At 38.6% G+C, this 115343-nt stretch carries 94 protein-coding genes (1 of these 94 running past the window's edge); 46 read left to right on the forward strand and 48 right to left on the reverse strand.

Annotation, left to right across the window (positions count from 1 at the left end; all coding sequences use genetic code 11):
* From CLW00_RS00005 to CLW00_RS00015, 3 genes are all read left to right on the forward strand, one after another.
* On the forward strand, window positions 1-1914 hold a 1914-nt coding region (locus CLW00_RS00005; RefSeq protein WP_106131607.1), incomplete at its 5' end, for a T9SS type B sorting domain-containing protein.
* Between the two features lie 4 nt (window positions 1915-1918).
* Entirely contained in the window at window positions 1919-2887 is a 969-nt protein-coding gene (locus CLW00_RS00010) for a PorP/SprF family type IX secretion system membrane protein (protein ID WP_106131608.1), read from the forward strand.
* Between the two features lie 11 nt (window positions 2888-2898).
* Complete coding sequence (locus tag CLW00_RS00015; RefSeq protein WP_106131609.1) at window positions 2899-4857, forward strand: OmpA family protein; 1959 nt, start codon at window positions 2899-2901, stop codon at window positions 4855-4857.
* A 28-nt stretch (window positions 4858-4885) separates the two neighbouring features.
* On the opposite strand, the gene CLW00_RS00020 is transcribed toward CLW00_RS00015, so the two are convergent.
* The gene (locus CLW00_RS00020; RefSeq protein WP_106131610.1) at window positions 4886-8014 is read right to left on the reverse strand and encodes an AsmA-like C-terminal region-containing protein; all 3129 of its coding nucleotides are present in this window, start codon (window positions 8012-8014) and stop codon (window positions 4886-4888) included.
* 157 nt (window positions 8015-8171) lie between these two features.
* Entirely contained in the window at window positions 8172-9155 is a 984-nt protein-coding gene (locus CLW00_RS00025; protein ID WP_106131611.1) for a glycoside hydrolase family 43 protein, read from the reverse strand.
* Between the two features lie 403 nt (window positions 9156-9558).
* Here CLW00_RS00025 and CLW00_RS00030 point away from each other — a divergent pair, with 403 nt between their 5' ends.
* From CLW00_RS00030 to CLW00_RS00040, 3 genes are read left to right on the forward strand one after another with little or no spacing between them, the layout of a single operon-like run.
* Complete coding sequence (locus tag CLW00_RS00030) at window positions 9559-10059, forward strand: QcrA and Rieske domain-containing protein (protein WP_106131612.1); 501 nt, start codon at window positions 9559-9561, stop codon at window positions 10057-10059.
* On the forward strand, window positions 10056-10610 hold the full coding sequence (locus CLW00_RS00035; RefSeq protein WP_106131613.1) for a YceI family protein: 555 nt from the start codon (window positions 10056-10058) through the stop codon (window positions 10608-10610). The genes CLW00_RS00030 and CLW00_RS00035 overlap by 4 nt, the downstream gene beginning before the upstream one ends.
* A gap of 4 nt (window positions 10611-10614) precedes the next feature.
* Complete coding sequence (locus CLW00_RS00040) at window positions 10615-11478, forward strand: DUF5777 family beta-barrel protein (RefSeq protein ID WP_106131614.1); 864 nt, start codon at window positions 10615-10617, stop codon at window positions 11476-11478.
* A 1-nt stretch (window position 11479) separates the two neighbouring features.
* Here CLW00_RS00040 and CLW00_RS00045 read toward each other — a convergent pair whose 3' ends face one another.
* Window positions 11480-13042 (reverse strand): ArnT family glycosyltransferase, encoded by a 1563-nt coding sequence (locus tag CLW00_RS00045; protein WP_106131615.1) that lies wholly within the window; start codon window positions 13040-13042, stop codon window positions 11480-11482.
* A 64-nt stretch (window positions 13043-13106) separates the two neighbouring features.
* On the opposite strand from CLW00_RS00045, the gene CLW00_RS00050 reads away from it, so the two are divergent.
* Window positions 13107-14021, forward strand: a complete 915-nt coding sequence (locus tag CLW00_RS00050; protein WP_106132180.1) for a helix-turn-helix transcriptional regulator — start codon at window positions 13107-13109, stop codon at window positions 14019-14021.
* Between the two features lie 193 nt (window positions 14022-14214).
* Here CLW00_RS00050 and CLW00_RS00055 read toward each other — a convergent pair whose 3' ends face one another.
* From CLW00_RS00055 to pxpA, 5 genes are all read right to left on the reverse strand, one after another.
* Window positions 14215-15726, reverse strand: coding sequence for a DUF4301 family protein (locus CLW00_RS00055; RefSeq protein ID WP_106131616.1), 1512 nt, complete (start codon window positions 15724-15726; stop codon window positions 14215-14217).
* A 72-nt stretch (window positions 15727-15798) separates the two neighbouring features.
* Window positions 15799-16482: a CPBP family glutamic-type intramembrane protease gene (locus CLW00_RS00060; RefSeq protein WP_106131617.1), complete on the reverse strand. Its 684-nt coding sequence runs from the start codon at window positions 16480-16482 to the stop codon at window positions 15799-15801.
* Window positions 16479-17348 carry a 5-oxoprolinase subunit C family protein gene (locus CLW00_RS00065; protein ID WP_106131618.1) on the reverse strand — a complete coding sequence of 290 codons (870 nt, stop codon included), beginning with the start codon at window positions 17346-17348 and terminating at the stop codon, window positions 16479-16481. Before CLW00_RS00065 ends, CLW00_RS00060 begins: the two co-directional genes overlap by 4 nt.
* Window positions 17341-18051, reverse strand: coding sequence for a 5-oxoprolinase subunit PxpB (gene pxpB / locus CLW00_RS00070; RefSeq protein WP_106131619.1), 711 nt, complete (start codon window positions 18049-18051; stop codon window positions 17341-17343). Before pxpB ends, CLW00_RS00065 begins: the two co-directional genes overlap by 8 nt.
* Window positions 18052-18768: a 5-oxoprolinase subunit PxpA gene (gene pxpA / locus CLW00_RS00075; RefSeq protein WP_106131620.1), complete on the reverse strand. Its 717-nt coding sequence runs from the start codon at window positions 18766-18768 to the stop codon at window positions 18052-18054.
* Between the two features lie 495 nt (window positions 18769-19263).
* Here pxpA and CLW00_RS00080 point away from each other — a divergent pair, with 495 nt between their 5' ends.
* From CLW00_RS00080 to CLW00_RS00110, 7 genes are all read left to right on the forward strand, one after another.
* Entirely contained in the window at window positions 19264-19785 is a 522-nt protein-coding gene (locus CLW00_RS00080) for an acyl-CoA thioesterase (protein WP_106131621.1), read from the forward strand.
* A 378-nt stretch (window positions 19786-20163) separates the two neighbouring features.
* Window positions 20164-20754: a DUF3244 domain-containing protein gene (locus CLW00_RS00085; RefSeq protein ID WP_106131622.1), complete on the forward strand. Its 591-nt coding sequence runs from the start codon at window positions 20164-20166 to the stop codon at window positions 20752-20754.
* A 229-nt stretch (window positions 20755-20983) separates the two neighbouring features.
* Window positions 20984-22525 (forward strand): M20/M25/M40 family metallo-hydrolase, encoded by a 1542-nt coding sequence (locus CLW00_RS00090; RefSeq protein ID WP_211300128.1) that lies wholly within the window; start codon window positions 20984-20986, stop codon window positions 22523-22525.
* A gap of 167 nt (window positions 22526-22692) precedes the next feature.
* Complete coding sequence (locus CLW00_RS00095) at window positions 22693-23853, forward strand: acyl-CoA dehydrogenase family protein (RefSeq protein ID WP_106131623.1); 1161 nt, start codon at window positions 22693-22695, stop codon at window positions 23851-23853.
* 138 nt (window positions 23854-23991) lie between these two features.
* The gene (locus tag CLW00_RS00100; RefSeq protein WP_106131624.1) at window positions 23992-25665 is read left to right on the forward strand and encodes an AMP-binding protein; all 1674 of its coding nucleotides are present in this window, start codon (window positions 23992-23994) and stop codon (window positions 25663-25665) included.
* Window positions 25666-25780: 115 nt separating this feature from the next.
* Entirely contained in the window at window positions 25781-27412 is a 1632-nt protein-coding gene (locus CLW00_RS00105) for a GMC family oxidoreductase (RefSeq protein ID WP_106131625.1), read from the forward strand.
* A 64-nt stretch (window positions 27413-27476) separates the two neighbouring features.
* The gene (locus CLW00_RS00110) at window positions 27477-28850 is read left to right on the forward strand and encodes an AGE family epimerase/isomerase (protein WP_106131626.1); all 1374 of its coding nucleotides are present in this window, start codon (window positions 27477-27479) and stop codon (window positions 28848-28850) included.
* A gap of 246 nt (window positions 28851-29096) precedes the next feature.
* Here CLW00_RS00110 and CLW00_RS00115 read toward each other — a convergent pair whose 3' ends face one another.
* A complete protein-coding gene (locus tag CLW00_RS00115) occupies window positions 29097-29774 on the reverse strand; it encodes a metal-dependent transcriptional regulator (RefSeq protein WP_106131627.1) in 678 nt (225 codons plus the stop codon).
* Between the two features lie 366 nt (window positions 29775-30140).
* Between CLW00_RS00115 and CLW00_RS00120 the strand changes: the two genes are divergently transcribed.
* A complete protein-coding gene (locus CLW00_RS00120) occupies window positions 30141-30614 on the forward strand; it encodes a hypothetical protein (RefSeq protein WP_106131628.1) in 474 nt (157 codons plus the stop codon).
* Here CLW00_RS00120 and CLW00_RS00125 read toward each other — a convergent pair.
* The gene (locus CLW00_RS00125) at window positions 30611-31732 is read right to left on the reverse strand and encodes a glycosyltransferase family protein (protein WP_106131629.1); all 1122 of its coding nucleotides are present in this window, start codon (window positions 31730-31732) and stop codon (window positions 30611-30613) included. The two genes, CLW00_RS00120 and CLW00_RS00125, sit on opposite strands and share 4 nt — an antisense overlap.
* Before the next feature lie 34 nt (window positions 31733-31766).
* Between CLW00_RS00125 and CLW00_RS00130 the strand changes: the two genes are divergently transcribed.
* Both CLW00_RS00130 and CLW00_RS00135 read left to right on the forward strand, forming a co-directional pair.
* Window positions 31767-32582, forward strand: a complete 816-nt coding sequence (locus CLW00_RS00130; RefSeq protein WP_106132182.1) for a 2,3,4,5-tetrahydropyridine-2,6-dicarboxylate N-succinyltransferase — start codon at window positions 31767-31769, stop codon at window positions 32580-32582.
* Window positions 32583-32601: 19 nt separating this feature from the next.
* Window positions 32602-33201 carry a tetratricopeptide repeat protein gene (locus CLW00_RS00135; RefSeq protein WP_106131630.1) on the forward strand — a complete coding sequence of 200 codons (600 nt, stop codon included), beginning with the start codon at window positions 32602-32604 and terminating at the stop codon, window positions 33199-33201.
* 48 nt (window positions 33202-33249) lie between these two features.
* Here CLW00_RS00135 and CLW00_RS00140 read toward each other — a convergent pair whose 3' ends face one another.
* From CLW00_RS00140 to topA, 4 genes are all read right to left on the reverse strand, one after another.
* Entirely contained in the window at window positions 33250-34584 is a 1335-nt protein-coding gene (locus CLW00_RS00140) for a flavin-containing monooxygenase (RefSeq protein ID WP_106131631.1), read from the reverse strand.
* The gene (locus tag CLW00_RS00145; RefSeq protein ID WP_106131632.1) at window positions 34577-35269 is read right to left on the reverse strand and encodes an SIR2 family NAD-dependent protein deacylase; all 693 of its coding nucleotides are present in this window, start codon (window positions 35267-35269) and stop codon (window positions 34577-34579) included. The genes CLW00_RS00140 and CLW00_RS00145 overlap by 8 nt, the downstream gene beginning before the upstream one ends.
* The gene (locus CLW00_RS00150) at window positions 35266-36243 is read right to left on the reverse strand and encodes a hypothetical protein (RefSeq protein WP_106131633.1); all 978 of its coding nucleotides are present in this window, start codon (window positions 36241-36243) and stop codon (window positions 35266-35268) included. Before CLW00_RS00150 ends, CLW00_RS00145 begins: the two co-directional genes overlap by 4 nt.
* A gap of 143 nt (window positions 36244-36386) precedes the next feature.
* On the reverse strand, window positions 36387-38708 hold the full coding sequence (gene topA / locus CLW00_RS00155; protein ID WP_106131634.1) for a type I DNA topoisomerase: 2322 nt from the start codon (window positions 38706-38708) through the stop codon (window positions 36387-36389).
* Between the two features lie 152 nt (window positions 38709-38860).
* Here topA and CLW00_RS00160 point away from each other — a divergent pair, with 152 nt between their 5' ends.
* Together CLW00_RS00160 and CLW00_RS00165 are read left to right on the forward strand one after the other, a co-directional pair.
* Window positions 38861-39343 carry a SixA phosphatase family protein gene (locus CLW00_RS00160; RefSeq protein WP_170073150.1) on the forward strand — a complete coding sequence of 161 codons (483 nt, stop codon included), beginning with the start codon at window positions 38861-38863 and terminating at the stop codon, window positions 39341-39343.
* A gap of 123 nt (window positions 39344-39466) precedes the next feature.
* Window positions 39467-40534, forward strand: coding sequence for an agmatinase family protein (locus CLW00_RS00165; protein WP_106131636.1), 1068 nt, complete (start codon window positions 39467-39469; stop codon window positions 40532-40534).
* 53 nt (window positions 40535-40587) lie between these two features.
* Here the strand turns inward: CLW00_RS00165 and CLW00_RS00170 are convergent, their stop codons facing one another.
* The 3 genes from CLW00_RS00170 to CLW00_RS00180 all read right to left on the reverse strand — a co-directional run bounded on the left by CLW00_RS00170 (window position 40588) and on the right by CLW00_RS00180 (window position 44439).
* Window positions 40588-43131 carry a TonB family protein gene (locus CLW00_RS00170; RefSeq protein ID WP_106131637.1) on the reverse strand — a complete coding sequence of 848 codons (2544 nt, stop codon included), beginning with the start codon at window positions 43129-43131 and terminating at the stop codon, window positions 40588-40590.
* Between the two features lie 3 nt (window positions 43132-43134).
* Window positions 43135-43500 carry a BlaI/MecI/CopY family transcriptional regulator gene (locus CLW00_RS00175; RefSeq protein WP_106131638.1) on the reverse strand — a complete coding sequence of 122 codons (366 nt, stop codon included), beginning with the start codon at window positions 43498-43500 and terminating at the stop codon, window positions 43135-43137.
* A 189-nt stretch (window positions 43501-43689) separates the two neighbouring features.
* Window positions 43690-44439, reverse strand: a complete 750-nt coding sequence (locus tag CLW00_RS00180; RefSeq protein ID WP_106131639.1) for an acyl-CoA desaturase — start codon at window positions 44437-44439, stop codon at window positions 43690-43692.
* A gap of 254 nt (window positions 44440-44693) precedes the next feature.
* Between CLW00_RS00180 and CLW00_RS00185 the strand changes: the two genes are divergently transcribed.
* Complete coding sequence (locus tag CLW00_RS00185) at window positions 44694-45065, forward strand: phage holin family protein (protein ID WP_106131640.1); 372 nt, start codon at window positions 44694-44696, stop codon at window positions 45063-45065.
* Window positions 45066-45067: 2 nt separating this feature from the next.
* On the opposite strand, the gene CLW00_RS00190 is transcribed toward CLW00_RS00185, so the two are convergent.
* The gene (locus tag CLW00_RS00190; protein ID WP_106131641.1) at window positions 45068-45499 is read right to left on the reverse strand and encodes an AlbA family DNA-binding domain-containing protein; all 432 of its coding nucleotides are present in this window, start codon (window positions 45497-45499) and stop codon (window positions 45068-45070) included.
* A gap of 126 nt (window positions 45500-45625) precedes the next feature.
* Between CLW00_RS00190 and CLW00_RS00195 the strand changes: the two genes are divergently transcribed.
* The 6 genes from CLW00_RS00195 to CLW00_RS00220 all read left to right on the forward strand — a co-directional run bounded on the left by CLW00_RS00195 (window position 45626) and on the right by CLW00_RS00220 (window position 50909).
* Window positions 45626-46195, forward strand: coding sequence for a hypothetical protein (locus CLW00_RS00195; RefSeq protein ID WP_106131642.1), 570 nt, complete (start codon window positions 45626-45628; stop codon window positions 46193-46195).
* 72 nt (window positions 46196-46267) lie between these two features.
* Window positions 46268-47170 carry a histone deacetylase family protein gene (locus tag CLW00_RS00200; RefSeq protein WP_106131643.1) on the forward strand — a complete coding sequence of 301 codons (903 nt, stop codon included), beginning with the start codon at window positions 46268-46270 and terminating at the stop codon, window positions 47168-47170.
* A gap of 19 nt (window positions 47171-47189) precedes the next feature.
* A complete protein-coding gene (locus CLW00_RS00205; protein ID WP_106131644.1) occupies window positions 47190-47438 on the forward strand; it encodes a hypothetical protein in 249 nt (82 codons plus the stop codon).
* 89 nt (window positions 47439-47527) lie between these two features.
* Window positions 47528-48130 (forward strand): OmpH/Skp family outer membrane protein, encoded by a 603-nt coding sequence (locus CLW00_RS00210; protein ID WP_106132183.1) that lies wholly within the window; start codon window positions 47528-47530, stop codon window positions 48128-48130.
* Between the two features lie 109 nt (window positions 48131-48239).
* Window positions 48240-49211, forward strand: a complete 972-nt coding sequence (locus CLW00_RS00215) for a deoxyhypusine synthase family protein (RefSeq protein WP_106131645.1) — start codon at window positions 48240-48242, stop codon at window positions 49209-49211.
* Between the two features lie 18 nt (window positions 49212-49229).
* Window positions 49230-50909, forward strand: a complete 1680-nt coding sequence (locus CLW00_RS00220; RefSeq protein WP_245917130.1) for an OmpA family protein — start codon at window positions 49230-49232, stop codon at window positions 50907-50909.
* A gap of 12 nt (window positions 50910-50921) precedes the next feature.
* Here the strand turns inward: CLW00_RS00220 and CLW00_RS00225 are convergent, their stop codons facing one another.
* From CLW00_RS00225 to CLW00_RS00235, 3 genes are read right to left on the reverse strand one after another with little or no spacing between them, the layout of a single operon-like run.
* Window positions 50922-51839 (reverse strand): carbohydrate kinase family protein, encoded by a 918-nt coding sequence (locus tag CLW00_RS00225; RefSeq protein ID WP_106131647.1) that lies wholly within the window; start codon window positions 51837-51839, stop codon window positions 50922-50924.
* Between the two features lies 1 nt (window position 51840).
* Window positions 51841-53013 (reverse strand): glycoside hydrolase 100 family protein, encoded by a 1173-nt coding sequence (locus CLW00_RS00230; protein WP_106131648.1) that lies wholly within the window; start codon window positions 53011-53013, stop codon window positions 51841-51843.
* Complete coding sequence (locus CLW00_RS00235; RefSeq protein ID WP_106131649.1) at window positions 52998-54587, reverse strand: sodium:solute symporter; 1590 nt, start codon at window positions 54585-54587, stop codon at window positions 52998-53000. Before CLW00_RS00235 ends, CLW00_RS00230 begins: the two co-directional genes overlap by 16 nt.
* A gap of 256 nt (window positions 54588-54843) precedes the next feature.
* Here CLW00_RS00235 and CLW00_RS00240 point away from each other — a divergent pair, with 256 nt between their 5' ends.
* From CLW00_RS00240 to CLW00_RS00250, 3 genes are all read left to right on the forward strand, one after another.
* The gene (locus CLW00_RS00240) at window positions 54844-55893 is read left to right on the forward strand and encodes a LacI family DNA-binding transcriptional regulator (protein WP_106132184.1); all 1050 of its coding nucleotides are present in this window, start codon (window positions 54844-54846) and stop codon (window positions 55891-55893) included.
* A 38-nt stretch (window positions 55894-55931) separates the two neighbouring features.
* Window positions 55932-56186: a hypothetical protein gene (locus tag CLW00_RS00245; RefSeq protein ID WP_342747892.1), complete on the forward strand. Its 255-nt coding sequence runs from the start codon at window positions 55932-55934 to the stop codon at window positions 56184-56186.
* 107 nt (window positions 56187-56293) lie between these two features.
* On the forward strand, window positions 56294-58306 hold the full coding sequence (locus tag CLW00_RS00250) for an alpha amylase C-terminal domain-containing protein (protein ID WP_106131650.1): 2013 nt from the start codon (window positions 56294-56296) through the stop codon (window positions 58304-58306).
* A 239-nt stretch (window positions 58307-58545) separates the two neighbouring features.
* On the opposite strand, the gene CLW00_RS00255 is transcribed toward CLW00_RS00250, so the two are convergent.
* Complete coding sequence (locus tag CLW00_RS00255) at window positions 58546-59418, reverse strand: alpha/beta fold hydrolase (protein ID WP_106131651.1); 873 nt, start codon at window positions 59416-59418, stop codon at window positions 58546-58548.
* 356 nt (window positions 59419-59774) lie between these two features.
* On the opposite strand from CLW00_RS00255, the gene CLW00_RS00260 reads away from it, so the two are divergent.
* Window positions 59775-60851 carry a sensor histidine kinase gene (locus CLW00_RS00260; protein ID WP_106131652.1) on the forward strand — a complete coding sequence of 359 codons (1077 nt, stop codon included), beginning with the start codon at window positions 59775-59777 and terminating at the stop codon, window positions 60849-60851.
* Window positions 60841-61551, forward strand: coding sequence for a LytR/AlgR family response regulator transcription factor (locus CLW00_RS00265; RefSeq protein ID WP_106131653.1), 711 nt, complete (start codon window positions 60841-60843; stop codon window positions 61549-61551). Before CLW00_RS00260 ends, CLW00_RS00265 begins: the two co-directional genes overlap by 11 nt.
* A 36-nt stretch (window positions 61552-61587) precedes the next feature.
* Here the strand turns inward: CLW00_RS00265 and CLW00_RS00270 are convergent, their stop codons facing one another.
* From CLW00_RS00270 to uxaC, 6 genes are all read right to left on the reverse strand, one after another.
* Window positions 61588-63705: an alpha-glucuronidase family glycosyl hydrolase gene (locus tag CLW00_RS00270; RefSeq protein WP_106131654.1), complete on the reverse strand. Its 2118-nt coding sequence runs from the start codon at window positions 63703-63705 to the stop codon at window positions 61588-61590.
* Between the two features lie 27 nt (window positions 63706-63732).
* Entirely contained in the window at window positions 63733-64758 is a 1026-nt protein-coding gene (locus CLW00_RS00275; protein ID WP_106131655.1) for a LacI family DNA-binding transcriptional regulator, read from the reverse strand.
* Between the two features lie 101 nt (window positions 64759-64859).
* Window positions 64860-65963, reverse strand: a complete 1104-nt coding sequence (locus CLW00_RS00280) for a glycoside hydrolase family 43 protein (RefSeq protein ID WP_106131656.1) — start codon at window positions 65961-65963, stop codon at window positions 64860-64862.
* A 150-nt stretch (window positions 65964-66113) separates the two neighbouring features.
* A complete protein-coding gene (gene uxuA, locus CLW00_RS00285) occupies window positions 66114-67292 on the reverse strand; it encodes a mannonate dehydratase (protein ID WP_106131657.1) in 1179 nt (392 codons plus the stop codon).
* A 578-nt stretch (window positions 67293-67870) separates the two neighbouring features.
* A complete protein-coding gene (locus tag CLW00_RS00290; protein WP_106131658.1) occupies window positions 67871-68683 on the reverse strand; it encodes an SDR family oxidoreductase in 813 nt (270 codons plus the stop codon).
* 6 nt (window positions 68684-68689) lie between these two features.
* Window positions 68690-70120: a glucuronate isomerase gene (gene uxaC / locus CLW00_RS00295; RefSeq protein WP_106131659.1), complete on the reverse strand. Its 1431-nt coding sequence runs from the start codon at window positions 70118-70120 to the stop codon at window positions 68690-68692.
* Between the two features lie 183 nt (window positions 70121-70303).
* On the opposite strand from uxaC, the gene CLW00_RS00300 reads away from it, so the two are divergent.
* Window positions 70304-71329, forward strand: a complete 1026-nt coding sequence (locus CLW00_RS00300; RefSeq protein WP_106131660.1) for a LacI family DNA-binding transcriptional regulator — start codon at window positions 70304-70306, stop codon at window positions 71327-71329.
* A 50-nt stretch (window positions 71330-71379) separates the two neighbouring features.
* Here CLW00_RS00300 and CLW00_RS00305 read toward each other — a convergent pair whose 3' ends face one another.
* Together CLW00_RS00305 and CLW00_RS00310 are read right to left on the reverse strand one after the other, a co-directional pair.
* Complete coding sequence (locus CLW00_RS00305; RefSeq protein WP_106131661.1) at window positions 71380-72729, reverse strand: Gfo/Idh/MocA family protein; 1350 nt, start codon at window positions 72727-72729, stop codon at window positions 71380-71382.
* A gap of 13 nt (window positions 72730-72742) precedes the next feature.
* Entirely contained in the window at window positions 72743-74131 is a 1389-nt protein-coding gene (locus CLW00_RS00310) for a 3-keto-disaccharide hydrolase (protein WP_106132186.1), read from the reverse strand.
* Window positions 74132-74335: 204 nt separating this feature from the next.
* Here CLW00_RS00310 and CLW00_RS00315 point away from each other — a divergent pair, with 204 nt between their 5' ends.
* The 6 genes from CLW00_RS00315 to CLW00_RS00340 all read left to right on the forward strand — a co-directional run bounded on the left by CLW00_RS00315 (window position 74336) and on the right by CLW00_RS00340 (window position 82294).
* Complete coding sequence (locus CLW00_RS00315) at window positions 74336-77197, forward strand: glycoside hydrolase family 2 protein (protein WP_106131662.1); 2862 nt, start codon at window positions 74336-74338, stop codon at window positions 77195-77197.
* Between the two features lie 12 nt (window positions 77198-77209).
* Window positions 77210-79042, forward strand: a complete 1833-nt coding sequence (locus CLW00_RS00320; protein WP_106131663.1) for a glycoside hydrolase family 2 protein — start codon at window positions 77210-77212, stop codon at window positions 79040-79042.
* A 24-nt stretch (window positions 79043-79066) separates the two neighbouring features.
* Complete coding sequence (locus CLW00_RS00325; protein ID WP_106131664.1) at window positions 79067-79699, forward strand: YdeI/OmpD-associated family protein; 633 nt, start codon at window positions 79067-79069, stop codon at window positions 79697-79699.
* 341 nt (window positions 79700-80040) lie between these two features.
* A complete protein-coding gene (locus CLW00_RS00330) occupies window positions 80041-80685 on the forward strand; it encodes a hypothetical protein (RefSeq protein ID WP_106131665.1) in 645 nt (214 codons plus the stop codon).
* Complete coding sequence (locus tag CLW00_RS00335) at window positions 80682-81398, forward strand: DUF3307 domain-containing protein (protein WP_106131666.1); 717 nt, start codon at window positions 80682-80684, stop codon at window positions 81396-81398. Before CLW00_RS00330 ends, CLW00_RS00335 begins: the two co-directional genes overlap by 4 nt.
* Before the next feature lie 56 nt (window positions 81399-81454).
* Window positions 81455-82294 carry an N-acetylmuramoyl-L-alanine amidase-like domain-containing protein gene (locus tag CLW00_RS00340; RefSeq protein ID WP_106131667.1) on the forward strand — a complete coding sequence of 280 codons (840 nt, stop codon included), beginning with the start codon at window positions 81455-81457 and terminating at the stop codon, window positions 82292-82294.
* Window positions 82295-82315: 21 nt separating this feature from the next.
* Here the strand turns inward: CLW00_RS00340 and CLW00_RS00345 are convergent, their stop codons facing one another.
* From CLW00_RS00345 to CLW00_RS00360, 4 genes are all read right to left on the reverse strand, one after another.
* A complete protein-coding gene (locus CLW00_RS00345) occupies window positions 82316-83194 on the reverse strand; it encodes a 3-hydroxyacyl-CoA dehydrogenase (protein WP_106131668.1) in 879 nt (292 codons plus the stop codon).
* 112 nt (window positions 83195-83306) lie between these two features.
* Window positions 83307-84347: a phosphotransferase family protein gene (locus tag CLW00_RS00350; protein WP_106131669.1), complete on the reverse strand. Its 1041-nt coding sequence runs from the start codon at window positions 84345-84347 to the stop codon at window positions 83307-83309.
* Entirely contained in the window at window positions 84328-85542 is a 1215-nt protein-coding gene (locus CLW00_RS00355) for an acyl-CoA dehydrogenase family protein (protein WP_106131670.1), read from the reverse strand. Before CLW00_RS00355 ends, CLW00_RS00350 begins: the two co-directional genes overlap by 20 nt.
* Before the next feature lie 11 nt (window positions 85543-85553).
* Window positions 85554-86321 carry an SDR family NAD(P)-dependent oxidoreductase gene (locus tag CLW00_RS00360; protein WP_106132187.1) on the reverse strand — a complete coding sequence of 256 codons (768 nt, stop codon included), beginning with the start codon at window positions 86319-86321 and terminating at the stop codon, window positions 85554-85556.
* Between the two features lie 136 nt (window positions 86322-86457).
* Between CLW00_RS00360 and CLW00_RS00365 the strand changes: the two genes are divergently transcribed.
* On the forward strand, window positions 86458-87423 hold the full coding sequence (locus CLW00_RS00365; RefSeq protein ID WP_106131671.1) for a zinc-dependent alcohol dehydrogenase family protein: 966 nt from the start codon (window positions 86458-86460) through the stop codon (window positions 87421-87423).
* 14 nt (window positions 87424-87437) lie between these two features.
* Here CLW00_RS00365 and CLW00_RS00370 read toward each other — a convergent pair whose 3' ends face one another.
* From CLW00_RS00370 to CLW00_RS00400, 7 genes are all read right to left on the reverse strand, one after another.
* The gene (locus CLW00_RS00370; protein WP_106131672.1) at window positions 87438-88139 is read right to left on the reverse strand and encodes a TetR/AcrR family transcriptional regulator; all 702 of its coding nucleotides are present in this window, start codon (window positions 88137-88139) and stop codon (window positions 87438-87440) included.
* A 114-nt stretch (window positions 88140-88253) separates the two neighbouring features.
* Entirely contained in the window at window positions 88254-88880 is a 627-nt protein-coding gene (locus tag CLW00_RS00375; RefSeq protein ID WP_106131673.1) for a hypothetical protein, read from the reverse strand.
* Window positions 88881-88981: 101 nt separating this feature from the next.
* On the reverse strand, window positions 88982-90274 hold the full coding sequence (gene tyrS / locus CLW00_RS00380; protein WP_106131674.1) for a tyrosine--tRNA ligase: 1293 nt from the start codon (window positions 90272-90274) through the stop codon (window positions 88982-88984).
* 230 nt (window positions 90275-90504) lie between these two features.
* Complete coding sequence (gene mgrA / locus CLW00_RS00385; protein ID WP_106131675.1) at window positions 90505-91521, reverse strand: L-glyceraldehyde 3-phosphate reductase; 1017 nt, start codon at window positions 91519-91521, stop codon at window positions 90505-90507.
* Complete coding sequence (locus tag CLW00_RS00390) at window positions 91518-92546, reverse strand: patatin-like phospholipase family protein (RefSeq protein ID WP_106131676.1); 1029 nt, start codon at window positions 92544-92546, stop codon at window positions 91518-91520. Before CLW00_RS00390 ends, mgrA begins: the two co-directional genes overlap by 4 nt.
* Window positions 92547-92902: 356 nt before the next feature.
* A complete protein-coding gene (locus CLW00_RS00395) occupies window positions 92903-94240 on the reverse strand; it encodes a YfcC family protein (RefSeq protein ID WP_106131677.1) in 1338 nt (445 codons plus the stop codon).
* 107 nt (window positions 94241-94347) lie between these two features.
* Window positions 94348-95109: a tetratricopeptide repeat protein gene (locus CLW00_RS00400; RefSeq protein WP_106131678.1), complete on the reverse strand. Its 762-nt coding sequence runs from the start codon at window positions 95107-95109 to the stop codon at window positions 94348-94350.
* Between the two features lie 144 nt (window positions 95110-95253).
* Between CLW00_RS00400 and CLW00_RS00405 the strand changes: the two genes are divergently transcribed.
* Together CLW00_RS00405 and CLW00_RS00410 are read left to right on the forward strand one after the other, a co-directional pair.
* Window positions 95254-96273, forward strand: a complete 1020-nt coding sequence (locus tag CLW00_RS00405; protein ID WP_106131679.1) for an alpha/beta fold hydrolase — start codon at window positions 95254-95256, stop codon at window positions 96271-96273.
* The gene (locus CLW00_RS00410; RefSeq protein WP_106131680.1) at window positions 96263-97516 is read left to right on the forward strand and encodes a DNA recombination protein RmuC; all 1254 of its coding nucleotides are present in this window, start codon (window positions 96263-96265) and stop codon (window positions 97514-97516) included. Before CLW00_RS00405 ends, CLW00_RS00410 begins: the two co-directional genes overlap by 11 nt.
* A gap of 47 nt (window positions 97517-97563) precedes the next feature.
* On the opposite strand, the gene CLW00_RS00415 is transcribed toward CLW00_RS00410, so the two are convergent.
* Window positions 97564-98769 (reverse strand): GTP-binding protein, encoded by a 1206-nt coding sequence (locus CLW00_RS00415; RefSeq protein ID WP_106131681.1) that lies wholly within the window; start codon window positions 98767-98769, stop codon window positions 97564-97566.
* A gap of 579 nt (window positions 98770-99348) precedes the next feature.
* On the opposite strand from CLW00_RS00415, the gene CLW00_RS00420 reads away from it, so the two are divergent.
* From CLW00_RS00420 to CLW00_RS00430, 3 genes are all read left to right on the forward strand, one after another.
* Complete coding sequence (locus CLW00_RS00420; protein ID WP_245917131.1) at window positions 99349-100023, forward strand: tetratricopeptide repeat protein; 675 nt, start codon at window positions 99349-99351, stop codon at window positions 100021-100023.
* 105 nt (window positions 100024-100128) lie between these two features.
* On the forward strand, window positions 100129-101472 hold the full coding sequence (gene trkA, locus CLW00_RS00425) for a Trk system potassium transporter TrkA (protein WP_106131682.1): 1344 nt from the start codon (window positions 100129-100131) through the stop codon (window positions 101470-101472).
* A 4-nt stretch (window positions 101473-101476) separates the two neighbouring features.
* The gene (locus CLW00_RS00430; protein WP_106131683.1) at window positions 101477-102925 is read left to right on the forward strand and encodes a TrkH family potassium uptake protein; all 1449 of its coding nucleotides are present in this window, start codon (window positions 101477-101479) and stop codon (window positions 102923-102925) included.
* On the opposite strand, the gene CLW00_RS00435 is transcribed toward CLW00_RS00430, so the two are convergent.
* The 3 genes from CLW00_RS00435 to CLW00_RS00445 all read right to left on the reverse strand — a co-directional run bounded on the left by CLW00_RS00435 (window position 102922) and on the right by CLW00_RS00445 (window position 108950).
* Window positions 102922-104787 (reverse strand): tetratricopeptide repeat-containing sensor histidine kinase, encoded by a 1866-nt coding sequence (locus CLW00_RS00435; protein ID WP_146131348.1) that lies wholly within the window; start codon window positions 104785-104787, stop codon window positions 102922-102924. The two genes, CLW00_RS00430 and CLW00_RS00435, sit on opposite strands and share 4 nt — an antisense overlap.
* A gap of 130 nt (window positions 104788-104917) precedes the next feature.
* Entirely contained in the window at window positions 104918-107368 is a 2451-nt protein-coding gene (locus CLW00_RS00440; RefSeq protein WP_106131685.1) for a ligase-associated DNA damage response DEXH box helicase, read from the reverse strand.
* A complete protein-coding gene (locus CLW00_RS00445; RefSeq protein ID WP_106131686.1) occupies window positions 107358-108950 on the reverse strand; it encodes an ATP-dependent DNA ligase in 1593 nt (530 codons plus the stop codon). Before CLW00_RS00445 ends, CLW00_RS00440 begins: the two co-directional genes overlap by 11 nt.
* Window positions 108951-109075: 125 nt before the next feature.
* Here CLW00_RS00445 and CLW00_RS00450 point away from each other — a divergent pair, with 125 nt between their 5' ends.
* Window positions 109076-109591, forward strand: a complete 516-nt coding sequence (locus CLW00_RS00450) for a hypothetical protein (protein WP_106131687.1) — start codon at window positions 109076-109078, stop codon at window positions 109589-109591.
* 56 nt (window positions 109592-109647) lie between these two features.
* Here CLW00_RS00450 and CLW00_RS00455 read toward each other — a convergent pair whose 3' ends face one another.
* From CLW00_RS00455 to CLW00_RS00465, 3 genes are all read right to left on the reverse strand, one after another.
* A complete protein-coding gene (locus CLW00_RS00455; protein ID WP_106131688.1) occupies window positions 109648-110118 on the reverse strand; it encodes a hypothetical protein in 471 nt (156 codons plus the stop codon).
* Window positions 110119-110198: 80 nt separating this feature from the next.
* On the reverse strand, window positions 110199-111143 hold the full coding sequence (locus tag CLW00_RS00460) for a DUF4625 domain-containing protein (protein WP_106131689.1): 945 nt from the start codon (window positions 111141-111143) through the stop codon (window positions 110199-110201).
* 87 nt (window positions 111144-111230) lie between these two features.
* Window positions 111231-113678, reverse strand: coding sequence for a TonB-dependent receptor (locus CLW00_RS00465; protein ID WP_106131690.1), 2448 nt, complete (start codon window positions 113676-113678; stop codon window positions 111231-111233).
* A gap of 264 nt (window positions 113679-113942) precedes the next feature.
* Here CLW00_RS00465 and CLW00_RS00470 point away from each other — a divergent pair, with 264 nt between their 5' ends.
* Window positions 113943-115343, forward strand: partial view of a S8 family peptidase gene (locus tag CLW00_RS00470; RefSeq protein ID WP_106131691.1) — the 5' portion only. It continues 228 nt past the right edge of the window; the window shows 1401 of its 1629 coding nt (coding positions 1-1401); the start codon lies at window positions 113943-113945; its stop codon lies off the right edge, out of view.

The following is a 115343-nucleotide window of genomic DNA, read 5'->3' on the forward strand; positions in this document are numbered from 1 at the left end:
GTTACCTGGGATTTGGGAAGCATTCCGGCAGGAGAAAGCAGGACATTGAACCTTGTGGTAAATGTTGCTTCGGACCTGGAAGACGGTACAGTGCTAAGAAACATTGCTGTAGCGAACAGTCCTACAGATGACCAAGGACCGAAAGAATCCGAACCTGAGGATGTGACGGTGGAAGAAGACCTTCGTGCTTTACTGACCATTCAAAAAAGTGCCATGTCATCAACAGTTGCTGCCGGTGAGGAATTGACATATCAAATCTCCATAAACAATAGAGGATCAGGTTCGGCCCAAGATGTAATAGTGACTGACCCAATACCAGAAGGTACTGCTTTTGTATCGGCAAACCTTGATGGTGCACATACAAATGGAGTAGTTACTTGGAGCCTTGGAACCGTAGAAGCGGGAGAATCAATCGATCTTGAACTGACTGTTTTGGTCGATGAGGATCTTTCTGGAGGTACTACCATCAGGAATATTGCGACGGTGGAAAGTCCTGATGATCCGGAGGGTCCTAAGGAAAATGATCCAGAAGATGTAGTAGTTGAAGATGATGCACAAGCAAATTTAACTATTCAAAAGAGTGCCATGTCAGGTACGGTAGGTGCCGGTGAGGAATTGACTTATCAAATCACCATAAGCAATAGCGGAACAGGTTCAGCCCAAGATGTAATAGTGACTGACCCAATACCAGAAGGTACTGCTTTTGTATCGGCAAACCTTGATGGTGCACATACAAATGGAGTAGTTATTTGGAGCCTTGGAACCGTAGAAGCGGGAGAATCAATCGTTCTTGAACTGACTGTTTTGGTCGATGAGGATCTTCCTGGAGGTACTACCATCAGGAATATTGCGACAGTGGAAAGTCCTGATGATCCAGAGGGTCCTAAGGAAAATGATCCAGAAGATGTATTGGTTGAAGAAGATGAAATTTTAGATACGCAGGTGTCGGTTGTTAAAACTTCAAATGTAGCATCAGCATCACCAGGAGATCTTATTGAATTTTCAATTCAAGTCACCAATGAGGGAGAAAATTCTGCAATGAACGTAGTCATCACCGATATACTCCCTGATGGTCTGATGGCTATGAATGCCAATTCAGGTGGTGAGATTGAAGGTAATACAGTTACTTGGATAATTGATTCAATACAGCCAGAAGAATCAATTACTGTCATTGTCACAGCCATGGTTACAGCAGAAGAAGGAAGTATCATCAATAGTGTGGTGGTGACTGGGGATAATTTTGAAGATGAGGAGGATGAGTCTGACCCTGTTACTTTAAACTTGGTAGACTTGGTCATTGAAAAAGAAGTTTCTGCGAATATTGTAGGTGTTGGAACTAGGTTTGAGTATCGAATAAGGATCACCAACAATTCCGAAAATACTGCGACAGAAGTCGAAGTATCAGATTTCTTACCAATAGGTGTTCGCTTTATTGACGCTGTTCCTGAACGAGGGTCAATTGATTATGATGGTACGCTTAGAGTTCTGCATTGGAGGATAGATGAGCTAGCACCTGGAGAGACATTGCTTTTAAACATTGACGTACTGGCTGAAACTCCGGGTGAAAAATCAAATACTGCAAGAGTAACATCCAGAGAAAGGGACAGTAACGAGAACGATAATACATCCACTGTTGCCCACACACAAATTGAATTTGAGATTCCAAACGTATTCACACCTAATGGAGATGGGATAAATGATACTTGGGAAATCCGGGGTATACAAGAATTCTTTAGCTCAAACAGTCTTCTAATTGTAAATAGGTGGGGAGTGGAAGTATATAAATCAGATAATTATGCGAATGATTGGAATGGAGGCAGCTTGAGTGCAGGAACCTACTATTACCAATTGAAAGTAGTCCGACTTGATGGAAGTGAAGAGGTATTCAAAGGTTATGTAACCATTTTAAGGTAATCAAATGAAAAAGTTAATTATAATATCTATCGGGCTATTCTTAGTGATTTCACTTTATGAAGTGAAGGCCCAGCAGGTCCCACAATTCAGTCAATACATGTTCAATCCTTTGTTCATCAACCCCGCATATACTGGTTATAAAGAGCAGTTGTACGTGCAAAGTTATTACCGAAAGCAATGGGCTGGAGTCCAAGGAAGTCCTGAAACTATAGCTATTGCTGCAGATGGTTATTTGCCTGATAAAAATATAGGAATAGGTTTGGTCGGGATGACTGACCGTTTGGGAGCACAAAGGACAAGTTCAATTTATGCGAATCTTTCCTATCACCTGAGACTTTCCGAAACCGGTTACCTGAGTTTTGGTTTGGGGATCGGCTATGTCAATTCATTAATAGATGGTAATGAGTTATCTCCTGGAAACCCGAATGACCCTTCGGTGCCAGGATCGAGAAACCAAATTTCCTATCCAGATCTTAAGGCAGGGGTATTTTATTACGATGACAAATACTTCATGGGAATTGCTTTTGATAACCTGTTGACTCCAATATTGAATTTTGATAATGGCGAGGTAATGGCTGAACCAAGAAATCATATGAACATTTCTGCTGGCATGTGGATGGATATCAATAGAGATGTTGCTTTTCGCCCTTCTTTCATGTTTATGGATGATTTTAAGAGTCCGGCTAGATTAGACTTGAATGGATCATTTGTTTTTGTGGACAAATTTTGGGTTGGTGCTTCGTACAGGACAGCACTGGATTATGCAAATAGGTCTCTTTCCAGCGAGCTGAAAAGAAGTACAGGGATTGTAGGACTTATTGAAGTATTTGTTACTGAAAGTTTGCGAGTGGGATATGCCTATGACCATAACATTACAGGCTTTAATGTTAGGTCATTCACAACCCATGACATTTCTATAGGCTATCTATTCCCGGCGCGACGCGTAAGAAGCGTGTCTCCAAGAAACTTTTAATTGACTTAACTATGATGAAAAAAATACCATTACTCATTGTTTGCCTTCTACTTTTTTTTGGTTCATGTTCAAGTCTTTTTGATAGGGACTTGAAACAAGCCAGGGAAAACGAAAAAATGTTTAATTATTCTTTGGCTAAGGAAAATTATTTGAATTCCTACGAAAGGAATGAATCAGAATCTTCCATAAGAGGACTGGCATATACCAACATTAAACTTCGGGAATTTGGACAGTCAGAATCTTGGTTTTCTAGGCTTGAACGAAATGGTAATCTCGATGGAGAAGACTATTATTATTATGCCTTGGTGCTTCAGGCTAATGCAAAGTTTCAGGAAGCCATGCAATATTTAGCCAAACTTCAATCTGATACTGTCGCAAATGTATCCCCTGAAAAAATACAGAACCTAGAAACATCTCTGAATCTCGGTAAATCAATGTTGAATAAAGGTTCAAATATTGTAATTGAGACTATCAGTGGAATCAATACCGAATTTTCTGAATTCGGAGCTGTACCTAATGGGGAAGAATTGATTTTTATTTCAGACAGGCTTCAAAAGGAGGGTGGGGTTATCAATTCCAAAAATGCCTTTAAAAGTGAACGAGATGGATGGACAGGCAATTCATTTTTTTCTGTTTACACCTCAAAGCTGGATTATGAAAAGAATGCTGTCGAGGACGTGGAAAAACATGAATTTTACGAGCATGACTATCATATAGGTCCTGTTTCTGGAAAAGGCAAATACAGATTCTTTGCTAAAACTGATAAAACCAGTGAGGCCAAAAATTTATCATTGAGACGTGATGCCCTTACCGTTAATCCAGGTTTGTATTATAGTGAAAAAGTAAGCGATGAATGGTCAGATCATATTCCTTTTGAATTCAATTCAACTTTAGAGTATATGGTAATTGATCCATTTTGGGATGAAGAAAGCCAAACCTTATATTTTTCATCTGATATGCCAGCGGGTTATGGAGGTCTTGACCTTTATCAGATTAGGCTTGAAAATGACTCCACATGGTCCCAGCCACAAAGCCTTGGACCTGAGCTCAATACCTCAGGTGATGACAGGTCACCATTTTTGGACAGTAATGGTGATTTTTACTTTTCATCAGAAGGACATCCCGGCTTAGGAGGGTTGGATGTTTTTGTAATGAGGAATTCCAAATCAGGAAACAGAACAATCGAAAACCTTGGGGCACCTATAAATTCAAACAGAGATGATTTTTTCTTCTTTAAAGTCAATGATGACTTTGCATTTTTATCTTCCGACAGACAGGGTGGAATGGGGAGTGATGATGTTTACAGAATCAATTTGAATCTGGAAGAATTTGTTTTATTGAAAGGAAAAGTCTTGGATAGAGACACTGATGAACCTATTGCGAATGCAGTAATCACTGCAGTGAACAAATCATCAGGTGTTAGCGCTCGCTATGTGACTGATAATGATGGAGAATTTCTATTTAAAGTACCCGTGTTGAATGCATATAGCCTTTCAGCTACAGCCACGGATTATATTAGGGAATCCCTTGAAGATGCCTTGATTGGCAATGAAGAAGAAAGAACGAAAGGAGAGAAGTTTGTTCAAATTTACTTAGAAAAAATGGAGTTGGATAAAACCTACACAGTTGAAAACATCTTCTATGATTTTGATAAAGCAGTTATTAGGGACGACGCCAAGCCTGAACTCAACAAACTTGCGAACCTGCTTCAAGAAAACCCAACATTAAAAATTGAACTTCATTCACATACCGATTCAAGAGGAACTGAGAAGTATAATCAGAGGCTTTCTGAAAAAAGAGCTCAATCTGCGGTTGATTTTATTGTGTCATTGGGGATAAGTTCCAGCAGGATTTCTGCCAAAGGTTTTGGCGAATCCCAATTGGTAAATAACTGTAAAGATGGAGTCAAATGTTCGGAAGAGGAGCATCAAGAAAACAGAAGGACTGAGTTTAAGATTATTGATTATTAGAATTCATTTGATTAAAATGTTTTCCTTTTCACCTAACTCTGCCAAGTGACACTCGATAATCATCCGGATTGCCCTGCACATTGATGTTGAGAAATCGTACCCGTCGATTGGTATTCCTTACTATAATTGCATCCTCTTGTTCAGGATCCACTTCATTTCTAGATCGTCCACCAAACAAAGCCCTGAATCCCACTTGAGTTACTAAATTAAGTGGGATTCTGATTTGATATTCCATATCTAGGTCAAGTGACTGTCGACCAGAAACTTCCAGAAATCCAAGACTGGAATTGATATTCATATTTGGAATTAACAATTCACCGTCTTTCAAGTCAAATGTATTGGTAAGGGTATCAAATCTGATCATATTTAGATTTCTATCTGAAAAATAATTTGATAAAGCGGTAAACGGGGCGAAATTTATCAAGACACCATTATATACTGTTAGAGCCAATTTTGCCTTTGATTTGTCAATGATAGGAGTCAGGTCAGGGTAAACCAAAAACTTTCCTTTTACTGTACCTGAAATATTCCCCTTTAAATTTTCATTGATCATTATATCCTTTCCGGAATTTTCAAGCTTGAAAAGCAACTTGTCTATATCCAGTTTTTCAGCGCTGATTTGTGTATGTAGATAGATTTTTTCAGGGTCACTTCCGTTCAAATAACCTTTGATTCCTAAACTACCTCTGGCAACTTTTAACCCCAAGGTATCCACATGGACCATATGATTAGTTGTGGTACGGGCCTTCCCTTTGATGTTTTCCAGCCAATTGTAGTGATAATTCAATTTTTTAATATCAACACTGAACTCCATATCCCTAAATGGAATATTGAAAATATTAAATGCTTCAGCATGTTTCACTTCTCCTTCAAAACCCTTGAAGCCCATAAGTGCATCCAAATCCAAAGCTTCAGCACTTAAATGAAAGTAATTATTTTTGCTTTGCGAACTATCGCTGAGATTCAGACTTAGATCAAAGTTGAAAACAGACTGTCCCATCTTACCTCCAAAACCCCTAACATCAAAGTAGTTTTTATTCCAATTGATTATGCCTTTAAAATCTTCAAGTTTTAAAGGATGAAGTTGAGTCCTTCCATTAAGCTTGTCGAGCAATAATTCTACTGAATGCAAGCCATTCAGGAAGTAAAGATTAATTTTACCCTGAAGATCTAAAGCTGAAAATTCCTCACTACCCCAAGATGTTGGTAAATAGCTGACACCACGATGAAATAATATATCTTTTAATCTAAGTTTGGAGGATTTCAAAGACCAATCTATGGTCGAAGCGCCCGCCAAGTCTTCCTGAAACCATTTTGGGTAATTCAAAAAGGTGGCTTTAAGTAAAAAGTCAGATTGATCTATTTTGCCTGAGAATTTCTGTATATCTACCTTGTTTTCATCAATAAGGAGTTCTGCTTTGAAATCTTCAAATGTGTGAGGGTAGTTTTCTAGTGTTGCATGAAAATTGTCAACCACTAATTTGCCATGAGGGAGATATTTAAAATCAAAAAACTCTGCAGCATTTATGGCGAAGCTTATTTGAGTGGAAAAATCATGAATTATTTCTTTTTTTTCAGGTCGATTTAAAATTTGTGCCAAATCAATTTTATTTGAATTAGCCTCAATACTTAGATTAACTGTTTTATCAAAGCGGTGAAACAATGCAGGTAAATCGCTTACATTCCCCTTAAATTCAAAATCAGAACCTTCAATTTGGAAGCTCAATTCATTCATGGATAAAGAACCATCCTGCATGACAGCATAAGCATTGACTTTCTTTATTGGTAATGGGTAATCGCTGATTGAAAATTCAAGGTTCTTCAGTATCAATTCTGTCTGTATGCTTTGTTTTAATTGTGCCAAATCTGCACCGGTAGCATCTAAGTCTACTAATTCATCAAAATCCATGGTCACCAAAACCTGACCACTGATTCCTTCAAATTTTTCTAAGCGAAAAAATTCTCCAACGAAACCCAAGTCTAAGTCAGCATGTAATTTCACTTTTATATAAGGATCCTCAAAATTCCGTACTGTCAGTTCACCTTGAAATACCCCCTGTTCAGGACGAGCATTGAAATTTTGCACCCTCAATTCTGAAGTTTTGAGATTTCTTTCACTTCCATTGGTGAAAAATCCGAAAAATCTCAAGTCGTCAACTTTCAAATTATTATCCAACCTTTGGAAAAAGGCATTTTCACACCCAAACTCTATCGTGATAAGTGGTTTGCTGCCATATCCTAAAATCCCTTTTACGCTACCTTTGAAAAATACCTCCCCTTCGTTTTGGTATTCATTCAAAACAGCACCTACACCAGTGGGCAAAAACGCTCCAAACATGTTAAAATCTGGTTTTTGCCCTTCTACCTTTAGGTCCATTTTGACACCACTTTCGAGAAAGTCAATTTTCCCATAGGAAGCAAAATTTGCACTCTCCAAACCTATAATGGAGTGGTTTATATTAAGAACTTGATTCTTTGAATCGAAATTTAAGTTAAGACCTAAGTTTACTGACTTTTCAGCAAAAAAGGTGGGTTGTCCCGCTTTTAACACATCAAAAATTAAATTGCCCTTGAGGTTAAATTTAAAGTTGTTATCGTTCTTATTGACATTACTTTTCCAGCTGTCTATACGAGCAAGATAAGATATGGTATCTAAACTGTTTTCAAAAGAAACTTGGAAATTGGAAATTTTAACTTTGGCCAAATCAAACTCTATAATTTTACTTTCTTCCTCAGATGTATTTCTCTGAATTCCTAAAGCTGCGAATACATTGATACCTCCGTTTGCGTCTTGAATCACATCCACATATCCATCACTGATACGTATGCTTTTTACTTTGTATTTTCCCTCTAAAATTTCCCAAATATTAAAGCCTAAATACAAATGACCGGCCTCATAAAATGGTTTCGTTTCCTTTCTTTTGTCTTCATAAAAGGAAACACCTCTTAGATCAATTGAGATATATGGAAATTCTTTAAAAACTGATACCTTACTTTCATTTATTGTAAGTTTACCCACAAGTTGCTCATTTGCAGACTTTAATGCTTTTTGGACAATCACTTCTTGATGAAAAGTAAATAGGATAGTTGCCAGTACTATCACAAAAAAGGGAAGAAATAATAAGGCTAATAAGCCCTTTTTTATCCAGGGTACCATGAGACAACTTAAATTTTCAAAAAGAAACGTTAAGCCCCCATATAATGGTTACATCTTGATAAAACAATTCTATTTAAACCAATGAATTTGAGTTTGGAACTGAAAAAATTTGCTTTAAATTGATTGATAAAACTCTAAGATTGTAGGATAATTTTGTTCAATCCAACATCCTGGCTTCTATCCCTTCGAAAGTCATCTTTACAGGAAGTATTTTCCCATTTTCATCAAACTCCATTTTATCTATACAGGTAACACGATGGTTGTGATGGGTTTCTTCCAAAGGGCGACGGTGATAGACTATGTAATACTCATCTGCATTTGGTATTTGTAAAACAGAATGATGTCCTGCACCGCGGGCAATGGCTTCATCTTGTTGGAGAATTACTCCCTCTCTTTCGAAGGGGCCGAAAGGATTGTCAGCAATAGCATAAGCCACCCTATAATCAGGTCCAGTCCACCCGCCTTCTGACCACATAAAATAATACTTGCCTTCTCTGATAAACATAAAAGGTCCTTCCACATAATCCTGCGGTGTTACTTCTTTGTACATTTCTCCGTCCTCAAAAGGGAGTAGACCAGTGAAATCTTTATTGAGTTTGACCACATTGCATCTTCCCCAACCGCCATAATACATGTAATAGGTCTCGTCACTATCCTTAAAAATATACTGGTCAATGGGTTGGGAATCATTGACGATTTCATTGATCAGTGGTTTGCCCAAGAGATCTTTGAACGGCCCTTCAGGCTTGTCCGAGACAGCCACACCGATACCACCGATTTCACCTTCATGCACATCATTTGCAGCAAAAAAGAGATAATACTTCTCATCCTTTGAAATCACTCCAGGAGCCCACATTGCCTTTTTTGCCCATTTGACTTCGGCTGTGTCAATGATGCGTTCGTGTTTAGTCCAGTTCACCAGGTCTTTTGAGGAGAAAGCATCCATAAATACCTGCTTTTCAAATTCGTCGGAATATGTAGGGTAAATCCAATATGTATTACCGTATATGATAGCCTCTGGATCAGCATACCAACCTTGAAACACAGGATTTCCGGAAAATTCAATTTTTGATGCACTGTCCTCTTTCTGAGATTGGCAAGCAAATGCGAGTAAGCAGATAATGGGTACAAGACGTTTCATAGCAAAATGATTAGGAAAACAAAAATTAAGAATTGAATATGAAATTCCAATAAAAAGTCAATGGGTGGTAAAGTGAGGAAAATTTACCGAATACCTGTTTGACGCTTTTCTAATTCCCGGAACTGCTGAGCTTGAAATTTTACAAATTAGGAGTTGATTTACCACAATAACACCTTTTTGTTCCTCTTTTTTAACCCTTCATTTTATGTGTTTATATTTTGCTTTTTAAAGACCACCCCGATTAGTCGGGGCAGGCTATGGAATCTCGCAGTATAGATAATCATCCCTGTGTGTGATGCTCTCGTCATGTTCGATTTCCTGCCAAAACAATAATAATTTTTTGAGGTTCTTTTTTTGAATATTTCAAAAATCTAAACGTACATGCTTACTCGTATTTGTAATTATGAAAACAATTCCAACAATTAAAACAGGCCAACTTTCTTCTCAAAGAAGAGATTTTCTTAAGAAATCAGGTTCCGTGGCAATTATGTCCATGTTTGGTGTAGGCTTCTTTACTTCATGTGCTGAAGATGAAGAACCGATGATGAACGATAACAATCCCCCTGCAGCAGGTGGAAATGCCATTACTTTTGCAGACAACATAATCACTGTTGACTTGGATCGATCTTCTGCTTTGGACAGAACAGGGGGATGGGCATTGGTGATTGAAGCGCGGACTTTGATAGTAAATGTAGGAGGAGGACAATTCAGTGCCCTGACTTCAGTGTGTACGCATTCAGGATGTGACAGAAACTGGTCTTACAACAACGAGGTGCTCATATGCAGTTGCCATGGTTCAAGATTTTCCAATACAGGAGATGTCTTGCAAGGACCTGCCAATAGGCCTCTTGACGCATTTCCTACCAATGTGGATGGAAGAACTCTAACAGTCAATGTATCATGAGTTTTAGAAAAGAATTAATCGGATTTATCTTTCTCATTGTATTCTCTGTCAATCCAAGCTTTAGCCAGGAGTTTATAACCGAAAATGGTAGTGTAACCTTTCTTTCCAAAGCATCTCTGAATGAATTTGAGGGAAAGTCGCAGCAATTGCAAGGATTGGTAGATCTCAATAAAAACCTGTTGGACTTCTATATAGACCTCAATACGCTTAAAACAGGAATCGGTCTTAGGGATAGGCACATGAGAGAAAATTACCTTGAAACTCAGAAATTCCCCTATGCTGAATTTACTGGTAAAATAGCTGAAGGCCCTGAGTTGAAAAGTGGTGAATCAAGAAAAGTTACTGCCAAAGGGAAATTCAAGATTCATGGAGTTGAAAGGGAAATCGATGTGCCTGGAACTATAAAGAGATTAAATGACAATACCTTAGAATTGGAAGCTGAATTCAAAGTGCTATTGGGGGACTATAAAATAGACATCCCCAAAGTAATGTTCTATGAGCTCTCAGAGGAGCAGACAGTGACAATAAAAACCCAACTTAAAAAGAAATAGTATTATGAAAACTTTCAAAATCACGGTTTTGTTGATTTTTAGCCTGATTTATACTGTCGAGGCACAACTAGAGAGGAAGCCTGCCAATGAATCCCAAGAGGTTGATTTGATATTTCATGCGCCGCGTAGCATTAATTTGTTTACAATAGAACCACTAGACAAGCAAACGCTCCACTTTGCCATCATGCATACTTTTGGTACTGTGGATGGTGGGGTACAAAACCTCTTTGGTTTGGATAACGGAGCCAACATACAATTCAGTTTTGAATATGGTTTCAATGATAAGTTTTCATTAGGCATGTCTCGCCAAAGCCGTGATAAAATGTATAATATCTATGGCAGATACCACTTATTGAAACAGACCCAAGATGATAAAATGCCACTTTCAGTGTCCTTTATGGGGGCAGCTGGTATCAATACTGCCAATTATCAATTTTTAAATGAGTCCAATCCTGATTTTATGCAAAGGTCCAGTGTGGCTTTTCAGCTGATGGCAGCAAGAAAGTTTTCCGACAAAATCAGTTTACAAGTAAGCCCCATGATGGCTTATTTCAATGATCCACAACCTATTTTCCTGATAGAGGGTGATCAAAATTTATATTTGGCCTTGGGCTTTAGTGGTAAATATAAAATTACAGGTAAGTCATCTATAACCTTACAGTACATTCCCAATTTGAATTCTGACCTGAGGAGTAATATGGGAGTAGGGATTGACTTGGAAGCAGGTGGACATGTTTTCCAAATGTACTTTGTGACTTCCCAAGCCTTGAATGATCAATATTTGCTCGCTGGAGGAAACGGAGTTCCTGGTGAGCAGTTTAGGTTGGGCTTTAATGTAAACAGGGTTTTTGCTACAGGGAAAAGGTAAATCAATTTGACTTTACAAATACTTGCACTTCCACCCATTGGTCCTCATAGAGGACCTTTTTTTTATACCCAGATAACCTTGCTTTACTAGACAACTCTTCTAAGTAGCGCTCCTCATCAGGGTATGCGTGTCTGTAATATTTATAGACAAAAAGCCTGAAAGGTTGACCCTTATCCAAAACAAAATCTATGTCAAACTTTAAGTTTTTGACAGTTGAACTGGCTAGGTTTTCTGGAGAAATAATCAAATTTTTACTAAAAAAAACAAAGTCATTTATAATTATATATTCCTTATTATTAACATTTTGAAGACTATCATTGAGAATATACTTGAACTTTTTAAAATTCTTGTTTTGATTCTGATAGGCGACGCTTAGTATTACGGGAAGGATTAAAATAATGGAGATTGCTATTTTAAAAAATGGTTTGGACAGTAAGAAGAAAAAGACTAATGCAAAACCGAGTAAGTAAGCGGTCATTGTAAAATCTCTTGTCAAAATGCTGATGAATGCCCCTAAAATCAACAATAAAAAAATCCAAAATTTATACCGTTTCCATTCTGAATACCCAAAGGCAATCAGGACAGCAGAGGCTGGAACAAGGATCGTCAAATGTCTTGGATTAAGATATATAGGATTGTAAAATTCCAAGGTGGAACTCATAAACCAAAAACCCAGCATCAGGCAAACAAAGGCCAAAGCCATTTCGACAAAAAACGTTTGTCTCGTTTTGAAAGCTTTGATTAGCCCCGGCACACTAAATACCAACCAAATCCAATAGGATCGCTCTACAAAATTGGTAAAGGGAAGGTATGTAAGCCTTTTTATCACTGATCCCAGCCCTTTGTCAGCATAGGTAAATTCTGAAATGTAGTGACCTTCGTTGACTGACGAAAACCGGGATAAAACATCCCCTGTGATAATCTGGTAGGCTGCAAAGTAGAATCCGAGTACCAATACAGAACTCGATAAAAAGTATATGTAGAACTTTAAGCTACATCCTTTTTTCCAATCAAAATAGCATAACAAGATTGGAAATGGAATCAAAAATACCATCATTTCCTTTGTAGAGAAGCCAATTATGAAAGCAAAAGCCATGATGATGCTCATGGAGATGGGGTATTTGTTTCTGTATACAGCAGCTACGGGAATTAGACAACCCCAAAATGCAAGCAAAGTATCAGGATACACTTTATTGGTAAAGTGAAGGAAATACACTTGTGTGCAAAAAAAGAGGGTAAACCAAAAGCCTTGGGTTTTGTCTCTCAACTGAGCATACAATAAGGAATATGTCCCCAAAACAAATATCAGGGAAGCAATTGAGCCGATTCGATCCGAAAAGCCGAATAGAAATGTAAAAAATCCTGAGAAAATAAAGGCACCCCACCTATGACCAAAATGACTATCATCAGGAAATGCTTCTCCCGACCATAGGCTTTGACCAAAGTTCAAGTAAGTGACATCATCGCTGAATGTAATGCCATCATATCCGATATACCAATACAACAGCAAAAACAGGTGCCCGCCTAAAAATTGATATTCTTTCCAGATTTGATTTTGGGACATTATGTGTCAATTACTTTTAGCTTTGTACCTAAATGTACTATCTTTTGCCTTTAATTCTATGATTATGGCAAAGGCAAATACGATAGAGCAGCAAAAAATTCTCAGGGTTTTTAAATTAATCAATCTCCTCAAGTCAAATATTGGCAAAAATGTCCATAAGCTTGCAGAGACACTTGATACTGATTCCAGGACTATTTACAGGTATTTCAAACTATTGGAAGCTTTGGGATTTGAGATTGAAAAAAAGCATGGCAAGTTTCGTTTGGTGGACAAAGTTGGCAGCCCTGATGAATATGCCTATGGTACTTTTAATGATGAAGAGATTCTTTTGATCAATGCCTTGATGAGTAAGTCTACTGACAAAAACCTCTTGAAAGATTCAATTTTAAAGAAAATAAACATAAGGTCTGATTTCAATCAAAGTGTCAATCAGCTATTCAATGCCAGATTGGGGAAGTTTGTTGATCAAATTTCCAGAGCGATCAAGGATAGAAATCAGGTTTACCTCAAGGATTATTATTCTCTGAGTTCGGATTCAGTGACAGATAGACTGATTGAACCTGTTGCTTTCAACAAAGCCTATGATGCCATTTATGCCTTGGAAGTAGAAAGTAAAGAAATGAAGATTTTTAAAATCGAAAGGATAGGAGAGGTGCAGTTGACTTCCAAACCGATCAAGCACCAATCTTTACACCAGAAATTGGAGCCGGGCTTGTTTGGTTTTTCCGGAAAAAATCAGTTCTTCGTCAAATTGAAGTTGAGTAAAAAAGCCTACCAATTGATGATCGAAGAGTATCCGGATGCGAAGCCACATACCGAATTCAAAAATAGGAAACAGTATTTCTTTGAAGGGGAAGTTCCTCAATTACCAGGGTTGGCAAGGTTTATTTTAGGTTTACCAGGAGAGGTAGAAGTAATTGAAGGAGAGGAACTTAAGGAGTATTTGAAGGAGCAGATGGAGAAAGCAAAGTACTTTTAAATTAATTTGCAAATGCGCAATTATACTAGTATTCAATAGTAATTTGGATTTTTACCTTCAGATATTCATTGATACTGGATATTCGTGGATTTTGGTTCTTAACCACAGGTTGATTTTCTAAAGTTAGGTTAGTGGTGTGTTGTAGAAAATCATGTAAAAATAAAAGAGCCGCATCGAGCGGCTCTTTTTGATATTACTGATGTTCATCTCTCAAGAGGTCATTGACAGTTTTGACAGGATTAAAAGTGATCAAAGGTACTTCCACAAAGACTGTATTCCAGCCGGCCATAGATCCATTCCATAGTCCAGGCAATTCCAAGGCCTTCAGGTCCCTTCCGCTCTTTGACTTTTCTGTAATAAATCCGGTGCGCATATCTCTGAATTTCAACAGATCAAAAGGATTTCCTTCAAAATCTTTGGTGGCACAAACCAAATCAACTGGGTTGAAATGTGTTGAAGATTGCATGATGTTTTTTTGGGCATCATCCTCCAAATCAATCTGTGCTGTTTCTGCAATTTGAAGTGAGATAGAAGAATCGTCTTCATTGACCCAAAAAGGGCCACCGCCGGGTTCACCGGTATTTTTGACCATCCCACAGACACGCAAAGGACGATTTAGCTTTTGGAACAAGTAGTCTGCTTTTTCTTCTAGAGGCAATTCGGAATATTTACTTGGCAATTTGCCCTCCAACTTTTCTTTAAAGGTTTTTTCAGCCAAAGAGAGGCTATTTTCATCTTTTGAAGCTTTCAATGCATTCAATGCCTCAAAAACTGCCTCTTGGATTTCCAACAACAAAGCCCCTATGGCAATTTTGTATTCTTTCGTCGTAGGTTTCAGACGATCAGGGACAACATTGTCAATATTTTTGATAAAAATCAGGTCTGCATCTATCTCATTGAGGTTTTCCAACAAAGCGCCATGCCCTGCAGGTCTGAAGAGGATACTTCCATCTTCTTCCAAAAATGGCTCATTGTCCATCGTGACTGCAATGGTATCTGTTGACTTTTTTTGCTGAGAATAGGAGACATCAAACTTGACTCCAAACTCCTTCTCCAGTTTGGGTTGAATTTCAGCCACTTCTTCCTTAAACTTGGATTCATGCTCTGGCGACACAGTAAAATGTAACCTCACAGTGTCTGCCTGCCCAAGCCCATACATTACTCCTTCAATAAAATGCTCATAGGTAGGTGTTCTGTCATTGTCTTCATAATGGTGAAACTTCAGCAATCCTTTAGGAAGTTGGCCGTATCCCAAACCTCCGTCATTTAGAAGCTGGCTTACAATTTTTTTATAGTCTTTATTTTCTAAAGCTGTCTCTATGCTGCTTCCTTCCTTTTTGAGGCTCGTATTGAGGTCAGCATAAAAAGCAAACTTTTCAATTTGATCGATAAATTTTTGGATGAAAGGACTTTTGGAAATATCCCCATCACCTTCTAAAAAGGAAAATAAGTCCTTAAACATCCTGGAGGCGGCACCACTGGCGGGAACAAATTTCACCACCTTTTTTTCTGAAGCTTTTTTAGGATAGGAATCCAAAAATGACTGAAGCTCATTTTCATCTATAGACTTGATTCCATTTCCTATCGTAGCTGCTTTGATTATGGGTAAAAAAGGAAACCCTTCCCTAAAGTGATTGAGTTGCTCGTTGACTTTATCAGGATCCATTCCCTGATCCTTGATCCGTTGAATTAATGCTGTATTCATGGCTATTGGTTAATTGTTTTTAAAAACATCAATATATAAATTGAAAACCGCTTATTAAAGTATTAAATAGGATTAACCCAAATAAAAAGTTGCAATTATTGCAATTGAATTGGTGAAAGCATGTAACAAAACACCATACCAAAAACCAAACCTAATCCGTACCACACCTAAGAAAACACCTCCGATCAGTTGGGGTAAAACAGCCAAAGGGTAAAAGTATATAGGGAGTAGTTCGAGATCAAAATTTGTCAAATGGATAAATCCAAACAGAAATACTATTACCCAAAAGATAAGTTTTTTATACTTCAGGAGTCCGAATAAAAACTTGCTGTAGAAATACCTGTTCATGAGTAGTATCCCTAAAGCGACCCAGATTGCCAGTCCAATAAACATAAGATAGACTGAAATTGGAGCAAGGAGCAGTACCAATAATAATATAGAGAAATTCCACCTGCTTCTTGAGAATTTCAATACCAGCCTGAAGGCAGACTCTTCGTATAAAGGGGCCCAAATAACAGCACCGATTAAGGCAGCCCTTAAGCCCATTGACTTAAAATCGTAATCTGCTTCTTCAATTATAGGGAAAGCAAAACTTACCAGTTCCCATGAAGAAAAAGAAAAAATAACATCAATTATACCATAAACGAAGATGACCAGAATGAAGCTTTGGTACCATTTTGTTTTTGATTTACTTAGAAAGTTGACTTGATGTAATGTAGAGAGGTATTTTAACTCGTTTTTTAAAAGTTGAATCATTTTTTTAACGTAAAAGTGATTTTTTCTTTCGGGGTTTTTTGGGTTAGGACATTCAATGAAGCATTTTCTACCTGTAAAATTCTCGGGTAGCCTCCCGTCACCTGAGCATCCCTCATCAGGATGATCAATTTTCCTGAAGGGGTAAGCTGTACAGTTCCTGGATATACTGGAGAAGTAAGGATTGGTTCCAGTTCATGAGAAATATTTTCTTCTAATTGATAGGCCATTCTATCGATCATATCTGACACTTTAAAGGCTTTATTCAGGATCCTGTTGTGGAGCAAATGGGGTAGTAGGTGCCATTCAGGTCCTGGGTAAACATTTATTTTTGATAGTCGAAACCAGTCAGATCTGATCTTGGCTTTTGTTTCCACAGGTGGGTAGTACCGTTCAGCTTCGGAAAGGTAGCACAATGTATCTCCTTTTCTCACCCTGGTTCTTGGGGTAATTCCTGGATACCAACTCCTGCTTCCCGCCACCAATTCAGATTCAAATCCTCCCTGAATTCCCATATATGCCCATTGACCTTTTTTGATCCTTTTGACCAAAACATGATCTTCTGGCTTTATATCAATGACTTGTCCATAATTAATTGGTTTACCATTCAGCAATACTTCAGGTTCTGCCCCTGCAAAAACAATCCTTGTTTCACTTTCAAAAACCATTTCGGGCCCCGTTCCTGAAATTTCCAGCACTGCTGCATCCTTGGGATTTCTCAAGATGAAATTTACCTGTGCCACAGCATACCTGTCCATAGCACCCGAATAGGGAATACCGTATTGGGCCAATCCGAATCGACCTAAATCCTGAACACTTGACATAAGTCCAGGTTGTACAAAATGAATATAGGACGGAAGCTTAATCATGTTGCCATTGGTATTTTCCTGTCTTACTTTTTTCTTTCAACTCTAGATACTCCTCTTTTTCGATGCTCCTAAATTTGACCCTATCATTGACTTTTGCCATTACAGGAGGATCTTGATGGATGTCAAAAAGTGGAATAGGACATACTCCGACTACATGCCATCCACCAGGACTTTCACATGGATAAATGCCTGTCTGTTTCCCACCAATTGCGACACTTCCAGCCGGGACACTTCTGTCTGGACTTGATTTTCTTGGAGTGGTCAGTCTTTCATTCAGACCTCCCAAATACATAAACCCTGGTAAGAATCCATAAAAATATAATAGGTACTCTGGGTCAGAATGTAGTTGTATGATCTCTTCAGGTTCTAACCCGTGAAATTTTGAAAGTTTTAAAAGGTCAATGCCAAATTCACCACCATAACAAACAGGTATGGTCCATAATTTGGATGATGGAGTATCAATTTTCAGACCTTTGGATTCAATCTCTTCTAGCAGTTCCGACACTTCTTTTTCATTGATATCCAACTGTAGCTTGAGGGAAAGACAGTGATATCCCATCCTTATTTCTTTGATTCCATCGGCATATTCTTTTTCAAGATAGCCTTTCACTGCCATCATTTCTTCCAATATCAGGGGAGAAATATCTTTGGGCCAAGATATTTCCAGGAGTTTGCTGTTGATGAGATTAAAACGTATGTCCATTTAAGCAAAAGTTTTGTGAATAGCTTGCAGGATAGATAGCGCTGCTGGGTTGTCACCATGAATACATACAGTATCCGCCAGCACAGGAATAGTTTTGCCGGAAACTGTCTTGATACGGCTTTTCTCAATAATCCATTTCAAATGTAAAATTACAGCATCTGACGATACAAGTACAGCATTTGGTAAATCTCTGGAAGTCAGGCTACCGTCATCTTGATAACTTCTGTCTGCAAATACTTCACGGAACACAGTCACCTCGTATTTTTTCGCCAGCATTTCCATTTCCGATTGTGGTGGACAATATAATGTTGTTCCTTGAAAAGAATCTTTGATAAGCCCAAGAATCAAAGAAGCTATGGTTTTGTTTTTTGCTGCGAGGTTATACAATGCACCATGTGGCTTGATATGATTCACTTTAAGGCCTTGTTTGGCGGCTATTTCAAAAAACAGATCCAATTGTGCTTTCAGCGAATTTTTTAATTCATCTTCAGAGATGTCTATTACCTTTCTGCCGAAATTTGCCCTATCGGGAAAAGAGGGGTGTGCACCGATTTTGACTTGGTGCTGTTTTGCAGACTGAATGGCCTTAAGAATAGAGTTTTCATCTCCGGCATGGCCGCCACAGGCAATATTGCAACTGTCAAGATAGGGCATGAGAACCTCGTCATTGGTCAACCCTTCACCTAAATCACAATTGATATCGAGTCTCTTCAACATTTCCACTCGCTTAAATTATGGAAAAATCCTTTTATAGTTTTATCTAAGCTATAAGTTTCAGTGCTTTTATTCAACAAAAAACTACATTACTATCCAGATGACTCTTGTAATGTATGTAAATGTATTTACGCTTATTTACCATTAACCTTAAAATACAGAATTAATGGTTGTTTTAGGTCGATATCCATAAATATCCAATATCAATAAGTATCAAATACGTATTCAGAGCGGTCAATATTTGATCACTAATATCATTCCGTAAATGCATATATATGTAAATCCGCTTTCATACCATTAGAATCTATAAACACGAATTAACCTGTGATTTATAACCAATATCAATAAATAACTTGGACATGGTGGATCCAACTCGCCTCCCGAAGAGCCATGTATCCACGAGTAAGGGCGGATTAAAAAGGCTAACTTATTTTGGTTTGCGGTAGAATATCATATACGTATATTGACTAAATTTACATTTTAACATTCTTTTTCAATATGTTTGAATACAATCCAGAAAAACATTATCCAAAAGAAACAGAGAGCCGCATGGTAATCCGTTTCCAAGACTGTGATCCACTACAGCACCTCAACAATGCCAAATACTTTGATTACTTTTTCAATGCAAGGGAAGATCAGGTTCCCAAACTCTACGGAGTCGAAATGTATGACATGATCCAAAAGTACAAAGCGGCTTGGGTAGTCTACAACCATAATATTTCATATGTCAGACCAGCCAGGGTTGGAGAGTGGATCAGGATCAAAAGCAGAGTATTGTGGTACAATCATAATACTGTTGTCTTGGAATATTATATGACTGATGACAGTGGAGAAGAATTGAAAACGGTACTTTGGACTACCATGCGATATGTGACCATTAAGGAAGGGAAATCTACCGAGCACCAAGGCGCCATCTTGGATTTTCTGAAAGCGACATCTGAAGATCTTGATATTTCGTCTTTGACTATTGGCCAAAGAGTGAAAGATTTGAAGGGTAAACTTGTAAAAGAGAAGAAGTGATCGCTTTTGATGCTCAATAGAGAACAAAACCTGTACGAAACTGTACAGGTTTTTTTTGGCATTTCCATAAGAGAATTTTGGAACAAAAATTTCCTAAATTAATTTTTCGAAAATCTGAAGCTTACATGCAACCTTTAGAGGAATATTTTTTGCAAAAAAAGTCCTGATTTTGTCCGATTTTAGAACGGAATTTTGTGTGGGTGTTTCAAGATTGATACAGTTTTTTGACTTCAATTTAAATTTTGTAAATAATTGAATAATAGTTTTTTAACATAATATTAAAATCTAAGGTGAGAGATTTTGAATCGAAAGAGAGTTCAGATTTTTCTGGTACAGAAGATGAAAAGAGGATAGTACCAACTTAAAACAAACACAATTATGAAAACATTAATCACATTAGCATTGGCCGCAAGTATGGGACTTGCCAGCCTAGCACACGCTTCAAATGAAAATGCATCCGCACTTTCTTCTGTCACCACAAAAGACAATAAAATAAGCGTCTACCTAAAAGAGGGTATGGGAAAAGTCAAATTGGCAATTCTTGATGAAGATGGTAAAACACTTCACAGCCAAAGGGTGAAAGTCAAGACTGATATCAAGGTGCCTTATGACCTTTCTAAGCTTCCATCTGGTGAGTATCATGTATTGATTGAAAGCAATATCAAAGAAAACAATGCGGATTATACCATTTACACGGTAGAAACCAAAGAGGAACCAATTGCTTATCCTTTGATGGCGTATGGGAAAAATTTAGATAACTCAGCATTTAAATTGACGGTTATTGGCCTGGAAGAACCAGGAGTCGAGGTTACAATCGTAGACAGTAAAGGAAAAGTCTTATTGAAAGAAAGCATCCAAGAACCCAATGCTTTTAAGAAGGTATATAGATTGGAAAACATCAAAACCGAAAATGTAAGTGTCATTGTAAAAGACCAAAAAGGAAGGGTAAAAAACCTTTATTTTAACTAATTCAATTACTTATTTAACCACTGCATCAAACCCCTTTAGGAATTTTTCCAAAGGGGTTTTTTCTTTTCGAATATCCAAATTCATTAAATAATGAGTTGGAAAAATATTCAGCAATGGATTTGAGAAGATTTTACGTCACAACTACTAGAATTATATAAATGGACATATAATACATGATTTTTTTTACATTTTTGAGGGATAAAACAATATTAACTCGTTTCAAGAAAATATGAATAAACAGCGCAACATCAGTTTTTATTTGATTCTCACTGCATTGTTTGCCTTCTCCACAATGGCGATTGCCCAGGAAGAGGTAAACCTTCAGATGATCCATAAGATTAAAAATGAAGGAATAGGAAATTCCCAAATCCAAGACCTTTCTCACAATTTGACGGACTATCTTGGCCCAAGACTTTCAGGCTCTTCCAATTTGAGGAAGGCCAGAGAATGGACCGCTGAGAAATTTAAAGAGTGGGGCCTTTCGAACGTTAGAATTGACTCTTACGGTGATTTTGGTCGTGGCTGGGATGTCAAAAAATCCTATATCGCTATGAAAGATCCTTACTATGCCCAAGTAATTGGTTATCCAAAAGCCTGGACTGACGGTACAAATGGTCTGATTGATTCAGAAGTCATGTTGCTTGAAATAACCTCTGAGGATGATTTTGATAAGTATAAAGGGCAGTTGAAAGGAAAAGTAGTCATTACTCCAGCCAACTTTAACCACGGCCCAGCTTTCGAACCTGAAGCAAGAAGGTGGACAGAAGAGCAATTGGAAGAGAGAAAAACTATCAGCATAGGTGGTGGCGGAGGCCGATACACTCCTGAGATGCTTGCTCAACTTAGGGCGCAACGTGCTTTGGATCAGAAGCTGACCCAGTTTTTGTTGGAAGAAGAAGTAGGCTTGAAACTGACCGGTACTAGAGGTAATTTTGGTACTGTTTTTCATACGAGAGCTGGATCATTCAGTACAGACAAACTTCCTACCGTGCCGGAAATGGAAATTTCTTCTGAACATCACGGGAGAATTTACCGCTTATTGAAAAATGGCAAATCAGTCAAAATTGAAGCTGAAATAGAGGTAGAATGGCTGGATGACGATTATAAAGGATATAATGTCCTTGCTGAAATACCTGGTACGGATAAAAACCTTAAGCCTGAATTGGTGCTTCTTGGTGCACACTTAGATAGTTGGCATGCAGGGACTGGCGGAAATGATAATTCTGCGGGAGTTGCCGTAATGATGGAAGCCATCAGAATATTGAAGACCTTGGACTACCAACCAAAGCGTACGATCAGAATTGCACTTTGGGGTGAAGAAGAGCAAGGCTTATTTGGATCGAGAGGATATGTACAAAAATATGTTGCAGACAGAAGCAGCAAAGAGAAAAAAGCAGAGTGGGATAAAATCTCCGCTTACTACAACTTAGATAACGGTTCTGGAAAAATCAGGGGAATCTATTTAGAGGGTAACGACATGCTGGTACCTGTTTTTGAAAAATGGTTTGAGCCTTTCCATGGAATGGGAGCAAAAACTATAACAACAAGAAATACCGGTTCTACTGATCACGTGGCATTCGATGCTGTAGGAGTTCCTGGTTTTCAATTTATCCAAGATCCGATTGATTATGGTAGAGGCTACCATACCAATATGGATGTCTATGAAAGAATGCAGCTTTCTGACATGACACAAGCCGCAGTAATTATCGCAGCGATGGTATACAATACGGCCGAAAGGGATGAAAAATTACCGAGAAAACCTTGGAATTGAGCTCCTAACATCTATTGAAAAAAGAGGTCTAGAACATAGGCCTCTTTTTTTTCGTTACAAAAGAAATATTGGAATAGGCGAGTATATTTTGTATATTTCAGGTCAAAATTTATAAAAATATAAGATTGACTTAAGTTTAATTCTGAATAATATAAACCCAAATAAAGATGTATTCCGTAGTCAGGACAATTTTCAATGAGGAGCATGAAATGTTCCGACAATCTATCAGAGATTTTATAGCACAGGAGATTATACCGTTTAATGCCGAATGGGAAAAGAATAAAATGGTTTCCCGTGAATCATGGAAAAAATTAGGTGAGAACGGATTTTTGTGCCTCCAAGCCCCGGAAGAATATGGTGGGATGAATATCAGTGATTTCCGATACAATGCGATTTTTATTGAGGAGTTGGGACTTTCAGGTTGTTCAGGTCCGGCTATTGGATATCCATTGCACAGCGATATTGTGTTCCCTTATATCCTGCATTATGGCACAGAAGAAGCCAAAAAGAAATATGTTCCGGGAATGGTTTCAGGAGATTTGATTTCTGCTGTGGCCATGACAGAACCAGGAGCAGGATCCGACCTTCAGGCTATAAGGTCTACGGCTGAAGATAAGGGAGATCATTACCTGATCAATGGATCCAAGACATTCATTACCAATGGCTTTTTATCGGACGTAGTAGTAGTAGCTGCTAAAACCGATCCAAGCAAAGGAGCAAAAGGCATAAGTCTTTTTATTTTAGATAAAGATATGGAAGGTTTTTCCAAAGGTGTTCCATTTGAAAAAGTTGGATTACATGCTCAGGATACTTGTGAACTGTTTTTTGAAGATGTAAAAGTGCCAAAAGAAAATCTACTTGGTAAAGTAGGAGAAGGGTTTAAATACTTGATGACCGAATTGGCACAGGAAAGGCTGATAGTTGGCCTTGCAGCCTTAGCTTTGGGCGAGTCTGCTTTTTTATCTACTATAGATTACGTCAAACAAAGAAAAGCATTCGGCAAAAGCATTTCAGATTTCCAGAATACGAGGTTCAAATTGGCAGAAATGGGAGCGAAGTTGGAGCAAGGCAGGATATATGCCGATCAATTGGTACTGCTGCACAATGATAAAAAGGTGGATCCGGCCATGGCTTCTTCAGCAAAATATCTATTGACCGAGCTTCAATGTGAGGTTTCTGACGAATGTGTGCAGCTTCATGGTGGATATGGCTATATGTGGGAATACCCAGTAGCCAGAGCTTTTGCTGATGCGCGGGTTCAGCGTATCTACGCAGGAACCAATGAAATCATGAAAGAATTAATAGCTAGAAAATTACTTATAGACTAGAATCTCTTTTCAATTTTTACAAAAAGGCACTTTTTCTAAACGAGAAAGTGCCTTTCTTTTTTGAAACAAACATTATTGCTTTATATTTATTAGTGGTAAAAAAGAATATTTAGTCTAAACCCAAAATATATATATCATATGCAAAATTTTCCATGGTTGAAGCATTACCCTAAAGGAGTTGATGCTGAAGTTGATGTGACATCTTATAGTTCGGTTGTCAATCTTTTTGAAGAAAGCGTAAGTAAATTTGGAGATGCTATCGCCTACGAGTGCATGGGCAAGGGCATTACTTTTAACGAACTCGACACATACTCACAAAATTTTGCTTCATTTCTGCAAAATGAATTGAAACTAAACAAGGGAGACAAGGTAGCCATTCAAATGCCCAATTGTCTCCAATATCCTGTTGCACTTTTTGGTATCTTGAGGGCAGGTATGGTCGTGGTGAATGTGAATCCGCTTTACACAGCTAAAGAAATGAAGCATCAATTTGATGACTCGGGGGCCAAAGCAATTGTGATTGTGGAAAACTTTGCTTACAACCTTGAGAAAATACAGAAAGACATTCAAGCCAAACATATTATCACTACAGGTTTGGGAGATATGCTTGGAGGCTTGAAAGGCACGATTGTCAACCTGGTAGTAAAGTATGTGAAAAAGATGGTTCCTTCCTATAATCTTTCAGGAGCACATAGCTGGAAAAAGGCCATGTCCAAGGGTGGTAAAGTTGGCTTCAACAGAGAATGGCTTAACTTAGAGGATTCAGCATTTTTACAATATACAGGTGGAACAACAGGTGTTTCCAAGGGTGCAGAACTGACGCATGGCAATATTGTAGCCAATATGCAACAGATATCTGCTTGGATGAAACCAAAGTTGAAGGACAATGAAGAAGTAGTGATCACAGCCTTGCCATTGTACCATATTTTTGCATTGACTGTAAACTGTCTGGCAATGTTTAAAATAGGAGCGAAAAACGTCCTGATTACCAACCCTAGAGATATGCCAGGTTTTATTAAGGAACTTGGAAAACATAAATTTACGGTGATAACGGCAGTGAACACTTTGTTTAATGGATTGATGAATGCAGACGGGTTTAGTGAATTGGATTTCAAATCATTAAAAGTAGCAGTAGGCGGTGGTATGGCAGTGCAAAAAGCAACTGCAGAAAAGTGGGAAAAAATCACAGGAGTTCCTTTGGCCGAAGGTTATGGCTTGACTGAAACTTCCCCCGTTGCTGTGTGTAATCCTATCGACGGAACAGAAAGAATAGGAACGATTGGAGTTCCTTTGCCAAATACAGACGTCAAAGTAATTGATGACGATGGCAATTTACTTCCTGTTGGAGAAAAGGGAGAATTGTGCATAAAAGGGCCACAAGTCATGAAAGGTTATTGGATGCGACCCGAAGAAACAGAAAAAGTTATGAACGGAGATTGGTTCAAAACGGGAGATATAGCAGTCATAGATGAGGATGGATTTGTGAAAATAGTGGATAGGAAAAAGGAAATGATTTTGGTTTCTGGATTCAATGTCTATCCAAATGAAGTTGAAAACGCCATAGCATCACATCCAAAAGTTTTGGAAACAGGAGTAATTGGAATGCCTGATGACAAATCAACTGAAAAAGTTGTCGCCTATGTAGTTCCTAAAGATGACTCCGTGACCGAAGATGAAATCATAGCGCATTGTAGAGAAGAACTGACAAATTACAAAGTACCTAGGGAAGTATACTTTACAGATGAACTTCCTAAATCAAACGTTGGTAAAATTCTAAGGCGTAAGATCAAAGAAATGCATGAGAAAAAATAGGTGAAATGCTTATTTATCCAAATTATTAACCAAATGGATGTCAATATTATTGGCATCCATTTTTTATTTATCGAATTTTAAGTTAATTTTTTTGAAACTTTAAACCCAATTCAACTTGAACACTTATGATTTCATCATTATCGGAGCAGGCTCCGCAGGATGTGTACTAGCCAATAGGCTTTCTGAAAATCCCAATAACTCGGTACTCTTGGTTGAAGCGGGAGGACCGGATTCTAAAAATGAAATAAAGATCCCAGGTGCATATGGAAAACTTCATAGGTCAGAGGTGGATTGGGCATTTTGGACTGAGCCTCAAGAAAATGTAGGAAACAGAAAAATTTTTATTCCCAGAGGAAAAACACTCGGAGGTTCTTCAAGCACCAATGCCATGGCCTATGTAAGGGGAAACCCTGCAGATTATGACCAATGGGCTGCATTGGGAAATGAGGGTTGGGCATATAAGGACCTCTTGCCTTATTTCAAAAAATCTGAAAATAATCATGACTTCGATGGTGAGTTTTATGGTAAAGATGGACCGCTTCATGTGAAGTTGGCCGATGAACCTCATTTGTTAGGTGAAAGATTTATTGAAGCTTGCGAAGCGGCTGGAATTCCATCTAATCCTGAGTATAATGGCAAACAGCAATTGGGAGCTTCATTACTTCAATACACCATTCACCGCCAGCAAAGACAAAGTACTGCCACAGCATTTTTGAAGCCTGCTTTACATAGAAAAAACCTTACTGTAAAAACTAAATTAAAGGTCAGTAAAATAATGATTAACAATGATATAGCTACTGGTATTGAAACCTTAGATTTAAGATCAAATAAGACAAGCTATTTGGCCAGCAAAGAAGTCATAGTTTCTGCAGGAGCGATGCAATCACCTCAACTTCTAATGCTTTCAGGCATTGGTGACAGCAAGTATCTCAGAGAATTTGGAATAGAGTTGAAGAAGGATTTGCCAGGTGTAGGTCAAAATCTGCAAGATCACATTTGGTCAGGGGTCAGCACTTGGTCTCGTATCCATACAGAAAATCATGGTTTAAAACTTTTACCTATGGGTTCAGCCCTGATGAAATACCTTCTGTTTAAAAAGGGACCCTTAACCAATGGACCACTAACAGCAAATGCATTTTTGGATTTGAACAGAATTGATGGAGTACCAGATATACAATTTCATTTTGTTACCTCAGCCATTAAAGAAGATTATAGCACTGATATTTATGACATCAAAACATTTCCTAAAACGAGTGGATTCAGTATCATGGCGATTTTGCTTCATCCCAAAAGTAGGGGTTATATAGGTCTCAAAAATAGCGATCCTAATTCTCCACCGTTGATACAACCTAATTTACTTGCTGAAAAAGAAGATAAAGATTTACTCATACAAGGACTCCTAAAAGCCAAAGAAGTAATGGATAAACATCCATTGAAGCAATTTCAAAAGAGCGATTCTTTACTTCCAAGATTATTTGACCCGCAGTCATTAGAAGAACACATTCACAAAACATTGGAGACCCTTTACCACCCAGTAGGCACTTGCAAAATGGGAAATGATAAAACTGCTGTTGTTGACTCAAGTTTAAGGGTAAAAGGCATCAAAAATCTACGCGTTGCTGATGCATCCATCATGCCCAATATTATCTCAGGAAATACAAATGCTGCTTGTATCATGATAGGTGAGAAGGCCTCAGATTTGATTTTAAGTCAAAGCGAAAAACCTGAACATAGTTTAACAATCTAATTGAACATAATTTAACTATAAATTGAAAACAGTTCAAATTAAATATTGACCCATATTTAATCTTATGAAATATTTACCGAAGTTCCTTGCTGTTATGTTTTTGTTTAGCATGTGTGGAAAACAAGATGTTTATGAACAAGAAACATATGAATATAAATTGACAGCTCGGGCTTTGGAAAACTCATTGGAGACAAATCTTCTCAGTGCTTGGTATCCAAAAGCTTTTGACCTTGATTCAGGAGGCTACTTTAGCAATTTTGATTATCAATTTAACTTGAAAGAGGGTCAACAAGATAAATTTATAGTCACTCAGGCAAGGCATTTGTGGTCCAATGCCGTTGCCATGCAACTATATCCAGATCTTGAACACTATTCAATTGGCGCTAGGTTGGGTTTTGATTTCCTCAAAAACCATATGTGGGATAAATCAAAAGGCGGGTTTTATCAGATGGTCAGTAGGTCAGGCCAACCTTTGCTGGAAAGGGAGAAGATGAAAACAGCATATGGAAACAGTTTTGCGATATATGCTTTAGCAACATATTTTGAAGTGAGTGGAGATTCATCTGTACTCGATTTGGCAATAGAGGCTTTTCAGTGGCTGGAAGATAAAAGCTATGATCCCGAGTTTGGGGGATATTTTCAGCATTTAGATCAAAGTGGACAGCCTATTATTAGGGTTGTTGACACACCGAGTACATCAGACCTTGGATACAAAGACCAAAATTCATCAATTCATTTATTAGAAGCTTTCACTGCCCTTTATCAAATATGGAAAGATCCTTTACTTGAAAAAAGACTTGAAGAAATGTTGGTATTGGTAAGGGATACGATTACACATCCTAAAGGATATCTTATCCTATTTTTTGAACCTGATTGGACACCGGTTACTTTCCAGAGAGAAGATGAAGAAACAATTTTGCAGCACAGACAATTGGATCATGTTTCGTTTGGGCATGATGTGGAAACAGGCTTTTTATTGATAGAAGCTGCTCATGTATTGGGCTGGGGTGATGATCAAAAAACGGTTAGTCAAGCCAAAAAAATGATTGACCATGGTTTAAGTTTTGGGTGGGATGATGAAAAAGGCGGGTTTTATGACGAGGGGTATTATTTTGAAAATGAAGATGAGCCCCGAATAATCAAAGACAGCAAAAACTGGTGGGCTCAAGCTGAGGGGATGAATGCCTTGTTATTGATGGCTACCTATTTTCCTGATGATCCAATGGATTATTATGGTAAATTTCAAAAACAATGGAGTTACATTCAGGAAAACCTGATCGACCATGTTCATGGGGGTTGGTATGCAGGAGGCTTGGACAAGCAAGCTCATCACAAAACATCAGACAAAGGTCATATCTGGAAGGGAAACTACCACCAACTCCGATCATTCAAGCATAGTATAGACATGCTCAGAGACTTGGCTAATGGTAAAGAATGAAAAACAATGATGTTATCCTTTCCGAGAAGATTGTTTCACAACTCAATTTTTACATCATGATTATCCCCTTCAAGCCAATAAAATAAACAGCTTAACCAACTTTTAGATGATAATCTTCCAGTAGTGAGGTATCTATAAAGTATCCATACCCTTGCCTCGGCAGGGATCTATTTTCGTAAGAAAAAAGGCTATTCTACTGATTGAAAGAATTGCTTAAAAGTATTCCTGCATATTCTCCAAAAGTGTTTACTGCATGATAAGAATATTATTGACGACATCTTTTGACATGAAGATTGTCTTTTTATTATCCACAAGGATTTCAATGGAACCGTCAAATTCAACCTTGTCCAAGACTTTTATTCTTGCACCTATATAGGCTCCTACCTTATCGAGATAGCGCAGGAAGGAGGCACTGCTATCCTTTACAGCGACAATTTGTCCAGTACCATTGACTTCAATTTCTGAAAGGGGCAGACGTGGTCTAGAGCGGACATCGCCATACTCATCGGGGATCGGATCTCCGTGAGGATCAAACTTTGGAAAACCCAAGTATTCATCCAGTCTTTGAATCAGTATCCTGGATTTGATGTGTTCCAACTCATCGGCTACTTCGTGAACCTCATCCCAAGAGAAGTTTAGCTTTTCTACCAAAAAAACTTCCCAAAGCCTATGCTTTCGAATGGTCTGTAAGGCCAATTTTTTACCATCCTCGGTGATGTGGACACCATAGTATTTCCTGTACTCAATTACTTTTTTTTCTCCGAGTTTTCTAAGCATGTCAGATACAGAGGCAGGGCGATTTTTCATTTCTCCTGAAATGTCATTGGTGGAGACACTCTTTTTTCCTTCCTCCGAAAGATGAAAAATAGCCTTTAAGTAATTCTCTTCAGAGTAGGTGAGTATGGGTAAGGAATTATCTGTCATGGAGCAAATATAATAATTTAGTCTATTCTAAAAAATAATTTACAAGAGACTAAAACAGCTGTGGATAACTCTATTTTTAATGTGTTTTAGATATTAGGCATGTCTAAAAAATAATATAGTCTAAGCTAAAAAGAATCATAAAACACTGAAATACAATATAATATGATTATTAAATTTGTATTAAGGTGGATTTAGGTTGAAAATTATGGAGTTTCCATTAGCTTAAAACTGGTTTCCAAAAGGGCTTGTAGGTGGATAACTTTTTTCCGCTGTGTGGATAAAGGGCGTGGATAAAAATGAAGTCAAGATTTGCTTATGATTACAGTTTTTAAGATTTTCATATTTTAAATCTTTAAGTATCTTATTATGAAAGTCTTGATTCTTTTTGCCTCTTTGATGTGGCTCGGAAATGTTTCTTTTTGTCAAAGTGATAGGGAAAAAAATGACTCTTTAGAGTTGCGAGGCCGGCAGTTTTACCTTGAAGGTTACAAAATCAAACGATCAGCTTTGGCAAATTTTATGGTTGAGGATTCCGAAGCTTCCAACTACCTTTCAAAAGCTAGAACGAATGCCACAATAGTGGATTTGACTCTGCATCCGGGTTTATTTTTTCTGGTTTGGTCAAGCGGAGATGCGATCTTCGGAAATGGGATGGATTGGTCTATGTTTGGGGTTGGGACAGGATTATTTGCTTCCTCAATAATATTTGAAAGGGCTTTCAGAAAAAATGCAAGAATGGCTGTCAAGTCCTATAATTCAGATCCAAATAAAGGAAGGAAGGTTGGTGAACTTAATTTGGGGATTAACCCACATGGTCTTGGATTCAGCTATAATTTTTAAATGGAGGTCAAAGATTTGATCAAGGCCAAGAACTTTTCCTCATCAGCTTTCCAGTGAGGCAATGACATTTCGGTAGTATTGTAAAAATTTTGGCTTGTAAGACTTTCATGGATTTGTGGGATTTCACTGAAATCTTTGAAATCTATTTCCAAACCGGCATTGTATGTTTTGGCAAGTTCCTGCCATTTTGGATTGGTGGTAAACAAAAAAGGTTTGCCCAAGGCTAGGCACTCGTACAGTTTACTGGGGATTTTAGGGCTTATGCTTGGGATTTGATGGTAGGGGAGTAAAACTGCATCAGCGCTTTTAAATGCATCTAAAATCGACTCATAAGGGATGGGATTTGGTGAAATGTCAGCAATGATGGATTGTTTTCCTGCTATAGATGTTTTCAACCTTTCCCTGAATCTTGCTAGAGGAGCGTGTCCAAGTATTCTTAGCTGGGCATCAGGATAGATCTTTTGAAACTGAATAAACCATTCTATGGCCTCAATGCTGCCATAAACTTCAGTCAATGTACCGCAAAGTAAGAACCTTAAGTGTTTATTGGTCAATTTATTTGGAGTGACAATGGGCAAGTTCGGACCTTGGAACTTGTTTTCCAGGAGTGTATGGTTTTTGATTGCTGGAAACTCCTGTTGATAGCACGCTTCAGCAAATATAAAATGATCTATGAAAGGTCTTGAACAATATTCAACACATTGAATAACCTTGGAAAAAAGGAATCGAACCAGTTTGTTGCCACTGTTATTGTGGATCAAATTGAGTGCATAATTTTCTTGGATATCATAGATGATGTTATAGCCATAAAGCAATTTTCCAATGACAGCAGCCGGCAGAAGTTCATAGGTAGTTACGATAAGTAGTTTTGGCTTGATTTCTTGAATCAGCTTCAACAATCTGAAATTAGCTGAAAAACGAAGGATTGATTTTCGATTTTGATAAAATAAGGGGTGGAATTTTATTAAATTTTCATCAGTTTCTTTTTTTACATAAAATCCTATGATGTTTATTTGGTATTTATTTGTTTCACGCAGCGAAAGAGCAAATTTGTAATAGCTTCTGGAATCCTTGAGGGGTTTGAGTACGGAGGCAATGGCAATTTTTACTGGCTGCATGAAGAGTTTTCAAAGTAAAGAATTAATCAAAAATATGGATTTACAAACTATTATTGAAAAAGCCTGGGAAAACAGGGAATTATTGAAAGAGAAGCACGTCGAAATTGCCATAAAAACGGTCATCAGTGACCTTGATAGCGGGCAAATAAGAGTGGCTGAGCCTCTTGAAAATGGAGAATGGAAGGTAAATGACTGGATCAAGAAAGCTGTTATTCTTTATTTTCCAATCCGCAAAATGACCACCATCGAAGTGGGACCATTTGAGTTTCATGATAAGATGGCTTTGAAGACCAACTATGCAAAGCAAGGTGTAAGGGTAGTTCCTCATGCTGTGGCAAGATATGGTGCTTATTTGGCTAGCGGAGTAGTGATGATGCCATCCTATGTCAATATCGGTGCTTTTGTGGACAGTGGCACGATGGTTGATACTTGGGCTACAGTAGGATCTTGTGCTCAAATAGGAAAAAATGTTCATTTAAGCGGAGGTGTTGGTATTGGAGGGGTTTTGGAACCTGTTCAAGCAGCTCCCGTTATTGTTGAAGATGGTGCATTTATAGGCTCAAGAGCCATCATCGTGGAAGGTGTGAGAATAGGCAAAGAAGCAGTAGTAGGAGCGGGCGTTACCCTGACAGCAAGTTCAAAAATTATAGATGTGACGGGTAGAGAACCCGTAGAATATAAAGGGTATGTTCCACCTCGATCAGTAGTCATTCCAGGTTCGATTACGAAAAAATTCCCAGCGGGAGAATTTCAAGTTCCTTGTGCTTTGATTATTGGACAAAGGAAAGCTTCTACCGATCTTAAAACTTCCTTAAACGATGCACTTAGAGAAAATAACGTTGCAGTTTAAAATAAAGGAGTATTCAATAATGAAGTTAAGTAATTGGGTTTATGTTGCCCTGATCAGCATAGTGTTGGCGTCGTGTTCGTCTGGAGAATCTAATAAAGGAGATCAATTGTATGCTGAGGGCAGATACGAGGAAGCTATCAATGCCTATGATGCTTATTTGGTGAATAGGCCTAAAAACGTGCAAGCTCTGTACAATCGAGGTCGATCGCATGAGGAATTGGGAGCATTTGACGAAGCCGAAAGAGACTTTCTTGCAGCTTTATCTCATGATGCTAAAAACAGTCAAGTGCTTTTGAGCCTTTCCAATCTATATCAAAAACAGAAAAGACATACCAGTGCTTTGCTGTATGCAGAGTATGCGGTAGAAGTAGCTGGAGCACCTGCCATGGCATATTTCATGAAAGGCAGGGCTTTACATCAACTTGGAAATAGTGAAGAAGCATACAAGGAATATAGTACTGCGATCAAAATGAATAAAAATTATGGTCAGGCTTACTATTACAGAGGTCTCTTAAAGTTTGCCACAGACCGTGTCAAATCAGGTTGTGACGATATGAACGCTGCGCTTAAAGTTGGATATGAAGATGCCCGTGAAGCCATGGAAAGATATTGCCAATAATTGTAGAGCAGTTTTATCATAAAAAAAGGGATCGAATGATCCCTTTTTTTATGTCTTAGCAGTTAATTTTGGAGGGTTTTTGGATATGTATTCACTTGGCAGGTATTTCTCAAGGTCTTTTTTAAACTTATGGTAATCAACAGTGATGGTGTGCCTGGGTGAATTGATTTGCTGATAATGAGGCTTGCTGACCTCTCTTTCACAAAGTTCCTTGATATTTTCTGGCCTAGACCATTCTCCTGCGAGTTCTCTTGCCATTACCTTTGACTGAAGTTCAGCCCCAGGCCATATGCAGCCGAGTGGCTGAAACATTCCTATAAAATAAAGATTGTTTATTTCTGGATGAAACATTTTGAGGTAAAGAGGGACAGGGCCTGAACTGTAGTCAATCAATTCCTTATCAAAGAAAGGATGCGACAAAAAGTATCCTGTACATGCAATGATGCTGTCAAATTCCTCCACCAAGTCATTTTCAAATATGACCTTATTTCCTTCAAACCGTTTGATATCCAGTCGTGGCTTTACTTTGCCATGACGGATTTTGTACAGCAATTCATCATTTATGGTAGGATGTACTTCACCAAATTTTGTTTCTACTTCCCGTAAACCATAAAGTTTATTATCTCCGACCATAATTTTGAGAAGTATGTCAAAGAAAAAGCTTCTGATTTTTAATGGAATCCAAGAGCTTTTTTCGCCGATCTTGTCAGAAGGTTGTCCGAAAAAAAACTTGGGGATTATCCTATAACCCCTTCTCCAAGAAATAGCTGTTATTTCACTTACTCGGCTGGTTTCAACCGCTACATCACAAGCGGAATTTCCACCTCCGATGACCAAAACCCTTTTTCCCTCAAAAGGAGCGGCTTTTTTGAAAGAGTGGGAGTGAAGCATCTCACCGGTAAAATTACCAGGGTAGTTTGGCCACCTTGGCAGCCAATGATGACCATTGCACACTACAAGATGCGTAAAAGTCTCATGATACAGATCTCCATCCTTTTCAAAACTAATTTCCCAATTGCCATTTTGGGTTCTTTCACAATGTGAAACCAAAACCCCAAACCTGATATGGTCATAAAGTCCAAATTTGGCTGCATAAGCCTGGAAATACCTTCTCAGTTCGTCATGTGAAGGGTAATCAGCTATCTCAGGATCAAAGTCGTCAAAAGTAAAATCTGCATACTGGGAAAGGGTTTTTGAACTTATGATATGTGTGGTTTCAAAAACACTTGAATGTGATTCATTTTCACTATAAATCCAATTTCCGCCTACATCAGCATTCCTATCAAAAGCAACAGCATTCAGTCCTTTGTCTAGGAGATTTTTTAGGGCAGTGATACCGGAGGGGCCAGCACCAATTACTGCTATTTTCTTACTTTCATGCATACTTTTCTATCAATTCATCAGCCATCTCTTTTGTGCCAATGGATGCGGGAGCCTCCAACTTTTTGAGGTTGTGCATAAACCCCATCTCAGGAATATTGACATCGATGATGTATTTTGGTGAGTTTTCAGGAGCATATTTTACCAACCCTGCTGCAGGGTAGACAAGTAGAGAAGTACCAATGACCGCAAAAATATCAGCTTCTTTACAAATCTCCATAGCCGGTTCTATCATGGGAACCAATTCACCGAACCATACGATAAATGGGCGCAATTGACTTCCTTTTTCGCATTTGTCACCTGATTTGATTTCCCAACCATCTATATCATATACAAGCTTGGGATCCACAGTGCTCTGTGATTTGAAAAGTTCGCCATGAAGGTGGATAACTTTGCTTGAACCGGCTCTTTCATGAAGATTGTCAACGTTTTGGGTAATGATGGTGACATCAAAATACTTCTCCAGCCTAAAAAGCTCTTTGTGGCCTTCATTTGGCATTACAGTAAGTGCCTGTTTTCTTCTTTGATTGTAAAAATCAAGGACGAGTTCTTTATTTTTTTTCCAACCGCTTGGAGAGGCGACTTCCATCACATCATGTCCTTCCCATAATCCACCACTGTCCCTAAAAGTACTAATACCACTTTCTGCAGAAATTCCTGCACCTGTTAATACCACTAATTTCTTCATTCTTTACTTTCTTCAATTACTTCTTTTTCCATTTTCTTTTTGATAAACTGACCTCCTCCGATTGCAGCAAATACAAATACCAAATATGGTATCAACATTTGCACATAAGTAAAGTAACTTAAGTCTTTGACCATGGCAAAAGCAAACGCCGACAACCAAGAAACCATAGATACTCCACCTACAGCAAAAGCAACTCTTTTTAAATTTTGGTCTTCCTCTATATCTTCCTCAATTAAAGAAAGTTTTTCGATTTTTGGCATCATATAGAAATTTAAAAATACGCCATTGATACTCAGTACGAGCACTGAAGTCATCTTCATCAGAAATCTCGGATTATTATTATAACCTTCAATATCTGTCAAGTATATGGCTGTACCGGTAACCAATAGTAAGACTAAACCAATAATGATCAGTTGCGATATAAGGTGCATGATCACAGCTTCAGAAGAATTGATTTGGAAATTACGTAGAAAATGGAAAATCAAAATATCCAATATCAATGTACCACCTAGTCCAAGTATCATTCCCAGTAGATGAAATGTAAGTAGGTATTCAATGGCATTCCCCATCTTCAGCACCGGATTGGTCATGAAGTAATAGACTATTGCAGCAATACCTGCATTTAATAGCACATATATAAGGGTAGGCCATTTGAACTCAACTTTTTCTATGAGTGACATGGCCAATTTGTATAGAAAAATCAAAAAGGCACAGGCTGAAACAAGGAAATAAATCAAGTTTACTTTATCAGGGTTACCACCTAATATCAGGTCAACAATGGACGCAAGGGCCATTAAGCCGAAATATCCGATGACCAGTTTTTCATAAGGAACTTTGAGTATGTACATCCCCTGAATATGATCCAATGCGTCGTCTTCTTTGACCTCGGTTCGATTTCGGGATTTGTATTGATAAGCTCCAAGAAGTACACCTGTCAAGGAAAGTAAAAAAACTCCAATTATTTGAATGTCCATATATTTTTAAAATTTGTGACATCTTTAAGTTAGTAAATTAATTAAAAAATTAATAATCGGATTTTCAACTTGTAAGATTTATGCAAAAAGAATCTGAAAAAATACAAATAAAAAAGCTGTCGTTTTTAAGCGACAGCTTTGGATTATTTCTTCTTAGCAAAGCTCCTTCCTTTTTTCTTTACTGGCTGATTTTCAATAATTTCTATTGTTTCATCGTAAGTAAGACTTTCAGCTTCTTTGTCTTTAGGGATTTTGAAATTATTCTTTCCAAATTTAATGTATGGACCCCATCTGCCATTTAAAATCTGGATTTCAGGATTCTCATCAAAAGTCTTGATATGTTTCTTTTCATCCGCTTCACGCTTTTCTTTGATCAGCTGAATGGCTTCTTGCTCGGTAATGCTCAATGGGTCAAACTCCTTGCCTAGCGATACAAATTTACTATCATGTCTGATGTAAGGACCGAAACGGCCCAAGGCAGCCACTATTTTCTTATCTTCAAATTGACCTACATCTCTTGGCAACTTGAATAGCTCCAAGGCATCTTCCAAAGTGATATTCTCAATGAATTGACCTTTCTTCAAACTTGCAAATTGTTTTTCTTCATCCTCTTGGTCTCCAATTTGAACGAGAGGACCAAATTTGCCAAGCCTTGCTATAATCGGTTTACCTGTCTTTGGATCAGTACCAATCTCCCTTGAAGTATTGATGTCTGCTCTTGCTACATTGGCTGTTTCTTCGACACGGGTATGGAATTTACCATAGAAGTTACCAATCATGTCTTCCCAATTTTGGCCACCATGAGCGATGTCATCAAACTCCTTTTCTACATTGGCAGTAAAGGAGAAATCTATGACAGTAGGGAAGTGTTCAACAAGAAAGTCGTTCACCACCATTGCAATATTGGTGGGAAACAATTTGTTCTTATCCGCACCTGTAATTTCAGTTTTATTTTGCTTGGAGAAATTACCGTCTTTTACCTTCATTTCCAGGTAATTTCTTTCATGTCCATCTCTGGACTCCTTGATGACATAATTACGCTTTTGGATCGTCGAAATGGTAGGAGCATAAGTAGATGGTCTGCCTATTCCCATTTCTTCAAGTTTTTTCACCAAAGATGCCTCAGTGTATCTAGGAGATGCTCTTGTGAAAGATTCTCTTCCTTTCAACTCTATCAATTTTAGCAATTGGCCGATTTCCAATGGAGGAAGCAACCCTTTGTTTTCATTGTCTTCGTCATCATCTTCATCATCGGTACTTTCCAGATAGACCTTCAAGAAGCCTTCAAATTTAATGACTTCACCGCTGGCTGAAAGTTTTTCAGGAGTTGTTGATATGCCAATGGTTACAGAAGTTTTTTCCAATTGAGCATCTGCCATTTGAGAGGCAATTGCCCTTTTCCAGATCAATTCGTAAAGCCTCTGTTCATTTCGATCATTTCCGGCTTCATGTTTTGAAAAGTCTGTAGGTCTTATGGCTTCGTGAGCTTCCTGAGCACCTTCCGATTTGGTAGTGAATTTTCTTGACTTATGAAATTCAGGTCCGTATGCAGAATGAATCTCATTTTTGGCAGCTGTCATGGCATCATCCGATAAGTTGACGCTATCTGTCCTCATGTAAGTAATTTTCCCCGCTTCGTAGAGTTTTTGCGCCACAGACATGGTTTGTGCTACTGAAAAGTAGAGTTTTCTACTGGCTTCTTGTTGAAGCGTGGAAGTGGTAAAAGGAGCAGCAGGTGTCTTTTTACCTGGTTTGGTCTCTAGATTTTCTATACTGAAATCTGCACCAATACATTTTTTTAAGAAATCTTCAGCTGCCTCTTGGCTTTCGAACTTTTTAGGAAGTTCAGCTGAAAGTTGTTTTCCTTTGACATCAAATTGTGCTGTAACCCTGAAAGATGATTTTGACTTAAACTTTTCAATATCCCTTTCACGTTCTACGATCAGTCTGACAGCCACAGATTGTACTCTACCTGCCGAAAGGCCTGTCTTAATTTTTTTCCATAAGATAGGGGAGAGCTCGAAACCCACTAGCCTGTCTAGAATTCTCCTGGCTTGCTGTGCGTTGACCAGGTCCAGGTCAATTGTTCTAGGGTTTTCTATTGCCTTGGTGATGGCATTTTTGGTGATTTCCCGGAAAACAATCCTTTTGGTATTTTCATCTTTAAGTTTCAATACTTCTTTCAAATGCCAAGAAATTGCCTCTCCTTCACGGTCATCATCACTCGCTAGGTATACAGTTTCAGAATCCTTGACCAACCTTTTTAATTCCTTGATCACCTCCTTCTTGTCTGCAGTGACCTCGTAAGTAGGTTTGAATCTGTTTTGTACGTCAATCGCTTTGTCACCTTTAGGCAGATCCCTGACATGACCATAGCTTGAGGCAACTTTAAAATCCTTACCTAAATATCCTTCTATTGTTTTCGCTTTGGCAGGCGACTCCACGATGACTAAATTCTTTGGCATATTCTATCGATTAAAATAATGGAATGCTCAGGCATTCTTATAAAAGCCTAAAAATAGATGGCATTCTATTCCTTTCCAAATTTCAGGAATTTTCCGGCATACCTTGGCATGATTATTTCATCTATTTTTGCATACTAATTACCTATCCAACTATGTCCACAATAAAGATGTTATACCTTCTCCGGCATGGAGAAGCAGAATTGGGTTTTGGAAGATACTCTGACTTTGATAGAAAGTTGACAGACAACGGGATAGCACAATTGAAGCGTTTGGGAAAAATTCTAGAAATCAACGCAGAAAAATTTGACCAAATACTTTCAAGCAGTGCTTTACGGACCAAAATGACGACAGAACTTATAGCCGAAAAAATAAGCGCAGAAAGAATTTTTTTCGAGGAAGTTTTATACGAAGCGCAAACAGAGATCATTCTGAGGCAGCTAAATTCAGTTAGTAATGATGTGAATCACCTACTTTTAGTAGGCCACAATCCAGGAATCAGTGCATTGGCATCGTATGTCACCAATGGGCAATTTATAAGCATGCAGCCCGGAATGATGGCAAAAATTGCTTTAGAAGTAGATTCTTGGTGTATGCTAGGCAGAGAAACAGGATCCTTAATGGAAATTCTACAATAGATTTCACTTGATAAAGGATTTTATTTGTTGTGAAATTGGTTATCAAAACTGAAAAACTTACTATTGTCAGGCTTTTTAAGGTTATAAATCTTAATTTGTTTAACTCAAAAATCACAATTACACATGTCATTAAAACATAAATTAATAGAGGAATTCGACCCAAATGGGGTAGGAGCTCATGAATCACTTTTTGGATTGCCTTTCGATGAAGAAACTGCCGATCTAATAATAATTCCCGTGCCTTGGGAAGTGACTGTTTCTTATTCAGCGGGTACCTCAGAAGGCCCTGAAGCTATATTCAATGCTTCTACTCAAGTAGATTTGTATGAATCGGATATTCATGATGCTTGGAAAATGGGAATCTATATGTTGCCAATTCCATCAGAATTGGCAGACAAGAGTGCAAGCTATAGAATATTGGCTCGAAATTATATCAATTGGTTAGAAGGAGGTTCCAGTCCGGAAGAGGCTGAAAGATTTGCCGCCGTACCCGAAATCATCAACACTGCAAGCAAAGAGATGAATGATTGGGTATATGAGCAGGCCAAGAAATACAGAGAAAAGGGCAAGCTGGTAGCTCTCTTGGGGGGTGATCACAGTACTCCATTAGGTTTGATCAGGGCACTTGCTGAAGAACACACAAGTTTTGGAATCCTTCAGATTGATGCTCATGCCGACCTGAGAAAGGCTTATGAAAACTTCGAGTATTCTCATGCCTCTATTTCTTATAACGCACTTAAGCTTCCTCAAATCAGCAAACTGGTACAAGTGGGTATCAGAGATTATTGTCAGGCAGAGGCCATCACTGCGAAGGAAAATAATAGGATTACGACCTTTTATGACAAGGATATAAAAGAAGATCTTTACGAAGGCAAGGCTTGGAAAGTAATATGTGACGATATTGTAGACCAACTTCCAAATGATGTTTATGTGACTATTGACATAGATGGATTTGATCCGAAACTATGCCCAAATACCGGTACACCAGTGGCTGGAGGTTTTGAAATGGAACAAATACTCTATCTGATGAAACAAGTTGTGAAGTCTGGGAAAAAGATCATTGGCTTTGACTTGGTAGAAGTGGCTCCCGGTCCAGAAGGAGATGAGTGGGACGGAAATGTAGGGGCGAGGATTCTTTACAGGATGTCAAACTTGTTAGGAGCTTCACAAGGAAGACTTAACCTGAAATAAAGGATAAAAGTATCAACTCCCTGGATAAAATAATTCAGGGAGTTTTTTGTGATTTATTTTTTGGTGGTGATGACAATTACAGCACTGTTTTGTGTCACATCAAATTTAAGTGTCTTTTCAAGGGCTTTTTCTCCTTTCAAGACTTCTAAATGCTGTATTTGATTTGGGTCTAAATCCTTTATACTTTTTTCATTGGTAATGACTTCACCATCAAGTATGTATAGGGGCTCTTTATCACTTTGAGATAGCATTTTTACAGTAAAAGGACTTTTTTTCTCTTGAGGTCCATACCCTGTTACAACAACTTCATTTTTCATACCTTGGTAGCGATTTGAAGAAGGTTCCTCTCCATGAAGAATAAATGTAATTGGTAGGGCAGCCAAGTATTCTTCTTTGTCACCTGAAACTATCCAAGAGTGTTTGTTTTTTTCCAGCACTCGGATGACTTCATCTTTGAGGTCTTCTGAAGGGCTTTCCACCACGTCAAATCCTTTGATAAACCCATCGCTATTCAGTTTTAGGGCTGTTATCACTGTTCCACTGCTTTTTCTTTCTCTGGCCTCAACTGGGAATTTTATATTTTTCCTCAGAAATACATTAAAATCTTCCGAAGGCTGTGTTTCTGAATTGACAACATTAAGCTCAGAAGTGACCATATTATTTTTCTTTTCGTCAAATTTAAAGCGTATCGGCATACGCATTCTAACATTGACAGCCTGACCTCTTTGTTTGCCAGGAATCCAGTCAGGGCCATCATTAATTAACCTTAGGGCTTCCTCGTCAGCTCCGTAACCAATGCCGCGGAGAATTTCAGGATTACTTGATTTGCCATCTTTATCAATCTCAAATACTACGTAGACGGTGCCTTCGACTTTATTGAGCTTGGCCGACTCTGGAAATTGTAAATTTTCTTTTATGTAGTTGTTCCAAGCCTCCATGCCTCCTTTGAATTTGGGAGGGTCTTCGACCACATCGAATACAAATTCGGTTGTCTCTGTTTTACTTTGTTCCCTGTGTGGGGGAGATGTTTCCTTAAAAAAACTATGTGCCTCACTTTTATTCTTTGATTCAGCAAATGGAATAAAGATATTCTGGACCATAGCGACATTTTCACCATTTTTTATTGCGGGTTTCCAATTGGTCAATTCTGTATTTTGAAGTAAATCAATTACTTGTTGGTCGATTCCGCCACCTAGACTTCTTACTATGGCTGGTTTTTCGATTTTTCCATTCTCATTTACTACAAACTCAACTACGAGATTCCCGCCAATAAGGCCTAGCTGATCTTCATTCTCGGGTAATTTGACTTGCTCTCTAATTTTTTGAAACCAGCTTACCATTCCTATCTCTGGTTCTGCTTTTACATCGATGTCAGCACTGTTTTTATTGATGTTTCCATAGTCTTTTGAAATAATAGACGAGTTCCTAAGGTTTTCGATTAATCCCCTGACCTTGATATAGTCTTCATCAGTTTTGATATTGCTGAACTCATATTCCAATTCACCGATTTGAGCCTTTAGCTTGTCACCTTCTAGTGTCCCGATAAGCTCATAGTGAACGGGAGCATAAATTTTTTTTACTTTAATTCCTATTTCAAGCGAATCCTGTGAAGCAATAAGTTTCTTTTTTATTTCTTCAAGATTAAAATTTTGTTGAAGCAAGCTCTGCCCTGTTTCTGTTTTCATAGAGACCAGCGCCATTAGCATCAAGGACACGGGGATGACCATAAATAGCTTGGTCCAGTTGATTTTTTTGGCTTTTTTTAGCATCATAATCCGTTTTAGGGTGGTTGATCTGATAAAATAGTTGCCAATTGAGAGGTCCATTCCCTTGAAAGCTATTTTTACAATTAGCTTGGGGTAGTCATTCCCGTTTTCAGAAGTAGCATTGATTACTGACTCATCAGCTTGGTATTCATGTACATCAATCAATTCCTTTCTCATCAGGTATATGCCTGGATTGAACCAAAAAAGGATGGAAAGGACTTGGTAATACATTACATCAAGACTGTGCTTCTTTTTGATGTGGGCCAATTCATGTTGTAAAATTTGATGTTTTTCTTCAGTACTTATTTTTAAAGTGTCATCCCAAAATAGTTTATTGAAAAACGAAAAGATGGGAGTCAAGCCAAAAGTAGGGATAAGAAAGTAGTCGTTTTTAAGGTTGTAATAAGATTGAAACCATCCTCTTTCCTCAATTAGCCTCATATTGATAAAGCTCCAGAAGAGTTTGAAAATAAGGAGAAAGACAATGATGAGGTATGTTAAAAAAATGTAGTCCTGTAGGCTCCAGATTGTGGGAAGTTTCGTGCTCTGGATCATCACCTCAGGCAGTCCGTATGTAGTGAGGTAATTATCGGGCGCTCCATTGAGTGAAAGCGCCCGAAAAAACTCTGTTTTTTCCAGTGAAATATCCGGTTTGTTAAAACTTACCGGAATATTGATTAAAGGGAAAACCAATGAAAGTAGTGGGCTGATCAATAAATACCATCTATTGAAAGTAAATGCCTTTTCATCTTTTAGGAAAATAAAATATATCCCAAAAAAAAAGAGAAGGCAGAAAGTACTTTGCCAGATATAATCAACCCAAAAAGCCATAGGCTATTTTTTGGTTTCTTCTTTTACCTCGTTCATGATCTTTTCCAATTCTTTGATATCAAGATTTTTGTCTTTGGCAAAAAAGGATGCCAATTTGGAAAATGAACCGCTAAAGTAACCTGTAAGAAGGTTTTTAATCGTAAAACTTCTGTACTCGTCTTTAGAGACGATTGGGAAGTACTCGTGTGACTTGCCGTAAGCCTTGTGGCTGACAAAACCTTTTCGCTCCAGTATTCTCACAATAGTGGATACTGTGTTGTAAGCTGGTTTTGGCTCGGACATTTTTTCGAGGATATCTTTGACGAAACCTTTCTCGATATCCCACAAGATCTGCATGATCTGCTCTTCTGCTCTTGTTAGTTCTCTCATATTGGTGTTTAAGTTTTAAATGTTATCGAACTTATGGATTTAGTTTTATAAAAACAAGTAAAGTTTTAAATCTTTCTAGGGGTAACGGTAAATTTAATACCTCATCATTAGGTGGAGAAATACAGGGTTAGTTTTGAAGCAAAAAAAAGCCCGGTCGAAACCAGGCTTTATTTATGAATTAATTGATGATTAAGAAGTTCTGAGTTTAATAATGCCTGTGGCATGTAAGAATTTTACGATTGGATAAGTTGGATCAAACTCGTACCACTTAACCGCAAAATTTGGTCTGTTAGGTAATTTGTGGTGGTTGTTTTGAAACAATTCACCGAGCATCAACACATCTAGAAGTAAGCTGTTTTTTGACTTGTCATTGTTGTCAAAGTTAGCATAACCATATTTGTGACCACTCCAGTTGACAATAGCACCATGAACAGGTCCCATCATAAAATGAATCGGAAGAAGGAAATACATCCACCAGTGTGTCCCGGCAAGTTCAAAAACTGAAATGCTCAATATGTATACTGCGACATAAAACAAACCCCAACCAACCCTTGCTACCATTGAGTCGGCTAAGAGGTCAAATTTATTCCAATCTGGAACATCTTTGGAAAACCTTTCTTCTGGTTTTAGCTTGAATGAAAAATATTCATTGTAGATATTTTTTGTCTTCCACATCATTGTGAAAAGGTTCTCTGTATGGTGGGGGCTGTGCGGATCCTTCGGAGTATCTGAATATGCATGATGCATTCTATGCAATATAGCATAAGCCCTAGGTGACAGGTAAGAACTTCCTTGGCATACCCATGTGAATACGTAAAAGAACTTTTCCCAGAATTTTGTCATTGAAAACATTTGATGGGCTGCGTAGCGATGTAAGAAAAAGCTTTGGCAAAACAAAGAGAAATACCAGTGCAGCAGGAAGAAGATAATGAGAATCACTTATTAATAGATTTTAATGAATATATAGCAAAGATAAATCCATATTTCGAATATCCTGAACTTATCAAGCGCTTTTGGATTTGAAATATGACCAATATCATGCTATTTTATATAAATGGAATGCATATTTAATGAATTCAGTTCAAATTCTGCTTCAAATATGGAATATTGAGAAATTGGAGATGAAATTTTATCATTTGAAATTTGTAGTTATATTCAATCGATTTTTAAATTCGAATTAAAACCTCCGCATTATGAGCAAATCCAGAGACGTAGTTAATATTCTAATCCAGCTGGTACTGGGTGGCGTGGCAGTTTTATTGACTCAATATTTATTGCCTGGGGTAGTAGTGACTTCCTTTCTTACAGCGATTGTAGTGGCTGCTATGATTGCACTCTTGAATATTACTGTAAAACCAATCCTTATATTCTTGACAATTCCCATTACTGTTCTGACATTGGGATTGTTTCTGTTGGTCATCAATGCACTATTGATTTTGCTGGCAGCTGAAATAGTACCTGGCTTTTCCGTGAATGGATTTTGGTGGGCACTTTTATTTGGACTGATATTAGGACTGATTAATTCGTTTTTGGGAGTATCATTGGGTGGTAACCCTAGACATTAAGTTTAATTTTGAGGAAGAGTTTTATCCTTGACTCTTCTATAAAGCAAAAGTTGACCGTTATTGTTTTTTAAATAATGCAGCTTGCTTGATTTCTTTATGTTCACAATAAGTATATTCTTTTCCTCTGGATCAATATCTTTGTCACTAAACTCTTGGTAGGTAAATAATTCATATTCAATGGTAACAGGAGGTTGGCAGAGTTCATTTGCTGCTTTGTCTATCATGTACATTTCTTCATATTCATCAATGCCTAAGACCTGTTTGTTATCCGAAATCCCTATTACTATTTGACCTCCTGCAGTATTGGCAAAAGCAGTAATGGTTTTTGCAATTTTTTCTATGTTGGTTATACTTTGCTTAAAATCAAGGGTTTCACCTTCTTCCCTTTGCAAAAGAGCTACAACGAATTCTTCATCTTTTTTTGGATGTAACATTTTTTTTTAAGCTAGATACTTGTAAATTAATTATTCAAAGAAGCAATGTTAAGAATTGTTTAAAAACTGTTTTTATATTAAACGATTGTGTTGTATGTTGTCTTTTGTAAACCCTAAATTTTTCTTATGAAATATAAAAATGAAGGTTTTATGCCAGAAGTAATTGATGAATTGAAAAAAGAGCTGGCAGCAAACCAAAAATCTTATAAAATTGTACCAGATGATGAAAACTCTGAAGAGTATGCCAATTTTTATTTTATTGGCATGTTTGAGGGCAAGGAGGTCATATATGATGCAGCATTATATACGCTAAGGCTCCATCATGCATCCGAACTGTATGAATTGGCTGAGCATAAAGCTGCCAAAAAATTCCCCAACTTTAAAGGTATCCATTACGAAGAAGACGAAAATGGTAACCTGAAGCCACTAAGCAGTGAAGAGGAAGAGATTGGATGGTTTATCACTGAAATCATAATGGACATGGAAGAAGACGAAGCTGTCAAAGTGCAAGAGTTTGTAGACCTTGATACGCACCATGATTTTGGTATAGGCCTTGACGCTGCTTTGAACGTAGAATTCATCGACGACAGTGTGATTACGAAATTTGTCAAAGAGTTCAACGAAGATACTTTAACTTTGGACGATACCTTGTATGCTTTCCAGTCAGAGGAGGAAGAAGAAGATATGGACGAATAGATTTTTAAAGCCTTTTAATCAACAAATAACCAGAACGCTTGTTACCTTGACAAGCGTTTTTTTATAGCTACTATGTTAAAGATTGCCTGGTCACCCAAATATTGCCATCCTTTGCCCGAAGGGCATAGATTTCCAATGGAAAAGTATAACCTTATTCCTGAGCAGTTACTCTATGAAGGAACAGTCACAGACAGTAACTTCTTTAGTCCGGAATCTCTTGAAGATAAGTGGATTGTCAATACACATAAACTGGATTATGTCCAAAAGCTGAAAAGTCAACAACTTTCCAAGTCTGAAATTAGAAAAACCGGTTTTCCTTTGAGCGAAGCCTTGGTGGACAGGGAAGTACATATCATGCATGGCTCTGTTCAGTCGGCCTTGTATGCCTTGGAATATGGAATAGCAATGAATGTAGCAGGTGGCACCCACCATGCATTTACGGATAGAGGGGAGGGATTTTGTCTACTCAATGACATTGCCATTACGGCCAACTACCTTTTGGATAATAACCTATCGAAGAAAATTTTGGTAGTAGATCTTGATGTTCATCAAGGAAATGGTACAGCTGAGATATTTCAAAATGATAATAGGGTGTTTACTTTTAGCATGCATGGTGCGTCCAATTATCCTATGCATAAAGAACAGTCCGATTTAGATATTGGACTGCCGGATAAAATTGAAGATTCTGCCTACTTAAAATTACTGAACGATCATTTTCTACCACTGATAGACCAAGTAGAGCCCGATTTTATACTCTACCAAAGTGGCGTTGATGTGCTGGCTACAGACAAATTGGGCCGTTTGGGGCTTAGTCTTCAGGGTTGTAAAGAAAGGGATAAAGTCGTTTTAGAATGTGCTGCTAAAAATGAAATTCCTATAATGTGTTGCATGGGGGGAGGTTATTCTGAAAAAATCAGCCACATCATTGAAGCACATTCAAATACCTTTAGGCTGGCCCAGGAAATATTCTTCTAAACCTCAAATACTTCTACTTATGAAAGGGAAAAACATTAAATTGAAATGGTTATTATTTGCCACAATAGGACTGTTGTTGATGGGATTTGGACTAAGTCTATTTGGTGATGCAGTAGCAACAAAAATGCAAAAAGCAGATTTTTTGGAATGGTTTGTTTATGGTACTGTTTCACTTTCAGTTTTTTTTGCAGGACTCTCAGTATTTGGGCAGGCAGTGGTTTACAAGGTCTTAATAGAGATTTCCAAAAGCAGAAACAATAACTCTTAACGGAATTTAACATTTGCCTTTCCTGTCCTAATTTGAAGATAGAATACTTTGTTTATATTTGCGCCAAGTTGAAATTTAAGACAAACATTGTGAAAAAATTAGTTAAAGTTTTAGGTGTATTTGGCATTGCAGCCATTGCCTTCTCCTCATGTAACCAATCAGGAACTACTTCAGACTCATCTTCCTCAGATGCAGCCGAAAGTTCAGAAGTCAGCATTACCGACTTAAAAATCGCTTATGTCATGACAGACTCAGTGATTGCCAAGTTTGATTTTTTCAAAGAAAAATCAGAAGAGATTACTGAAAAAGGTAAAAAATTCGAGAGCGAATTGGGCAGCAGAGCAAGAGGATTCGAGCAGGAAGTAGCTAATTTTGAGCAGACTGCAAATTCTATGACCCCAAATCAGGCTAGAGCGAAGCAAGAAGATTTGATGAAAAAAGAAAGGAATCTCATGACTTACAGAGATAACTTGATGCAAGAGCTTTCTGCAGATGAATCTAAGTTGTATGGAGAAGTATATGACCTGATTGCGGATTACCTGAAAGTCTATGCTGAGGAAAATGACCTTGAAATGATTCTTTCTTACACAAGAGGTGGAGCTGTTTGGTACAGCAAAAAATCATTAGATGTAACGGATCATGTAATCGAAGGGATTAACAAAAATCACGCTTCCAAAAAAGATCCGAAATAATAAAATACATCAATACATTTTATATTGATAAGAAGCCCTGTTTATGCGGGGCTTTTTTCGTGTAAGATAAATTGGTACTTTTGATACTCTAAAAACTAAATTCATATCAATGAAAATCACTGAATTTTTAAAACATAACTACAGACATTTTAATGCAGCGGCTCTTATTGATGCTGCAGAAGGATACAAAGCCCATTTAGATAACAACGGCAAAATGATGATCACCTTGGCAGGTGCCATGTCAACTGCCGAACTGGGAATTTCTCTGGCAGAAATGATCCGCCAAGACAAAGTGCAAATTATTACTTGCACAGGAGCCAATTTGGAAGAGGATGTTTTCAACTTGGTTGCTCATGATTATTATGAAAGAATTCCCAACTATCGAGATCTCTCTCCTGATCAAGAACAAGACTTGCTAAATAGGCACATGAATAGGGTTACGGACACCTGTATTCCTGAAATGGAAGCCATGAGAAGAATAGAGGATATCATTCTTGAAGAGTGGGTGAAGGCTGATAAAGCTGGTGAAGCTTTTTTTCCACATGAGTTTTTCTACAAAATTCTTCTTTCTGGCAAATTAGATGAGTCTTTTCAAATAGACCCTAAAAATTCTTGGTTGCTTGAAGCTGCAAAGAAAAATCTACCTATAATCGTACCAGGTTGGGAAGATTCAACGTTAGGAAATATGTATGCAGGTCACGTAATATCCGGTGACATCAAGAATGTGCATACTGTAAGGAGTGGTATTGAGTATATGATTTTCTTAGCAGATTGGTATACCAAAAATGCCACAGAGGAGAGTACAGTGGGCTTCTTCCAAATCGGAGGGGGTATCGCTGGTGATTTTCCTATCTGTGTTGTACCAATGTTGCATCAGGATCTTCAGAGAGACAGCGTTCCACTTTGGGGTTATTTCTGCCAGATTTCTGATTCCACAACCTCATATGGGTCTTACTCAGGAGCCGTACCAAATGAAAAAATCACTTGGGGTAAATTAGGTATTGATACGCCAAAATACATCATCGAATCAGACGCAACTATTGTGGCTCCTTTGGTATTTGCCATAGTATTGGATCAATAAAAAATGATTAAACTAAATATGTCTAAAATATTGAAAGCAAGTGGGTTATTCCTGCTTGCTTTTTCTGTTTTCTTGCCTTTACAGGCTCAGATGGTAAATACACTAAAAGGAATAAACTCACCGTATGATGAACATCATCCGGTAGTATCTCCCGATGGTGACCTATATTTTTCAGTAGGATTCCATCCCGATAATAAAGGTGGTTCCAGCGATTTTGGTGATATATGGAGAAGTAAAAAAGATAAGAATGGAAATTGGGCTAAACCCGAAAGGGTCGCTTCCTTGTCTACTGCCGGTAATGATGTGGTTGTAGGATTCCCTGACCCTATCAGCATTTTGGTTTATCACGAGGGAGTAGAACGTTCACAAGGCATACACCAATATTCTAAGTTCGGCAGTGACTATAATTACCTTAGACCACTTGATATTTCAAACTTCAAAAACAACTCAAAACAGTTTGGAGGCAGGTTGTCTGAGGATGGCATGACTATCATCATGTCTATCAATTCTTTTGGAAGCTTTGGAAATGAAGACATCTATGTAAGTTTTAAACAATCTGAAAACAGCTGGACAAGTCCATTGAATCTTGGCGAGGTGATCAATTCTTATGGACAGGAACAGACCCCGTACTTATCCTCCGATCAAAGAATTTTATATTTTTCTGCCAATAGAGGTGGCAAGGGAAGAGGTAAAGATATTTTCTTTGCTGAAAGACTTGATGAAACCTGGACTTCATGGAGCGATCCCAAAGCGATAAAATATGTAAACAGCCCAGGAACTGAAATGGGTTATGTCCCTTTTTCTTCAGCTGATTCTTCCGCAGTTTTTTCAAGTACACAAAATTCAGAAGGTTTTGGAGATTTGATGACCGTCAGGTTTGATAAGATTATTCCTTCTGCAGAACTGACAGAAGCGGCACCTGATGACATGATTAAAGAAGAGCAGACAGCATTGTCCGAGCTTGCCCAAGTGGATGAAATGCTGACTGAAACATTAGAACAAGAAGAGGATTTAGCAACTTTAAGTCCGAATGATAGTATTCAGGCTGTGGAAGAAGTGATTGTCCAAAATACCGATGATGAAGGTGATGCTGAAGTAACTTCATCAACATTCGAAAAAATAAAGGTAATCAGTGCTGCTGATCGTGAAGAAATCGAACATAGCCTATTTCTTGTCAATGTCAGAGGAGAAAGAAAGAAAATGGATACCCAAGAAATGCTTCTTGAATCTTTAGATGCTGAAGAATGGACCGCGGTTTTTGTTTCTTCTAAAGGATTTCTTCCCAAAGACCTGACTAAAAGTCAATGGAGTGCTTTACCTAATAATGAACTGATTTTGCAGCCTGCAACAGTGGGAGCAAAAATTATTTTGGATAATATCCAATTCAACAGGGGGACCTCAGATTTCGCAGATTCCAAATCCATACAGGTTTTGGATCAATTGGTGGTTTTCTTGCAAGAAAATAAAGAGGTCAAAGTCAGGCTTGAAGGACATACTGATAGTGCTGGAGACCCTGTATTGAATAAAGATCTATCATTAAAAAGAGCTTCAAAAATAAGGGGGTACTTGACTTTGAACGGGATTCAATTTGAAAGAATACGGATATCAGGATGGGGAGGAACAAAACCTATTGCCGACAATAGTACAGATGAAGGAAGAAATCTCAATAGAAGAGTAGAGCTTACGATAGAAGGTTGATAAGGCCTTCTATCATTCTAAAATCACTTTTTCAGGAAGTGGTCCATCAATTGAAAGTTTAAGTGCTGCCATTTTTGAAGCTGTTTTGACACAGTTCTTCCAATTTTTGTTATCCAACCAGGCATTCAAAAATCCTGACCAGTATGCATCTCCTGCACCGGTAGCATCACCCATTACTTTTACCTCGGAAGCGGGTACTGAAATCCTTTCACCTTTGTCGGTCCATAGCATACTGCCGTGCTTTCCTAATGTAAGGCAAACTAGTTTTGCTCCCCAATCAAGGAATCTGGAACAAGCTTCTTCATTGTCTATCTTTCTTTGAAAAATACGTTCACAATCATCCTGGCTGACTTTTACAAATGGTGACAATTCACAATAGCTTTGAATGACATGTCTGGCTTCCATATTGTCAGGCCAAATAGAAGGCGCATAATTAAGATCGATGCTCAATTGTACTCCAAGACTTGAAGCTCTTCTCGCTCCATCCATGATGGCATGTTGTGAGGGTTGTCTACTTAAAGCAAAACAGGTGGTATGGAAAAGTTTTGCCCTTTCAAGGGTGTCGTTTTCAATGTCCGCCGAAAATATATAATGATCAGCTTCTCTATATGCGATAAAATCAGGTGTTCCATGAGACCTAGACAACAGAACCAAGGAAGTTGGAAATTCTTCTCTTTCTTTAATACCGCTGGTGTCAAGACCTAGTTTTTCAAGTTCATGAATCAAATATTCTCCCATTCCATCTTTTCCTACACTGGCAATGACATGTACCTGTTTGCCTAGTCGTCTTAGATTGGCGCCAAGATTTGCAGGACTGCCACCTTGGAACCTCCTGAAAGAATGTGTTCTGAAAATTTCATCCCTCAATTCATGACCGATAAGGTCTACCAATAACTCTCCAACTACTATGATGTCGATATCTCTTTGCATCTCAATCCAATAAATAAAATCCTTTTTGAATAGTGTTGGTCAATAATACCTGACCTGCTGCACTCCATGTACACTGCGGAACACCACAAGGAAGATGGGTCTTACCATTGAAGCATTCGTTAAACTCCCAATCATTATGTTTATTCAATTCTGCAATATTTTGGCTGATGACTTCAGCCTCAGTTTTCCCTTTATGCATATAAGTTGCCAAACCCCAAAAGCCATTGACCATTGGCCAAATTCCGCCATTATGAAATTCATCTGGTTTGTTTCTGAATTCAAACCTGAAATTTTGTTCCAATAAGTAGAAGTCTTTGTCGTTTTTCTGAATGGTAGGATGGAATGCTGGAGCAAGCACGCCAACTTTTTCAGTTGCCCAATTGAGGCAGTTTTCCGGTTCGGGATGAATTTTAAATATCATTGCCAAGGCATTACCTAGAAAATCAAAGTATGCCTGATAGCCTGCAGGGTGAAAGGAAGCCATTAAATAGGGTAGGGGTCCCTTTTCTGCCAACAGTTTCTTTTTGGCTTCAATATGTATTCCCGCATTTTTCCAATCCTTGTGAAGGAGATAGTTCTGTGATATTGATAGTTTGATGGCCTCAGATTTTTCAATCCAAGAAGGTCTATCCATCAATTGACCACATAGTCTAAGTGCAGCATATCTCAATACTTGGTCATACAGGACATAGCCATGAAGGATGTATTCATCAGCCCAATCACCCGCCAGCGGCACATATATAAGCCCCCTATTGTTATATTCCCATGCCTGATATAGGTTAAGTATATTTTCAATTTCTCCTTCAAACCGGCTCAAAATGTGTTTTTCCCCCGTATACTTGACGTATAGACAAAGTCCTATCAACCACCAAGTTCCTGTATCCGCCCTTCCTGCAAGCCCTCCATAGCTTACCTGACTTGACATCACATCCACATTGGAAGGAATGTGACCTTGTGGACTGATATGGTTTCCTAAAGTAATCAGGGTCTGTTGAAAGGTATAAATTAAGTCTTCTTCCCGACTTGACAGCGCTGCAATTCCTGTAATTACACCATCCCTTGCCCAAACCCTTTGATAATTGTCCTTTGGCAGTGCAGAAGCAAGAAAACCTGACCTATGAGAGGCTTTTCGCATCAAGTTGAGGGCTTTTTCGTTGGCTACCTGAATATCCATACTATTATAAATGTCAAGATGAGTAAGAAAACTGAAAGGATACGGAAGTTTTTGTACCAAGGAAGTGCTGCCAAAGAAGCTGTCTCATCGGTGTATATCTTATTTTTCCAGGTATAATCCTCGATTTTTTCAGCTGGTGGAAGACTGCCTGATAAGCTAACTGCGACATATACAATTGCACAAAATAGAAACAAAAGGGGAGCTGTATGTAAAAAGTGCCATTGCGAAATTACTGCATCTGGCATAGTTACATTTACGAATATGAGAATAACAGCTATTACAAACCCAGTGATGAGACTGTAAAAAGCACCATCTGCATTTCCTCTTTTCCAAAACATCCCAAGTATAAACACCACAACTACAGGAGGTGCTATCAGTCCGACTACCATTTGAAGGTATTTGAACAGAGAATCAAATTTTTCTATCTGAGGTGTCCAAGCTGCAGCAAGCAATACCAAAATCACCGTCGCAAATTGTCCAACTCTTACCAGTTGCTTGCTGCTCAATCCAGGTCTTAAATTCTTGACAAAATCCATGGTAATCAAAGTACTTGCAGAATTTAGTGTGGCACTTATACTTGAAGACATAGCCGCAAGAAGTCCCGCCATCAATAAGCCTATCAATCCAACAGGCAATAAGTTGAACACCAATTGCGGAAATACTGTATCTGCATTTTCCAGGTCCGGAAAAATCACTCGTGCCATTGTACCGGGTAATACCATAAAGAAAAGAACAGGTAACTTAAGTAATCCGGCAAATAAAGCTCCCCACCTGCCATGATTCAGGTCCTTGGCAGTGAGTACACGTTGTACCATAAATTGATTGTTGGCCCAAAAATAAAACCCTAGAAGAGGAACACCGAAAATCAAACCTGTCCATGGCACGGAAGGATCATCTATTGGGCGTATCAGACTGACCATTTCAGGTGGTGTTGCAGCCATGACATTATCCCAACCGCCGACTTCCTGGAAAGTAATATAAGTCAGGATCAAGGAACCTGCCAGCAATAAAATTGCCTGAACCACTTCGGTATGCACCACTGAAGACAGACCACCAGGAATAGTATATGCAGCCGCTGCAGCTGCCAATATCAGAATGATGACCGTCATACTGATATCAGGGAATACAAGTTTTAGTATCAGACTACCGGCATAGAGACCTGCAGCTGTTTCTATCAATACATTTCCAATCAATGTGATGAAAGAAAAATAATAACGGCTTCTACGATCATATCTCCTTTCTAAAAATTCGGGCATAGTATACACTCCTGACCTTAGGTAAAAGGGCAAGAAAAATATACTGAAAAACACCAAAATAACTGCTGCCATCCACTCATAGTTGTACACAGATATCCCTGTGCTGTAAGCATCTCCGGCCAGTCCTATTAAGGTGGTGCTGGAAATATTGGCAGCAAAAAGAGAAATCCCTACGATGGGCCATGTCATACTTCGTCCTGCCAAGAAATAATCCTCAGAGTTTTCTCTCTTGGCATGGTAAAGACCATAAAAAATCATTCCGATCAAATAGACAATTATGATTATCAGGTCGAGGTAACCAATAAGTTCTAGGTTCATAAATGTTGGAAAGTATAAGTCATCAATACATACAAGTTTTATTACCTGTTGATTTCAATAAATTTTAGAAAACGCATGATGAATTAAATTATTAAAATTTCAAGCTACAACAGAAAAAATTTTTCAATCGATTGCGCAAACCATTGCAGGAAGCTTATTTGAAAGGATTCTAAATAATATTTAAACATAATTGCAAAAAGGTGTATTGGAAAAGCGCCTTTTTAAACTTAATATTAGAATAATTTATACACCTACAATGACTGAAAAGAAGAAAATTACACTCAAAGATATTGCAAGAGAATTGGGTATTTCCATTTCAACAGCATCTAGGGCTTTAAAGGAACATCCAGATATAGCTGATGATACTATTAAAACTGTGAAAGCTTTTGCTGAAAAGCACCATTATGTACCTAATATTCTAGCTGTCAATTTTCGAAAAAGCCGTACTTATAACCTTGGATTGATTGTTCCAGAATTGGTCCATCATTTTTTTTCTACAGTCATCAGCGGAGCCATAGATACAGCCAAAAAACACGGCTATAATATTCTTGTAAGCCAATCCAATGATATATTGTCTGATGAAACAGTTGCTTGCAGGACGATGCTTGCCAGCAGTGTGGATGGTTTGCTCATTTCTATTTCGAATGAAACTTTAGAGGCAGCGCATTTGACTAATTTTATAGAGGAAGGAAAGCCTGTCGTTCAGTTCGATAAAATCACTGATCATATACAATCCCCCAAAGTGATTGTTGATGATTTTGAAGGAGCTTATCAAGCTGTCAAACATCTTATTGAGCAAGGCTACAAAAAAATTGCTCACCTTCGTGGACGCAGGGAGGTCAAAAACTCTAATGAAAGGGCGAGAGGATATCAGCAAGCTTTGATTGACCACAATATGGAAACCTCCGAAAACTGGATTAAGGATTGCATGGCAATCAATGAAGAAGAGGGTTATAATTTCTGTAAGGAATTATTGAGCGGTGATAATCCCCCAGATGCCATTTTTTGTATCACTGATTTGGTGGCTTTTGGAGTTTTGAAATATTTGAAAGAGGAAAAAATAGCTGTACCGCATCAAATAGGCGTGATTGGTTTTTCAAATTGGAAATTGGCGGAAATAGTGAGTCCAGGTTTGAGTTCAGTAGATCAGCATGGGTATGAGATGGGAGAAATAGCTACGTTGAAACTGATTGAATTGATCAAAAACAATGAACTGGATAATCAGGAGGTGATAGAATTGAAAACCAATTTGATAATCAGAGAATCCACCGCAAATAAAATTGAAAAACCCTTAACAATTGGGTAATGTTTCAGTAAAGATTTTGTAATATTTCTTATAAAATTATGCTGGAGTTTTTACCTTTGCAGCAGACAAAAAACGGTATGGAAACACTATTCTCTTTATTGCTTCTCACTACTTGTTACGGACTTGCATTTTTGTCCATTTTTCCTGAAAAATACCTAAAGAAAATTTCCCATTTCAATCACCACAAAAACGTGCCTGAATACCTTAAGGTATCACTATCTACGCCCATTTTCTTTTCTTTTTTGATGGGTTATACCTGCGCCTCTTTCATGCTTTATTTTATTGTGGCTTAGGCGCAAGAATTAAATCATTCATCTTTAGTAGTTAATTCACTGCCGTCATTTTGCGGGCTACTCCAGTTTTATTTCTATATTTAGGTTAAATCAACAGATGACTTTTTGTGGAACAAAAAAATATCCTTCCCCTTATCAAAGAAGAAAATTGGCTCACTGACTTTGCCGAAGATGTATTCCAGAGATATCAGAGGTACCGTGATGCTTTAAAAGGCATTGAAAATGAGTATGGTAGTATCCTTGAGTTTGCAAGGGCACATGAATACTATGGGATCAATTTTGACAGTTTTCGGAATGGATGGGTGTACAGAGAATGGGCGCCTGCAGCATACAATCTATTCTTGATGGGTGATTTCAATTCTTGGGATAGGTATTCTCATCCCTTGAAAAAAAATCATCGGGGAGATTGGGAGATTTTCCTGCCTTATGATGAGTTCAAAAATAGGATTGTTCATGGATCCAAGTTCAAAGTTCATGTTGAGGCTAAAAATGGTGCATTGGACCGGATACCCGCTTATATGCGAAGGGTGGTGCAGGATGAGGCCTCCCATGATTTTGCAGGGCAATTGTGGGCACCTGAAAAACAGTTCGTATGGACAGATTACAACTTTGATCCCAGAGAGAATAACCAACAGCCTTTGATCTATGAATGTCATATTGGTATGGCTCAGGAAAAAGAGGGAGTAGGTACCTATATGGAGTTTGCTGAAAACATCCTTCCAAGAATAAAAAAAGCGGGATACAATACCATTCAATTGATGGCAATCATGGAACATCCTTACTATGGTTCTTTTGGCTATCATGTTTCTAATTTCTTTTCTCCTACCTCTAGATTTGGGACGCCGGAAGAATTGAAATACTTGATTAACAAAGCCCACATTTTGGGGATTTCGGTTATCATGGACCTCGTTCATAGTCATGCCGTTAAGAATGTCAATGAAGGCCTTAACGAGTTTGACGGGACTGACCATCAGTACTTTCACCCCGGAGAGCGTGGATATCATGAAGGTTGGGATTCTAAGCTTTTTGATTACGGTAAAAAGGAGGTCAAACACTTCTTGTTGTCCAATATCAGGTATTGGATGGAAGAGTTTCATTTTGATGGATTTCGTTGGGATGGGGTGACATCTATTTTGTATTTGCATCATGGTCATGTCACATTTGATGATCCTAAGAAATACTTTGGTGAAGGAGTAGATTGGGATGCAGTTATCTATTTACAGCTGGCCAATAAATTGATACATGACTTTTCGAGTCAAGCCCTGTCGATTGCAGAGGAAGTCAGCGGGATACCTGGACTGTGCAGAAGGCATCAAGATGGAGGAATAGGATTTGACTTTAGATTGGGAATGGGAATTCCGGATTTTTGGATCAAAACCCTCAAACATAAACCAGATGAACACTGGGATATGTTTGAAATGTGGCATGAATTAACAAATAGACCCAAAAAAGAGAGAACCATAGCTTATGCCGAATCCCATGACCAAGCCTTGGTAGGGGACAAATCAATAGCTTTTTGGTTGATGGACAAGGAAATGTATTCTAGCATGTCCAAACTGCAAAACTCCTTGGTAGTAGACAGGGGAGTGGCTCTGCATAAAATGATCCGCCTGATTACCATTTCACTTGGGGGTGAAGGTTATCTCAATTTCATAGGAAATGAATTTGGGCATCCAGAATGGGTTGATTTTCCAAGGGAAGGAAATGATTGGAGTTATCAATACGCAAGAAGGCAATGGTCATTGGTGGATACGGATCATCTTCGTTACCACGAACTCAATGAATGGGATATAGCGATGATAGCTTTGGTGAACAAATATAAAGTTTGTGCTGCTTCTCATGCCAATCAGCTATTTTTGGAGGCAGAGAAAAAAATCATTGTATTTGAAAGAGCTGATCTAATCTTCGTTTTCAGTTTCAATATCTCTGAATCGTTCTTTGGGTTTGAAATCAAAGTACCTCATCATGGCGAGTATAGGATAATACTCAATTCGGATGAAAAGTTGTTTGGTGGATTTGAAAGGATTGAAGATTCATCTAGCTTCTTTACTGATGAAGAAAAAACCATTAAAATTTATCTTCCAAATAGGACGGCAATGGTATTGAAAAAGATGAATTGAAGGTCTGCATGTTTAAAAACAAAAATGGGTCCCCGAAAGGACCCAAATATGATACAATGACATTCATCAACTAAACTAAACTATTTTAAGAGAAAAGCCTTACTCTCCTTATGAGCAGTGAGGCAATCTCCGCCATTGCATGCTAACTAATTAAAACAACGTCAGATAAGGTTTTAGGTTTCTTAAATTTCCTTAAAGCATACGAAAAACCGCTTTCTCATCATTTTTATAGGTTTAGTTTAATTTTCTGATAAAAAAGTATCCAATTCAGCGTAAAACCAATCAGGCTCATCATAGAAGACAAAGTGATATGCGCTATCGGCTACGAGGAGTTTGGCCTGAGGAATATCTTTGAGCTGGTCTTCATAACCTGCTGTTACTGAGGTTTTGCTTGCACCAAAGTTCTGGTAGGCAGCCCAAGCGCCAAACACAAGCACTGGAATTTTTATGTTTTGCATTTCAGCTCTTAAATCAGTCGTGTACATTTCGCCAAAAGCCTGCCCGACTACCTCTGGGTGACTATTCATTCCCATTTCTACAATTTTCCCTCTTTTTTCCTCTGTTGCAATCATGGTACTTACCATCATTTTTTGGTTTTGAAGCATCTGTTCATCAGACATATTTTTCATAGAAGAAGTCATCTGTGCAACTATTGGTGCTGCATTTTCCGGTGTTATTCCAGGCATTTGAAGTACTGGGAAATAGGGGACACCATCCACAGAAACTATTTTAGCAAAAAGATCAGGCTCATCGGCTGCGGCCCACAAAGCCAAGAAACCACCCATACTATGGCCTAAGATTATGGGAGATTCGAGCTTTTTGGACTTTGTGTAGGAGATCAGTTCATCCTTTATGGATCGAAGGTAATGCTCCCTCACGAGCTTTTCATTGTTTCCAAATCCTTTGATGCTGACAAGATGGAGTTCGTAGTCATTCTTATACCTTGCAACTACATCGTCCCATACTTCAGCAGAACAAGACATTCCGTGTATCAAAATAATGGCTTGCCCTGTACCAATAACTTCAATGTCTATCAATTGATTGTCTTGTTGCGCGTCAACAGTTTGAAAGCTTACAAAAAGCAATGCGAGCACTAAGTGAAATGTTTTCATATCATTTTGATTTTGTTTAAGCCAAATTTGTTTGATTCGTTTCGAGTACAAAAAAATGATTGACTATCAGCAGCTACTTTTTGACCAACAATGGGTTTTTGCAATTTTGATAACAAAAAATGATTTAGTTGTCTGTTCTGCTCCGCAATTACAGTTTGCCCTGTGATTTCATCATTTCGTCAAGATCTTGCATTGATTGGCCAATAAATGTTTGACACATGATATCTTACCGTTAATTTGAATTCAATCAAACAAAAAAACCATGATATATTGGACTCTAATGGTAGTAGCTATGGTCTTCATGACTTTAGGATTGGCCGGCGCATTTTCAGGGAAAAAAGAAAAATCAGAGAACAATGATTGATGACAATGCCACTAGGAAAGGTATCTATTCTCAAATAGAAAAATTAGTTGCCTTTAAGATACATCATCTTATTTTTTGGCTGATCTATTTTTTCTTTTGGGTATACTTTTACAGCGACGTCTATGAGGACATCTCTGTGCTTTACAAAGTGACAGGGATTTATCTTGTAGCCCATGCCTCTATATATTATATATCCCAATATGTATTGGTACCAAAAATTCTTAAACCAAAGAATGCTATTCTCTTTATCCTCAGTTTTATCATTCTAGCTATTCTTACATCATTTTGGATGTACGGGGTATTGGTTTATCTCATGGCATTTAATCTAAGCGAGTATTTCAAGGCTTCATTTTTTCAGGTATTAGTCATTTTCACATTGTCCAATATTTTTACCTCAGGGATACTTTTGGCTATAAAAAGCTTTTTGGATAATAGGAAACTGATCCGCCAATCAGAACAGATGGAAAAGGAAAAGCTTCAGACTGAGCTGCAATACCTTAAGTCCCAGGTTAATCCTCATTTTTTATTCAATACCATCAATTCTATTTATGTACTTATTCGAATGGATCCTGAAAAAGCCTCTGAGACGTTAATTAAGCTTTCAAACCTTTTAAGGTCCCAATTGTATGAGTTTTCAGTTGATAGGATTGATATTCAAAGGGAATTAGCGTATCTGGAAAACTACATTGAATTGGAAAAAATACGGAAAGGGGACAGGTTGAATCTTGAACTGAACTTTGAAGGTGAGTTGGAAGACTTCCAAATTGCACCTTTGATGTTGATTCCTTTTTTAGAAAATTGCTTCAAGCACATCTCAAGCTATTCAGACAGACCAAATATAGTGAAGGTATTTATCAGGCGAATTGGAGACTGGTTAGAAGCGGATTTTTATAATACTTGTGAAAAAGAAAGCATATCACAAAGCGATTATATTGGCGGTATTGGCCTTGCCAATATTAAAAGAAGGTTAGATTTGATTTATCCAAAGAGGTATAAGTTGGAAATTAAAGAAGGTGAAAGTGATTTTACTGTAAATTTGAAAATAAAGATCTCAGGTTATGAAAATTAAAACCATTGTGGTGGAAGATGAACCTTTGGCAAGAGAAGGTCTCAAAAGCTTCATTCGAGAAATCGAAAGCCTAGACCTAATTGGAACCTGTGAAAATGCTCTTGAAGCCAATGCTCTGATCAAAAAAGAAAAGCCGGATTTAATGTTTCTGGATATTCAAATGCCGAAAATTACCGGTTTGGATTTTTTGAAATCTCTACAGGATCCACCCATGGTTATTTTTACAACAGCTTATCCAAACTACGCCCTGCAAGGGTTTGACCTAGATGTAGTTGATTACCTTGTCAAGCCATATCCCTTTGATAGATTTTTGAAAGCCGTCAATAAAGTCATAGATCGAAGTAAACTCCAATACAAGGCCAAGCAAAATTTAGAGCAACATGATGATAAAGACCATATCTACATTAAAATTGATTACAACCTCAAGAGGGTAGACTTTAAAGATATTCTTTATGTAGAAGGAATGGAAAATTACATTGCAATCCATACTGAAAAAGAGCGACTGATCACTTTAATGACCATGAAAAGTATTGAAGATGTTTTGCCCTCTTCTTCATTTATGAGAATCCATAAGACTTATATTATTGCTAAAAATAAAGTGATTGGAATCATTGGAAATGAGATAGATATGGGGAAAAATAAAGTCCCATTATCAAGGACTCGGAGAAATGAAATCATCCAAGAACTTACTGGAAGGTAATAAAAAAAAGGAAGGCTGAAGGCCTTCCTTTTTTCCTTAAATACCAGGAACAAATTTGTGGTCTATGTTCATGTAATATTCCAAATCATGCTTTGGTGGTTCTACACCTTCAGGAAGTGGTAAGTTTGAAAACTGACCAAAATATAGCAAAACTGCGTCGCGCCACCATTCTGCTTCTTCAGCCTGAATTTTAAGGAATGATAATACATGCTCGTAGCGATACCGATCTACATACGCTGATAGGTTATTCCAAGTATTGATATTTTCTCGGGCTTCTTCAACTCCCTTTTGGTAATGAAAAGCAATTTCATCCCATAAAATATTTCCTGACTTCATTTTATAATCCCAAGGAAGATGATGGAACCAAAGGAGGAATTTTTCAGGTACAGTTTCTAAGTTGCCCCAATTTTCTTGCAATTCTTGCGCATACTGTTCCAAGGCATTACTACCATTTGCAGTTCTGTCAAACCCCATTCCTTGTTCACTGGCATTATGGTAATAAGTAGACGTCCAATCGGCCCTACCACCCCCAGTGACCCAGGGTCCAGGCCCGTAATGGTGACTTCTGGCCATAATATGGTGTATGCCTAAAGGTGTCATATAATTGACAACCATTTCATGGGATTGAAGCATCATCTTTTTGATCGGTGCTACAAAATCAGGATCTGTCGAATAGGTTAGCTTGATCCAATCATCAGCGATTTTCTCTGACTTTTCCCAAGGATTCCACGCAAGCTTACCAAAGGCATACCAATTCGCCTGGTGAAAGTGGTGTCCTGTCCAGTTTCTGTCTGTTCCTATATTTGCTACACCGGCCATTCCAGTGATGGGGTAATCGTGCAAACTTCCATCAATAACTTTAGCTACTTCGGAGCCTTTCCCATTTACAAAAGTATCCTCTTTAAGCACTTCCTCATACATTGGAGCCAAAAACGCAAGGTGTGTATCATGCCCTAGGTATTCTTGAGTAATCTGAAACTCCATCATCAAGGGTGTTTTAGGCATAGCTCCAAATAATGGATGAAAGGGTTCTCTTGGTTGAAAATCAATGGCACCATTTTTTACCTGTACAATGACATTATCTCTGAACGTACCATCTAAGGGCACAAATTCATTAAATGCTTGCTTATGCCTATCATCAGGAGTGTGTTCACTGTATACAAATGCCCTCCACATCACAATGCCTCCAAATGGCTGAAGAGCATCTGCTAACATATTTGCACCTTCAGCCTGTGTTCTCCCATAATTATGTGGCCCTGGCTGGCCTTCTGAATCTGCCTTTACCACGAATCCCCCAAAGTCAGGGATGTACTCATATATTTCTTCGGCTTTCTCTTTCCACCATTGTTGCACCTCCGGATTTACAGGGTCAGCTGTTTCAAGTCCTCCTATTTCCATGGGTGATGAAAAACGTGCAGTAAGGTAAACTTTGATACCGTATGGCCTAAAGGCATCTGCCAAAGCAGCTGCTTTTTCAAGGTAGTAGGGGGTAAGCACCAAGGCATTTGCATTTACATTTGTAATTGAAGTTCCGTTGATGCCTATCGAGGCGTTGGCCCTGGCATAGTCTATATATTGCTGATCAATATGCCTTGGCAGCCTGTGCCAGTTCCAAATGCTAAACCCTGAATACCCTCTTTCTACAGTTCTGTTTAGGTTGTCCCAGTGGTTGAGTATACGATGCTTGACTTGAGGGATTTCTACAATGCCTTCCTCATCAATAGCTTCCTGCATCTGTACTTGCTGAAGTAATCTGAACGTTCCGTAAAGCAGTCCTTTGCTGCTATTGGCGCTGACAATTATCTGTCCTTCAGAGGAAAAAATATGGTATCCCTCTTCTCCAAGTCCATCGGCAACCCTTGTTGCCAAATTGGAAGGAATTTCATTTTTAAGTCCAATGATAAGACTTGAACTTAAGTCAGTGTATCTTGGACTAGTATTAAAAAACCCACTAGAAGCTAATTCTAGCTCGTTTTTGATAATTTTTATAGTCTCTCCTTCACCATATATATTGACTTTAGAGAGGACATTTTTTTGCCAATTTTGGGCACTTTCTATGGGATAATATTGAAGCCAAAGTTTGTATCCATCATTGGCAGTAAGCATCAATGGAAAAAGCAGGAATGCTACAATTAAGGATGTTAAATTTTTCATTAGGTTCTAGGTTTATTGCAGATAGGTTTAATTCTTTTTAGAGGATTCTCTAATGATGAGTTCCGAAGGAAGCGTAATTCTATTTTTGCGTTCAAGTACACTGTCAGATTTTCTATTCAAATGATTGACAAGGTTATTCATGGCAATTTCTCCCATTTCATATCCAGGATAATTGATAGTAGTAATATTCGGCTCCACCAATCTCGATATTACATCATTGTTGAAACCAACCACAGCAATGTCTTTTGGAATTTTATACCCTTCCAATTTGAGATGCTTGATACAGCTGGCAGCACATGCATCATTTGACACAAACAGCCCATCAACTTTGGGTTTTATGTCTTTTATTTTCTGGACAATTTCATAACCAGCTTCTTCATTTAGATCCGAATGAAAAATCAGGTTATCTTCATAAGGAAGCCCATGATCCGAAAAGGCTTTTTGATACCCGCTCAACCTTTCGTTGTAGACATTCACTTTGAGACTCCCCAAGACATGTACAATTCTTTGACAGCCCTGCCTAATGAGATGACTTGTGGCTTCATAGGCGGCTTTCATATTGTCAATAGTGACACCAAAGACTTCTTCAAAATCTCCTATCCTGTCATAAAATATTATGGGAATATTTTTCTTGAAAAATGGTGCATAGTGATCCAAACTCTCTGTATTACTGGCCAAAGAGACTATTAAGCCATCCACACGGCTGTTAAACATTGTAAGTGCATTGGCAATTTCTTTGTCTTTGGACTCTAGTGATTGAGAAATAATTAAGTTGAAACCAGCTACATTTGCTATTTTTTCCATTCCTGCTATCACTGAAGACTGAAAGGAACTGTTGAGGCGGGGTACTATCACACCAATATTATTTGTCCTTTTACTTCTAAGATTTGAAGCAAAAACATTGGTCTGATACCCCATTGCCAATGCAGCTTGATATATTTTATTTTTGGTTTTTACATTCACAGCAGGATTGTTGTTCAATGCCCTGCTGACTGTGGTGGGCGACACGCCAAGGTCTTTGGCAATGTCATATATAGTGACTTCTTTGTCCATAGCTTGAAAGAAGATAAAAGGGTAAATGTACAATCTCAAAAAAAACCGACCTCTTTCAAAAGGGATCGGTTTTTTTGATTCAATAGATAGCGGTTTGAGGTTTAATTCTCTTTCAGTGGTTTGATTGTCTGAATTGTGCCGTCTGCATTATGTGTAAGTTCAGCCATTTTGACATTCCTCAAATGTGTTTCACCGGAGATTTCAATATCATGGTAAAAGATGTACCATTTTCCATCTACTTCGACTATAGAATGGTGATTGGTCCATCCTTCAACTGGTTCGAGGATGACACCTTGATAAATAAAAGGGCCATAAGGATTGTCTCCGATAGCATAAGCAATGTTATGGGTGTCTCCTGTAGAATAGGAGAAGTAGTAATTGTCATTGTATTTGTGGACCCATGCTGCTTCAAAGAATCTACGGTCGTGATCGCCGGCTTTGATAGGTTCACCATCTGCATCTGTTATCATGATTTGCTTTGGTTCTTCGGCAAATTGTAACATGTCATCACTCATCTTGGCTACCACAGGCGCAATTGCAGGTTCATCATCAGCTGGCTCATCATCATAAGGTCTGTCACCTGTAGAAACATATTTTCCAGTCCTCCATTTTTGAAGTTGGCCGCCCCATATACCGCCAAAATACATGTAGTAGTCATCACCATCTTTGAATACGGCTGGATCCATGCTGTAACTTCCTTTGATAGGTTCAGCTTCTGCTTTGAAAGGTCCCTCAGGACTATCTGCTACCGCCACACCGATCCTGAAAATATCATCATAGTCTTTGGCTGGAAAGTAGAAATAATACTTACCATCTTTTTCTGCGGCATCGGGTGCCCACATTTGCCTTTTAGCCCAAGGCACATCATCCACATCTAAAATCACCCCATGATCTACGGGTTCAGCATCGATAGATTCCATGGAGAAAACATGGTAATCCCTCATGTTGAAATGTGCTCCTGAGTCATCCTGCTTGATTTCTGATTCTACATCATGAGATGGGTAAATGTAGATCTTGCCATTGAACACATGGGCAGAAGGATCAGCTGTGAAAACGTGGGAAATTAGGGGTTTAGAAAGATACTTCCCATCTTCATCAGTTTGGGTTTGTTGCTCTTCTTGATTTTCTGAAGGTTGGCTACATGAAAATAACCAAAAAGGAGCACTTGCTATAAGTACTCCTTTGGTAATAGATTTAAGGCTCATAGGTTTAAGTTTAATTACTTTATTTTGAGAAATCTAAATTAGAAAAATTGAAATCGGTTTCAAAATTAAAATGCATGATTTAAATACTGTATATCCGAATTTAGATTAAACATAAAAAAAACCGTGATGGGATTCCCATCACGGTTTTTTTTAAACCACTCCAGCCCATATCAAAGCTGATTCGACTCCGCGGATCTCGGCAAGTCCTTTTAATCTGCCAATGGCTGTATATCCCGGGTTGATGATGGGTTTCAGAATGTCATCCAACATCTGATGACCATGGTCAGGACGCATAGGAATGCTTATTTTTCTTTGTTTTTGTACTTTCAAAATCTCCGCAATGACAGCTTCCATAGTGACATTTCCATCCAAATGATTGTCTTCATAAAAGTTGCCCTCCTGATCGCGTCTGGTAGAACGTAAATGTATGAAATGAATATACTTCCCATATTCTCTTACCATTGATACCAAGTCATTGTCTTCTCTGACCCCATACGAACCAGTGCAAAATGTAAAACCGTTATGTCTGCTTGGATTATCCCTTACAATCCTTTTCATATCCTCAGCAGTAGAGACTACCCTTGGTAACCCAAACACATCAAAAGGTGGATCATCGGGGTGAATGGCCAAGAATACTCCATTTTCCTGTGCAACGGGGATGATTTCATCCAAAAACAAACGAAGATTGTCTTCCAATACTTTTCTGTCAATTTGCGAATAGGTGTTCAATGCATTCTGGAATTGTTCCAAAGTATATCCTTCCTCAGAACCGGGAAGTCCTTTTAGAATATTATCTTGAACCCTTTTCAAATCCTCATCTGAAGCATTGTCATAAAATTCCTTCGCTTTTTCTATTTCTTCCGGAGAATAGTCGTTTTCAGCCCCTTCTCTTTTCAGAATAAAAAGATCAAATGCAGTGACTTCTTTTTTTACAAAAAGTAAAGCTCGTGAACCATTGGGTAGGGGATGAGCTAGTTCTGTTCTCGTCCAATCTAAAATGGGCATGAAGTTGTAGCAGACTCTGAATATGCCCTCTGAAGCAAGATTTCGGATGGTCTGTTTGTAGTTTTCAATCAAATTAGTAAAATCTCCCGTTCGGGTTTTGATTTTTTCGTGAACTGGTACAGATTCAACTACCTCCCAAGTCAGTCCTGCAGCTTCAATTATACTTTTTCTCTCCTTAATATCTTCCACAGACCAAACTTCTCCATTGGGAACCTGATGCAAAGCAGACACTATTCCTGTTGCTCCTGACTGAAGGATATCCTGTAAACTTACAGGATCATTTGGACCATACCAGCGCATGGTTTGGATCATTTTATAAGCCATATTTATTGAATTAATTTCTCTATGTAAAATTTGATAATCTGTACATGCTAAATTTTAAATATGTATATCCGCTTTCATACCAGAAGAATCTAATAAATAGAATTAACCTCTGTTTTCGAACCAATATCAATAAATATCCAATATCTATTAGTATCACTTTGCCAAATCAGCCTCGTTTAATTGATTAGTGGCATGATTGCGGATAATAATAATTTTAAATATTCAAAATATCGCGGACCACACTTCCATTTTCCCTACTTTACATTTTCTAAATATTAAAAACTCAAGTTAAAGGCAGCTCGTAAATCTTAATACTTTTCTCTCGCTTATATCAAAACTTTTGCTGCTCTGAATGCAATTAAGACTCGTAAATCCTCGTCTTTCATCCTTTGACAGTAGGAGATCCCTCACTACGTTCAGGATGACGTACACCAACTGTCATTACATTTTCTGTAAATGCCAAATTTTAAATACTCGAGATGAAAAGGTAAGGCTGTTTTTCCTCATGATGCTTGCTTGGATTACAAGCTTTACATGTCATCCTTTCTTCATCTCTCAACTATTCTTCCCTTCTCTTATCAAACTCCAGAATAAGCGGAAAATCCACCATCAATAGGCACAATGGTCCCCGTGACAAACCTAGAGGCATCAGAACAAAGCCATTGTAGGACACCAAGAAGATCTTCCGGTTCACCGAACCTGTTCATCGGCGTGTGTGAGATAATTTGTTCTCCCCTTTGGGTCAGGTCTCCATTTTTTTCAGTCAATAGTGATCTGTTTTGTTCTGTCAGGAAGAACCCGGGAGCAATGGCATTCACCCTGAAAAATTCACCATGCTTTTGACATATTTCTACAGCAAGCCATTTGGTAAGGTTGTCAATTGCGGCCTTGGCTGAGGCATATCCAGCGACGCGGGTCATTGGTCTTGATGCTGCCATGGAAGATATATTGATGATGTTGCCTTGACCTTTTGGAAGCATCAGTTTGAGAAAAACCTTACAGGGTATCAACGTACCCTGATAATTAAGGTCTATTACTTTTCGCATGGCTTCAATAGAAAGGTCTTCTAAGGTCTGATTGGGCTGTACCACAGCTTCAGGCATATTGCCACCTGCCAGGTTGACCAGAATATCTATGGTACCAAAATGTTCTTTGATCTGCTCAGCTGCTTTGTTTACATGCTTTTCATTGGTCACATCGGCAAGATATCCATCAGCACTTCCCCCTTTACTACGTATTTTGTCCACAAGTTTTTCTACTTTAGAAGCTGTTCGGCCAAGTATGATTACTTGTGCACCTTCTTTTGCGAGGTGCAAAGACATGGCTTCGCCTAACACGCCTGTAGCGCCTGTGATGACTATTTTTTTATTGTTTATCTGAAATAAAGACATAATTGATTAAGAAAATTTGAAATAATTTTTTGCATTGTGGTAACAGATGTCCTGTATGATTTTACCCACCCACTTTTCATCTTTAGGTATTTGCCCGTTTTGCATATCTGCTCCAAATAAGTTGCAAAGTATCCTTCGAAAATACTCATGTCTTGGAAAAGACAGGAAACTCCTCGAATCAGTTAGCATTCCAACAAAAGTGGAAATCAGTCCCATTTGAGACAAGATATTCATTTGCTTTTCCATGCCATCCTTTTGGTCTAGAAACCACCAACCTGAGCCAAATTGTATTTTCCCTTTCACTGTTCCGTCACTGAAATTTCCGCACATAGTCGCAAATGTTTCATTATCAGAAGGATTGAGGTTATACAGTACTGTTTGACAAAGCTTGTCATCTTTGTCCAAATGATCAAGGAATCTGGATAAATCTCTGGCTTGAGAAAAATCCCCTATAGAATCAAATCCAGTGTCAGGACCTAATTTCGCAAACATCCGGCTACTGTTATTTCTCAAAGCACCTAAGTGAAATTGTTGTGTCCAGCCTTTGGAATGATAAAGTCTGCATAATTCTGACAATACGGAAAATTTGAAAAAGGCTATTTCTTCCATTGAAACCTGATGTCCATCAATCACTTTGCTGAATATAGATTCGGGTTTCATTCCAGTATTCTCGAAGTAATACAATTTCTCCAAGCCATGGTCAGAAAGCCTACATCCATTTTTATGAAAAAAGTCGATCCTGTTTTTAAGCGCTTGTAATAGCAAGTCGTAACTCTTGATTTCAAAGCCGGTAGTTTGTCCAAGTTTTTCCAAATATGCAATGTAATTCCCTGGATGTTCTATGGTAAATGACTTATCAGGCCTAAACGCCGGAAACATACTCACGGAGTGTCCTTTTTCCGCATAAGCCATATGATGTTCCAATTGGTCAGCAGGATCATCTGTGGTACACACCAATTCTACATTCATTTTCTCCAAGAGCCTTACAGTTGAAAAATCAGCAGAGTTTACTTTATCGGAAGTAATATGGTAAATGCTTTCTCCAGTATTCTGATCTAATAAATCCGGAATGTCAAAATACCTCAACATTTCTAAATGCGTCCAATGGTATAGAGGATTCCTTAAAGTATAGGGTACGGCAGCCGACCATTTCAGGAATTTTTCTTTATCAGTGGAATCTCCGGTGATAAATTTTTCATCTATTCCCAAAGACCTCATGGCTCTCCATTTGTAATGGTCTCCCGCAAGCCATATTTGTGAAATGTTATCAAAAATTCTGTTCGACGCTAAGTCTTGCGGTGGCAGGTGGTTGTGATAGTCTATGATGGGACAATCAGCTGCATATTGGTGGTATAATCGTTCTGCGTATTCGTTCTCCAACAAAAAATTATCAGAAATAAACGCATGTTTCCTACCTTCAGTATTTTGGGTGTTCATAAGCTAAATAGGTTTATGAATTAAGTTTAACACATTTATCTCTGTAAATAAATTAATTCACAGTTTTTAATTGTGGAAACGTTTCCGTGCCATTGATATTTAAAGTATTTTTTTTTAAATCGGTAAATTTGATTTTTATTTGACTTCCTATGTTGGACAAGCAAGCCATTCACCCCATATTTTATGACTAAAGTAAATATCAAATACCTAGCAGCCCAATTGAATATGGCTCCATCTACTGTGTCTAGGGCATTGAATGATAGTTATGAAATTAGCCCAGCAACCAAGCAAAAGGTACTGGCCCTAGCAAAGGAATTGAATTACCAACCTAATCCTTATGCCAGAAGCTTGAGGGCACATAGCAGCAAGACAATTGGAGTGATTATTCCTGAAAGAATCAATAACTTCTTTGCTCAGGTGATAGATGGTTTGGAATCTGTCACACAGGAGTTTGGATATCATCTTTTGGTTTATAATTCACATGAAGATGTAGAACAAGAGAAAAAAATCGTGTCTTACCTTTTGGGAGGCAGAGTAGATGCTATTGTCATGTCTGTTTCTAGTCAGACAAGCAGTACTGACCATTTGACTCAGGTTCAAAGCCAAGGAATTCCCATTATATTTTTTGACAGGATTGCCCATGACATTCCAACTACTAAATTCATAACAAATGATTTTGAAAGTGGATATGAAGGAACAAAACATCTGATTGAACAAGGCTGTGCTAAGATATTTTTCTTACTCCTTTCCAAAGAAGTTACCATTGGAAAAGAGAGGTTAAAAGGGTACTTGAAGGCGGTGAATGATGCCGGCCTGGATTTTTCTGAAGATTGGATTGTTTCCTGTAGTCAGGATGAACAACGAAACTTGGAATTTTTTAAAAAATTCCTGTTTCCTTTAGATAGACCAGACGGAATTTTATCCTCTGTAGAAAAGCTTGCCATCACAGCTTATCATGCTATTATGCAGACCCGTTTGAGTATCCCTAAGGACATCAAATTGGTCAGCTTTTCAAACATGAAAATTGCTGATTTGCTCAATCCCCCTATGACGACTATCTCCCAGCCAGCGCATGAAATAGGTTTGCAGTGCGGCAATCTCTTGATGAAAAGGCTGCAAAAAAGAAATCAGCAGAACTTCCAAAATGAGCTTAAAGTTATTCCCTCAAGCCTCCATGTAAGGAAATCATCTTTAGCGAATTATAAGTAAAAAAAGACCGTTTTGAGGCGGTCTTTTTTGTAAAATAACTTGTTTAAATCCTAAATTTTTGGTTCCCAACCTGGTTCGTACTCTCTAGACCAAAGGGACATTCCTTTCGCGTTTTTGATATGTCCATTGCTTGGATCACAATCGAAATTTTCCCCAATTCTTGAAGAAATATTGGCCAAATGACAAAGAAGCGTAGAAACAGCCCCTTCGTCTATTGTGGAATTTTGCTTTTCTTTTCCTCTGATAGCTTCAAAGAAGTTGACCACATGATCAGTGGTATTATCTCCGCCGCCACCTAAATTGGTGCTGCCTTCTTCTCCTCTTGATTTTACTTCTTTGATCAATTTTCCAGAACGGTCAAATAACCTATATAAGCCTCTGTTGACAAAAACAGATCCTTCTGTGCCATAAATGATAGTACCACGGTCGGCACCATAGGTATTCAATGAATTTCGGCTTTTTCCATCCCAAACGATGGTTTTGTCATCTTCAAACTTAAAGGTAGCATACATGGTGTCGTACATGGTCCAGCCATCGTCTACAAAATGGTACTTCCCTGCATCAACGTTCACATGCTTAGGAAATTCGACTTGCAAAGCCCATCGCGCCACATCCAATTCATGCGTGGCATTATTACCGGTCTCTGCTGTGCCGTAGTCCCAACCATACCAATGCCAATTATAATCCCAAGTATCATGGGTATATGGTCTTCTGGGAGCTGGGCCTTGGAACAATTCCCAATCCAAACCAGTAGGAGGTGCTTGTTCAACTTGATGGGGTACTTCACCGCGACCATTGCTATAAAAGGCAACGGCACGATATGGTTTTCCTATGACTCCATCATGGATTTCTTTGATGATTTCTATGGTATGGAATGAGGATCTTTGTTGGTTGCCCATCTGAACGACCCTGTTGTATTTATCTCGGTACTTGATCAGAAGTTCACCTTCTTCAGGACTGTGTGAACAAGGTTTTTCCACGTAGACATGTTTTCCATTCTGCAAAGCCATCCAAGTTCCCGGTGCGTGCCAATGATCAGGAGTTGCGTTGATCAATACATCTATTTCTTTGTTTTCTATTACCTTGATGATACTGTTCTCCAGTTTGGGGGTATAGTCTATATGCTTAGCAAAGTTTGCCGCAGCTTTCTCTCTTTGCGAAGCCATGACATCACAAAGTGTATGAAGAACTACGTTACTTTCCTTTCTCGCAATTGGATCGTAAAACGCACCAAGTCTTCTTCCCAGTCCGGCAATGGCAACATTCATGCGGTCATTTGCACCTAAAATATTTCCGTAACTTTTGGCAGAAAAACCGAGTGCACCAAGTGAACTCACACCGGCAGTGGCCAAGACTGATTTTTTTATAAACTCCCTTCTTGGATTGATTTTATCATTCATGGTTATCGGGTTTTTAATGTAATGTCTTGATTTTTATGTTTTTGAAATGAACTTCATCTCCATGATCTTGTAACAAGATATGACCTTCTTCAGCTTCTCCAAAATCTTCCCAGATTTTATACTTGCTTCCCGCTACTTTACTTCTGTATTCATCTGATCCTCTTTTGTATTCAAGAACTTTGACGCCATTGAGAAAGTGTGTGACGGTATTGTCCGTATTGACCAAGACCCTGCCTTTGTTCCACTCACCGGGACCTTTGACAAATCTGCCACTTTTCTTAGCTGGAATAAGGTCATATAGGGAAGCTAAGGTTCTATTTCCGTCCAATCCCATTTTGGCATCTGGGTGCTTTTCGTCATCTAAAATCTGATATTCCAAACCGATTGCTGACCCTACATTATTTTCGCTTAGGGTAACAAAATACTTCACGCCAGAATTGGCTCCTTCACTAAATTTGAAATCAAAAGCCAGGTCAAAAGCACTGTATTTTTCTTCTGTTACAATATCACCAAAGGTCATAGACTCACTTCCATCGGATGCTTTAATGATCAGTAAACCATCTTTAACCTGCCAACCTTCTGACGGTATCTCATCTTTGTAAGCAGCCCTCCATCCGTCTGTGCTTTCACCATTGAAGAGTAATTTCCAACCTTTATCTTTTTCCAAATCAGTCAAGGTGTTAAGTGTTGTATTCACTACAAAAAGATCACTGCTGAAGGGTTTCGGGTCTAAGTTTTCTGTTTTGACCCTGACATTTCTAAAGTAGGTTTTATTGCCCTCGTCATCTGGGTTGTTGATACTATGCACTTGAAGACCAATATGTCCTTTAGTGTCCATTTCATCCACTACATAAGATACTTCTTGCCCATTGATCCAAGTTTTGATTTCATTCCCTATGGCTTCAATCCTGTAGTGGTTCCATTCATTCATTTTAAACGCTGATTTGGCATCGGGATTGAGATCTAAAGGATACAACCAACCTCTTCTTGCTTCATCATATAGTCCGCCGGACCATGCTCTTTCTGTTGGGTCAGCTTCTATCTGATATCCGTAGACCAACCCATTACCATCTCTGGCAGATGGGTCAAACTGTCCTCTGACCATCACTCCGGAGTTGGAGCTTAAGTTTTCTATTTTAAGATCTAGTTCCAGGATAAAATCTGTGTAATCTTCTTCAGTGACTAAAAAGGTATTTGGGGTATTGGCTTTTGCAAAGCCGATTATCACATCATCCTCAACCTGAAAATCAGCAGCACCCATCACCGTTTTCCAACCGCTTAAGTCTTTTCCGTTGAATAGATCAGTCCATCCATCTTCTTGTTTATTGTTTGTGGGAGATTGACAAGAATATGTCAATATTGAAATTAATGTTAGAAAATAAATCAGTTTAATTGCTTTCATATTTTGGGGGTTCATTTGATTAATTGCTTTACTTAGAATTTGAAATTCCGTAATTCCACAAAATTCTCAAGCTTTGCGAAGCTTTTCTTACGAAATCGATTTCGCGTAAATCTGCCCTTATCAAATATAATTTTTATAATTTAGACATAATCCTAATTCTATCAGCCTTTTTGTTGAAGAATGGTATAATCAACCCAAAAAACTATGAATAAGTCAAAATTATTACACCGTCAGCCCATACATCCAAGGATAGTTTTTCCCAAGCTTCTTTTTCTTTCATTCCTTTTGATTTTTACAGTTTCGCTAACATTAGCCCAAGAAAAGGACAAATATCATCGCATTTATTTATCAGGTCAGGATGCCGCTAGCCCTGTGGAATGGGAATTCATGGTAGATGATGGCAGGAAAGCAGGGGAATGGAGTATGATACCCGTGCCTTCAAATTGGGAATTACATGGATTTGGAACGTACAACTATGGACATGATCATAATAATCCAGACCGAACACTTGGAAAGGAAACAGGCTTTTACAAACATGAATTTGAAGTAGAGAAAGACTGGGAAGGAAAAAGTGTAAATATTGTTTTTGAAGGAGCAATGACGGATACCCAAGTCAAAGTAAATGGAAAGCTTGCTGGAGAGGAGTTTCAAGGTGGTTTTTACCGATTTGGCTATGATATCAGTGCTTTATTGAATTATGGTCAAATCAATACCTTAGAAGTAGAAGTCAAAAAACATTCCTCTAATGCATCTGTCAACAGGGCGGAAAGGGAAGCTGATTATTGGATTTTTGGAGGTATTTATAGGCCGGTATACTTAGAAGTCTTGCCTGAGATCCATTTCAAAAGAATTGCGGTAAATCCCAAATCTGATGGAAGTTTTGAAGCTTTGGTTTTATTGAACAAGTCATCTGAAAATACCCAAATAGAGGTAGAAATTTTTGATTTGGATCATCAAACTAGTTTTGGCAAAACTGCTACTGCAATTGATGCTGATGAGGTAAGAATCAGTGGTAATTTTGATAGCATCAATGCATGGAATCCAGAGTCACCGAATTTGTATGACGCGGTATTTAGAATAGTGCATGAAAATGATGTACTCTTTGAAAAAACAGAAAGGATTGGTTTCAGGACTGTAGAACTCCGGGAACATGATGGCATTTATGTGAATGGAAAAAGAGTGATTTTCAAAGGAGTCAACAGGCATTCATTTCACCCAAGTTCTGGCAGGGCTTTATCAGACGAGAATCATTTAGAGGATATTGAACTGATGAAGCAAATGAACATGAATGCAGTACGCATGTCTCATTACCCACCCGATGAAAGATTCCTTGCTTTATGTGATTCTTTGGGCTTATTTGTATTAAATGAAGTAGCTGGCTGGCAGGAGGGATACGATACAGAAATTGGTCCTAAAGTGATCAAAGCTACTGTTTGGAAGGATGCCAATCACCCCTCTGTGATTATTTGGGATCATGGCAATGAAGGTGGCTGGGATTTTGAAAATGAACAATGGTTTCACGAGTATGATATCCAAAAAAGGCCTGTCATCTATCCATGGTTGATCCGAAACGGTGTAGATACACATCATTATTTCCGGTACAATGCAGGTGTACAACGTTTGGCTCATGGTCAAACGCCATTTTTCCCTACAGAATTCATGCATGGTCTATATGATGGAGGACATGGTGCAGGATTGGAAGATTATTGGACAGATTTTATGAAGAACCCCGTGGCAACAGGTGGATTTCTTTGGGTATTTGCCGATGAGGCGGTAGTGAGGACTGATAGGGATGGGGAGCTTGATGCAGATGGGAATCATGCGCCTGATGGAATAGTAGGTCCATACAAAGAAAAGGAAGGAAGTTTCTATACAGTAAAGAATATTTGGTCTCCAATACAGATAGCCCCTTTTACCATGAACACAGAATTTGATGGCAATTTATTTGTAGAAAACAAGTATATCTATTCATCATTGACTGGCTGCAAATTAGAGTGGAGTTTGCATGAAATCCCTGATTTTGGTGAAACAGATGAATTGGCATCTGGTGAGCTTTACTTGCCAAATATCCTTCCAGGAGAAAGGCGAAACATCAAAATTCCAATTCCTGAAGAATTCAGAGAGGGTGATGTTTTTAAGCTAAGTGCTTATGATTGGACTGGTAGGGAACTCTATACTTGGTCTTGGGCAATCCAGAGTCCTTTGGATTTTGCTAATAGATTTTTGGATGTTGAAGAAGTGGCAGTTGGTATGATAGAAGTAGCAGAAAATGATGGATTACTCGTCATTAAGGCCGATAAAATGCTGTATGAGTTTGACTTACAAAACGGACAATTGAAAAAAGTTGAAAGAGATGGCCAAGTATTTTCTTTCAATAATGGTCCAGTACCTGTAGGTACCCGGTCTGAAGTTGAAAAAGTCACTTGGGAAATGGATCAAGACGGGAATATCTCTGTAGAAAGTATTTATTCCTCTTTTCCCAATAGAAGCGCATGGAAAGTATTTACTGACGGTACTCTCTATCTCAATGCAGATGGACCTTTGCTGCATGTAGAGGAAGTGGATTTCTTAGGATTGTCTTTTGATTTTCCTGAAGAAAAAGTCAAGGGAGTCAAATGGATAGGTAATGGCCCTTATAGGGTCTGGAGAAATAGGCTCAAAGGTGTTGAATTTGGAACCTGGGAAAAGGATTACAACAATACCATCACAGGTTACAGTTATGACAATTTGGTTTACCCTGAATTCAAGGGTTACCATTCCAATTTATATGCACTTTTACTTCAAACTGAAGAAGGTGACATCAGAATTGTTTCTACCAACCCAGGAATGTATTTTAAACTTTACAATCCTGAAAACCCACCTCACGCTACCAGTGGGGTAATTCCTTCTATGCCTGATGGAGATATTTCTTTTCTTCATCAAATTAGCTCAATTGGAAATAAATTCGGAGGTTCTGAAACCATGGGCCCAAGTGGTGAAAAAATCCCAAGCATAAGCCGCAAGGGGGATCGTGCCCTTGGCATAGAACTCTGGTTTACTTTTGAAGAAATCTCACAAAACCTATAACCTGATTCAACCATGAAATACAACTTTCTTTCGCTTATTTTCTTCTTAGTACTCGCTTCTGTAGTACAGGCACAGACTATCAATACCAATCCTATTTTGACCTCATGGGCAACTGATGTCAATTCAAATTTACCTTTACCCGAATACCCCAGACCTCAGATGGAAAGAGACTCTTGGCAAAACCTGAATGGGCAGTGGGAGTATACCATTTTGGATAAAGGTGCTGAGCTACCTGAGGATTTTGTTGGAAAAATAACTGTTCCCTTTCCTGTGGAGTCATATTTAAGTAATGTGATGCAGTCAGTAGGTGCCGAAAAAGAACTTTGGTACCAAAGAACATTTACCATTGAGAATTCACAACGGAGGGGAAGGGTACTTTTACATTTCGGTGGAGTAGATTGGGAAGCTGAGGTTTTTGTAAACGGAGAATCTGTGGGAACTCACCAAGGGGGCTATGATCCATTTTCTTTTGATATCAAGGATTACTTACAAAGAGGAAAGGATCAAGAGATTACGGTGAGGGTTTGGGATCCTTCAGATGATGGGCCTCAACCAAGAGGAAAACAGGTGAATCAGCCTAGGGGGATTTGGTATACTCCTGTAACGGGTATTTGGCAGACAGTATGGTTAGAGTTTGTTCCTGAAAATTTCATCACCAAAGTGAAAATCAACCCTGATTGGGACAATGGCAGTTTTTTAGTTGAAACTATGGCTGAAGTAGGTGCTGGAGAGTTTAAAGTTGAGGTTAGGCTTTTGGAAGACGATGAACTTGTTGTACAAGGTACATTAGGAGAAGAGTTAGTGCTTACCATACCCAATCCCAAATCATGGTCTCCAGATAATCCTTATCTATATGATCTGGAAATAAGTCTGAAACAAGGGAATAAACTCATAGATAAAGTCAAGTCCTACTCCGCGCTCAGAAAAATCAGCATTGGCTATGATGAGAACGGGATGCAGGTGATGGAACTTAATGGTCAGCCTTTGTTCCAGTATGGACCTTTGGATCAGGGTTGGTGGCCGGATGGTTTATACACTGCACCTACAGATGAAGCTTTACTTTTTGACATAGAGAAAACCAAGGAATTGGGTTTCAATATGATAAGAAAACATGTCAAAGTAGAGCCTTCAAGGTGGTATTACCATTGTGATCGACTTGGTATGTTGGTTTGGCAGGATATGCCTAGCGGAGATATGGGGAATGTGTGGGAATCCAAGCCAGGTATATACAGAAAGGGGCTTAACCGGGAGAGGACATCGCAATCAGAGGAAATATTCAAGACAGAATGGAAGGCTATTATGGATGCATTCCATCATTTTCCTTCCATTGTAGTTTGGGTTCCCTTCAATGAAGCTTGGGGTCAATTCAAGACCAAAGAAATTACAGAGTGGACCCAACAGCATGATCCAAGTAGGTTGGTGAATTCTGCTTCAGGCGGCAATTTTGAGTTAGAGGGCAACAAGTTGGTAGGGGATATATTCGATGTACACAATTATCCTGATCCTGTGATGCCTTCTCCAGACTTATTTGGAAAAGTCAATATCCTAACCCTTGGAGAGTATGGGGGTTTGGGTTTACCTGTGGAAAATCATACTTGGCAAGAAAAGGACAATTGGGGATACCAAAGTTTCAAAAATCAAGAAGAACTTTGGAAAAGGTATCAACAATTGATTGATGACCTGAAATTATTGCTTCCTAAAGGTTTGGCAGCAGCTGTATACACCCAGACTACCGATGTCGAAGTAGAGGTCAATGGATTGATGACTTATGATAGAAAAGTGATCAAGTTTCCTGTTGAAGCTATGAGAAAACTGCATGAGGGGCTTTATTTGAAGAATTTTTGAGTTAATTTACTTGAAAATATACCCATGAAAATACAATCAAATCCTCAAGTAGATGCTTACCTCTTAGAAGGATGTGGAAGATGTGATTTATACCAAACTCCCAAGTGTAAAGTGCATCGCTGGAAAGAAGAGTTACAGCTATTGAGAGAAATAGTGCTCCAGTCAGGGTTGAAGGAAGAAGTGAAATGGGGAGCACCCTGTTATACCTTCGCCGGAGCCAATGTGATTATGATCAGCGCTTTAAAGGATTACTGTGTGCTGAGTTTTATGAAAGGTGTATTACTTAATGATACCCATAAAATCCTTCAAAAACCAGGAGAGAATACCCAAGCGGGCAGAATTGTTAAGTTTAGTGATGTGTCCGAAATATTAGCTGTTGAAAAACATCTTTTGGACTATATCCGAGAAGCCATAGAAGTTGAAAAAAGAGGTGAAAAGGTAACATTAAAAAGCCAACCTGAAGAAATTCCAGCTGAGTTTCAGGAAAAGCTAGACAATGATCCTGTTGTCAGAGAAGCATTTGATCGTCTAACTCCAGGGAGAAAGCGCTCTTACATCATTTTTATTTCCGGTGCCAAACAGTCTGCTACCAGGCGAAGCAGGGTTGAGAAATGTGTGCCTAAAGTGATGGCAGGAAAAGGTTTTAATGAGTATTGAACTGCTATTGGAATCTTAGAATTTTGTGTTTCTAAAAAAGTTTTAGTTACAATCAATTGCCAGTAGACTACTGGATCATAGAATTATCCAAAACCCGATGACTGTCCTACTTATAGAAAATCAAGCTGTTGTCTGGAACTATACTGACCAGCATTGTAAAGGACCTATCCCTCACTTGTCTGTGGTGGATCTGGTGGCGTTTTTTGCCAAGCACTTACTTTTCTGCTTACCAGTGACTTTAGTATAGATAAAGATTGAAATTTCAACAATACGATAAATTCATATATCGCTTTATAAGACGATATTTTGAATTATCGTTAATTTATACGATATTCGATTCTATGATAGCAGTGCTCAAAGGGGATATCATCGCCTCAAGAAAAATCTCAAATCCTGAAATCTGGATCAATCCTTTGAAAAGCCTCCTTTCAAAATGGGGGAGTAGTCCAAAGGACTGGGAACTGGTTTGGGGTGACTTTTTCCAACTGGAAATCACATCTCCTAAAGAGGCCTTGGAAAAAGCATGGGCTATAAAGTCCACTATCAAGCAGGTGTCACCAAGGGATAGTGATAAAAAAAACAGCCCTCTAGATGTGAGAATTGCAATAGGAATCGGTGCCAAATCGTATGATGGCAGTAAAATATCTGAAAGCAACGGACCTGCATTCGTTTACGCAGGTGAGCGTTTTGACACGCTAAAAAAAGACAGGGTCAATCTGGCCATACAAAGTCCCTGGGAGGACTTTGAAAAAGAAATCAACCTTTATTTAAAGCTCGCAGGGACATTTATGGACACATGGACAATTTCTTCTGCGGAACTGGTATACCTATACCTACAAAATCCCCTGGCTACTCAGGAAGAAATCGGGAAAAAATTAGGTATCAAACAAAATTCTGTGAGTGGCCGCTGGTCCCGTGCTAAAATTGATGAATTGATTGAAATCAATCGTGTATTCCAACAAAAAATCAACAACTTACTTCTGTGATCATTATTGTTAAACTTTTATGCGCGCACATCCTTGGAGATTTTGTGTTGCAACCTAATTCATGGGTCAAAGCCAAAGAGTCGTACAGATTAAGTGCTTATCAATTCTACATTCATGTTTTGCTTCACGGGGTATTGGTTCTTTTGGTACTTTGGGACCTTTCCTTATGGCCTTTAGCCTTGACTTTGGCTGTTTTACATGGTGTAATCGATATGCTAAAACTGGTTGTTCAGACAGATAAAAATAAAGCCAAGTGGTTTTTGGCCGACCAGGGACTTCATGTGATCAGTATTTTGCTTGTATGGTATTTTTGGTTCAACCCTGAATTAAACCTCAGTTACTATTTTTCCAATACAGCTCTGTGGCTCCTGTTGAGCTCAGTTCTGTTTGTCACATGGGCAGTGGCCATACTGATCAATGTGCTCCTTGCAAACTGGGCAAAGGCATTGGAGGATGAAGAAAGCGAATCTTTGGCCAATGCAGGTAGGTATATTGGGATTTTGGAAAGGTTGATGGTGTTTGTATTTGTGCTTACTGACCATTGGGAGGCAGTAGGATTTCTACTGGCTGCCAAATCAATCTTTAGATTTGGAGATTTAAAGGAATCCAAGGATAGAAAACTCACTGAATATATCCTGATTGGAACCTTGCTAAGTTTTGGAATAGCCTTGCTGTGCGGTATGCTGGTAAAATGGCTCTTGGCAATTGTATAAATTGATTTTTATATCTCGGTTATTTCCTGCATTTTTCAACATTAATATCTTTGACCATGAGACTTCTATTCCTTTTCATTTGTTTAATTCCATGTATTCTTCAGGCTCAGACGGTATGTACTGCCGAAAGCAGAGAGCGCTTGGAAAGCATACTTGAAGAACTTTCTGAGATGGATATCGGAGATAAATCCATCAATGAACTGAATGTGCTTATTGGTCAGAAATTCATAGGTACTCCCTATGTAGAAAAAACACTTGAGCTGCCAGGAGATGAACAACTGGTAATAAACCTCACTGGTCTGGATTGTACCACTTATTTGGAAACAGTTTTTACCCTTTCGAGATTGGCACAAAAAAGCACACTTTACATGGAAGCCTTTGAGGCTGAATTGGAAAATATCCGCTATGTACAAGGAAAGAGAAATGGATATCCATCAAGGCTGCATTATTTTTCTGATTGGTTGTATCAAAATGAACAAAAAGGTTTGCTGAAAAACATCTCAAAAGAAATAGGAGGGGAGTCTTATGAAAACAAACCTTCTTTTATGAGTTCTAATCCAAACCTCTATGTTCAATTGAGTAATCCAGAATACGTAGCGATATTGAAAAAAGCGGAATCTGAAATTGCCAAAAGAGAGTATTTCTACCTGCCAAAGGATACTATTCAAAAGCTGGAATCCAGTATAAAACCTGGAGATTTGATCGCCATTACCACTTCGATGAAAACACTAGATATCGTCCATGTTGGTTTTGCTGTTGAAAAAAACGGAAGAATCCACCTGATGCATGCCAGCACAGGTTCTATGGAAGTAGAAATTTCCGAAAAACCACTCCATGAATACCTCCAAGCCAACAAATCCCAATCAGGGATCATGGTGGCTAGGGGTAATCAGTAGAATAGGTTTTCACAAATTACTTTATTCCAAAAAATCCTCATCTCTATACCTTGGTTTAGGATACTTGTAGAAGCCCTCCCCAGTTTTCTCCCCCAATTTTCCCTCATCGATGTAGCTTTTGAGCAAGGCTGCAAAACGCTGTGAGGCTAAATCCGGTTGGCTCTTGGTTACATGCCAAGCCGTATCCAGTCCAATATTGTCTAAAATGCCAAAAGGACCCTTGGGCATATGGAAGTTGACCATCCAAGATTTATCGATGTCTTCAATGCTTCCGATCTCTTTGGTCAGTAATTTTCCTGCTGCTCCAATAAATGCCATCAACATACTATTGAACAAATAACCAGGGTTTTCCTTTTTGACCAATACAGGAACTTGTTCAAGGCTCTTGCCAAAAGAATCTAGAATTGGTATCAAGTTAGCATCAGTGCCAGGATGTGGCATTATATCCACTACTTTGGAATAAAAAACATCGTGGAAATGCAGGGCACAGAACTTCTCAGGCCTTCCCGAAATATCTGCAAACATGGATGGGAGTAAATAAGAGGTATTGGTTGTGAAAATTGTTTTTTCCGGGGCGATCTTTCCGAAAAGTTCCCAAACTTGATTTTTGACTTCAATATCTTCCAATACACTTTCATTGATGATGTCTGCATCCATGACAGCATTAGTGGCATTGTCTGTGAATGTTATAAGATCAATGGCATTTAGTCCAGCACTCTCCTCAAGCCCGCTGCTTTTTGCAAGGTGAAGGATGATTTTTTCCATTGTCTTTCTGGAACGTTCCAAGGCGGTCGGATCTATGTCATAAATCCGCACTTTGTAACCAGAAAGGGCAGATTGTAATGCGACCCGACTTCCCAAAGTCCCTGCGCCAAGAATACATACATTATTGATTTTCATTTGTTTATAATTGTTTTTTAGTGGTTCCCCCGATTAGTCGGTGCAGGTTATGAAACGCCCTTAATAATCATCACGCTATGTGTGAACTTATTCAAATGAGCATTTCATAACTTTAAATTTTTTCAGTTGTAATGCTGTTCAATGCTTTTTTACCACAGGCAGCTACTATATGTATCAACCCCGCGAAGCGGGGATCATCAGCATATCCTAAAGTGTATCTTTTATAAATCTGTTGGGCAATAACCCCAACTTTAAATAGTCCAAAGGCATAATAAAATACCATATTGTCCAAAGACAAAGTACTTTTACTTTCATAATAAGAGATAACTTCTGACCTTTTCATGTTTCCAGAGGGATAGGTGAGGTTAAACATTTTCAAAAGATCATCATCCTTATCTTCACACCAGTAAGCCAAGCTTGTGCCCAAGTCCATTAAAGGATGACCTACTGTGGCCATTTCCCAGTCCAAAACTGCTTTGATTTCTGGATTTTCAGGACCTGATAAGACTAAGTTGTCATACTTGTAATCATTATGTATAAATCCTACAGCTTCATCTTTAGGCATATTTACAAGGAGCCATTCGCTCACTTTTTCCATGTCAGAAATTTCGTCTGTCTTCGATTTGAAATAACGCTCTGACCAGCCGACTACCTGTCTTTCTACAAAACCTTCTGGCCTTCCTAATTCGGACAGTCCAGAGTTCTTCAATTCCAGCTGATGCAACTCAAGCATACCATCCAGTGTGTTTCTGGATAGCTCTGCGAAGAATTTTTCATCAAGGCGCATCCCCTCTGGGATTTTATTCCTAAGGATCAACCCATTTACTTTTTCCATAATGAAAAATGGAGCACCGATGACTTTATCATCTGAACAGCAATGTACAGGAGGTGGCACCTTACTGTAAGCTGCTTTTTGCAGAGATTCCAACACCATGTACTCCCTTGCCATATCATGGGCTTTGCTAATTTTCAACCCCAAGGGTGGCCTTCTAAGCACATATTCTTTATTGGGAGTTTGAATCAGATAAGTAAGATTTGAATATCCACCTTTAAATTGCTTGATTGTAATGTCTCTTTTATCAGTATCCAAAAGGTTACTCAGATAAGGCAGAATATTTTCAAGCCCTTTAAATTCAATTTCCTGTTTGGACATATTTTTTCAAAGTTTCTCTAGCCAATACACTTTTATGAACTTCATCCGGCCCGTCATAGATCCTGGCTCCACGTTCATGTCTATACCAAAACGACAAAATAGTATCATCTGTAATACCCAGTGCACCATGTGTTTGTATAGCTTTATCTAAAGTATTCATTAAAATATCTGAAACAAAAAACTTTATAGTAGAAATATCGGTTTTGGCTGCTTTTGCACCTTCATTTTCGATTCGATGGGCAGTCATCAGCACTAGCATTCTGGCGGCTTTTACCCCAGCGACAGCTTCTGCTATCCAATTCTGAATGGTCTGTTGTCCTGATAAAGGTCTTCCCGGATCTAACTCTCTGCTTAATGCTCTCCTGCACATCAGGTCAATTGCCCTTTCGCAGATTCCAATCCAACGCATGCAATGATGGATTCGGCCAGGTCCAAGCCTTTCCTGTGCCAAGGCAAACCCACCACCTTCTTTTCCAATAAGGTTGGAAGCGGGCACTTTGCAATCCTCAAACTTCACCTCTGCATGAGACATATAATCTTCACCTACATCACCCATGATTGGGATATTTCTTACCAAACGGTACCCGGGATTTTCCAAGGGTACCAAAATCATGCTTGCTCTTTGGTAAGGATTTGGGTTCTCAGAATCGGTTACTGCCATTACAATAGTAAAAGCGGCCCCATCTGCCGAAGAAGTAAACCATTTGTGCCCATTGATGATGTACTCGTCTCCAACTCTGACAGCGGTCGTAGATAGATGTTTTGGATTACTTCCCGCGTGCTGTGGTTCTGTCATGGCAAAGCAAGAGCGGATTTCTCCTCGTTGAAGTGGATTCAAGTATTTTTCTTGCAATTCTTTTGATGCAAATTGATGCATAAGCTCCATATTCCCTATATCAGGTGCCTGACAATTGAATATAAAGTGACCAAGCGGACTTTTGCCCAAGATTTCTGAAACCCTTGCAAAATCAGTAAGACTTAGGCCAATCCCACCATCATTAATTGAAAGATGTGGAGCAAACAATCCTTCCTTTTTAGCCAAGTCTCTCAGGGCATTTAGTTTTGGGAGTGCAGCTTTGAATGAGCCATAAACAGCCTCTTGTTCAAGTGGTATGATGTGTTCATTCAAAAAATCATCATACTTGGTCAGCAGTACTCCGAGTTTTTCATTGATCTGTATTGTTGAAAAATCCATAGTTTGAAGCTTTATATAGTGAATCCTCCATCTGCTGTCAGGACTATTCCAGTGGTATAGGAGGATGCTTTAGATGCGAGATAGAGTGCAGCTGCTCCAATTTCTTCAGGTTCTCCTACTCGTTTGATGGCCAATGCTTTCATCATGTGGTTCATGATTTTTTCATTGCTCCACAAGGCCTCAGAAAATTTTGTTTGGATGAGGCCTGGGCAAATGGCATTGACTCGGATTTTATGGTCACCCCATTCTTTAGCAAAAACCTTTGTCATAGAAATCAACCCGGCTTTGCTGACTGAATAGATGCCAAGTCCGGTCTCTGGTGAGATTCCACCTATAGAAGAAATATTGATGACAGATGCGTTGGAAGAAGCCCTCAGGTAGGGAAAACAAAGTTTCATCAAATGGAATGGGGCTTTTAGATTGACATCCATTATTTTGTCATAAGCATCTAGGCTGGTCTCATGAACAGGGCCAAATACAGGGTTGCTTGCAGCGTTGTTGACCAGAACGTCGATTTGTCCGTATGTTTCAATGGTTTTTTTTACAAGATTTTCAAGGTCTTCGCTTTTGCCTACATTACAGGCGATTCCGGTTACTTCATAGCCTTTTTTCCTGAGTTTGTCGGACATTTCATCCAAAGCATCTTGTTTTCTGCTACTGATAACAACTTTTGCTCCTGCAGCCGCATATATTTCAGCAATGCTGAATCCAATTCCTTTGCTGGCCCCTGTGATGAGGGCCACCTTGCCCATAAGTGAAAATAATCCCGATAAATCCATAATGTGTTGTTGGTTAAAGTCAGGTTTCAAGATAAAGAATTCTGCCATTCTATCCCCAGTTTCACTTGAAAAATATTATGCATACCGAGTATTTTTGTTTAACTTCATAGCTATTTGAAACCCAAAAACAAAAACAATGAAACAAGTGATTTTTAATGAAACCGGTATGCCGGAAGATGTATTGTTACTAGAAGAAACTGATATTCCAGAGCCCAAAGGTCATGAAGTCAGGATTAAAGTCACGGCAAGAAATATCAATCCTTCTGATGTGATGTTTATCAGAGGAATGTATGGCATTACTCCCAAATTGCCTTCTAGCGCTGGCTTTGAAGCGGTGGGTATAATTGATAAAGCGGATGAAAAAGGAACGCTCGCACAAGGAACCAAAGTCATTTTTACAGCTATAGGGACATGGAAGGAATACGTGTGTATTCCCGCTCAAACCGTTATACCTGTACCTCAGGAAATGCCCGATGAAGTGGCTTGTCAGGCTTTTATCAATCCCATGACTGCATTTGGTATGTTGGAATATTCAGGTTTAAAAGAAGGGGAGTGGGTACTGGTAACTGCAGGTGCTTCAGCATATGGCAAGTTGGTCATCCAAATGGCCAAATCAAAAGGAATTAAAGTTGCTTGCACCGTACGTAGAGACGAGCAGAAAGCTTCTTTGGAAAAGTTGGGGGCTGACTTGGTCATCAACACAGAAAAAGAAAAGCTTCAGAAAGTTATCATGGAAAAAACAGGCGAGGGTGTTTCTGTAGTTTTTGATGCAGTAGGTGGCATTCTCGGGGCTAAAGCACTTGCCAGCTTGAAAAGTGGCGGAAAACTTTTGGCTTTTGGCGCTTTGAGTTTGGACAATATCCCCGTCAACTCGGGATTGATGATTTTCAAAAACCTAAAAATTGAAGGATTTTGGCTGACTACATGGATAGAAAGTTTGAGCAACGAGTCAAGGCAGAATGCTTTCAAGACTGTATTAGGTTACCTGATGAAGCAGGATGTAAAGGTAGATGTCGCTGGTACCTATCCGCTTGAAGAGTTCCAGGCCGCTTTAGAGGCCTATCAACAGCCTGGAAGAAACGGTAAAATCATTTTGAAATAAAACCCGAAGCCCGGTTAAAATAAGGAAGCCTGAACGACTTGAGGTTTGGTAGCCTGCACGGTACCCTTCAACATGTCTTGTAGGAGCTTGATAAAGCCGGGCTTCCAATTTTCCAGGTGTATTTTGATTTCTTTGCCTTCATATCCCACCGGTCCCATCAATCGTTCATAACCGATCAACATACTCCAAACGGTATAAAAAGCAATTTCAGCCGAGAGTTCGGGTCTTATACTTCCATCCCGTAAGCCATTGCTTATCATTTGAATTCCAAGTTTTCCGCAGTCATGTTGGATTTCCAGCAATTTTTGAAAATGCTCACTTTCTAAAATTTGGGGATCAATTTCAGCTCGTAGAGATTCGTGGTTGTACTGTTGAACCAAATCCATAAAGTTCAATATTGCAGCATAATACATCCTGTTTGCCTGAGTGAAGTCTATGTACGCATGGCTTAGATCGGTAATCATTTGTAATCCTGATTTTCCCTTTACCTTGTAAATATCCCTAAAAATGGACTTGAGTTCATCGAAGGCCTTTTTTGTAACGGCCATATACAAGTCTTCTTTATTTTTAAAATAAAAGTAAGTGAGACCCTTTGAAATCCCAGCCTCCTTGGCGACGTCTTCCATTTTGGTAGCCACGTATCCCTTATGGGTAAAAAGCTTAATTGCTACGTCTAAAATTAGTTTACTTTTCTTTTCTCTTGCTGAACTTGGCATAACGATGTTTGATCTGAACGAGTCTTAAAGATATTAAACCTTGTTCAAATTTTTAAAGAGTTTTTTAATTCAAAAATTAAGGTGTTGAATTACAGGAAAGTTCTTTTTTAAAAATTAATCCAATACACAATCTTTGAAATCTTTCCACTGAGTATCACTTAATCTTCTTCTGATATTCTCAATATAACTCTTTAAGCATGCCTTTAATTCATCGCTATATGTTTCTTTGAGTTCTAAAAGCTCGGCACGAAAGGTTTCTCTGAGCTCCATCAATTGTGTTTGTAAGTTTGCTGGACTTCCTTGATGACTTTCCACAAGCTGTTTTCTCTGAGCTTCCATTCTTTGAAGCAAATTGGCAAAATCTGCACTGTAATTACGCGCAACCCTATTTCTGCAAGAACTGAAATTATTGGTAGCACCTCTGATTTGATTCAGTTGTGGAAGACTCAATCCAATTGATTGAAAACAGGTGAAAAGATTTCTGTTGCTACCGTCTAAGCTGCTGGCGTCGTCCGTTCTTGAAACTCCATAAATTCCATGCAGACCTTCGTTGTTATCTTCAAATGCCCTATCCTGGTCTCCACCTTCCACTTCAAATTCAAAAAAAGTCTTATGCAGTGCCTCAGTTACTAAATCTATTTCAGATTCGGTCTGTGCTTCATCAATAGGATCCAATTCGGAGTCAGATTGGCAAGACATTACAATAATCAGTAGGAGTGAGAGTAAGAATCCGGATTTCATAAGAAGGGAATTTAAATCAATCAAATATAAAAATATTGTAATCCTAAAAATTGATTTTGTAGAATATTTCTAATAAAAAAGCCCTACTGAGAGGGCTTTTTTTATTGGATTTCCATGATATAGTAATTTTTCTTTCCCTTTTGAACCAAAAGGTATTTTCCTTGTAGCAGGGGTATTGAAGCGGTACCATTTGGATCAGTAACCTTTTCTTTGTTGATGGCAACTCCGCCACCTTGTATCATTTTTCTGGCTTCTCCCTTAGAGGCAAAAATAATCCCCGAAGCTTTGTCTGATAACAAGTCCACCACATTGGTGGTAGATTCATAGTCTTCTCTAGACAATTTGGTTTGTGGAACGCCATCAAAAACCTGCAAGAATGTTCTTTCGTCCAATGCGGCCAGGTCTTCGGTAGAGCTCTTTCCAAACAAGATAGATGATGCTTTGAGTGCCATTTCGTACTCATTTTCACCATGCACCATTAATGTCACTTCTTTGGCTATTTCTTTTTGAAGTAACCTCAGGTGAGGGGCTTCAGCATGCTCTTTTTCAAGATTTTCTATAGTTTCTTTATCCAGAATTGTGAAAATCCTGATGTATTTTGAAGCATCTTCATCCGAAACATTCAACCAGAACTGGTAAAAGGCATAGGGTGAGGTTTTTTCAGGGTCTAGCCAAACTGAACCACTTTCTGTTTTCCCGAATTTGGAACCGTCGGCTTTGGTGATAAGGGGAACTGTAAGTGCATAAGCAGAGCCTCCAGCCATTTTCCGGATCATTTCTGTTCCTGTTACAATGTTGCCCCATTGATCAGAACCACCCAACTGTATACTGACATTTTCATTTTTCCAAAGATGAAAAAAGTCATACCCCTGAATCAACTGGTAAGAAAATTCAGTGAAAGAAAGTCCACTTCCTTCTTCAAGTCTTCTTTTTACAGAGTCCTTGGCCATCATGTAATTGACGGTGATGTACTTTCCTACATCTCTTATAAATTCCAAAAAGCTGAATTCGGACATCCAGTCATAGTTATTGACCAATTCAGCCTTGTTGTTTTCTCCATCGCCAAAATTTAGAAATTTGGAAAGTTGGCTTTGCAAACAAGCTACATTATGGTCAAGACTACTTTTGTCCAAAAGGTTTCTTTCACTGGATTTAAAAGAAGGATCTCCTATCATTCCTGTAGCACCACCTACCAAGGCAAATGGTTTGTGACCAGCCCTTTGAAAATGCAAGAGGGTCATAACGCCAACCAAATGTCCTATATGCAAAGAATCCGCTGTGGGGTCAAAACCCAGATAGGCAGAGGCCATTCCTTTACTCAAATGTTCCTCAATATCGGGCGTCATGTCCTGTAGCATCCCACGCCAGCGCAGTTCTTCTATAAAATTGCTCATCTTAAATCTTAAATTTTAACAAGGTGCAAATATAGGTTTTTAGGCTAGAGTAGGAAAACAAGAGGGTGCAGAAGTTTATGAAGACAAATATGTAAAATAAAAAGGTCTAGCTTGGGTGAAAAAATTGCCGATGTTTTTTCGCCACCAAGACACTAGGGCACTAAGTTTCACAATATCTTTAGTGTCAATTAGTGCCTTTTTGCCTTAGTGGCGATTGCCATAAATGAAAATTAATCCTTCAATATTTTTTCGATTGCCTCTAACTCTTCTGAAGAAAAATTAGTGTTATCGACGGCCTTTACATTGTCGGCCAATTGCTCAGCTCTACTTACACCGACTAATACGGTTGTAATTCTTTCATCTTTGAGCAACCAAGCGATCGCCATCTGCGCCATGCTTTGGCCTCTTTTTTTGGCAATCTCATTCAGTTCTTTGACTTTAGAGATATTTTTCTTCACCTGTTCCTCTTGTAGATACCTGCCATCTTTGGCAACTCTACTGTCTTCTGGGATGCCTTTTAGGTACTTATCGGTCAGAATACCTTGCTCCAAAGGTGAAAAAGCAATTGATCCTACTCCCTCTTGTTCTATCACATCCAGCAATCCGTCTTCCACCCATCTGTCCATCATACTATAGCGTGGTTGGTGTATCAACAATGGTGTTCCAAGGTTCTTCAAAATACGTATAGCCTTTGCTGTATCTTCTGCATTATACTGGGAGATTCCTACATAAAGTGCTTTTCCCTGCCTTACAATTTGATCCAAAGCTGACATAGTTTCCTCCAGAGGAGTGTCTGGGTCAGGTCTGTGGTGGTAGAAAATATCTACGTAATCCAATCCCATTCTTTTGAGGCTTTGGTCAAGTGAAGCTATTAGGTATTTTTTGGAACCATGATTTCCATACGGTCCCGGCCACATATCCCATCCAGCTTTGGTAGATATGATCAATTCATCTCTTAAGGCATGAAAATCTTTTTGCATGATCCGGCCAAAATTCTCTTCGGCTGAGCCGTAAGGAGGACCATAATTGTTGGCTAGGTCAAAGTGCGTAATGCCTAAGTCAAAGGCAGTTCTAAGAATTGTTCTGGCATTTTTGAAGTCTGCATCGTGACCGAAATTATGCCAAAGTCCTAAAGAAATCTGAGGTAAAAGGATACCGCTTTTCCCACACCTTCTGTAGGGCATGTTGTCATATCGGGCTTCATTGGGTTGATAAGCGGGTAAAGGATTGTGGTCATTTATTCTCATGAGTCTATTCTATTTGAAATTAGTCTATCGACAACATTATTGATTTTTTCGGGATTATCCTTGACAAATTTGATAGCCGCATCTCTTAAAGCATTCATATTGGAAGTACTGGCATCATCCATGTCTGGCTTTGCATCGTGAAGCTCAGGTTCTAACCTGATGTAACTTTCCTGATTTTTGCCAGCGTCAAAAAGCCATTCCAATTGGTGAGAAACGGTTTCAGAGTTACCCGACATCATAATGTCAATCAAAGGCCTGATCCATTGAACCAAACCGAAATTCTTTGCCCTTTTGTGTGGGAAGGATTGTTTTACTGAGCCTGTGCCTAATGAAATCATCAACATATCTTTAGATGTAGGGTTTTCGATAGTATCAAAAACACATTTTCTCACCTCTGCATAAGCACACATAGAAGGATTATTTGCAAAGACGCCTCCGTCTATCAGAGGATACTCCGAGCCAAACCTTGACTTGATCAATGCGGCCTCAAAATAGGTAGGAGCTGCCGCAGTAGCTTGGGCTACATCACGGATGTAAAAGTCATGCGAAATATCATCACATGCCTTTCCCCATTTAAAAAAAGTTGCTTTACGACTTTCGATATCATAAGCGGTAAAAAGGCAAGGACGTAACATTTCACTCAGATAGGTCTCTCCAAAATATTCATTGAGGACTTTTTTTAGATTTGTATTGGGATACTTTTCTTCACGAACTCCAAAAAGAGACTTGAACCTGTGGCCCAATGATTTACTGAAAATAGTTCCCCCATTTTCGTGGTAAAGGTTGACAACCTCTTCCATGGAAAACTTCGGTCTATCTGGACTCATAGGGTCAGGTAAGAGCATGCCGCAACCTAGAATTCCTCCGGTACTTGTACCTGCAACAAAATCAACATAGTCCACCAGTCGTGCTTGTGGATTACTTGTTTTCTCCTGAATTTTCTCTTCAATCATTTGAAGTATGGTTCCCGGTATGATTCCTCTGATACCGCCGCCATCTATTGAGATTATAGCAACTTGTTTCATGATTAACAAAAATTTAAAGTGTGGTTTTGTGAATAAAATACAATTAAATGTACATAAATCAGCTGCAAAAGGCCAATTATAGCCAATTTTTAAATTAAGGTATGTATTTGTACCATTTTTCCACAAACTAAATTGAATCAGGCTCTCCGAGTTGCAAATATTAGGTAGTGATAGAAACTGAGTTCCGTCTTACTGTTTGTTTAGAGATTAGGCATTATTCCTATAATTCTGTAAACGCATAAAATGCTATCTTAAAAATATAGCAGTCATCATCTATGTAATTCGGAATCAACTTAAATGAAAGCTGTTAGTCCAATTCCTCATTAAAAACTGGTTTTTGCTATGCTAATAGCTTATCAAAGCAACCATACCCCTGATATTACAGAAATAGATGCAATCAGAAAAATTACCAATAAAGGTTTCCACGCAAAGGTAATCCAGTCTTTGTAAGATACTCCAGCTGCAGCCAATATAGCCATCAGGCCTCCATTGCTAGGTGTGACCAGGTCCATGATGCCAGCTCCATATTGATAAGCCAAAATAACAACCTGCCTACTCATGCCGATCAAGTCCGCCAAAGGAGTCAACAAGGGCATAGTCAGGACAGCCTGTCCAGAGGTGCTTGGAACGGGGATGTGTAAGATTGACTGTGCCACCATCATACCCAGAGCCGAGAGTGCCAGGGGTAAGTTTTCTAATGGAGTAAAGAGCCCATATATGATGGTGTCTATGATTTGTCCTTCTTCCAAAACCAAATAGATACTCCTAGCCAAGCCTACGATGATCCCTGCAAATATCAATTCTGCAAAACCTTCTGAATAGGCTTTTGCTGTGCCATTTATTCCAAGTTTGCCTACAATACCCACAGCAAGTCCCATTACAAAGAAAATAGCTGACATCTCATTGTAATCCCAGTCCCAATTGCTCAGTCCATATATCATAATAATGAAAGTCACTGCAACCATAAGCAAGATGACCTGATGGGGTTTTGACAGTTTATCTGGTTTTAATTTTGGTGTCTCAGATTGAGTAGTTCCTGTTTCTTTTCCATTTCCGATCATGTAAAATATCCAAAAGCTCAGTGCTATCCCAAAAAATACCAACCTATATAGTCCCCCGGAAAAAACAGGTACTTCGGCAACCTTTTGCGCCAGAATTACTGAAAAGGGATTTGATGGACCAAATGCTCCTCCAATGATAGCGGAGCCCAAACAAAGGCCTACGATACTCTTTTTGCTGTAGCCAATTTTTTGACTCAAAATCAACAAAAGTGGTACCATCGCAATGATTTCTTCCTGAAGCCCATTGAGTGCACCTGCCGTGGCGAAGAGAACTCCGACCAGCGCCAATAACAGGCCCTTAGCATTTGAAAACCTGAAAATTAACGACTCCAGGCCAGCTTGGAAGGCTCCTGTTTTTTCGACAACATAAAAAGCACCTCCGATAATCAAAATCAAAACTACGACCTCTGCACCTTCAATGATGCCTTCAGGTATGCTAAGTGCCATTTCCCCCAATCCCACTGGCTGATTTTGCGTCTGAGCATAACTACCCTGCACGACGATTTCTCTACCTGTATTTTCATCAATGGTCCGTTGGAATTGTCCCGCTGGAATCAAATAAGTCAGTATTGTGGCCAATACCACAAAAGCCAACATGATGATCATAGGGTGAGGAAAGCTGATTTTTTTCATCCTTTGATTAAAAGATTATCCTTTACTGACTCAAATTCAATAAAATTCTTTTCAAAAAACTATGGCCAAAATAAATGAAAACCAATATCAAGTCAGTATTCAGGTATTTATGGATGATTTTCCTGCATTCTTTGAAACAACAATGACATGTGTCTTGGTTTTTCTTTATGGTCGCAAATTTCTTCAGAAATCAAACTTCCCACGCCTTCACAGGTTCTACAAGTCGAATATTCCATCAAATTGCCATCACATCTAGGACAAGTATGTTTGCCTAAACCGTCACATTGGTCACATTCATGGTATTCTATCAGGTTAAATACATTTCTTTTGGTTAACAAGCCTTTTCCAAAGCACCTGTTGCAACCAACCACCCCTCTTTCTTTACAAAGGCTGCAAGTTTGTTCCAATTCCTTCTCACCCTCACAGGTGGTACATGCGATGACCCTGTATCCTTGCTTGTTGCAAAACTCACATGCTTTGATAGCATCCAATGGTTCTTTGAGTTTGGCTTCTAATTCTTTAGCTTCCTCATACTTTTCTGCATTACGGCCATTGATCTGAATGTAGCGGTTCAAAAAGTTCATGCTATTATCATACTGTTCCAGTTCAAATAAAGTAACTGCAAAGTAGTATGGCATTTCCGGTGACAAAGGAAGGTTATTTTCAATTATCTGTCTGAAATAAGTATTTGCTCTTTCATAATCTCCCTTCTCCATTTCTTCCAAAGCATAAGTGAACAGTCTGGAAGACCCACCTAGATTTGGCTTTGCTTGGGCAAAAGCTTCATTGCCACTGCTGAGAAGCAACAGGAACAAAAAGAACGGTGTGAGGAATTTGAGGAGATACTTATTTTGACGGGCTAATGTCATGTGGATAGGGTACTGTTTGGGTATTGTTTTGTCGAAAGTAATCAGAATAGCACAAATATACCAATTCAAACCATTTTCTTAAAATGCTCTCAAATGTAAGGAATTGCTTAAGCTTTCATTATTTTTAACGATACAATTAAGTTTATGAAAAAAGCTTTGTCTACATTCCTTAAAGTAATTGGTGTCATCGCCTTTATATTAGGCTTGATAACGCTGGCTTCCTACAGATCTGATATATCACCGGAAATTTTACTTTCCAAATACACGGATGAAAATTCGTACTTCCTAAAGGTTGGGCAAGAAAATATTCATGTCCGTGTGAAGGGAAGGGGAGAACCCATCTTTTTGATCCATGGGAGTTTTTCATCACTGCATACCTGGGAGCCTTGGGAAGCTGAGTTAAGTACTTTTTTCAACACAATCTCCTTGGATTTACCTGGACATGGTCTAACGGGACCATCCGAAAATCAGGCCTACGGAATTGAAGATTATGCCAAATTGGTATTTGAAATAGCTGACAAGCTTGGTTTGGAAGAATTCCATGTTGCGGGAAATAGTATGGGAGGTGCTGTGGCTTTGAAAATGGCATCTGACCATCCCGATAGAATTATGTCTCTTAATTTGATAGATTCCTCTGGGGCACCTAAGGTTAAAAAGGAGGTGGAAGAAAATAATAAAAGTAAAACTTATGATTCCGGTGCTACTATTTTCAAGGTAGCACGAAACCCAGTTCTAGGAAACTTCCTTTTGAAATTCACTCCAAAGGCAATTTTCGAAAAAACAATGGAGGAAGTCTTTTATGATGAATCAAAAGTGGATGATAAACTGGTAACAAGGTACTACGAGTTGATGAGGAGAGAGGGCAATAGAAGGGCAACTCTTGACAGGTTAACTAGCTATAAACCTTATGAAATAGACTTCGGGAAACTCAATATGCCGGTTTTGATCATGTGGGGTGCAGAAGACCGATGGATTCCTGTTGAAAACGCAGAAAGGTTCAAAGAAGCTATTCCTACAGCAAAATTGAAAATTTTCGAAAAGACAGGTCATGTGCCAATGGAAGAAAGGCCGACAGATACTGTCAGGGAATATCTTGCATTCTTGGGCATTCAGTTGGATTTGGACTATTTTTCGAGTCCAAAATTCTTAAGCCATGTCGATTGAAATCATAATCCCTTTTTTTCTGATTCTCCAAACTATATTAATTGCCTACCTGATTTTGAGTTTAAATCGCAGAAAATCTCATGGAGATGGTCTGGAAAAGCAACTGTCTGAAATCAGACAAGAGCTCAATCAACAAATGCAAGCCAACCGATCAGAGCTTCAGGCAGGTTTGGTCAATCAATTTCAATTGGTGTTTGATAATCTACGAAGCAACTCTAAAGAACAACAAGAGGCACTTAAAGAATTTGGGATTTTGTTTAGGGATAATGTAAATGCATTCAATGCCCTTCAAAAAGAAAAATTCCAAGAATTGGTGCAAAAACAAGAACGCATGCTTCAATCCACAGAAGAAAGGCTGGAGAAAATGCGGGAAACAGTTGATGAGAAGCTTCAAAAAACTTTGGAAGCAAGATTAGGACAGTCTTTTGAACTAGTGAGCAAACAACTGTTGGCTGTGCAAAAAGGATTGGGTGAAATGCAGACCTTGGCTACAGGGGTAGGGGACCTCAAAAGGGTTCTGAGCAATGTAAAAAGCCGAGGTGTATTGGGAGAGTATCAGTTGCAAGGTATACTGGAAAATATTCTTTCACCAGATCAATATGCTTACAATGTCAGTGTGAAAAAGGGAATGACCGAAAGAGTAGAGTATGCAGTTAAAATGCCCGGCACTTCGGATGATGGACCAGTATACCTTCCCATAGATGCCAAATTTCCTCAAGAGACATATTACAGGCTGTTGGATGCATATGACAATGGTGACAAAGCCTTAGTGGAAGCAGCAAGAAATGATCTGTTCAAAGCTATCAAAAAAGCTGCACAGGATATTTCGCAAAAATACCTCCACCCACCGTATACCACAGATTTTGCACTTCTTTTCCTTCCAATGGAAAGTCTCTATGCAGAAGTAGTCCGTGATGGACATTTGGCTCAAATGCTTCAAAAAGACTTTAAAATAGTAGTCACAGGTCCGACTACTTTGGCGGCGATGTTGAACAGCCTTCAGATGGGATTCAGGACTTTGGCTATCCAACAGAGGAGTTCTGAGGTGTGGAAAGTATTGGGAGCTGTCAAATCTGAGTTTTCAAAATTTGGTGATCTCATCAGCAAAGCGCAGAAAAAAATCAATGAAGCTTCTACCGATTTGGATAACCTCGTAGGAACTAGGACACGGGTCATTCAAAGAAAACTGAAAGAGGTGGAAGAACTGCCCGAAGAGGATGGTACCCAACTCTTGGATGGGTAAAAAAATGGGGGAATGTCAAACTCCCCCTTAAATTATCACCCTAAAAATCAAATCTGTGCAGGGAAGGGGTCATAGAATTTTTCCCTTTTCTCAAATTGAAAAACCTCATTTTCATTTAAAAGACAGGATTCCAATGTTTCCAGAATTTCTTCTTTATTCAGATCTTGACCTATAAAGACCAACTCATTCATACGGTCTCCCCATTTTTTACTCCATTTTGATTCTATAAATTCTTGGTGGTACACATAGGATTCAAACTTTATTCTTTGTGAATAGGGCATGCTGCACCACCAAACACCAGCTTTCTCCATCCGAAACGAACCTCCAGCCTGTGAAAAGTTTAATGCATCGTCTGGTCTTGAAGCTAGCCAAAACAAACCTTTTGCTCTGATTACTCCTCCAGGATAATTGTCACTTAGGAATTTAAACATTCTCTCCGGGTGAAATGGCTTTTGGTTTCTAAATACAAATGAGCCAATACCATATTCTTCTGTTTCGGGAGTGTGTCCATCTGATTGTAGTTCCTTTTGCCAGCCAGCAGATGATTGGGCCTCTTCAAAGTCAAAAAGTCCCGTGTTGAGTATTTCAGATGGTGCTACCTTACCAAATTCGGAGCTAAGAATTTTTGCTCCTGGATTAAGCTTTTTAATAGATGCTTTTAGCAAGCCTACTGTATTTTCATCGACCAGGTCTGTTTTGTTCAAAATGATGACATTGGCAAACTCAATCTGATCTGTCAGCAGGTTGACGATTGTCCTGTAATCATTCTCAATATCTGTCAGCTGCCTATCTACCAGCATGTCATCAGTATTGAAATCTTTGAAAAAATTAAAGCAATCCACTACTGTCACCATAGTATCAACATAACTGAACCTAGAAAGGTCAATCCCATTTTCCTCATCCACAAAACTGAATGTCTGAGCTACAGGAACAGGTTCACTGATTCCCGTACTTTCTATAAGTAGGTAATCGAAACGTTTTTCATTTGCCAGTTTTTCTACCTCCACCATCAGGTCCTCCCTTAGCGTACAGCAAATACAGCCATTGCTCATTTCAACAAGCCTTTCTTCTGTTCTGGATAAGGTGTTTTCGTTGTCTACTAACCGAGCATCGACATTCACTTCACTCATGTCATTGACGATGACGGCCACTTTTAGCCCCTCCTTGTTGTGTAGAATATGATTAAGCAATGTGGTTTTGCCAGCTCCAAGAAAACCGCTAAGAACTGTTACGGGGAGTTTATGAGTATTCATTTAATTATTGATGTTTAAATTAATGCAATAATGTTGCAAATATAAAAAAGTAAATCAAAAACCTATCTTAAATCGTAGTATTGTTTGATATTAAGCATCCAGATTTATCCTTTTATATATATCCGCTTTCATACCAGTAGAATCTAAATAATAGAATTAACCTGTGACTTCGAACCAATATCAAATATCTACTAGTATTCGTTTGCCAATAAACTCTCGTTTAATTGATTAGTGGCATGATTGCGGATAATCATATATCCTTTAAATTATCAGCGATCATTTGTGAATGAGTACAAACTAGAATCCATTTAAAACAGAAATTTTATCTATTTTGCAATTCTACTGTTTGAGAATAAGACAGAATAACTTAGAGAAGAAATTATTTGGTCGGCAAAGACGTTAATAGGGCATTGAATTTTGTTCAAAATCAAAATTAAAGTTTTCATAAAATTGAGCCTACCTACCTAAATCAGGTAGGCATAACGAAAACGAAACAAAGTGGGATGATTATCTATATTGCCAGATTCCATAGTCTGCCCCGACTAATCCGGGCGACTGCTGAAAAAAAATTATAAACACATGAAAAAAATAAAAGTTGGCGCTTTAATTTCAAGTCTGTTGACCATACTCACTATGTCTGTGCAGGCCCAAAAAATTTATGATGTAGATGTAGAAGTGAGGGAAAACTCCATTGTGATCAACAATACGGCATTGGACATGATAGAAGATGAGAGACACGCTAGCGCTGTAAAGATATTGGAATCAGTTTTGGAAGATGACCCTTCTTTTCACCCTGCTTACCTGAATTACTACAGAGCGGGGAGAAACGTAGATGAGAAGGTGGAAAAAGTGGTAAATGTGCTCAAAAAAGGGCTTGAGATCTTTGAAGAAGACGATGAAATGGCCTATTACCTTGGAAATCTTCTTCAGAAAGAACAGCGGTTTGATGAGGCTATTTTAGCTTACACAGATGCCATTAATTATAGCAAAATCAATGGGGAGGATTTTCCATTGGTTTGGGCATATTATTTCAATAGAGGCAACTGTTACTTGAAGACGAATCAATACAAGAAGGCCATTCCGGATTATGATTATGGTTTGACCCTGAGTCCAGACAATTATGATATACTGACAAATAGGGGCTATGCTTATTTTAGAACAGACAAAAAAGAAGCCGCATGTAAGGATTGGAAAACAGCTTTGGAACTTGGCAGTACAGTGACCGAAAAATACCTTCAGTCTTATTGTAAATAAATTGTGAGTGGATTTTTTGGGTAAAGTTTTAAAAGCATTTACCTTTCGGAACTTGATGGTAGGGATTCGTATAAATTTTTACCATTTATAAACAAAAAATCTTTTATGAATATAGTCATAGCGGGTGCAGGGGACATGGGCTACCATTTGGCCGAACGTCTCAGTTTTGAAAATAAAGACATCACCCTGATTGATTTAGATAAGGATGCTTTAGATTACGCTGCTGCACATTTGGATGTTTTGACAGTTTGGGGAGATGCTACAGCTTTGGATGTGCTGAAAAATGCCAATATTCCGGAAGCAAGCATGTTTATGGCAGTTACCACTTCGGAGAAAACCAACATAGTGGCTGCAGTTTTGGCAAAACAAATGGGAGCCAAAAGGGTAATTGCAAGGGTTAGAAATCATGATTATTTGAATCCTGAAAATGATATTTACTTCAAGAATATAGGTATTGACAATATCATTTCTCCTACGATGTTGTGTAGTGGAGAGATTTCAAGGATGATAAAAAACTCTACTTTTTCGGATGTTTTTGAGTTTGAAGGTGGTAAACTCAATGTGGTAGGTATCACTTTAGACCAGTATAGCAGTCTTGTCAACAAGAAGATTGCCGACATGAGGAATAACTCCATTTTTGAAGATGTAAAAATCATTGCGATTGTGAGGGATCAAATGACTTTAATTCCCAGAGGAAATACAATAATCAGGAACAATGACCATGTTTTCTTTATTTCAAACAAGAAAGCTGTGACTTCTATTGTGGATCTTTTGGAACAGAAAAAAGTCACCATCAAAAATGTAATGATCATCGGTGGAGATGATATGGCTTATACCACTTCTATGACTTTAGAAGGTGATTACAGGGTTACCCTAGTACATAGAGATAAGGAGAGGTGTAAATGGCTTTCAGAGAGGCTAAACAGTACTTTAGTCATCCATGGAGATTACAAAAACATAGAACTTCTTTTAGAGGAAGGATTGGAGGAAATGGATGCTTTTATTTCTTTAACAGATTCGTCTGAAACAAATATTATCACTTCATTAAGTGCCAAAAATCATGGTGTTTACAAGACAATTGCACATGTAGATACTAGGGAATATATTCATATTTCGCATAGTATCGGAGTAGATTCATTGATCAACAAAAAATTGGTAGCCGCCAATCAGATAACCCGTTTTCTTAGAAAAGGTACAGTGGAAGCCGTCTCGGGTATATATGGAGTAGATGCTGAAATCATACAATACGTGGTCAGTAAGAATAACAGGGCTACAAAAAATCCGTTGAAGAACCTTCATTTTCCGGATACTGCGATTGTAGCTGGAGTGATTAGGGGAGAAGATGAAGTCTACATTCCTGATGGTGAATTTACGCTTCAGCTTAACGACAAGGCCATAGTTTTGGCATTACCTTCTGCCAAAGCGGCTTTAGAAAAGCTTTTCCATTGATATTATGATTCATTTCAAAGCTATAGGTAAAATTATGGGAGCATTGTTGATGATCCTAGCTTTACTAATGCTTCCAGGTGTTGGTTTTGCCTATTATTATGAGAGCGGAGATCAAACCCCGCTGCTCTATTCAGCATTTGCTTCTTTTGCCATTGGAGCCACATTGTTTTTTTCTTTCTCAAATCAAGATCAAAATATCCGGAAAAGAGAAGGGTACCTCATCGTGTCTCTAAGTTGGCTGTTTATGAGTATTTTTGGAATGCTACCTTATTTGATCAGTGGTGTAGTGGACAACTTGCCAGATGCCATATTTGAAACTGTATCAGGCTTGACTACTACAGGTGCAACAATTCTCACAGATATTGAAGCGACTCCAAAAGGAATTCTCTTTTGGAGGTCAATGACTCAGTGGATAGGCGGATTAGGAATTATTGTGCTGACGGTTGCCATTTTCCCACTTTTGGGTATAGGAGGAATTGAGTTGTTTGTAGCTGAATCACCAGGACCTACTTCAGATAAACTGCATCCAAGAATTAGGGAGACGGCAAAGAGACTTTGGTTTGTTTATATCGGATTGACTGTTGCTGTAGGAGTCTTGTATTATGTAGAAGGAATGAATTTTTATGATGCTGTCAACCATGCCTTGACGACTATGGCTACTGGAGGATTTTCTACTAAGAATGATAGCATGGCTTATTTTTCTCCGATTATACAATACACAGCCATATTTTTTATGTTTTTGTCAGGGACAAACTTCACATTAATATATTTTGGACTTACTGGAAGATTTAAGCGAGTTTGGCACTCTGATGAATTCAAGGCTTATGTTATTGCATTGGTAATCTTTTTGATTTTGCTGGTCGGTCCGGTTTGGTACTATTCAGCAGAAGGGTTCGAGAAAGCTTTCAGGGATACCCTTTTTCAAATCACCTCTCTCATAACAACTACAGGATATGTCACCAGTGATTATACAGCATACCACTCAGGACTTACATTGATTTTTTTCATGTTTTTGTTTTTAGGTGCCTCTGCCGGTTCCACTTCGGGCGGAATTAAGTTTGTACGTCATTTGACTTTCTTCAAAAATTCCTGGCTTGAATTCAAAAGAATTGTACATCCAAGAGCAGTAGTACCTTTAAAAATCAATGGAGATCGAGTCACAGGTAAAATCATTACTCATATCATGAATTTTCTGTTGATTTACCTGATGATATTTGTGGTAGGTTCTATAGTGATTTCATTGATGGGGTATGACATCCTAACTTCTTTTGGTGCCGTTGCCACAAGTTTAGGTAATGTTGGACCAGCCATAGGCAGGGTAGGACCTGAGGATAATTTTGCTTTCTTCGATCCTTTCTCTAAGATTTTCCTTTCCTTTTTAATGCTATTGGGAAGGCTGGAATTGTTCACCATTCTAGTGCTTTTCACACCATATTTCTGGAGAGCAAACTAAACTTTGGGAATACTGAACGAAAAAGCTGAACCTTGCCCCGAAATGCTCTCAGCCCAGATTTCTCCTCGATTCATGTTGATCAACTCCTTGGACAATAGCAAACCCAGCCCAGTTCCTTTCTCTTGTTGGGTACCTGGAGATGTGAAAAATTTATTACTGAACAGGTTTTTCATAAACTCTTCTTTTATTCCAATCCCCTCATCACGCACGCTGAAGATATGCTTGTCCAAATCTTCTTTGATATCAAAGGCGATTCCATCTCCATTGCGGGTATATTTGAGTGCATTGGTGAGTAGGTTCCTGATCACGATATCCAACATATCCCTGTCTGAATACACCAAGAGATTTTCAGGTACTTGGTTGATGATTGTTTGTCCTTTATACAGGTTTGTTTGATTCAATAATCTGATATTTTTTTCAACCAAATCATGGATATTCACTTTTGTCCTGTTTACTTTCATACCCTTCATTTGATTCCTTGACCAAATCAATAGGTTCTCAAGCAACTGTTCATTTTCACCTAAACTATTGGCCACCTGGGGGATATATTCCTTGAAGTCTTCTTTGCTGAGGTTATCTTCATTGACCAACTGAACCAAACCAATCAAAGAATGTAGAGGTCCGCGAAGGTCATGGGATATTATTGAAAAAATCTTATCCTTAACCCTATTGGATTCTTCCAATTCTAAAGCTTGTTCTTCAATTTGTTTTTTCTGCTGGATGAGGATTTCATTTTTTTCCTTTTCCTTTTTCAAAAAATGATAGTAAGTAAAAAGGAAGTAAATCAAACCGGCCATTATGACCAACATGGCTATTGCCAGGTATCTTTGGGTCTTCTTGTTTTTTTCAATTAAATCTTTTTCTCTGCTTAGGGTTTCTATTTCTTCTTTCTGTTTTTTGATAGTAATTGCAGAAAGGTGATTTTTTGTTTTTTCTACGTTTAGTATATTTCTTTCCTCCTGAAATAATTCATTGTAGTATTGATACTTTTCTTGGTCTCCTTTTTGAAAATATAATTGGCTCATCTGCTGAAAAATAGGAATCATAGATTCAGAATTCGGGCGCTCTTTGTGGAGTTGTATGGCTGTTTCGGCATAGGAAACAGCAGCATTTGTGTCTCCCTGTTTCAACTTCAATTCTACAAGTTTTTCCAATGCATTCAAGGCCCTTACCAAGTCATTCTCCAGACCGAAGTTTAATAGATTGACCATATCTATTTCAGCGCTTTCAAAATCCCCCATGTCCATCAATAAATTGGCTCGGTTGAATTTTGAGACCACAAGTTGACGTCCATTGCCCAAACTATCGCGTATTTCAATGGCTCTGTTAATTACCTGAATAGCCTCTAGGTACCTTCCCAATTCACCCAAAACCACTGCCATACCTGTATAGTTATAGCCAAGTCCGTCTTGGTCGTTGGCTTTGAGAAAATAACTTTCGGCATTTTTATAATATTCGAGAGATTCTTCGAAAAGGTCCCTGTAGAAATAAATCTGACCAATATTATTTAAAGAATGACCAATTTGAATGTCAAGTTGAGCGGCTTGACTTAGTTCCAATGCTTCTTGATAGTGTACAAGAGCTTCTTCTTGAAGGTTCTTATTTCTGTAATAAACGCCAAGCCTGTTTATATTTTGGGCTGCAAGATTTGAGTTTCCAAGAGATTTGGCCAACTCAATGGCCTCCATGTAATACTCTTGGGCCGTATCTGAATAATGAATTTCCCAAACAAGATCTGAAAGAATACTCAGCCTTTCTTTAGGTGTACTGCTCTTAATTAATAGATTATTTAAACTATCAGCTTTGAGTTGGTGGTCAGCATACAATTGACTTTGTGCAACTGATGAAAATGAGGTTGTCACGAGTACAAAAATGAGGACACAAATGTACAGCAAATGTGCCTGGGTGGTGACTATAGCTTTCAAGACGATAATTTTCTATTTCCGGTTGAAATTATGTTTTTATTTGCCTTTAACAAAATGAAATGTCATTTTATGAAATCATTTGTGCTCTCATTTTGGTAATCCTATCTTCAAGAGATTCAGAGCTTAAAGAAGCCCTAAGTCTATCCACCATAATAGGAAATGAAAATGGAGTGAACTGACCTGGAATTTTAAGGATAATTTGTTGATTGTTTATCTTTCTGATTGCGTTCAAAACTTTATCTTTTTCCATCTGCATGTCCAATACCTCCCGATGCGCCTGTGTTAGCAATAAGTTTTCAGGATCGTAATCTTCAAACACCCCATAAAGTATCCCTGAATTGGATTGAAGGTGTTTGAGTTTAATGGGTTTACCGGGAAAGCCCTGAAAAATAAGTCCCGAAATGGTGGCTACATCCCTGAATTTTCTTTTTGCCATTTCACTTTCGTTGATGCAGGCTAAAATATCTTCCTCTAAGTTTTGTTCTGTAAAAAGATCTTCTTCAAGAGCTTCCTCTATTGGAATAGGTTGATCTGAATGCAGTTCAAATCCATAATCATTCATGGCTATGCTTATCGTGATCGGAAAACTTACTGATAATCTATAAGCAATCAAAGCTCCCAAAATCTCATGTACCATTCTTCCTTCAAATGGAAAAAAGAATATATGGTGTCCCTCCTTGGATATGTTTTTTTCAATCAAAAATGTATGCTTATCAGGAATTAAGGACAAATGCTGTTGTAAATTCAAAAGTGGGAGCAAGTATTCCACCTCCTCCGAATAGTAATTATGCTGTATACTGTCTTCTAAAATCTCCCTGATTTTTCCAGATAATTTGGAAGTCAAAGAAATCCGTCCACCCATGTATGAAGGCGTGTTACTGCTTTTTTTATTAGAGAGTTTGACTATGGCACTCAGTTCCCTGATTTTCACATATTCCAAATTCCTTCCTGAAAAAAAGAACCTGTCTCCCGGTTTCATTTTTGAGAAAAAATATTCCTCCACCATACCAAGGAAGGTTCCATTTTGAAACTTTACCTTTAGCATTGGATCACTGACAATTGTACCCATGCTAAGTCTATGGCGCATAGCTGTTTTTCTATTATTGACAAGGTATTTTCCATCCTCTTCTATCTCTACCTTCGCAAATTCCTCATAACCGCTCAAAGATGCTCCACCTTTCGTGACAAAGGAAAGCATCCAATCGTATTCTTCATCACTCAGGTCTTTGAATGAATACGTCTCTTTTATGACCGTGTAAAGTGAGTTTGAATAAAAACCTTCACCGACGGCTAAAGTGACCATAAACTGGATCAAAACATCATAAGTAAGGGTAGGGCAATGTATGGATTCCATATCTCTTTCTGCAGTTGCCTTTCTCAGTGCAGCCGCTTCAAGGAGTTCCAGAGAATGGGTAGGTACGAAATAGATTTCGCTAGGCAATCCAGGTTGATGACCTGATCTTCCAGCCCTTTGTACAAATCTTGCGACACCCTTTGGACTTCCTATTTGAATCACAGCATCTACAGGTCTGAAGTCCACACCAAGGTCAAGGGATGAAGTGCAAACCACGACTTTTAACTTGCCTAGATGTAGGGCTTCTTCCACCCAAGTTCTTACTTTTTGATCCAGAGAACCGTGGTGGACAGCGGCTAATCCTGCATAATCCGGCCTTATTTCCATCAATTTCTGATACCAAATTTCTGTTTGAGCCCTTGTGTTGGTAAATAGAAGCACTGATTGATGTTTGTCTATAATCGGTAGTACCTTATCAATGAGTTTGATCCCCAAATGCCCAGCCCAGGGATACTTTTCAAGTTCATCGGGAAACACCGTATTGATATTGATTCTTTTATCTACCTCTGCTTTTACAATATGTACCGGTAGCTCATTTCCCAAAAGCACCCTAAATGCTTCTTGAATGTTACCTATGGTAGCAGAAATTCCCCATATTTTTATTTTATTTTTTTGAATCGATCGGATGTACGCCAATGCAAGCTGTACTTGAACTCCACGTTTGTTGCCCATGAGTTCATGCCATTCGTCAATAATGATACACTCTAAGTTTTTAAAAAGCTTAGAGTTATCTTTTTGAGACAGTAAAACATGTAAAGTCTCAGGAGTAGTTACAAGACATTCCGGAGGATTTTTCTTCTGTGATGCCCTTTCCTTTGTACTTGTATCTCCATTTCTGACTGCTACCCTCCAAGGCAATCCAATGTCATCACAGACTTCCTGCATCGCTTTCTGTATATCCATTGCCAATGCCCTCAAAGGAGTTACCCAGATGATCCTAAGTCCGTTTTTTTGTGGTTTTTGCCAGGTTTTGGGATTTTGCTTGATGTATGCCAAAATCACAGGAAACCACAAGGCAAAGGTTTTCCCACTTCCTGTTGGGGCATTGAGGATACCGGATTTTCCTTCCAAAAAATCTTTCCATGCCTGAACCTGAAATTCAAAGGGTTTCCAATTCTTTGATAGGAAATAATCAAAAGCCGGCTGTAAATCTTTATCCTCCATATAGGTTTAAAAGTGCTTTCAAGTCCTCCAAAGTGTTGGCCTCTTCAATTGGTTTATCTTTTCTCCAACGCTGTATCCTTGGAAATCTCAATGCAATTCCTGATTTATGGCGACTACTTTGCTGAATTCCTTCAAAAGCAATTTCGAATACCAAGCCGGCTTTTACAGTTCTGACAGGGCCAAACCTTTCCATTGTGTTTTGCTTGACATACTTGTCTACTTCTTTGATTTCTACATCAGTGAGCCCGGAATATGCTTTTGCAAATGGGACCAAAGCATCTCCATCCCAAACGGCAAGCGTATAATCGGTGTATAAATCAGCACGGCGACCGTGGCCCTTTTGTGCATAGATCATGATACCATCAATGGTCAGCGGTTCAATTTTCCACTTCCACCAATTCCCCCTTTTCCTTCCAACTTCATAAGGTGAATCTTTACGCTTGAGCATAAACCCCTCAGCCATCATTTTTCGGGATTCTTGGTGCAAAACGCTTAGTGCCTCCCAAGAAGTTTCTTTTATGGTGTTGGACAATATCAAGTTTGGATGATTGGTTTCAATTACAATTTGCTCCAAAATATATCTCCTTTGTATCATACTGCTTTTTCTCATGTCTTGACCCTTGTACTCCAATACATCATAACATATAAAACTCACTGGAGCCTCATTCAAAATCTTTTTACTGAGATTTTTACGGCCAATCCGTGTCTGCAACAAAGAAAAGGGCAGCGGATTACCTTCTTTATAAGTGATAATTTCACCATCAAGCACACAATCATCAGGGAGGTTTATAGCCATATCAGCCAATTCAGGAAATTTCTCAGTGACCAATTCCTCACCTCTTGACCAAATAAATACCTCCGATTTTCTATAAATACACTGTCCACGAATTCCATCCCATTTCCATTCAACTTGCCAGTCCTGAATGTTTCCTAAATCCACCAAATCCTTTTCTAAAGGATGGGCAAGGAAAAATGGGTATGGCCTTGATAAGTCATCAGAAGGGTTTTTGGATAAAATCAAATCCGTAAAATCAGTGTTTTGAGGTTCCCAATCACCCATAAGTCTGTGAGCAACCTCGGTTTTTTCCATTTCAAAAGCATTGGCAACAGCCTGGGTAATCAGGTTTTGACTGACACCAACCCGAAATCCTCCCGTGATGATTTTAGTAAAGATAAATTGCTCTTCCTTTTCCAAAACAGACCAGGCGTATAAAATTTGCTCCTTTTTTTCTTCTTCGGAAAGGTCTTTTAAGTTCATCAGAAAAGATATCCAGAATGAAAGGCTTTCATCTTGACTTTCGGTATTGATTGGAAGTAGGAGGGACAGTGTTTCAGCAAGGTCTCCCACCGTATTGTATGACTCTTCAAACAGCCAATCAGGAATGCCGGCAAGTTCGCAGCACCATTCACGCAGCAATTTGGTGTTGACTTGCCTTTTAGGTCTTTTATGGGTAAATAGGGCTAGTGTCCATAATCTATCTTCATTGGAAGCTTCTAAAAAATATTCCTGTAATGCGGAAAGCTTGTCCTTCGTTTTATTGCTTTGGTCTAATTTCAAAAAAAGTGATGCAAATTGCTTCATATAGGAATTATGGATTGCTTGGTAACTTTGGTCACCATTTTTTATAAAATACTAGCGTAAATTAAACGAATAAAATAAACTACTTTGCTATTGGTATCGTTTTGTAATTTGAAAACTCCTGCTTTATGAAAAAGTTACTATATCCCTTTATTATATCTCTTTTCTTGATTTCCTGTAATGAAGATAAGGGAGATCCACTTTATACTGGCAGCGAAATTGAGTATATGCTGCATCAGTCGTCAGATTTTGACTATTCTGGAAAGTTGATTGTAAGGGAATTGACAGGAGGAGAGCTAGAATTGAGCATTGAGTTGGATGGCACTAAAAGTGATGATGTCTACTTTTTTACAGCCCATTTGCATTTTGGCGCATACGATGATGTGGATGCACCAATTGCTCACTTACTAGATCCTATTGATATCAGATCGCTAAAAAGCACTACAGTTTTGGGTGTTTTGTCTGATCAGACAACTTTAACCCTGGAAGATTTTAAAACATTTGATGGACATGTCAAAGTGCATTTAGCCGACTCTGGGCCTGATTATGAGACAATATTGGTAGCAGGAAACGTTGGTCTCAACGACAATAGTCCAGTGAGTTTTGATAGAGAAAAAATGACGATTTGCTCCCCTTATTTTTAAATCAAAAAAGCCATCATGTCGATGGCTTTTTTGATTTAAATAAGAAATATAGTTTTTTAAGCTTCTTCTGGATCAGTTACTTCTTCCAATAAATCCCTGTCTTCTTCATCGCTTTTATTAGACTTTTCCAAGAGAATTTCATGGATTTTGTTTCTGATATCCATGATTTCTTGGTGCATTACTTTTTGATATTCTAAATGCTCCTCATCAGAAAATGTCTTCATGGGATTGTGGACATGGTATTTTCTCTGATGCTCATCGTCATGTGAATGCTCATAGCCTGGCACTTCGATAATGTCTTTGTCCCAAACTTTAAGAAGGTCTTTGATTTCACTAATTTCAATATCATTTTCCTTCAAAGTCTTTTCCAACTCCATTATTTCTTCTCTTAAATCCAAAGAAGATTGGTGAATTTCGTTGGCTTCAGCATACAGGGCAGGGTCGCCTTCCTGATCTTTTTTTTCAGAACAAGAAATAACAGAAAGAAATAAAGTGGCAGAAAGGACTGAAAATATTACTTTTTTCATAAGTAGATTTGGTTGGTTCAAACTAAAAAGAGGAAAAACCCCTTAAGATTTTCCCTCCAATAATAGTAATAGATTAGTGATTAATCAATATGAACTTCATATACTTTTCTAGTGATGTTTCCATTTGCATCTTCAGCCCATATAACCAATTCCAAGTGATCTTCCCCTTCAGGTAAAATAATCGAGTTATCACCTGTCAAGATGTCTTCAAATTTCAACTCATTTGCATTAGGTAAAGCAGGACCGCTTTTTCCATCTCTGTATGCAGATGTACCCCACATTTTTTCGTAGAACTCTTCTCCTGAAACTCTATGCTCATGACCATGGTCATCATCTTCCTCCATTAGTCTGACCCAAAGAAAAGTAATTTCCGACCCCAATTCGTGATCAGCTTTGGCAACACTTCCTTGTACTTCAAGAGCTTCTCCAGCTTGACCCTCAATTTCACCATCATGAAGGTTGGTCACTGCAATCATAGGCGCATATGGTCTTTCGATATAAAATGTAGCGATGTAATTGCTATTATCAGCAAAAGAAGTCTGATTGCCATTTACGTCCACAGCTGAGATCACGATATCATATGGACCTGCCAAGACATTATTCTCAACCCTTGAAGTAGATCCTTCCCAGTAAATATCAGTCGCACTACCATCCACATTTAGGAAAGTGGCACCTTCAGGAAATCTCAAAAAAGGCTGAGAGGCATCCGGACTGTATATGTCTTTTACATTCAATGCTGTGAATGTGTTGTTCAACCTTCCATGGGTGTGACCATCAAATGAATTATGGATATCTACCAAAACTTGTCCTATTCCCGATTCATCGCTAACACTGAACCTTAAATGTAAGTGATCTTTGGTCGCTGGCATCACCTCATTTTCCATAGGTCTAAAGCTATCTCTTCCTTCAGCAAACCCTAATTCAGGTGCCGTTAAATCCTGTACAGGAGGATTGTCATTTTCATCTGAACAGGAAAAAAGTGCCGCAATAAATAGCGAGCTGATTAATAATGGTATTTTTTTCATTGGTCTAGCAATTAATGTAATAAAGTTGTAAATGCAATATGGTTGCAAATATAGCTCTCCTAATTTGAGAAGTCAATAAAAAGATGATTAATTTTTGTCCCTGATGGAGATTGGAACCTTGATTGAAAAGCTGATATTTCTGCCTTGCTCTGGTAAATTCAAAAGTCGGTAGCGGCTGAGGTGATTGAAATATACAGCATTGGTGAGATTTTGTCCAGAAAGTTGAAACTTCACTTCCTGCTTTCCAAAGTTTACATCACCTCCGAGCCCAGCTTCAAGTAATGTATAGCCCTCTGTGGTTCGCTCATTTCTATCCACCCGATTTTGGTCAGAAGCATACCTGAGTTCAGCAAAAACATAAAGATTATCTATCAGTCGGCCTACCTGTGGTAATTTATACTCTACTCCTGACAAAACACTAAACGGGGGAGTGAGGGGTAAAGGTAAACCAGTGTCCAGATTTTTATTATAGACATACTCAGCGCCTAATTTGACCGAAAAATTATTTATGGGGGAGTATGTCGTCTGCAGTTCGCCACCAGTGAAAATTGCATTGTTTTGCCTGTACTCCCACAGGATACTTGAGCCAGGCAATGGTGAGAATCTTGCAGCTGGCGAGAGGTAAATATACCCATCATAATAACCGAAAAAAGGACTGACTGAAATCAAAAACCGTTTACTGGAATAGGCTAGATTGATATCAGACTGATAACTTCTTTCTCTTTCAAGGTTAGCATTACCGACTTCATGACGGAAATTTCCATGATGTACGCCATTTGAAGACAATTCAATTGGTGTGGGGATTCTGTATGCAGATCCTAGATTGAACTTCAAATTGAAGTTATCCAAAAACACCCATGAAAGTCCAGTAGAGGCACTTCCATTGAAAAATTCCCTTTGGATATCAGGATTCCTTTGATCCATTTGCCCTGTAGGTCTCAACCTTTCAAAAACTGGCTGTAAATGTTCCTGTATTTCATGGTATGCGCCATCAAGCCTCAAACCACCATTTACAATCAAATTTGGGGTGAACTTGATTTCTCTAAAGTAAAACAACCCACCTTGAAAAGATTGAAAATTGGGCAGCAGGAATTCAAAGCCACTCTGTTGGTTATTGGAATATTGGGAATTGAATCCTATAACTGTTTGGCCTTTATCACCGTGGGTTTTATTGATTCGGGCATTTGCAGTAAATACATCCAAAATCAATGACAGTGCAAGGTTACCGAAAGGATTGTCCGGGCCTACTTCCTGAGCATGAGGTCTAGAGAACTCTCTTCTCTCATTTTTTTGATATCCAAGGTCCAATTCAAGCCAGTAATCATTCAATAAAATACTATTGTTCCAGAGGACTTTTAGATGTTGATTGCTTTGTCTGGGAATATCAATATTTCTAAAATCACCATCATGCCGTAGGTTATACGAATTAGGAACACCTACAGCACCTGCAAAAATACCTGCTTCCTGATCAAATCGGCTTACGGTCAAAGTAGAAAATCCCCATTCTTTTTTTACTCCGGCCATTGTTGAAAAATGCCTTTCTTTCCCTGCCGTATTCTTTAATCGATTATCATTGATAGGTAAAATGAAGCCTGCGTAATTAAACTGATCAGCTGGAACCCGATAATCTGCAAAATCCTGCATGGTAAACCTACCTCCAAAAATCAGATCACCTTGATTACCTTCCACTGCCAAGGAATTAGAAAACATATCGTTGTTGCTCCTGTACATACTAGTGAAGGAGGCTTCAATTTCATTATTTTGTTTGAATGCAGGTGGGGAAATATTGATGACTCCAGCCATTCCGTCTGAACCATAGAGTAGGGAAGAAGGACCTTTGACCACTTCAACCCGGTCCACATCAAAGGGATCTATTTCCAAACCATGATCGGCTCCCCATTGCTGCCCTTCTTGCTTAATGCCTCTGTCATTGATCATGATCCTGTTGAAGCTCATTCCACGGATGACAGGTTTGCTGATTCCTACACCAGTATTGATAGTGCTGATCCCCGGAAGTTTTTCCAAAGCATTGGCAAATGTTCCGCCATTATTTCTTTCCAAAAAGTCCCTATCTAAGACCAAGATAGTCTGAGATTGCTCCAAAGGGCCATTTTTGAAAGGGTTAGCTTCTATCGTGAGGCTTTCTAGCTGTATTGCAGATTCTTTAAGTGAAATAAAAACATCTGAATCTCCATCTTTTATAAAGATATTCTTGTTTTCAGATCTAAAACCAACATGTGTGATATGCAAGTGGTATGACCCAGGTCTTAGGTTTTGAAATGAAAAGTTACCATCCAAATCTGCGACAGTCCCTTTTCCCAATTCATGAATGGAGATTGTAGCCATTAACCCATCACCATTCTCATCCTTGATCTGTCCATTCAGGGAGTACCCCGTTTGTTGAGCTTGGATGGAATAGGAAAGAAAAAATAACAGTATAAATATAATGGATGAATAGCGACTCAAGGAAATGCAATAATGTTTCAGATACAAAAGTACCAATTTGCCTGAATAGTTCCTTAGTGAACCCTTCATTTTTACAACTTTATTGCAATTATTTTCAATTTACATGAATGGTCATATTTTTAGATAAAGTAAAAAGAATAAATATATTTTTTTCCTCTATAAATTCAATTTAATAATATTTCCTATGCTATATTATTTGGTTTAACGTGGTTAAATCAATATAAAAGATGTATTTATATAAATAAAGCCATTGAAAGTAGAATAATATTTTATAGATTGATATGTTTATAATATGTACAATGTACAAAATCAACTAACTAACCTTTACTAATTATGCTTAAAAAAGTTTACGGGATGATCGGTAAACCGATAGGTTTGCTCATCTTAAGTTTGGCGATTGTAATGACTTCATGTCAGGATGCTGAAAATGAATTATCCTTTGAGGATTTAGATGTTTTCACCACGGATACAGCTAAAGGGATTATTCCTGGGCAGTATATTGTGGTGCTGCAGGAAAATCAACTTACATTCAGTAGGACTGGAGAATATACCTCTGTTCAGTCCTTGATGAGGGAGTTTTCTACGGAGCTCTTAGCACGTTATGGTGTTGAAGATTCTAGCATTGAGAGGGTCTTCGGGAATTTGCTTCCTGGCTTTGCTGTAAAGTTAAGTGAAGAGCAGGTAGTCGCTCTGGAGCAGGATCCAACTATCGCTTACATTGAGCCTGATCAATATGCTTATGCCATTTCAACTACTCAAAACAATGCAACTTGGGGTTTGGATAGGATTGATCAGAGGGATTTACCTTTAAATGGAACCTATACATATAATGCAACTGGTTCTGGTGTAACTGCATATATCATTGATACTGGAGTGAGAACAACTCACAATGAGTTTGGGAACAGGGCTCAAAGAGGATATGATGCTTTTGGAGGTAATTCTGAAGATTGTAATGGACATGGAACACATGTAGCAGGAACAGTTGGGGGTACTACTTACGGTGTAGCAAAATCTGTGACTTTAGTAGGTGTCCGAGTGTTGGATTGTAATGGTTCAGGTTCTTGGAGCGGCGTAATTGCAGGCATGGATTGGGTTGCTGCCAATGCTTCTGGCCCTTCTGTTGCCAATATGTCTCTTGGTGGTGGCGGAAGCGCTGCCATTGATGATGCGGTAGCCAGAATGTTTGATAATGGCGTTCCGGTAATAGTTGCTGCAGGAAATGGAGATTTCAGAGGAAGAGAAGCCAATGCATGTAATTATTCTCCAGCTAGGGCTCCTCAGGCTTACACTGTTGGCGCGAGTACAAACAATGACGCAAAGACATCTTGGTCAAACTACGGTGATTGTGTGGATATTTTCGCACCAGGAGCATCCATCACAGCAGCATGGCATACAAGCAACACAGCTACCAATACAATCAGTGGTACTTCTATGGCATCCCCACATGTGGCTGGTGTTGCGGCACTTTATCTTCAATCCAACCCATCTGCAAGCCCTCAGGCAGTATATAGCTTCTTGACTGACAGCTCTACCAAAAATAAAGTTACCAATTCAAGAACTACAAATAACCATTTGCTTTATTCTCTTGGAACATCCTCAGGTGGAGATGGAGGAGATAATGGTGGTGACGATGGAGATGGCGGAGATGGTGGAGACGGTGGAGACGGTGGAGACGGCGGTGATGGCGGTGATGGCGGTGATGGCGGTGATGATCCATCTACTTCTATCGACCTA

Origin of the sequence: Mongoliibacter ruber, from assembly GCF_003003005.1 — a bacterium.
In the GTDB taxonomy this organism is placed as follows: domain Bacteria; phylum Bacteroidota; class Bacteroidia; order Cytophagales; family Cyclobacteriaceae; genus Mongoliibacter; species Mongoliibacter ruber.

Bases quoted from the DNA above. Each gene is read 5' to 3' on its own strand.
- CLW00_RS00010 (WP_106131608.1), top strand. From the start codon at position 1,919: ATGAAAAAGTTAATTATAATATCTATCGGGCTATTCTTAGTGATTTCA.
- CLW00_RS00015 (WP_106131609.1), top strand. From the start codon at position 2,899: ATGATGAAAAAAATACCATTACTCATTGTTTGCCTTCTACTTTTTTTT.
- CLW00_RS00020 (WP_106131610.1), bottom strand. From the start codon at position 8,014: ATGGTACCCTGGATAAAAAAGGGCTTATTAGCCTTATTATTTCTTCCC.
- CLW00_RS00025 (WP_106131611.1), bottom strand. From the start codon at position 9,155: ATGAAACGTCTTGTACCCATTATCTGCTTACTCGCATTTGCTTGCCAA.
- CLW00_RS00030 (WP_106131612.1), top strand. From the start codon at position 9,559: ATGAAAACAATTCCAACAATTAAAACAGGCCAACTTTCTTCTCAAAGA.
- CLW00_RS00035 (WP_106131613.1), top strand. From the start codon at position 10,056: ATGAGTTTTAGAAAAGAATTAATCGGATTTATCTTTCTCATTGTATTC.
- CLW00_RS00040 (WP_106131614.1), top strand. From the start codon at position 10,615: ATGAAAACTTTCAAAATCACGGTTTTGTTGATTTTTAGCCTGATTTAT.
- CLW00_RS00045 (WP_106131615.1), bottom strand. From the start codon at position 13,042: ATGTCCCAAAATCAAATCTGGAAAGAATATCAATTTTTAGGCGGGCAC.
- CLW00_RS00050 (WP_106132180.1), top strand. From the start codon at position 13,107: ATGGCAAAGGCAAATACGATAGAGCAGCAAAAAATTCTCAGGGTTTTT.
- CLW00_RS00055 (WP_106131616.1), bottom strand. From the start codon at position 15,726: ATGAATACAGCATTAATTCAACGGATCAAGGATCAGGGAATGGATCCT.
- CLW00_RS00060 (WP_106131617.1), bottom strand. From the start codon at position 16,482: ATGATTCAACTTTTAAAAAACGAGTTAAAATACCTCTCTACATTACAT.
- CLW00_RS00065 (WP_106131618.1), bottom strand. From the start codon at position 17,348: ATGATTAAGCTTCCGTCCTATATTCATTTTGTACAACCTGGACTTATG.
- pxpB (WP_106131619.1), bottom strand. From the start codon at position 18,051: ATGGACATACGTTTTAATCTCATCAACAGCAAACTCCTGGAAATATCT.
- pxpA (WP_106131620.1), bottom strand. From the start codon at position 18,768: ATGTTGAAGAGACTCGATATCAATTGTGATTTAGGTGAAGGGTTGACC.
- CLW00_RS00080 (WP_106131621.1), top strand. From the start codon at position 19,264: ATGTTTGAATACAATCCAGAAAAACATTATCCAAAAGAAACAGAGAGC.
- CLW00_RS00085 (WP_106131622.1), top strand. From the start codon at position 20,164: ATGAAAACATTAATCACATTAGCATTGGCCGCAAGTATGGGACTTGCC.
- CLW00_RS00090 (WP_211300128.1), top strand. From the start codon at position 20,984: ATGAATAAACAGCGCAACATCAGTTTTTATTTGATTCTCACTGCATTG.
- CLW00_RS00095 (WP_106131623.1), top strand. From the start codon at position 22,693: ATGTATTCCGTAGTCAGGACAATTTTCAATGAGGAGCATGAAATGTTC.
- CLW00_RS00100 (WP_106131624.1), top strand. From the start codon at position 23,992: ATGCAAAATTTTCCATGGTTGAAGCATTACCCTAAAGGAGTTGATGCT.
- CLW00_RS00110 (WP_106131626.1), top strand. From the start codon at position 27,477: ATGAAATATTTACCGAAGTTCCTTGCTGTTATGTTTTTGTTTAGCATG.
- CLW00_RS00115 (WP_106131627.1), bottom strand. From the start codon at position 29,774: ATGACAGATAATTCCTTACCCATACTCACCTACTCTGAAGAGAATTAC.
- CLW00_RS00120 (WP_106131628.1), top strand. From the start codon at position 30,141: ATGAAAGTCTTGATTCTTTTTGCCTCTTTGATGTGGCTCGGAAATGTT.
- CLW00_RS00125 (WP_106131629.1), bottom strand. From the start codon at position 31,732: ATGCAGCCAGTAAAAATTGCCATTGCCTCCGTACTCAAACCCCTCAAG.
- CLW00_RS00130 (WP_106132182.1), top strand. From the start codon at position 31,767: ATGGATTTACAAACTATTATTGAAAAAGCCTGGGAAAACAGGGAATTA.
- CLW00_RS00135 (WP_106131630.1), top strand. From the start codon at position 32,602: ATGAAGTTAAGTAATTGGGTTTATGTTGCCCTGATCAGCATAGTGTTG.
- CLW00_RS00140 (WP_106131631.1), bottom strand. From the start codon at position 34,584: ATGCATGAAAGTAAGAAAATAGCAGTAATTGGTGCTGGCCCCTCCGGT.
- CLW00_RS00145 (WP_106131632.1), bottom strand. From the start codon at position 35,269: ATGAAGAAATTAGTGGTATTAACAGGTGCAGGAATTTCTGCAGAAAGT.
- CLW00_RS00150 (WP_106131633.1), bottom strand. From the start codon at position 36,243: ATGGACATTCAAATAATTGGAGTTTTTTTACTTTCCTTGACAGGTGTA.
- topA (WP_106131634.1), bottom strand. From the start codon at position 38,708: ATGCCAAAGAATTTAGTCATCGTGGAGTCGCCTGCCAAAGCGAAAACA.
- CLW00_RS00160 (WP_170073150.1), top strand. From the start codon at position 38,861: ATGTCCACAATAAAGATGTTATACCTTCTCCGGCATGGAGAAGCAGAA.
- CLW00_RS00165 (WP_106131636.1), top strand. From the start codon at position 39,467: ATGTCATTAAAACATAAATTAATAGAGGAATTCGACCCAAATGGGGTA.
- CLW00_RS00170 (WP_106131637.1), bottom strand. From the start codon at position 43,131: ATGGCTTTTTGGGTTGATTATATCTGGCAAAGTACTTTCTGCCTTCTC.
- CLW00_RS00175 (WP_106131638.1), bottom strand. From the start codon at position 43,500: ATGAGAGAACTAACAAGAGCAGAAGAGCAGATCATGCAGATCTTGTGG.
- CLW00_RS00185 (WP_106131640.1), top strand. From the start codon at position 44,694: ATGAGCAAATCCAGAGACGTAGTTAATATTCTAATCCAGCTGGTACTG.
- CLW00_RS00190 (WP_106131641.1), bottom strand. From the start codon at position 45,499: ATGTTACATCCAAAAAAAGATGAAGAATTCGTTGTAGCTCTTTTGCAA.
- CLW00_RS00195 (WP_106131642.1), top strand. From the start codon at position 45,626: ATGAAATATAAAAATGAAGGTTTTATGCCAGAAGTAATTGATGAATTG.
- CLW00_RS00200 (WP_106131643.1), top strand. From the start codon at position 46,268: ATGTTAAAGATTGCCTGGTCACCCAAATATTGCCATCCTTTGCCCGAA.
- CLW00_RS00205 (WP_106131644.1), top strand. From the start codon at position 47,190: ATGAAAGGGAAAAACATTAAATTGAAATGGTTATTATTTGCCACAATA.
- CLW00_RS00215 (WP_106131645.1), top strand. From the start codon at position 48,240: ATGAAAATCACTGAATTTTTAAAACATAACTACAGACATTTTAATGCA.
- CLW00_RS00220 (WP_245917130.1), top strand. From the start codon at position 49,230: ATGTCTAAAATATTGAAAGCAAGTGGGTTATTCCTGCTTGCTTTTTCT.
- CLW00_RS00225 (WP_106131647.1), bottom strand. From the start codon at position 51,839: ATGCAAAGAGATATCGACATCATAGTAGTTGGAGAGTTATTGGTAGAC.
- CLW00_RS00230 (WP_106131648.1), bottom strand. From the start codon at position 53,013: ATGGATATTCAGGTAGCCAACGAAAAAGCCCTCAACTTGATGCGAAAA.
- CLW00_RS00235 (WP_106131649.1), bottom strand. From the start codon at position 54,587: ATGAACCTAGAACTTATTGGTTACCTCGACCTGATAATCATAATTGTC.
- CLW00_RS00240 (WP_106132184.1), top strand. From the start codon at position 54,844: ATGACTGAAAAGAAGAAAATTACACTCAAAGATATTGCAAGAGAATTG.
- CLW00_RS00245 (WP_342747892.1), top strand. From the start codon at position 55,932: ATGCTGGAGTTTTTACCTTTGCAGCAGACAAAAAACGGTATGGAAACA.
- CLW00_RS00255 (WP_106131651.1), bottom strand. From the start codon at position 59,418: ATGAAAACATTTCACTTAGTGCTCGCATTGCTTTTTGTAAGCTTTCAA.
- CLW00_RS00260 (WP_106131652.1), top strand. From the start codon at position 59,775: ATGATTGATGACAATGCCACTAGGAAAGGTATCTATTCTCAAATAGAA.
- CLW00_RS00265 (WP_106131653.1), top strand. From the start codon at position 60,841: ATGAAAATTAAAACCATTGTGGTGGAAGATGAACCTTTGGCAAGAGAA.
- CLW00_RS00270 (WP_106131654.1), bottom strand. From the start codon at position 63,705: ATGAAAAATTTAACATCCTTAATTGTAGCATTCCTGCTTTTTCCATTG.
- CLW00_RS00275 (WP_106131655.1), bottom strand. From the start codon at position 64,758: ATGGACAAAGAAGTCACTATATATGACATTGCCAAAGACCTTGGCGTG.
- CLW00_RS00280 (WP_106131656.1), bottom strand. From the start codon at position 65,963: ATGAGCCTTAAATCTATTACCAAAGGAGTACTTATAGCAAGTGCTCCT.
- uxuA (WP_106131657.1), bottom strand. From the start codon at position 67,292: ATGGCTTATAAAATGATCCAAACCATGCGCTGGTATGGTCCAAATGAT.
- CLW00_RS00290 (WP_106131658.1), bottom strand. From the start codon at position 68,683: ATGTCTTTATTTCAGATAAACAATAAAAAAATAGTCATCACAGGCGCT.
- uxaC (WP_106131659.1), bottom strand. From the start codon at position 70,120: ATGAACACCCAAAATACTGAAGGTAGGAAACATGCGTTTATTTCTGAT.
- CLW00_RS00300 (WP_106131660.1), top strand. From the start codon at position 70,304: ATGACTAAAGTAAATATCAAATACCTAGCAGCCCAATTGAATATGGCT.
- CLW00_RS00305 (WP_106131661.1), bottom strand. From the start codon at position 72,729: ATGAATGATAAAATCAATCCAAGAAGGGAGTTTATAAAAAAATCAGTC.
- CLW00_RS00310 (WP_106132186.1), bottom strand. From the start codon at position 74,131: ATGAAAGCAATTAAACTGATTTATTTTCTAACATTAATTTCAATATTG.
- CLW00_RS00315 (WP_106131662.1), top strand. From the start codon at position 74,336: ATGAATAAGTCAAAATTATTACACCGTCAGCCCATACATCCAAGGATA.
- CLW00_RS00320 (WP_106131663.1), top strand. From the start codon at position 77,210: ATGAAATACAACTTTCTTTCGCTTATTTTCTTCTTAGTACTCGCTTCT.
- CLW00_RS00325 (WP_106131664.1), top strand. From the start codon at position 79,067: ATGAAAATACAATCAAATCCTCAAGTAGATGCTTACCTCTTAGAAGGA.
- CLW00_RS00330 (WP_106131665.1), top strand. From the start codon at position 80,041: ATGATAGCAGTGCTCAAAGGGGATATCATCGCCTCAAGAAAAATCTCA.
- CLW00_RS00340 (WP_106131667.1), top strand. From the start codon at position 81,455: ATGAGACTTCTATTCCTTTTCATTTGTTTAATTCCATGTATTCTTCAG.
- CLW00_RS00345 (WP_106131668.1), bottom strand. From the start codon at position 83,194: ATGAAAATCAATAATGTATGTATTCTTGGCGCAGGGACTTTGGGAAGT.
- CLW00_RS00350 (WP_106131669.1), bottom strand. From the start codon at position 84,347: ATGTCCAAACAGGAAATTGAATTTAAAGGGCTTGAAAATATTCTGCCT.
- CLW00_RS00355 (WP_106131670.1), bottom strand. From the start codon at position 85,542: ATGGATTTTTCAACAATACAGATCAATGAAAAACTCGGAGTACTGCTG.
- CLW00_RS00360 (WP_106132187.1), bottom strand. From the start codon at position 86,321: ATGGATTTATCGGGATTATTTTCACTTATGGGCAAGGTGGCCCTCATC.
- CLW00_RS00365 (WP_106131671.1), top strand. From the start codon at position 86,458: ATGAAACAAGTGATTTTTAATGAAACCGGTATGCCGGAAGATGTATTG.
- CLW00_RS00370 (WP_106131672.1), bottom strand. From the start codon at position 88,139: ATGCCAAGTTCAGCAAGAGAAAAGAAAAGTAAACTAATTTTAGACGTA.
- CLW00_RS00375 (WP_106131673.1), bottom strand. From the start codon at position 88,880: ATGAAATCCGGATTCTTACTCTCACTCCTACTGATTATTGTAATGTCT.
- tyrS (WP_106131674.1), bottom strand. From the start codon at position 90,274: ATGAGCAATTTTATAGAAGAACTGCGCTGGCGTGGGATGCTACAGGAC.
- mgrA (WP_106131675.1), bottom strand. From the start codon at position 91,521: ATGAGAATAAATGACCACAATCCTTTACCCGCTTATCAACCCAATGAA.
- CLW00_RS00390 (WP_106131676.1), bottom strand. From the start codon at position 92,546: ATGAAACAAGTTGCTATAATCTCAATAGATGGCGGCGGTATCAGAGGA.
- CLW00_RS00395 (WP_106131677.1), bottom strand. From the start codon at position 94,240: ATGAAAAAAATCAGCTTTCCTCACCCTATGATCATCATGTTGGCTTTT.
- CLW00_RS00400 (WP_106131678.1), bottom strand. From the start codon at position 95,109: ATGACATTAGCCCGTCAAAATAAGTATCTCCTCAAATTCCTCACACCG.
- CLW00_RS00405 (WP_106131679.1), top strand. From the start codon at position 95,254: ATGAAAAAAGCTTTGTCTACATTCCTTAAAGTAATTGGTGTCATCGCC.
- CLW00_RS00410 (WP_106131680.1), top strand. From the start codon at position 96,263: ATGTCGATTGAAATCATAATCCCTTTTTTTCTGATTCTCCAAACTATA.
- CLW00_RS00415 (WP_106131681.1), bottom strand. From the start codon at position 98,769: ATGAATACTCATAAACTCCCCGTAACAGTTCTTAGCGGTTTTCTTGGA.
- CLW00_RS00420 (WP_245917131.1), top strand. From the start codon at position 99,349: ATGAAAAAAATAAAAGTTGGCGCTTTAATTTCAAGTCTGTTGACCATA.
- trkA (WP_106131682.1), top strand. From the start codon at position 100,129: ATGAATATAGTCATAGCGGGTGCAGGGGACATGGGCTACCATTTGGCC.
- CLW00_RS00430 (WP_106131683.1), top strand. From the start codon at position 101,477: ATGATTCATTTCAAAGCTATAGGTAAAATTATGGGAGCATTGTTGATG.
- CLW00_RS00440 (WP_106131685.1), bottom strand. From the start codon at position 107,368: ATGGAGGATAAAGATTTACAGCCGGCTTTTGATTATTTCCTATCAAAG.
- CLW00_RS00445 (WP_106131686.1), bottom strand. From the start codon at position 108,950: ATGAAGCAATTTGCATCACTTTTTTTGAAATTAGACCAAAGCAATAAA.
- CLW00_RS00450 (WP_106131687.1), top strand. From the start codon at position 109,076: ATGAAAAAGTTACTATATCCCTTTATTATATCTCTTTTCTTGATTTCC.
- CLW00_RS00455 (WP_106131688.1), bottom strand. From the start codon at position 110,118: ATGAAAAAAGTAATATTTTCAGTCCTTTCTGCCACTTTATTTCTTTCT.
- CLW00_RS00460 (WP_106131689.1), bottom strand. From the start codon at position 111,143: ATGAAAAAAATACCATTATTAATCAGCTCGCTATTTATTGCGGCACTT.
- CLW00_RS00465 (WP_106131690.1), bottom strand. From the start codon at position 113,678: ATGAAGGGTTCACTAAGGAACTATTCAGGCAAATTGGTACTTTTGTAT.